The following is a 115343-nucleotide window of genomic DNA, read 5'->3' as shown; positions in this document are numbered from 1 at the left end:
AGTTAGTCAGCATGTGGGTATTCATTGTCGGTACAACAAAAATTGGCGTGGTCATTGCTAATAACGTTGCCGTAAGAACATTGTCAGCAATTCCATTAGCCATCTTGGCAATGGTGTTTGCCGTTGCCGGGGCAATAATGGCAAGATCAGCGTCATCTGCAAGTTGAACGTGTGGAATCGTTTTGGGATCATCACCGCTAAAATCACTGGTGATAACGGCATTTTTGCTCAAAGTTTCAAAAGCGAATGGCGTCACAAATTGTTGAGCGGCCTCACTCATCACAACATGAACATCGTTGCCGCTTTTAACAAGCAGTCGAGTTAGGGTTAAGGACTTATATGCCGCAATACTGCCAGTCACAAATAACACAACGTTTTTATTTTTTAACAATCGATTCACCGCCATTTCATTATTCAATCTTTATTGTACCAAACATTTTCTTGGTAATTAAAATAATCTCTTTCGATCCAAGAACTCTATGCCAATAACAAAGCGCAATGTCAAAGGATGGCCTGTTCTTAAAGTCTGCTGATCTTAATTATTTAACGAAGAAGGACAACCATTCCAAGATCCGGAAATGATTGTCCTTCTTCGCTAAATTCTGGAATCAAGTCTCCTTATCCCAGTTTCGCCTACTTAAACTTAATTAGTTAAAATCTTTTTCTTTTGGATCAATTTTTAGCACACCGGCAGCAATTTCTTCTAATGCCTTACCATCGGACTTTTGTGATTTATAACTGTCTAATAATGGTTTGGCGCCTGCGTCCAATTCATGGGCACGTTTGCTGGCAAGCATAATCAAAGAATAACGCGAATCAATTTGATCCAACAACTTATCAACTGATGGGTAAAGTAACATAATTAATCTTCTCCTAACATTGATTCATAATCGGGCATCACCCGAGCAACTTTTAATCGTTCACTTCTAATAATTGATTTAATTCGATCAACGGCATAAGGAACTTTGTCATTCAAAACCGCATAATCATAATTTCGCATCATGCTGATTTCACCAACGGCCTTTTTAATTCGGCGGTTGATCACATCCATTTCGTCAGTCCCTCGACCAATTAACCGGTGCTTTAATTCCATCAGGTCTGGTGGGGTTAAGAACACAAATACGGCATCAGGACAATTAGCCCGAACCTGCATGGCACCATTCACTTCAATCTCCAAAAAGACATCTTTACCGGAATTCAACGTTTCATTAACATATTTTAATGGCGTTCCGTAGTAATTGTCAACGTATTTTGCGTATTCAAGCATCTCACCATCTTGAATGTTCTTCTCAAACTGTTCTTTCGAAACAAAATAATAGTCGACACCATTCTTTTCACCAGGGCGGGGCTCCCTGGTCGTCATCGATGTTGAGTATTCAAAATCGACATCTGGTTCTTCAAACAGCGCTTTTCTGACTGTTCCCTTACCAACTCCTGATGGACCTGACAAAACAATCAACATTCCTCTTTTAGCCATTGAAAAAATCCCTTCAATTATTTATAGTACCGATAATTATCGCCCTTTTTCCTTGATTTGACAAGTATTATTACCGGTTAATCTGATTCTATTGCATATTTTAAATTTGGTCTTGCAATTTCGAACAGTTGTTCGTATAATGAAACTACAAACAAACGTTCGGGGTGAACAAAATGCAAAACAAACAATCCTATTTATCGGAAATCACTAAATCTGTTAAAGACAATTACAACCGTTTCTTTGATCTGGTGACAGACAATACCCAGGTCAAACAAATGCCAACCTTTCAATTAGACGTCTACATTGATAAAGCTTTAAGTCAAAAGTTCCCAATTATCGTCCAATTTAACGATCATACGCCCGATTCAGCTGGCTATCTTTCAAAGATTAGTGATCGTCGCTTTTTAATTACATCTGCTGACAATCACTTTACGCGAATTTTCTCGATCAATGAAATCCAAGCAATCAAAAAGTTTTAAATGACAATCTCAAGCACGTAACATTAGGAGCGGCCAATTAAATGTGGTCGCTCCTTTTCAATCTCCAAAACAGCAAAGTTTAATCCTGACTAATTTTAACCTTTTCCTCGTCCGCGAGATTCAGGAGTTCTTGAGCATGCTCCTTAGTTAATTTGGTGACAGCAGTTCCGGCCAACATTCGGGAAATTTCCTTCACACTCTGCTTGGCAGTCAGTTCGGTAATCGTCGTAGTGGTTCGGTTGTCCGTTACTTTTTTTTCAATGAAATAGTGATGATCACTCATTGCGGCAACTTGTGGGAGATGCGTAATACATAACACCTGAGACTTGGTTGAAATCGTATAGATTTTATTACCAATTGCCTGAGCGACCCGACCGGAGACACCTGTATCCACCTCATCAAAAATGATCGAAGTGACCCCGGCAGCCCTTGCAAACATCGTTTTTAATGCCAACATAATACGAGACAGTTCCCCACCAGAAGCTGATTTAACCAGGGGTAACATTTTTTCTCCCGGATTGGTTTGAATATAAAATTCAACCCGGTCAGCACCCAGTCGGTTAAGTGCGGTATTTTGCTTGATGTTTACTTCAAAAACAGCCTTATCCATGTATAAATCCGCTAATTGGTGATGGACCGCATTTTCCAATTCCTTAGCAGATTTGCGCCGGATATCACTGATTTTTTTGGCATCTTTGATCAGGGATGCTTTGATCGTGGTTAATTGCTCGTCAAGATCTTGATCTTCACTGACCGTTCCAGACATATCCGCTAATTCTTTTTGAATTTTTTTGAGATATTTCAGAATTTGGTCGACAGAATCACCATACTTATGTTTCAACTGATAAATCGTATTTAACCGTTGTTCAACTTGATCAAGTCGATCCTGATCAAACTCTAAGCTGCTCAACTGATCAGAAATTTGACTGGCAACATCTTGAAGTGTAAAAAACGCCCCGGATAAATTGTCAGAAATTTGCTTGTAGTCTGGATCTAAGTCTTCAATTTCTTGCATTGAACTCATTGCTGATCCAATTGAATCCAAAGGTCCCGAATCGTCACCGTTGATTCCTTCATAGCTGCTCAGTAAGGAATCATGAATTTTTTGAAAATTGTTGAGATGATCACGTTCAGCCGTTAGCTCGGTATCTTCATTTTCATGTAAGTCAGCGGCCTCAATCTCTTTAATTTGGAATTTCAGCATATCCACCCGTTGGGCCCACTGTTTTTCATTTTGATGCTTTTTCTCGTTGAGCGCCCGAAGCTTGATGAATTTGTCGTACTTTTCTTGATAAGAACTTAAAATTGGTTGCAATTCGTCTTCTGCAAAATCGTCCAGTAATTGAATATGCCGTTCCGGCTTCATTAGTTCCTGGTGTTCATTTTGTCCTTGAATGTCGACAATGGTTTCGCCAATTCGTTTCAAAGATGCAATATTGACCATAATCCCATTAACCCGACAACTATTGCGCGCGTTTGCAAAAATTTCGCGTTCAATAATCACGTTACCATCGCTGTGATCAATCCCAAGGTCATCTAAAACAGCATATGTAGGATTGTCATTATGGAGGATGAAGTTACCCTGAATGACCGACTTTTTCGCGCCGGTTCGAATCAAATCGTGGGAACCACGGCCACCAACCAGTAGCCCGACCGCATCAATAATAATCGATTTGCCGGCACCGGTCTCGCCAGTTAACACCGTCATGCCTGCTTGAAATTCAATGTCTAAATGTTCAATGATCGCAAAATCAGTAATTGATAGTTCAAGTAACATAAATTAACCCTTTCAATGATTGTTATTCGGTACTGAGCATATTGTTAATTTGATTACGGAAACTGAGCGTATCCGCTTCTGTCTTGCAAATAATAAGAACAGTATTATCATCACCAATTGTTCCAAAAATCTCACTGTAGTTCATTTGGTACATCAGGCTGGAAATAATTGGTCCACTACCGGGTAGGACCTTTAAAAAGACAAACTTGTCCTGGGAATCGACTGAAACAAATGAATCCCGGATTGTTTGAACTAATTTTTTCTCAGTATCAATATTCTTTTGAGTTGGCAGGCTGTATCGATATCCGCCAGTCACTGAGGGAACCTTTACCAACTGCATATCTTTAATGTCCCGGGACACTGTTGCTTGGGTCACTTTGACGCCCTGCTTTTCCAGCAAGGTGACAAAATCTTCCTGCCGCTGAATATTATTGCTTGTTAATAACTGTTTAATTAATCTTTGACGTTCTTTTTTGCGCATACCTTCACCCCCGGAAAATCTGTTAAAGGGATGGATTTTTATCCCTTTAATTCAGAATAAGCGTTTTCAATCACTTTTTCAATTGAAACATTATCCGCCATGATGGGATTTTCGACAGATCTTAGTGCGACTAAAAATTCAATATTACCAGCGCCACCCTTAATTGGTGAAAAGTCCAAATGTTCGACCGAGTAGCCTGTGGCAACTGCAAAGTTAAGGATCTTTTCCAGGACCATTTTATGGACAGCTGGGTCACGGACAATTCCATGCTTGCCAACGTTACTTTTACCAGCCTCAAACTGAGGTTTAATAAGCGCAACGACTTGACCGTTTGGGACCAGAATCGTTTTTAAGACTGGGAGAATTAACTCTAGTGAAATGAAAGAAACGTCGATTGAAGCAAACTGGGGCTGGCCATGGGTAAAATCGGCCGGTTTACTGTAACGAAAGTTTGTGTGCTCCATTACAACAACGCGAGGGTCTTCCCGCAGCTTCCAGACCAACTGATTACTGCCAACGTCTAATGCATAGCTGAGTTTAGCCCCATTCTGGAGCATCACATCAGTAAATCCACCAGTTGAAGACCCAATATCCAGAACGGTCAAACCCTTGACATCAATGTTGAAAACATCCAAGGCTTTCGCCAGCTTCAAACCACCCCGACTCACATAAGGCATTGGTTTACCCTTTAAATGTAACTCAGTATCAACTGGAATTTTTGTTCCCGGTTTATCCAACCGTTCTTCATTGTCACCAAGAATTTCGCCAGCCATGACTGCCCGTTTGGCTTTTTCTCGGGTATCAAATAACCCTTGTGTTACCAATAAAACATCCACTCGTTGTTTTTCCATTACTGTTCGTCCTTAAGTTCAAAATAGTTACAAAATTCAGCCAAAAGAGTCGTGTCGACTCCTAATTTTTGACTGGCAATGGTCAGTGATTGACGGGCATCTTTGACCGTTTGGTTAAGCGCCGCCCTTGCGCCAGCCAACCCCAAAAGATTAGGATAAGTATTTTTGCTGGCATCCTGATGAACAGGCTTGCCAATTTGCTGTTCGGTGCCCACGACATCCAAAATATCATCGTAAATTTGGAAGGCGGCCCCGTATGATTCAGCGAACGCCAAAAGATCAGAACGATCGTCGGGGGAAATGCCACCAATGATTAGCCCAGCGTTGATCGCGTATCGAATCAACGCACCCGTTTTATGCTTATCTAATTTCTGAAGTCCCGCCAGTGATAGTCTGGTCCCTTCAAAATGAATATCGTCAGCTTGACCAGAAACCATTCCTTCAGGGCCAGCCGCCTTGGCAAGTTCAAGCGTCAACTCAGAATGAACTTCTGCAGGCAACTGATTATCAACCAACCATTGAAAAGCCAGTGCTTGTAAGCCATCGCCAGCAAGTGTGGCCATCCCTGCTCCATAGACAACGTGATTGGTTGCTTTGCCTCGCCGAAGATCATCATTGTCCATTGCAGGCAGGTCATCATGAATTAATGAGTAGGAATGCATTAATTCCAATGCACAAACGGCTTTTAAGACGTCTTGTGTGATGGGCTTGTCGAAAATGGATAGCACCGCCAGCGTAAAAAGCGGTCGCAACCGTTTGCCACCGGCGTTAACCGAATAGCTCATTGCTTCTGCGAGGGTTTCTTCATCGGTATCAGCTGGAATTTGAGTTTCAAGAAAACGATTAATTTTTGGAAGCCACTCAGATTGGAATACGTTAAGCTTGGTTGCCATTACTATCACCTTTTTGATTATCAGCGTCGTCTGGACTTTCGAAGGAAACTTCATTACCATCTTTATCCATCATTTTAGCCATGGTGTGTTCAGCCTTGCTTAAAGTGTCCTGGAGTTGTTCGCTTAATTTAATGCCAGTTTTAAACTTTTCCATCGAATCTTCAAGGGAAACATTGCCCTGTTCCAACTGATTGACAATGGTTTCCAACTGATCCATTTTTTGTTCAAATGTTTGATTCTGTTCTGGTTTATCAGCCATCTTGATTGTCTTCCTTTTTGGTTATTTTCGATACAGTTGCTTCAACAATACCATCACTAAAGTGAACCTTAATTGCTTTTGTATTAAGTTGGGCAACCTGACTAATGAATTGATCTTTTTCATCGGTTGTAAATGTATAGCCTCGACTTAAAATTTTAAGTGGGCTTAAATGGTCTAGCGACGCTACCAGCATCTGATACTGTTGCCGGTTATTTTTAATCGTTTGAATTGCGGATTGCTTTAATCGTTGCTGAAGTGCACTCAACTTTTGTTGTTGTTCCTTAATTGTGTACGTTGGCGCCACAAGCCGTAATCTCATGTTCAGATCGGCAAACTTTTCTTTCCGTTTGCTTGTAATCTTATCTGATTGATTATACAAATGTTGGACCAGCAAATCCAGTCGCTGCGAAAAACTTTCATAAATTCTCTGAGGAGTGGTGAAAACAGTTGACTGCTGTAATCGTTTCAAGCGCAATTTCTCTTGCTGGATAATCTGATAAGTGGCGTTAATGATTCGATTTTGGGTTGTCTTTAAATCCACTAAGACCTGATCCAAACGAGGGACAGCTAGTTCAGCTGCAGCAGTTGGTGTTGCGGCCCTAACGTCGGCAACTAAATCAGCAATTGTGGTATCCGTTTCATGTCCGACAGAGGAAATGACTGGGATCCGACTCCCAACGATTGCGCGGGCAACCCTTTCTTCGTTAAATGGCCAGAGGTCTTCGATTGAACCACCACCACGGCCAACAATCAACGTGTCAAAATTGCCGAGACCGTTCACTCGATGAATTTGGTTGACGATATCCTCACTGGCTTCATTTCCTTGAACCAACGCCGGAAACAAAACGATTTGAGCAATGGGATAACGCCTGCGAACGGTTGTGATAATATCTCGGATCACTGCACCACTGGGAGAAGTCACGACCGCAATTCGCTTGGGAAACTTTGTTAACGGCTTTTTGGGTAAATCGAATAATCCTTCATCAGCAAGCTTCTTTTTAAGTTGCTCATAAGCTTGGTAGAGTTGGCCAACCCCATCAGGTTCCATGCGGTCAACGTAAATTTGATAACTACCTGTTGGTTCATATAATGAAATGTGACCAACCACCAACACCTTCATCCCTTCTTCAGGCGTGAATTTGATTCTATTGAAAGCTGACTTAAACATAATGGCGCTAATCTTGGCATGATCATCTTTCAAACTAAAATATTGATGGGCATTTGGCCGCAACCGAAAATTAGAGATTTCACCCGTTAGATAGACTTTTGATAAGTATGGATCAACGTCAAATTTTCTTTTAATATATTTAGTTAAGGCACTAACGGTCAAATAATCGCTAGTGACAGAATCATTTACCACTTTGACTACTCCATTCTGCTAAATCAACACTTTGTTGCATGAGGGTTGCAATGGTCATTGGGCCCACACCACCTGGGACTGGGGTAATATAACTTACCTTATCAAAAAGATCGTCATAATCAGTATCACCAACCAAGTGACCTGCTTCATTAATGTTTTGACCAACGTCGATAACCACTGCCCCTTCCTTAACCGCATCTTTCGTTAAGGTATGTAAATGACCCGTAGCTGAGACAATGATATCTGCGTTCTTTGTGTATTCAGTAATGTCCCTGGTAAACCTGTGAAGAATCGATACACTGGCACCGGCATTTAACATTAACGCTGCCATTGGCTTGCCGACAATGGCACTTCGTCCGATCATGACTGCATTTTTCCCTTTTAATGAAATATGATATTCATCAAACATCGTCATGATGCCCTTAGGGGTGCAAGAAACTGGAAATTCGGTTGTATCATTCAAATATAACTTTCCAACATTGATTGGATGAAAACCATCGACATCCTTTTCAGGCAAAATGGCGCGGGTGATATCTTTTTCATTAATCTGATCAGGAAGTGGATCTTGAACTAAAATACCGTGAACTGCGGGGTCCGCATTGTAACTTGCAATCAATTTTAACAAGTCTGCTTCTGAAGTATCCGCTGGCAATTGTTTGACGGTTGAATTAATTCCCAATCGTTTAGCTGTTCGGTTCTTATTACGAACATAACGTTCACTTGCCGGATCATTTCCAACAATGACGACGACAAGCCCTGGGGTAACCCCAAACTGCGATTGTAATTCTTCTACCCGTTTGCTGGTACGTTGGTTCAGTTTCTTTGCAAGTGCCTTACCATCAATAATCGTTGCCATCGAAAAATCTCTTCCTCTCTTAATAACATCCAGTGTCGTATGTACAAAAAAATAGACTTACAGTTGTGTAAATCTATTTTACCAGTTCTTCTAATGCATGTGACAAAATCCCGTTAACAAATTTACGAGAACGGTCATCACTGTATTTTTTTGCGAGTTCGATCGCTTCGTTAATAGAAACCTTTGCGGGTAAATCATCAACATACATCATTTCATATAAAGCAATTTCAATAATAATCAAGTCCGTTTGGGCAATCCGATTGAGTGACCAACCAGAGATCAAATATTTTTCAATCATTTGATCGATTTCAGACTTGTGCTCTAAAACGCCTGCGATGAGCTGATGAAGATAGCTTGGGTACTCATCTCCATATTGACCATCAGTCAGGACTTGATAAAAATCTTTCCAGTCGGTTTGTTCATTTGTATTAAGCGCGAATAATGTTTGAAATGCAAGCTCGCGAATATGATGTCGTGTTAGTTCCACTAATTCTCACCGTCTTCTTCATCGTCAGCAGCAAAAGGATCGTTCGGGTCAACAGTGCTGGTGGTCTTTTCAGGAACGACACCTTGAACGTGTACGTTGACTTCATGAACCTTTAATTCGGTCATAAAATACAATTGTTGTTCAACTTGGCTTTGAATTTGTAAGGCAACCTTAGGGACAGAAACCCCATAATTCAAATAAACGTAAATGTCGACTGCGAGTTCCTCGTTAGTGTAAGTTAACTTAACACCTTTACTATGCTCTTTGCGGCGACCAAGTAACTCGTTAACGCTATTGGACAGAGAACCTTGCATCCGATTAACGCCATCTACTTGAGTTGTTGCAACCCCGGCAATAATTTCAAGGACATTAGGGGCAATTTCAATTTTTCCCAACTCTGGATCGTTGGTATGAAGTGCAATATTCGTATCTTCAGCCATATTAAAGCCTCCGTTTTCAATCAAATCAGTTAACCTGATTATGCTCTGGAAATATAAGTACCATCAGTGGTGTTGATGACCAATTTGTCACCTTGATTAACGAAGAAAGGTACTTGTAGCGTCAAACCAGTTGTCATTGTTGCGGGCTTTGAACCGCCTGATGCGGTATCACCCTTGATCCCAGGTTCAGTAGAAGCAACTTCGAGGGTAACCGTGTTCGGTAATTCAACCCCTAAGGTCTCGTTGCCATATTGGATAACGTTAACTTCCATATTTTCTTGAAGATAGTTCAATTCTGCTTTGATTTGTTCAGCTGGAATTGAAATCTGATCATACGTATCCATATCCATGAATACATGTTGGTCACCATCTGCATAAAGATACTGCATGTTACGGGTATCAATTTGAGCTTGTTCCATTTTTGCACCAGAACGGAATGTTTTTTCCTGAACAGCACCTGTTCGTAAGTTCTTAAGCTTTGAACGAACAAAGGCGCCACCTTTACCAGGCTTAACGTGTTGGAAACTTAAAATTCTCCAAATTGCACCATCAACTTCGATGGTCAAACCATTCTTAAAATCAGCAGTCGAAATTGCCATTTTTGTTCCTCCTAAATGTAAAGTAACAATCCTAATTATATAATACTTCGTCCCTAAATATCCAATTATAATGAATTAATCCCGAAAATTCGATTAAAAAAGCTGGGAAGCAAAACCACCGTTTTGTCCCAGCTCTTCATTCATTCAAGATTTAAAAGTACTACTTAGCAGCTTCAGCAACTGGATAAACTGAAACCTGACGCTTGTCACGGCCTTTTCTTTCAAAGCGTACGACACCGTCAACTAAAGCAAACAAAGTATCGTCGTTACCACGACTAACGTTGTTACCAGGATAAATATGAGTACCGCGTTGACGATAAATGATTGATCCACTGTGAACTGATGAGCCATCAGCAGCCTTTGTACCTAAACGACGACCAGCTGAGTTACGACCGTTGGCAGTTGATCCACCACCTTTATGGTGAGAGAAGAATTGTAAGTTCATTGCTAGCATAAGGTTACACCTCCGAATAAGTTTATTTAATTTGCTATGTTTAATTTAATATATTGACTATAACTTGAAGCTATGTCAGTCATGCCGCCTTGAAAGGTATTAAGAATTGCATCTGCTTGAATACGTTTCTTTGAATCGGCGGTGACGGGAATATGAACCGACAGATAACCGCCATTTTTGTCATCACTATCAACATCAACATCCATGCCAGCAACCTCTTGAAGGCCGTTAACCGTTGTGATGCTCAACACTGAAACAGCAGAGCAAACGATGTCTTGCCCATATTCGCCGGCATCAGCATGACCAGTGATCGTAAAACTACTCACGTGATGATGGTAATGGTTAATTGTTGCCTTGATCATCTGTCAGTCACCTCAAATATAAAATTAAGCGTTGATTGAATCAACAACAACCTTGGTATATGGTTGACGATGACCCTTCTTTGAACGTGAGCCCTTCTTTGGCTTGTAACGGAAGATTGTAATCTTCTTTTGACGACCCTGTTTTTCAACAGTTGCAGTAACAGATGCGCCATCGACTAATGGAGCACCAACCTTAACTGAATCGCCACCTACCATTACAACTTGGTCAAAGGTAACCTTGTCGCCTTCGTTTGCGTCTAATTTTTCAACGTAGATTGCGTCGCCTTTGGAAACCTTATATTGCTTACCGCCTGTAGTAATAACTGCGTACATATTGTGCACCTCCTTATATTTTATGCTTAGACTCGCCGATACAAAGCGCCCTTTGCAGGAACTTTATGGCTCGAATCGAGCGGTTGTAGCTGTGGAAGCCACAATTACAACGTTACTAGTATACATAATCGCTGGTGCTTCGTCAACCTTAGATATTGTAAGCCTATATATAAAGAAAAATTGGGCAAAAATTTGCCCAACCTCTTTGGGGAAATCCAACTGATTGATGGATTAAGCTTACAGCAAAAAGCCGATTGCAAATGATGTCAACAAACGAGTCAGTTATTTAAACCCACGATATTCCACTCGTTTATCCACACTCCATAATTAAATTTGCTTTTTGCCTCACGCTATTTTCTTGACGCTAAATGTTTGCCGTTCCCCCGTATGGATGTTGAAGAGTCAGCAAAATATTGAAAAATTCCACTTGCAATGAAAATCAGCACAATAAATATGACAAATCCCACAACTTCCACCTCCTAATAGTGATAGCAATCCTTTGCTATAAATCCATTATTAGGCTATTAGGGGATTGGCATCAAATTATTAGCCCACAACACATCTTAATTTAATAAAAATTCAAGATTCTTAAGAAAATCGTAATTATTATCCAAAACATTTATCTATTAAACATTGACTCCCCCTTCAATATCTCATATAATTATTAGTGTTGATTTGTCGCAATAGCTCAGCTGGATAGAGCAACGGTCTTCTAAACCGTAGGTCGAGAGTTCGAATCTCTCTTGCGACATCTTTAATATGAAAAAGCCTTGTTGGTCCGCTTTTAGGGTGGTCCAATAAGGCTTTTTTAGTGTTAAAATTAATAATTATTATCTTGGCGTTTTTCGTTAATCTGGTTCTTATCCTTAAAAGCAGTTTCGATTTCAGTCTCCGAATACCCAAAATCAACTAAACCAAATTTCAAGAATAGCCGCCATGAATGATTAAAACTATCACCGCTATGATTAAAGTAAGCATCAAACAACATCCGTTTCATTGCGAGATATTGTTTGTCCAAACTATCTTCCTTCTTTAAAGATTCAATCTTTGGTAAATCTTTCTCAGAATTGAGTACAAAGTGGTTCCAGTTCTTTAGATTTGAAATTAACAGATAAAAATCTAAAGCGTCCACGTATTCATATAGTAACGTTTCTCTGGGCGTTTTATCAGGATCGCTTTTGCCACGATGAATCTTCCAAACTTTAAACCACTCCGAGGTATTGGCCATCTCTGATAATTCAACATCCAAAGCCACAAACGCATTTTTGATTCGGGCTTCGTTTGCCCAATGAAGCTGTTTTTTATCCTCAATTTGCCGATTTAAGAATACGGATGCTGAAATAAGCGCTTGTAAATCCATTTAATCATTAACTCCTATCCAAATACAAACTGATTTGAGAGAATTTCCAACTGTTTTTTGTTATCAAGGTACCACTCCTGAATGAATGGGTAATCAAGTAAAAGATAAAGCCAACTTTCTTTTTGGTCTGCATCATAAATAGCAGCCCCCCATTTTGGCCGATCAGAATTGCCTGAATTATAAACCTTGAGTTGGGTGCCCTCATTCAACGTTAACGATGCGCCGCCATTTTGATCAGCCATCAAGATGAATTTGTTATCGGCTGACTTAACAAACAACTCATCCATAATTGCTTCCGGAATTTCACCAGCAGCAAATTCATAAAATTCACCATTGACGCCATCCAAGACGTTGAAATCGATTTTAAAGCCAAAGCTCTCTTTGAGGATTTCGGCAACTTTTAGCAAAACTTCCAGTGCTGCCTTCAAATCGCTGACAGCTATTCCCTCTAAATCAACCACAAAGTAATCAATTAGCGCAGAACCATGGAACATCAATTCTTTTGTCTTCAAATTCAAATAGAATAGTGGTCGATTGTAGTCTGTCGGCCCAAAGAAAAAGCCAGTGGGGTTCTTACTCGATTTTGTGAAAGTGAAAGTATTGTCACTTAGAGAGGCAAATTTGCATAACAACTTTTGAACGTGTTCAGCATTACTAATGGTTAACCCCTTGGATCCGGCTAAACTCAAAATCCGTTCCAAAAAGACCAGCTGAACGTCGGCATCAGAAAATTGATGAGGAAAAACAACAAAGTCAGAATTAAGTTGATAATTAGTCAATTCAACTGCTGCAGCTAACAAATCATTCTGATCAGATGTATTGTTTAACCGATTAAAGGCATCAACGTACTTTGCCCCATTATTGAGGCCATTTTTAATTGAATCACTGTAGTGTTTGAGCAACTCGTTAGTAGTCAAAACTTTCTTTTCAGTTTCCTTACTCACCGTCGCTCACCTGCGATTCTTCTGCCAAATTCTGAATGTACTTGGCATATAAATTCCGATTATTTTCGTTGAAAGCATCAAAACTGCCAAAGGAAGCTCTGATATTTTGCTTTTCAAGATTCAAGATTGTTTCTTCCTTTGATAATGCGAGAATTTTATTCTCATTTGCTTTAATTTTCGGCCGACTGTTTGATGCTTGCTCATCAATATTAGTCAATTCCAGCAATGCATCGCTTAATTGCTGGTGTTCTTCTTTGACCTTACCGGCTTCCCAAGGCATTGGCGACTTTTCCTCATTTTCCTTGAGTTGTTTTCGAATTTCTTCTTTGCGTCGATCGCGTTTATCCTGGTCCTCAATGAGCTGAGTTAATTTTTCATTTTCTTCACCAAGTTGTCTCATCTCAGCGTCGTTTACGCGACTATTCTCTAATTCCAATTGGAAAGATTTAGCCAAAATCTGATATTCTTCTTCAGAAAAATTGAACCGCACATTAATTGGATCCAAATCACCAAACATGCGGTGATCCCACCAATTTCCAAAGTAGATATGAAACTTACCCAATTCATACTCATGATAATAAAAGAATGGGTAAGCTTTTCCTAAATAATCAATCAATTTGTTGCTCAAATGATGACTCAATTGCGCATTTAAATCGGCTGCCAGACTAAAATGATCAGGTTTTGCTTCTGATAAAGTCTCCCCATTAGCCTCAGTGGCATATCGATTAGGATCGATCAACTCATAAACTTTAAGGTCGTCACCCTTTGTAATTGACTCATTAAGGTCGTTCAAATAGTCCATCTTCTGCTTTAAAGCCGAAGACAAAATGGTATCATTTTGACTGAATTGATCTTCTTCAGTTTTTCTGTCCATATTATTGCCTCATTTTCCCCTTATTTATACACTTAATGTTATCTGAAAACCGCTGATAAATAAAGGGTTAATCGCCTGATTCTTCAATGTTTTGTCAATTTAGACACTTTTTAGCCGAAATCAAGATAAAAAGCTTTCATTCAGCAACCCAAAACTGGGTTACAGAAATGAAAGCTTTTTAATTTGATACTTGCAACTAATTTTGATTAATACTTCTCAAGATATTGATCACGTTCCCAGCCAGATACTTGGGTACGATATGAATCGTATTCCAAATTCTTAGCTTCAATGAAACTGTGATATAGATGTTCGCCCAAAGCCTGCTTCATAACTTCGTCAGCAGACAGGTCCTTCAATGCATTGTGAAGGGTATCAGGTAAGTTGGTAATGTGGCTTTGTTGACGTTCCTGAGCATCCATTCGATAAATGTTACGATCGATACTGTTTTCAGGTTCGACCTTATTTTTGAGACCATCAAGACCGGCTTCTAGGACACATGCAATGGCAAGATATGGGTTGGCAGTTGGATCAACGCTTCGAAGTTCCAAACGAGTTGAATTTCCACGAGCACTTGGAATTCGGATTAATGGTGAACGGTTTGAACCGGACCAAGCAACATAAACGGGTGCTTCATAGCCAGGAACTAAACGCTTGTATGAGTTAACGATTGGGTTACATACAGCGGTAAATGAACGGGCATGCTTCAACAATCCGCCAAGGAAGTAATAAGCTTCTTGAGAAATCTCTAATTCGCCATCCTTATCGTAGAAAGTATTGCCTTTGTCGCTAAACAATGACATGTTCAAATGCATTCCTGAACCATTGATTCCGCTTAGAGGTTTTGGCATGAAGGTTGCATATAAGCCATACTTACGAGCAACTGTCTTAACAACCAGCTTGAATGTTTGAATGTTATCAGCGGCAGTTAACGCATCTGCATACTTGAAATCAATTTCATGTTGTCCAGGGGCAACCTCATGATGGGCAGCTTCAACATCGAAGCCCATTTCTTCAAGCGTTAATACAATTTCACGACGGCAATTTTCACCAAGATCCATTGGTGCCATATCGAAGTAACTTCCCTTATCGTTTAGGTGTAAGGTTGGTTCACCATTTTCACCCATCTTAAATAAGAAAAATTCTGGTTCAGGCCCAATGTTAAATGAAGTAAATCCTGCCTTCTTCATATCGCCAAGAACCCGGATGAGGTTGTTTCGAGGATCTGCCGCATAGGGTTCGCCATTTGGACGATAAACTTGACAAATAACCCGAGCAATCTTGCCACGATCAGTACTCCATGGGAAGATCATCCAAGTTGAGAGATCTGGGTACAAGTACATATCACTTTCTTCAATTCGAACGAATCCTTCGATTGAAGAACCATCAAACATTAATTTGTTATCAAGTAATTTATCCAACTGAGTTATTGGAACTTCAACATTTTTGATTGTGCCAAACAGATCCGTAAACATCAAACGTAAAAATTTGACGTCTTCATCTTTTACCATCTTGCGAATATCATCTTTTGTATAATCGTGTCTAGTTGCCATCTATATAACGCTCCCATCAGTGATTTAGTTTATTCAAATTATTCGGATCATCAAATGACGAAGAAGGCGGCTTCAATCCACCAATGTTTAGAAATTCATCTTGGAGAATCTTTCTCACATCACTGTCAGTGAGTCCCTTCTCTAAGTTTCGCTTCCGCTCATCTTCCAACTGGGATTGCTTTTTGTAGACCTCTTTAATACCTGAGATATTTAAGCCGTCATCCAAGTAATCCTTAATCTCTAGTAGCCGGTCAACGTCATTGAGCGAATACATCCTTCGGTTACCCTCGTTTCTGAGGGGCTTAATCAAATCTTGCTGCTCATAATATCGTATTTGTCTTGCCGTCAAGTCAGTTAACTTCATCACAGTTCCAATCGGCAGAACTGACATTGAACGCCGTAATTCCTTCTCTCGCATTGTTCACCTCCTAAATCTTGTAACCATAATACCATTCCTAAAACCAATGTCAATAGCGAATGTTATATTTTATGACATCAGTTGGCTAAATCTTCTTCCGTAACCATTTATCAATGTCTAAAATCAATTGGTCCTTATCGTCAGGATGTTCAATCACGTTATACCAAGCGGGGTGCGTTTTATTTCTAAACCAGGTGAGTTGACGTTTTGCGTAATGGCGAGAATCTTTCTTAACAAGCTCGACGGCGTCTTCAAGTGAGCGGGTGCCAGCAAAGTAGTCATAGAACTCGTGATAGCCGATCCCTTTGCCAGCTTGAAGTTCAGTCCCACCATTGTTAAATAAATACCTTGCTTCATCTATTAACCCCGACTTCATCATGATGTCAACACGTTGGTTGATTCTTTGATATAGCAGCTTGCGATCGGTATTAAGCCCAACAACGAACGAATCAAACGGCTGTGGATTATTCGTCTGATCAGAAAATAGATGATCCGTTTTTCTGTAAACTTCAAGTGCCCTGATGACTCGCCGAACGTTATTTGCAGAAATTTGGGCAGCGGCTTTAGGGTCAACTGAAGCAAGCCGATTATGTAAAGCCATGTTACCTTCCGTATCAGCAATTTGGTACAACTTCTTCCGTAGGCCATCGTCTGTGTATTGATCTCCGCCCAATTCCAAGCCGTCCAGCAACGCTTGCAAATAAAAGCCGGTGCCACCGACAATGATTGGCAAATGCCCCCGGCTGGTAATCTGAGCGATTTGCTCGGTCGCATCGTGAATAAAGTCAGCGACCGAATATCGTTCAGTGATGTCGCGAATATTAATTAAATGATGAGGCACTCCTTGTTTTTCACTGTCAGTAATCTTAGCGGTTCCAATATCCAACTTTCGGTAAACCTGCATAGAATCGCCAGAAATGACTTCACCGTTAAAATTTTGAGCAACTTTAATTGACATGGCAGTTTTACCAACTGCGGTCGGCCCAACGATTGCCAGAACTTTTTTCATTTTACTCACCCCGCATTTCCTTGCGTAATTGGACGGCTCTTGCTAGATAATCCGTGATAATGGCCGCCATGTTGCGCTCAAAGCAGTATTGCATATCCTCCGTTGAATTAACCGTCCAAGGGCGGAGATGTTTAGCAGCTGCGAAGAATGGGTGTCTTTTAAGCCAGCGAATATCTGGATGAAAATCCTCAATCAGCCGATTCTTTTTAAGTGCTTTGGCTTGTTTGGCAGCCGTTTTGAATAGTTTTGCCCGGTAAGCTTGGGGATCGATGTTGTTCAGAATTTCCAATGATTGCGCATTGAAACTGGAATAAATTAGCTGAAAAGGATAATCTAATGCTGAAAAATATTCATAAACCGCTTGTTCAATGCCTGGATATTGAATTTTGTTGGTTTTCAATTCAAGGTTAAAAATACCTTGAAAGTTGTTTTGAATGAGTAGTTCAACAACTTCTTGTAAAGTGGGGATTCTCGTCCCTTTAAATTCATCGGAAAATCGGATCCCCGCGTCAAGGTGTTTTAATTCTGACAGATTTTTTTCATGGATTAGTCCGTGTCCATTAGTGGTTCGATCCACCGTTTCATCATGCATGATGATCAATTGACGGTCCTTGGAAAAATGGACATCAGTTTCAATTCCATCACAACCGTCGTCAATTGCAGCTTGAAATGCTACCAATGTATTTTCAGGCCGAGTTCCTTTACTACCGCGATGGGCAATTATTTTGGTATCAATTTTCATAACAACCTCCAATAATCCGTACAATAATTAATCAATTAACTAGAATTCTGAACCCAAATAACGCATAATGAAAGTATCAAGTTGCATTGGAGGGTTTGAAATGAAACATTTTACAAGTGGTCTCATAGTTGGTGTCATTGGAACTGTCACCGCAGGTCTAGCTGCATTAATGACTTTTAAAAAAGCGGTGGTCGATCCCATTGAGGATGAAGAAAGTAAGTTTGAAGAGAACCGTCGTAAGGCACTTCGTAAGAGCCGCGCCGCTCACCACGGTTAATCTAAAGTACATGGTTGCCTAAATGCGATTGACATTCTAAAACATTTTGAAATGAGGCTGGAACAAAACGATTGTTTTGCTGCCAGCCTCATTTAGTATATTCAACCACATTTGCATCAGAACCCACAACTCAGTTAAATATTATTTTTCTTTTCCTTACCGTTCCAATTTTGGTAACCGGTTTTCAGAATATAAATTTCTCGGTAACCCTTTTTACTTAAGAACAAGGCAGCCCTTTTACTCATAGTTTTGCCCTGATCATACAAGTAAACGGGTAAATCAGACCGGATTTGACCATAAAAATTTCGAATCGTTGAAAACGGCACGTTACGGGCACCTAAAATGTGACCATCCTTAAAGCTTTTAGACTCACGTAGGTCAATCACTTGTGCTTTTCTCATGCCCTTTTGAAATTCATCGTTGGATAAATATGTAGCCGCTTTTTTCACTCGTGCATTTTGATAAAGTGTATAGCCCAGCCACACACCTAAAATAATAATCAAAATAATCGACATCACGATATTTGGATTAACTGCTCCTACTATCACTTGTAATACCATCCCTTTACCTTTACTTTATTGTTAATGCCAACTGAGACGAAACCGACTATTGTGGGAGTGCCAATGAAGCAGCACCAATCACCCCGGCATCATTACCAAGTTGTGCTAGTTTTAGTTTAGTTGAATCTCGGACTGATGGAAAGGCATTTTCTTGGAAATAACGAGTAGTTGGCTGCAATAAGGTGTTGCCAGCGTTAGATACACCACCACCGATAATGATATTTTCTGGATTTAAGATGTTCCCAATATCTGACAATGCCAACCCAAGATATGAACAAACTTTGTCAACGATTTGGTTTGCCAAAATATCACCATTATCAGCGAGATAAAAGACCATTTTGGAAGTTAATCCTTCATCACTATCAATTAATTCAATGATTCGTGACTGACCAGTGAATTGCTTGGCTAAATCTTTCGCCAGTCGAACGACACCAGTTGCTGAAGCGTATTGCTCCAAGCAGCCTCGTTTGCCACAGGTACAAAGATAGCCGCCAGGTTGAACAGTAATATGACCAATTTCACCGGCGCCGCCATTAATCCCATGAACAAGGTGGCCATTTGTAACGACTCCGCCACCAACACCAGTTCCTAGTGTGACAAAGACAACATCTTTTGCTTTATAACCTGCGCCTTTCCAGAACTCGCCCAAAGCGGCGCTGTTAGCGTCATTATCGATGAAAACTGGCAATTGAAGGTTAGCAGAAATTGTGGCGCCAACCGGTTGCACAATTTTCCAGCCTAAGTTGTAAGCACCGACAACGGTTCCCTTTTCACGATCAACAGCTCCGGGAGTGCCCATTCCAATTCCTAAGAAGTCGTTAGAGTTGTAATCGTCTTTGCGCATTTGATTTGCAATAGATTGAACAATATTTGGAACGATATTACTACCTGCATTACTAATATCAGTTGGGATTCGCCACTTTGTTAAAATATTTCCAGATTGGTCAATGAATGCAAATTTCGTAGTGGTCCCGCCCAAATCAATTCCGATCAGTTTCTTTGCCAATGTTATTACCCCTACTTTCCTTTTTTTCTTCGACACGATGTTCTCGATTTAATATCAACTTAGCTTGAATAAATTCCTTATGCGTGATTAATTGAGCATCATGAAGATGATCCAATTCCAACGCCATGACCTCAATGTCCCAAAGTCGCTTGCCAACATAGACATAAATATCAAACTTTTTGAGTAACTGTTGAACATCATATAGCGTTTTCATTATCTCACATCCCAATTAAAATTTCTTTCAAATTTGAAAAATATTAAAGATTTCCCTGCATTCCTAGAATGAAGAGGCCAACTGAAATGACAACCAGCATCACGCCAGCAATTCCCCGTTTGACTGGGCTCACTTTCGCAAAGCCCACGCCAACAACATATGCTACCAAGAATCCACCGACTAAGCCACCGATATGACCGGCAATGTCAATTCCCTGGACAAATAAGTCAGTCCCAATGTTCAAGACAATAAACAGCAAAAATGTTTTTGCCATCGATGTAATGACAGGATTCTTGGAGAAGCTTTCTCCGAGCATCATAAAAGCACCAAAGAGGCCAAAAATTGCCGTGCTGGCACCTGCCGATAATCCATAACTAAACGTGAAGCTGGCAAGGTTGCCAACAATTCCAGACACCAGAAAAATCAATAGGAATCGCCAATGACCGAATAATTGTTCAACATACTCGCCGATAAAATATAACGTGATGCCATTCATTAGAATGTGGGTAAAACCGATGTGAATAAACATCGGGGTAATCAGTCGCCAATATTCCCCGGCACGAATGGCGGGATTATATTTGGCGCCAAATTCAACCAACGTATTTGGATTAGTAGTGCCGCCCACTGCAGTCATCACTAGGAACACAACAACCATGATTGCGAGCAACCCATACGTGACAAACGGCTTATCTTTTAGTCTGCTCATTGTATCTCCTTGCATGAAAAAAGTTTAATAAATAATTTTATCAACTAAGATATCGTGAGGTTCTACCGGCCATTTTGGTCGTTCATATAGTTGTGGCGGCAATGCCAATGAGATACTCTTGCCAACGAAATCAGCAAGGTATCGATCATAGAAGCCCCCTCCAAATCCCACTCGATAATGATTCTTGGAAAACGCTAACCCCGGAACAATTAAAGCATCAATGTCTGTTTTGTCAATAATTTCTCCACCCTCGGGTTCACGGGTTCCAAAGGGCGTTTGAGACAGATGCGTATCTTCCTCAAGTAACACAAATTCCATTTGTCGATGAGGTAAAGTTCGTGGAACGACAACTTGTTTATCATTTTGTAGTGAATGTTTGATGATTGGTGATGTGTCCAACTCCCCTGGCATACTAAGCGTAATGCCAATTATCTGACTGTTTAAATAATCAGGATCGGTATAGAGCCGAGATTCTAAGTTAGTAATGAATTCAGCTGCATCTTCACGTTGAAAGAATTCATTAATTTTTTTCGCTTGAATTTTTCTCAGTTGTGGCTTGCTTAAATTTTGTTCACTCACGGTATCACCAACATTTCTTTTTGCTTAATTAATTATTGCGTGAATATAAAAAAGGTTTGGGTTATTTACCCAAGCCTTATTTGGTTTCTCGATGTAATGTCACTTTACGATCACGTGGACAATACTTTTTAAGCTCCAAACGGTCGGGATTATTACGACGGTTCTTGCTAGATAAGTAAGTACGTTCGTGGCATTCTGTACATTCCAAAGTAATGTGTACTCGCATGGAATACTACCTCCAAACTTTTTATTAATACAGCTACTCTATTAGCCTTAACTTAAAACATTTTATCATCAATCTTGTAAAATTACTAGGATTAAATCAATAAATGTTAAGTGTTTTTACTTAACAGTTGAAGTTGATTGAACATCCTTCCAATAAGCAGCATAAATTCTCTTCGCTAACTGCATGTTGTTACTCTCAGCATTTACCCCTAAATTAGGCATTGCGAGGGCGACCACAACCTGTGGATGAGTTGACGGCGCGTAGGAAGCCAAACTCAAAGTAACTGTTTCGTTGCCATCATAGAAAGTCTGAGCGGTACCAGTTTTAGCGGAAATCTCGGGTTTGATCGTATCAAGTTCGCCACCAGTCTTGTACGTGTTGGTTCCGTGAACCACATCATACAACCCTTTCTTAACGACGGCTCGTTGTGATTGGGTCATGTCGATATGATTCAAAACATCTGGCATAACGGTGGCCTTGATTTGGCCAAGCTTACCATCCTTTGTGGTTCCTCTGATTGATTGAACAACGTGGGGAGCAATTCGATAACCACCATTGGCGACCGTTGAAATATATTGGGCAACCTGCATGGTTGTATAAGCATCATAGTTACCAAATGCTAAATCCAATGCACTCCCAATGTGAGACTTGCCACTCTTACCTTTAAGCCCTGTTGATTCACCGGGAATATCGATTCCTGTATCAACTCCCAGGCCAAACTGGTTGAAGTATCCTCGCATGGTATTAAACACGTTCGGACTCATGGTCAACGCACCACCCTCAACATAATTAAAGTGGCCTTCCTTCATAGCCAACTGCATCATATAAGAGTTTGAAGATACTTCAAGCGCGCCACTGGCATCCACGGCAATGTTTGCATTACCGCTATGATTAAACCATGAAGATTTTTTAACCCCGCCAGTGGTAATCGGTTGATCGGTTAAGGTGCTGTTAGTTGGTGTAATGACACCATCCATAAGGGCACCAGAAACCATGGCTCCTTTGACAACTGACCCCATTACAATTGAACTGTTGATTGTTCCCAGAATGTTATCAGTGATCTTAGAGGTTTTAGGATTCCGGTTAACCCCACCCATTCCGATGATGGCCCCGTTATTGGGGTTCATGACAACCGCGTAAGTTCCGGTTGAGTTGCCGCCAGCGCCAGACTCTGCAGAACGAACCAAGGATTGAAGATCCTTTTGGAATTTGGCGTTAATGGTTAATTGAAGGTTGTCACCTTTTTGACCACCGTACTTTTTAATTTCTTTCTTAATCTGGTTATCACTGTTTAAAACGATCTGGGTCTGAGATTTAGTCCCACGAAGAACAGGCTCGTATTGCCGTTCCAAGTAACTTTGGCCGACACTATCGTTACGTGAGTAGCCTTGAGCAAGCAATTCATTCACGCGATCACTAGGTAACCCAGTCTTTTCATTAGATACCGTCCCGGTAATTCCTTGAATCGACTGACCATTTGGATAATTTCGGCTCCAACTGGTTCCGACGTTTACACCAGGCATATCTGCAAGATGTTCACCAACTTCAGCAACTTCTCTCTGAGTGACCCCACTGTCCTTGATATTGACAGTTGATAATTGATAAGCACCACTCATTTTTGCGAAGATTGTGGCTGCCACTTTGGTTGCATGGCTAAAAGTGTCAGGATTCATCTTTTCGACGTAACTGACAGCCTTGTCATACATTGCGTCTTCACTATCTCCGGAAGAAATTCCAGGCGCTTTCTTTTCAACAGCCGATAGTCTATTTGCGTCCGACAAATAGTAGTCAGCAAGCTGGCGCTTCGTTAAGCTGGACGTTGAAACCGTGATATAGTCAGCTAAACGATTGGCTGTCCGGTAGAGATCGGTTGTCAGATCATTAACGCCTTTTGTATACACAATGGCTTGATGAGCTGAATTACCAACTAAAATATGGCCAGTGGAATCATAAATCATTCCCCGTTGAACATTGCCATTGACAACAGACGTGTCGGATCGATTCACTTCCGCCTTAAATTTAGCGCCATACATGACCTGCAGATAGGCCAGTTGAGTTAATAATGCAACAAACAAGATACCAACAATAATGAAGATAATATTAATTCGAAAGGGCAGTGATGCTGCCTTACCCTTTTTTATTCTTTTGTTTCTTTTCTTAAAAATTTTCACGATATTTACTCCTTGCCATGGAATCAATTCTATCAAATTTTTACCGTAAAAACTAGAACCGTTCCCCATTCTTTAATTAATTATGATATTCTAAACAATGATATTTATTTTTTAGAAAAGGACGTTGTATATGAAAGTCAAAAAGACAAAACGATTCATTATTTACGCCATGTGTTTTTTGGTGCCCCTCGCAATTGCAACCTGTTACTTCATTTATCGCCGTTTTGCGCCGTTTGGCAATTCATCGATAATGACGGTTGATATGGGCCAACAGTACATTGATTTCTTTGCCCACTACCGAGACACCCTCTTACATAACCCAAGTGGTTTTATTTATTCCTTCGCCAATGCATTGGGCGGTGGGATGATCGGGACTTGGAGTTATTACTTAATGAGTCCTTTGAACTTGCTAATCTTGCTGTTCCCACTTTCAAAGTTGCCCAGCGTGATCGCAATCATCACCTTGCTCAAATATGCGCTCAGTGGCTTAAGCTTTGGGTATTTCTTGATTCAATCCAAGAAATACGTTAGCTGGTCAGTGGTTGGCTTTTCAACCGCCTACGCACTGATGGGCTGGATGATCGCTAACCAATTCAACACATTGTGGATTGATGCCGCGATTATTCTACCAATTATTTTCTTAGGGTTTCAGAGACTCCTTCATGACAAATCAAGTGTGCTTTACGTTGTTGCATTGACGGTCATGTTTATCATTAATTACTACATGGGCTGGATGATCGCTTTATTCCTAACCGCTTATATGGTTATTTACGGCATTGCCAAGGCTTATCCGGTCGATACCAGTCAATACCTTCACATCATTATTAAGTGGATTAAGGCGTCAGTTTTGAGTGCAATGTTAACGGCCTGGCTGCTCATTCCCACTTTCTTCTCGCTGCTTGCCGGAAAAACTCATTATACCAGAAACCAATTCCAAATTCGCTTTGAATACAATCCGCTTGACATGCTTGGTAAATTTTTCAACGGTTCCGTTGATTTCAAACAGTTGCCAAGTGGAACCGCGAATATTTTTGTAGGTAGTATCGTTGTCATTTTATTTGTTTATTACTTCTTTATTTCAAGTATCAAGAAAAACGTCCGCTTTGCCAACCTTGGACTGACCGCGTTTATGATCCTGTCCATGGTTTTCCAACCGCTTGATCTGCTGTGGCACGGCTGGCAGCTGCCAGTTTGGTACACATTTAGATTCTCATATCTCTTCTCATTCTTGATGATTGTAACTGCCTTTAGCGCCTTCCTGCATATCTTAAAGGAAGGCCTTGATTCCAAACGGTTCTCAATCGCGATGGGACTTATCGTCCTGGGAGTCGCTTACGTCGGCATCTTCAAAAAGCACTTCGAATATCTGCACTCAGACAACTTTATCTGGGGATGTGTTTTCCTGGTTATCAGTGCGGGTGTCATTATTGCCTGTGCCATTTATAAACAAAGCCTATTGTTAGCCGTTGCCGTTTTCGTCGTGATGGCTGGTGAAGCAGGTCTTAACATGGTCACTTCGCTCAACAATTTAGATTATTTAAAGAGTACTGATTTTACAACCTATACCAAGATGCTTCGTAAGGAAGTTAACCAAGTTAAACAAAAGGATAAGAGCTTCTACCGGATTGGCACAACTTTTGCCCGGACCAAGAACGATGCATTCGCTGCTGACTTTAACGGCGGTTCAATCTTTTCTTCAACCCTTGAGGCCAACACTTCTCAATTCTTTAAACACATTGGTCAACCAAACGGGGATTCCTTCGTTCTTTATTCAAACGGAACGATGTTTACTGATTCGTTGCTGGGAATGAAGTATTATATGAATCAACAAATTCCCGAAAACAATCCAAACAAGAAGCAACAAAAAGAACCCGTGCCAGCACTTACCAGAAAACCTGATTTAACCAGTTATGAACTCCTTTCACAGGACAAGTTAATTGGAACCTACAAGAACCCATACGCATTACCACTTGGATTCTTAGCACCAAAGAGCGGCATGAATAATAACAAAATTGCTTCTGATCCAATCGAATATCAAAATGAACTGGCTAACCGTTTAGATCCAAATATTAAGAGCCTCTACCAACCAGCCAATTACTCACATATTCGTTACAACAATATTTACAAGATTTCTAAATTGAACAACGCAATCTTGAAGAAGAAAAATATGATGGAACTTTCATACATCATCTTGACTGTCCCTGTTCAAGCCAACACCTCTTATTACATGACACTTGGGACCAACTTTAATAAGGGTCAAATTTCAATCTCAGTCGATGGCCAAAATCAAACGCAGTTTACCCCTTCTGAACGAACAATTATTGCCAATATTGGTAACGAACAAGTTGCCGGTAACATTAATATCCAGATTTTTGTGAACGCAAGTAGTACAATGCTACGGGATGTTCGATTGTACAAAGTCCACAATAGCAAAATTGCACAATTTTCAAATGACATGAAGGCTAATCCCTTCAAGATTAACAAATGGAATGAACGTTCAATGAGTGGAACGGTTAATGTGAAGTCTAATAATCAAGCATTAACAACCACAATTCCTTATTCAAAAGGTTGGCATGCAACCGTTGATGGGAAAGCTGTCACCCCTAAGATGTGGGAGAACATGTTCCTGTATGTTCCGATGACAAAAGGCCATCATACTGTGAAGCTTAGTTTCTGGCCGGAAGGATTAACGGCCGGTCTCATCATTGGATTAATCGGTTGGGTCTTTATCGGATTTGAATTTTACCGCAACCGTTCCAAGAAGAAAAAAGCTTTAACACATTCAGAAGTAACTGAAGCTCAAGATCAAGATTAGAATCAATTAAACAGCAAAAAGTGCCAGTGGCCTTGGAGACAATTACGTCTTCAAGGCCACTGGCACTTTTATGAGTTAATTAAAGTTCACCATTCGCTTCGTAGGTGTAAACGACATTTTCTGGATCCTTTTTTGGATCAAAATCAACTTTTAAGTCATACCCCTTAAAGAACCAACGGTCATCTTCGTCAACAAAATAGTTGATGCCATCTTTATTGGTTTTTGTGTACACTTTTTCGGGATCATCATCCCTCGTTAATGCTAACGAAAAACCATCATGAACTGGCGTTTTTCCGTATACCTTCCCGTAAAAACGAACGCCATTTCCGTTTCCCAGTCCCATTTCTTGTTGGAACCATTTACTGGCTGAATCCGTAACCTCAATCTTCATTTTAAGTCACACTCCTAATCAAATTCGAAATCACCACGCTTTTAGTATATCATCGTCATTGAATTTCACAAACTTTTTGAATGGCGTGATTGGGTTGCAAAAAAGCTTGAGCAAGGATTATATTGCTCAAGCTTTTTTAACTATTGATTTACTTTGTGAAATAAAAGGTTAATCTACTCAACCTTCAAAATTTTCACTTTCATATTCCCTGCTGGAATTTGGATGACTACTTCTTCATTAAGTTTATGCCCAAGCAGTCCCTTGGCAATTGGTGAATCGTTTGAAATCTTGCCAGACATTGGGTCAGCTTCGGCAGCACCAACGATTTGATAAGTTTCGGGCTCTTCATCGGGTAATTCTTTGAAAGTGACATGCTTACCAACCGTCACCTCATCTTTTTCACTGGCATTGGAGTCAATGATTTGGGCATATTGTAGCATATGCTCAATCGTATTAATCCGGCTTTCCAACATACTTTGTTCGTCTTTAGCAGACTCATATTCAGAATTTTCGGACAAATCCCCGTAACTCCGAGCAATCTTGATTCGTTCGACCACTTTTGGTCGTTGATTTACTTTCAGGTCTTCCAACTCTGCTTTGAGCTTGTCACGGCCCTCTTCAGTCATTGGATATGATTCTTGTTCAGCCATTAGTATTCTCCTTTGATCGATTAAATTGTAGAATCGATATTATTGTTAATTTGTTTGTTACCACGTTTCATTAAAATAGACCGAATCTTCGTTGTCAAGAGATCAATGGCAACTTGGTTCTCGCCACCCTCCGGAACAATGATATCAGCATAGCGCTTCGTTGGTTCGACAAATTGATGATACATTGGTTTAACAGTTGTCAAATACTGGTTGATCACACTATCTAATGATCGACCACGTTCTTTGGTATCACGTTCAATCCGTCTAATCAGTCGAATATCATCATCTGTATCAACGAAGACTTTAATATCCATTAAATCACGTAATCGCTGATCGTCAAGTAGCAAAATGCCTTCAAGAATAATGACTTCTCGAGGATCTTGATGAATCGTCTGATCACTTCTGGTAAACAGATTGTAATCATACACGGGCTTTTCAATCGGTTGATAGTGCAATAACTGAGTTAGCTGCTTAACCAACAAATCATAATCAAATGAATTGGGATGATCATAATTCACTTGTTTTCTTTCAGCCATCGTCATATTAGATTGATCGTTATAGTAAGAATCCAACTGTAAAATCATGATTGAATAGTTTGAAAGTTGGTCAAAAATCTTTCGGCTAACAGTTGTTTTACCACTACCCGAGCCACCGGTTACGCCGATGACGACCGGTCGTTTATCTGGAGTCGTCATTAAATAATATCCCTTTCAATTACGTTAATCGTCTTTCTTACTTGGTGAGTGCTTGGCAATTTGCTCCTGATGTTGAGCATAGGTCTTTGAATAATAAACTTTTTGCGTTTTGGTGTTGGCAAAGAAGTATAAGTAATCCTTTGATCGGTCCAGTGGATGCAACACAGCACTGATGGAACTGATACTTGGACTATCAAACGGTCCCGGACCAAAGCCAGCATTCACATAAAGGTTATAGGGTGAATCAACTTGTAGATCTTTTGCAGTTAATGTCTTATTATTTTTGTGGATTGCATACAGAACGGAAATATCCGACTGAATTGGCATATTAATCTGAATTCGGTTTAAGAATACGCCCGCCATCTTTCGTCGATCGGTCTGGTTGACGCCTTCACGTTCAATTAAAGATGCCAACGTCATAAATTCTTGAAGCGTCATTTTGGACTTCTTGATCTTTGGATAGTATGGCATCAACACTTGGTTGGTTTTGGCAACCATTTGCTCAACTAATGCTTTGAGTGATGTGTTCTTCTTAACCTCATAAGTTGCAGGATACAAATACCCTTCTAAGCGGTAACGAACGCCCTCAGATTTCATCGCAGATGCCAGCAACTGAGGATAACGTTTAGCCAACTGGCGAATAAAGGTCTTATCCTTCATCAGTGAAATGAAATCATGTTCTGAGAAATCAGTTGTGGCAGCGACTTGCTTGGCAATTTGATCAATATTCAATCCTTCACGGACTAACAATTTCCCTTTCGTACTTTGGATTGGTTGATCAGTTCCACCTTGCTGCAATCTGACCGCAATCTTTTTCAAACTCATGGCCGGAGTCAGTTGGTAATAGCCGGCCCGGAAATTAGCCATGTTGTTTGATTTGACATAATAATCAAAAACCATGCCACTTTTGACAATTTTATTATTTTGCAAAATAGACCCAATTTGTTTGTTGGATGCCCCAAGTGGAATATGGACCTGCTTGACAGCTGTATCCTGAGCATTTAGTGGTTGTAATGCCTCTTGGAAAAAATGATAACCCATAAATCCAATTGTAACGGCTAAGATAACAATTAACGTAATGACGGAAATAATGATCCTGCGCCCAAGGCTTCGATTGGGCTTTGGAGTTCGTTGATTTGAGTTATTGCTCATCGGAAGCTCCTCCTTCTACATACCTCTTCATTATAAGTTCGAAACTACCTAATTTCCGCATTTAAGTCAGCTGTTAATCGTTTTTTAATCTTTTCAAAGGCTGCATTGACCACTTCGTCTTTGAGCGTTTCGCGAGGGTTGACATATGTTAATGAGTAAGCCATTGACTTCTTGCCATCCGGAACGTTTTTGCCTTCGTAAACGTCAAATAACCGAATTGCCGAGAGATAAGAGCCGCCACGTTTATTCATAACAGCCACAATTTCATCGTTGGTTGTTTCCCTATCAACAATCATTGAAATATCTCGTTTAACTGAAGGATATTTGGCAATTGGTTGATATTGATCGTCATTCTTTGGTAAATCGATTAAGGCCTGCATGTTCAATTCAAAGGCATAGGTTTCTTTGATCTTAAACTTTTTGGCGATTTGGGGATGAATTTGACCCACAAAACCCACATTATGGCCATGGATTGAAATGTTGGCTGTTCTGCCGGGATGCATCTCCGGATATTGATCAGTCGCACTATATGCAATTTCGCCTTTAATCCCAAGGTTTACGATAAACTGATTGACCATGCCCTTCATTAAGTAAAAGTCAGCTGGTTTGACGTGATTATTCCAAGCAGGATCGGTGAGGTTACCCGTAATGACCCCAGCAACATGTTCAACTTCTTCAGGTCTAATTTGGTCAGCAGAATCTTTGTAAAATACCCGACCAGTTTCGTAAAGAGAAACGTCGTCTACTTTGTGGGCGTGATTGTATGCAACGTCATCCAGCAAGCCTGATAACAGATTCATTCTTAACGTTGTGTGGTCCTGAGTCATTGGCCAAAGCAACTTGGTTGGTTCAGAATCGCGCATCAAAAACATTTTTGCTTTGGCATCAGTCGTTAATGAATATGAGATGGCCTGGGTAAGCCCAATTCCTTCCAGAATCTGGCGAGAAGCACGCTGTAGACGTTGGGTAGGTGTTAAAACACCAATGGTCTGGCGACCAGTGGGTAATGTGACTGGCAGGTTATCATAGCCATAAATTCTAGCAACTTCCTCAAATAAGTCTGCATCAATATGAATATCCCATCTGCGGGCAGGTACCGTCACAGCCAGCGTATCTCCGTGTTCAACGCTTGGAAATTCAAGTCGGTCAAAGATGCTCTTGATTTCTTCAAGCTTCAGTGAAGTCCCAAGAACGTGATTGGTTCGCTCAGCCGTGATTGAAATAACCGGTAATTCTGGATGATATTCGCTTGCAGTCACAATTCCCTGGGCGATCCTACCGCCTGCTAACTGTTTAATCATGCTTACGGCTTCGTTTAAGGCATCCTCAACGCCATCTGGGTTAATTCCCCTTTCAAATCGTTGCGATGCCTCTGAATGCAATACATGCCTCTGGGCAGTCTTGCGAATATGGAAAGAATCAAAAATAGCCGATTCAATGACAACATTTTGCGTCTCATCATCAATTTGGGTGTTAAACCCACCCATTACACCTGCTAAGGCAATCGGATGATCATTGTCTGAAATGACCATGTCATCTGGGGATAATTCATGCTCATCTTCATCCAGAGTAACCAATTTTTCACCTTTTTTAGCATTACGGACCACAATGTCGCCATCAATTTTATCCTTATCAAATGAATGCAGTGGCTGTCCATATTTCAACAAAATATAATTAGTCACATCAACAACGTTATTAATTGGTCGAATGCCAGCGTTCCATAAGGTAATTTGAAGCCAAGTTGGACTTGGGGCAATTTTGACGCCTTCGACAACTCGCAATTTGTAAGTCTTAGCCAAACTGGCATCTGCGGTGGCCTTGATTTCAGTGTTAACATCTAACGACTGATCTTCTTCTACACTCGGTTTTTTGATCTCTGGCTTCTGATCGTAGATTGCAGCCAGGTCATGAACGGTTCCAATGATGCTTAACATGTCACCGCGGTTTGGAGTCACATCCAAGTCAATGATTGGATCATCCATTCCAAGATAATGATAAATCGGCTCGCCAACTGGGACATCATCATCAAATACATAAATTCCGTCCGCCCATTCCTTTGGAACAACATCCTTTGAAAAACCAATCTCATCGAGCGCGCAAATCATTCCTTCTGATTCAACGCCCCGCATCTTTGAACGTTTGATCTTGACGTTACCGCCAATGCGAGAATTAGGCAAAGCCACGATGACCTTTTGACCAGCATCCACGTTGGGAGCGCCACAGACGATTTGGAGCGGCTCATCTTCACCCACATCAACTGAACAAATGTGCAAATGGTCGGATTCTGGGTGCTTCTTCATCGACAAAATGTGGCCAACCACTAACTTTTTGAGACCGTCTTCTGCAACGGTCACTGAATCAACCTCAACGGCAGTTCGTTCGATCTTTTCAGCTAAGTCCTTGGCAGGCATATTAAGATCTAAGTACTGTTTTAACCATTTATAAGATACTTTCATTATGTTAATTACCCCTCTTGCTGAATTGATTTAAGAAGCGGACATCATTCAAATAAAAGTCTCGGATATCGTCCACACCATATTTAAGCATTGCAAATCGATCGGGGCCGACACCAAATGCGAATCCACCGTATACATCTGAATCTACGCCAGCCATTTTCAAGACATTTGGATGGACCATTCCGGCACCTAAAACTTCGATCCAGCCTGTGTGCTTGCAAACGTCACAACCTTTACCCATACAGTTGAAACAGGTGACATCAACTTCAACTGAAGGTTCAGTAAATGGGAAGTAGCTTGGCCGCAAACGGATATCAAATTTATCACCAAAGATATTCTGCGCCATGGTAATCAAAGTACCTTTGAGATCAGCCATTGTAATATGTTCATCGATAACCAACCCTTCAACTTGATGGAATTGATGAGAATGGGTCGGATCATCCGTATCTCGACGATAGACAATCCCGGGGGAGATCATCTTCAAAGGCCCCTTTGAAAAATCATGTTTCTCAAGAGCTCTAGCTTGCATTGGTGAAGTTTGCGTCCGCATTAAGATTTCCTTACTCAAATAAAAAGTATCCTGCATATCCCTTGCTGGATGATTTTTAGGTAAGTTCATCATTTCAAAGTTATACTTATCCTCTTCAACTTCGGGGCCAGTCAAAACTTCGTAGCCCATTCCCAAAAAGAGATCGACAATTTGGTCGATAATTTGTTGAATCACGTGTGGTTGACCTTGAGCAACCGGCTTACCAGGCAGCGTTACATCAATTTTTTCAGCAGCCAATTGTTTGTTTAGCTGAATAGTCTCCAACTGGTCACGGTGCTGGGCAACAGCTTCAGAAATCGCGTCCCGAATTTTATTTGCATAACTACCAACTTCTGGACGTTCTTCTGGAGTCAATTCCTTGATCCCGCGTAAAGCGGCGGTAATTGGGCCTTTCTTACCAAGTAGATGAACCCTGATTTCATTTAATGTTTTTAAATCATCGGTCTGGCCAATGTCAGCCAGCCCTTTTTCTTTAATCTCGGACAATTTATCCCGTAAAGACATAGTATCCCTCCAAAGTTTATTTTTAAGCACAAAAAAAGCCTCGCCCACAAAGGGACGAAGCAACGCGGTACCACCCTAATTTGCCATTCAAACAGAATGACACACTTAATATATCTTTAACGGTGACTACCGGAAATTTTTCGTTATTAAATGATAACTCCCAATTTCAGCTCGAAAAATGAATTCGTGAAATAACTTTACTCTGTTCACACCAACCACAGAGTCTCTGGATAAAGCCATCACCTACTACTTTTTTCTCAAACACATTACGTTAATGAATAATAAGCTAAAATAAAAAAATGGTCAAGCTACTTTTTCAAGCCTGCATACCATTTTTCAGACCAAGAATGAATTGAATGCATAATTGGTGCCAATTCTTCTCCTTGTTCAGTCAACGAATATTCAATTAAGGATGATTCCGGATACTCATGACGGTCAATAATACCATCTTGTTCCAGTTCTCTTAAACGTTCAACCAGAACACGATCACTGCACTTTGGAATTTGTCTTGCCAGTTCCCGAAAACGCATGGTACCTTCCTGCAAGAGAACATCAATAATTAGACCATTCCATTTCTTCCCAAGAAACGAAAAAGTCTTTTCAAATTTAGGACAAAGATAATAATGAATTTCATCTTCCAATCCAACGGCTTGTTTCATAATATCCCCCCAATCTAATCAAAATGGCTACTTGCTGGTGGAAATGCGATGAACACGATTCTTAAAGTCATCATACTTGACCTTAACGGGGCTCATGAATTCATGAACCGCTTCGTAATCATCTACTAAAGAAACTATAACACTTTCTTCATACTTTGGTCTAGCAAGTGTTAATCCCCACATGTGTTTGAGGATAATATCCTTTTCAATTGGAGAAAGCTTGGTGATCTTTTCGGCGTTCCTTAAGGCAACTCGTGGGTGAACAAATGCATGAGAACCAAGATCAAACTTGGTTGTTCTCCAATCATAGAAGAACAAATCATGAAGGAGTCCTGCCCGCGCAACTGCCCGATAGTCCAAACCACGTCTTTTAGCAATCTTATAACTATCAAAAGACACAGCTAAAGAGTGCTCTAACCTGGTTGAATGATGATGTTGTTTGTAATTTGCTAATTTTTTGACAGTATCATTGGCCAACAAGTCAGCAACTATTGCGCAATACTCGGAATCATTTTTCCATTCATCCTTTTGCATGTAATTCCCCTTTACCTTTTATTAATTGCTATAATACATGGTATTGTAAGAAAGATCAATTAAATTGTTTTTTATTTAAACAAATGAAAAAGCAAAATTCCGGTTGCAACGGCAACATTTAATGACTCTGCTTCACCCTTCATTGGAATATACAAATTTTGATCAGTCCAAGATAATATTTCAGGTGAAACCCCATTGCCTTCATTTCCCATCACTAAACCAAATGTTTGAGTTGGGGTCACATCAGTGTAGGAGACAGCCTGATCATTTAATTCAGTTCCGTATGTCGGCACTTGCTGTTTCTTCAATGCTGCTAACCAATCTAAAAGGTCGCCACTAAAAAGCTGCATATGAAATTGGCTGCCTTGCATTGCCCGGACAACTTTGGGATTATAGATATCAGCGGTTCCGCGGCCAAAGACAACGCCACTTACGCCAGCGGCATCTGCAGTTCTAACCATGGTGCCAATGTTACCTGGATCTTGGATATTATCCAATAACAACCAGGCACCGGTTAAATTATCCGGAATCGATTCATGATAATCTTCAGTTTTCAATACCGCAAAGACTCCCTGAGGCGTTTCCGTTGAAGAAATGTGATTGGCAATTTCTGGGGTAATCAAATACACTGGTACTTTAGTATCATCAAACTCTAATTGATCTAAGAAGTCTTCATCAGTTACCATTAGGGCTAAAATTTCTTTTTGATGGCGAATTGCTTCACCAACAATGTGCCAGCCCTCAATAATGTATTCCCCTGATTTTGTCCGGCCCTTCTTAGCTTGTAATTTTTTCCATTCTTTAACTCTGTTATTTTGATTTGAAGTAATTTTTTCCATAATTTTCTCCTATTTTATAAAACAAATTTTGGGTGGTGCTAAATGTGAACGATCATATGAAATCTGTGAAAATGACTGTATTTGGACGAGTTCAAGGTGTCGGCTTTCGGTGGTCCACAATCCGGCTTGCCCAATCTCTTGCCATTTCGGGCTGGGTCAAAAATCAGATTGATGGCTCCGTTGAAGTAGTTGCAACTGGGTCAGAATCTGACCTCAACAAATTTATCAGCCAGATCAAAAAATCACCGACTCCCTATGCAAAAATTAATCACGTCGATATCAATTATATAACCAATTTTGATTATAAGGGGTTTGATGTGAAATATTAAATTGAAATGTCAGTCATAATCGAGTAACATTACTCTTGTTTATGTACTAAATTAAGAAAGGTCTTACCAAATGAAAAAACTCAAGCACTTATCGACCCTTGGACTTTTAGCTAGTTTGGCTGTTCTATTGAGCGGCTGCGTGCAAACAACTAAATCTGGAAAGCCTTATGGGATCGTCTATGATTATCTAGCTCGACCAGCGCAATCGGTCATGGAAGCAATCGCCCAAATTGTCGGCAGTTATGGCTGGGCAATTATCGCTTTGACCGTGATTGTCCGAATGTTCCTGTTACCGATTATGATTCGCCAGCTTAAGGCTTCTACCATCCAGCAGGAAAAAATGCAGTTGATCAGACCGCAGATGGCCGAAATCCAGAAGCGGCAAAAAGCGGCTAAGACCCAAGAAGAACAGGCTGCAGTCAGTCAGGCAATGATGGCACTATACAAGAAGAACGGTATTTCAATGACCGGTGGAATTGGTTGTTTGCCACTGCTAATTCAAATGCCCATCTTCTCCGCACTTTACTTTGCGATTCGATACTCACCTGAACTATCTCACACTGTTTTCATGGGCATTCGACTCGGGCAATCCAGTTTACTATTAGCAATCCTTTCATTCCTATCGTACTTATTACAAGGATATATTGCAATGCTGGGTACTCCGAAGGCTCAAAAGAAGCAAATGGGCATGATGATGTTAATGAGTCCAGTGATGATCTTGTTCTTCACCATGAACGCTCCAGCCGGTCTTGGAATTTACTTCTTTATTGGTGGGTTGTTTGCTTGCTTGCAAACATTGATCATCAATTTATATCGACCAAGGATTCGCAAAAATATTGCCAAAGAAATGGAAGGCCGCCAAAAAGTCACGGTCGAAGACTTATTACCAAAAGCTGCGCCGGAACCCCAGACGCCTTCTGAAGTTCAAACCGAACACAATCGTAATCGTCAACGAAACTCAGGTAAGCAGCGTAATGCCGACAAACAGCGGATTAGACAGCATCAACCTCAATCTTCTGTTCCAAAGAGCAATGCCTCTAAACCGTCCAACAGCAACCAGCGGAACACTGGTAAGCAACGGAATGCCGGCAAACAGCAACGGCATCATAAGTAATCATCCACAAAAACAAAACGAGTAGTTCGTCTGAAAAAGTCGAATTACTCGTTTATTTTATGCTTTTTGAATTTGAATCATTTGCTGATTCAGAAGACTCTTTATCTTTTGGCTGATCGCCTAATTCATCTTCTGTTGGCATATCTGTCATGATAGGTAGATTAATTTGGAATATCGAGCCGTAGCCCAAAGAACTCTCGATTGAAATATTGCCATGATAGGCTTCGATTAATCGATGAGCGATTGAAAGTCCCAACCCATTACCGCCCTTATCACGACTGCGAGCCTTATCAACTCGGTAGAATCGATTAAAGACCTTCTGCTTATCTTCCTCGGAAATCCCCTCACCAAAGTCTTGAACGGCGATATTGACCTTGGACATCGAGGTCGATAATGAAAGGTGGACTTCTTTTCGCTTAGTAGAATACTTAATTGCATTATCAAGTAAAATAACTAAGACCTGTTCAAGGTGATTCCGATAAATCTTAACGTAAATGCTCTTATCCGTATCATCGTCGAAGGTAAAGGTGAAATCGGGATGAATCATTTTGAAATCATTGTAGACTTGGGCAAAAACCTCATTAACATTGGTAATTTCTTCACCGTAGTTGATCTCAATCTGCTCAGCTCTCGATAAATCAAGCATTTCTGTTACTAAGCTCTTCATTCGCTTAGTTTCTTGAAGGGATGCCTTCAACGACTCAGAGAGCACTTCAGGATCGTCCTTACCCCATCTGAGGAGCATTTCGATGTGCCCTTGAATAACTGCCACCGGTGTCCGCAATTCGTGAGAAACATCTTCAACAAATTGCTGTTGTTGGTCAATATAGCGATGAGTCTGATCCAGCATACTGTTTAATAAGTCACCCAAGTCCGCAAGTTCATCATTCGTTTTTAAATCAGGAACCCGAGCGTCAGAATCAGGATCAGTCTTGACCTTATTAATTGTGTCTTGAATTTCATTAATCGGTCGAAGCATTTCAGCAGCCAGTAAATAAGCAAACATCATGGCCACAATAACTGAAATAATGACCAAAATTGCCAAAATGGCAAGCAATTTGCCTGTTGTTCGCCGATAATCACCTAACTTGTCGGTCACTTGGGCATAACCAATTAACGAGCCGTTCTTTTTTGACAGCAATGGCTCAATTCCGACTAACTCCTTTTTTCCTCGAAAAGTAGTCGTCATGATTTTACGCTTGTCAGCCGAGTGAAAGGTTACTGGGTCATTTCGGGATTTAAAGAGTAGCTTCTTATCAGTACCATAAACATTAACGAGAATGTTATCACGAGAAAAGTTAACAATCAGCGAATCCGAATAGATATTATCAGAATCCGACTGACCATTTGTCGCCGCACTCTCACCCTTTGTGATACTTGGCTGCAAATAATGGTCAACATCTTTTTTACTCAATGGTGAGTCATAATTAGATAGTCGTGACGAAACGGTCGTCAAGGTATTATCAATGTGAATTTTTTCCTGTTGCAGCAACACGTTTGTAAATCGATTAAAGAGCACAACGGAAAAAATTAACACGATTGCCAAAACACCGAGAGAAGTGAAGAAAGCCCACTTCCATTTTAACGATCGCCTACCTTTAGTCCCTGTTGATTTGGAGAAACTCATGAACGCATCACGTACCCGGTCCCTCGGACAGTTTGGATGTAGCTGTTCTCACCGGGACGATCAATTTTGTTACGTAAGTATCGAATATAAACATCAACAACATTGGTTTCAACTTCGGAATCATATCCCCAAACCTTGGTTAACAGGACATCTCGAGCCAAGACAACGTCAACATTTTCCATTAATGTTAGAAGAAGTTCGTACTCACGCTTGGTTAAATTGATGACTTCATCGCCGCGACGAACAATGCGACTCTCCTTTTCGATCGTTAAATCTTTGAAGGTCACTGACTTTTTATTGCTCTTTTGTTGATCGTTCTCTATTTGAATTCGACGAAGCAATGCTCGAATTCTAGCTAATAGTTCTTCAATGGCAAATGGTTTAACAATATAATCATCAGCTCCATGATCGAAGCCAGAAACCCGATCAATGACAGAATCTCTGGCAGTCATCATGATAATTGGTGTGTTCTTCTTTTCCCGAAGGCGACGAGCAACTTCCATTCCGTTTAGTTCAGGTAACATCAGATCCAACAGAATAACGTCAAAATTATCATCCAACGCTGCTTGTAACCCAGTTCGGCCATTTAACTCAACCTGAGTATCGTATCCTTCATGCTTTAATTCGAGTTCGACGAAGCGCGCCAAATTCTTTTCGTCCTCAATAATCAAAATTCGACTCATAAATGATCAGCTCTCCTAAGTGTATTAGTTTCTTTATTATATCTATTGAAATATTTTAACATAACTCTCATTTTACCATAATTATGAAACAGATAGTCATTAAGTTTGACCTTTTAGGCTTTTTTTGGTCTATTCACCTAAAAGGCTTACATTTTCTGGAAATATTTTTCATTTTTTGATTTTTGTGTACTTTTTCACTTGAATATCGTTGCTAGCTTGCTTATAATGTACTTGTTTGAAAATATATTACAAAAAGGATGATTAATAGATGAAAGCAGCTGTTGTACGCGATCCAGTTGATGGATATGTTGATATTAAAGATGTAGATTTACGACCAATTCATGAAGGTGAAGCATTAGTTAAGGTTGAATATTGTGGATTATGTCACACGGATCTTCACGTTGCTGCTGGCGACTTTGGTAAGGTTCCCGGCCGAATCATTGGTCACGAAGGTGTCGGAAGAGTTATCCAGGTTGCTGACGATGTCGACAATTTGAAAATTGGCGATCGAGTTTCAATCGCCTGGTTCTACAGAGGCTGTGGTCACTGTGAATATTGTACAACTGGCCGTGAGACTCTTTGCCGCAACGTTCAAAACTCTGGCTACACCGTTGACGGTGCAATGGCTGAACAGGTTATCGTCCCTGCTGACTACGCAGTTAAGGTGCCTGAAGGTCTTGACCCAGTTGAAGCAACTTCATTAACGTGTGCTGGTGTTACCATGTATAAAGCTCTTAAAGTCGGTGAAACCCGTCCAGGTCAATGGGTTGAAGTTGTTGGTTGTGGTGGCCTTGGAAACTTAGCCGTTCAATATGCCCACAACGTATTTGGTGCCCACGTTGTCGCCGTTGATGGTAACGAACAAAAACTGGCTGCTGCTAAGGAAAACGGTGCCGACATCACCATTAACCGTCATGATCCAGATGTTGCTGAACAGATCCAAAAGAAGGTTGGCGGGGTTCACAATGCTCAAATTACTGCCGTAACGACTGATGCCTTCACAACTTCAGTTAACGCATTGCGTCCAGATGGTAAATTAGTTGCTGTTGCCCTTCCTAAAGGTGACATGGCTCTTAACATCGATAAGACTGTTCTTGATGGTATTCAAGTTGCTGGCTCATTAGTTGGTACCCGTCAAGACCTCAAAGAAACCTTCCAATTCGGTGCTGAAGGCAAAGTTAAGCCAATCGTTCACACCCGTCGTTTGGACGAAGTAAATGACATCATCGACGAAATGAAAGCTAACAAGATTGTTGGCCGGATGGTCGTTGATTTCACTAAATAATGACTGTCTATTGAGAAGATCCTTAGAGAGACGCTAACCAGTTAAAGGTTGGCGCCTTTTTTATATCGTGAAAGCTAAACTAGCTCATAACCAGTGTGCCATGATATCACTCTAATCCAAATTTTGGGCATAAAAAAACAGCTTAGAATCCATGGCGTTCTAAACCGTTTTGTCAAACTACTTGTTATCTTTAATTACTTTACGGCCTTTGTAAAAGCCTGATGGTGAAACATGGTGTGGCATGGTGTATTCACCGGTCTTAGGGTCGAGGCTCAAATTAGGAGTCGTCAACTTAATGTGACCGCGACGCATGCGTTTTCTTGCTTTTGAAGTTCTACGTGCTGGTGTTGCCATATTCTTTCCCTCCTTGCAAAAATAAAATATCCACTAGTGAAATTTTTAGGCCCGGTTATTTTGAATCTTGATCTTTAAAAAGATCTTTCAATTTTGCCAGACGTGGATCAACTGTGTTTAACTCTGCCTTCTGATTCTTATAATCATCTACTGACATGACGTCCCAATCTTTGCCACTGGGCATCTGTTTGCCAGCAATCTCGTCAGGAGACAAAATGTGCATTGGAATATGCAGAATAACATTATCACTTACTGCAGATTCCATATCAACTTCGGCATCTTCATCGAGGACAAACACCACATCATCTTTACCATATCGGGCTTCAGCAGCCTTAGAGGGCACATAAAACTCCTCGATGGTAAAGTCTAAGGGTAAGTCTACCGGCTCAAGTGATCTTGAGGACGGTACAACAAGCTTACCCACGATATGAGTGTCAATAATTACATCTCCCCGATCAGCAAATGCCTGACCATCGATATCGAACGGGGTCGCATCGATAACTTGTTCGGAATATCGTTGCAACAAATCATCCTTGATATCAATACGCTCATTAAACGTGAAAGGATCAGTATCAGAGTACTTTTGGAGATCCTTAAAGTACCATTTCAATATAATTCCTCCAATGCAACAAAACTCATTATACCGGCAACAAATAGGCTTGTCAAGGTGTTTTGCTTGATAGGTTCAGCCCTCTTTTAGTGAATAATTGGATGCTTATAAAAATCTTGTGAGACCTGATTGATCATTTGAAATAACATCCCTGACTTGAAATCCATTTCAATGTAATCTTGAACAACATCCTCATTAATTTTGGTGATAAGAGGTAGCGACAGCTGCTTTTTGACTTGGTTAAGATATGTCTGACCGTTGCGGCTAAACCCCAACAGACGGATATAACTTGGTTTAACCAGCATATCTTGAGGGTAAGCGTGAACCAAAACATAGGTGCACAATCGTTGGATTCGCGTATACGTATACCGCTTTGTTTTGACTAATCGTAAAAAGTCACGAAAAGAAGTCGCTTTGATGGCACAACGCTTAAGGCGATACTCGATTCCCTCAGTCATCTGATAAATGTTGTGGAGCTCATCAATGGGTGTTTCGACCAACTCAAACCGCAACATCGGCCAGAATTGATCCCAAGTCATCAGCTGTTGAGCCTGAATCAGTTCCTGCGTTTCAGTTGGAACAAACCGGGCAACAGCCGTTGAATTTCCAGCCAGTAAAGCCGTCCGAATTGCCGATCCGCTCGAAATTGAGCTTGAGGAATCAATTTGACGATCATTGTGGCCACTCCCAATGCGTTTAACCGGGACCAGCTTCAATGGCGCTCCCAAATTAAAATTAGCATTCGCATAACCAAACGCAAGCATATCGTTGGGCTGATTTAACCGAATCCCAGTTTTTTTGAACAAATAATCTTGAAAAATGGAAGGATACGGACGATCAAATTGCTTAAAGCTCTTATCATGCCGAGGTTGATTGTCGATTAACTCCTGATAGTCAATGCTGGGGTTCTCCGCGCCAAACGACAACCAATCGCACTGCAGGTCTGCTGCCAAAGTAACTGCCCCAGATGCGAATATATGGGATGGTTGGACAGCCGAAAAAAAAGGCAACTCAACAACAATATCAATCCCATTATCGAGAGCCAATTTGGTGCGTTGCCATTTATCAAAAATAGCTGGTTCGCCCCTTTGCAGCCAGTTGCCACTCATGATCGCAATTGACACATCGGCACCTGTTTGGACTTTGGCTTGCTGCAGGTGATATAAATGCCCGTTGTGGAACGGATTATATTCAGAAACGATCCCAACTGCATGAAGCATCAACCATTACCCCTTTGTAGACTCAATAAACCACCGCTTGACTTGCTTAGCAAATGGCTTATCACCGAAATCCGTTGTAAATTTGAGATCCCTGAAACCACCAACCCGCAGCATTTTCATCAATTCATCATGATCGTATGCCCGCTCCTGATGAAGTTCGCTATAGGCATCATAAGCATCTTTTTCAGCATTATAACTGAAAAAACTCAAATCATGTTCTACAGCCGCAGGAGCAAAATCCCCCTCGTAACTTGTCCACATGAAAGCTGAATCTTCGGTGCGATAGTTATACATATATCCTGGATAAATATCGGTTACTTGATAAGGGGTGATCACATCAAATAAGAATTTTCCACCTGGATTCAAATGTTGACTCACAGAATTAAGCGTTTTCTGAAAATCTTCTTGGTTGATGAGATAGTTTAGTGAGTCGTCAAAACACGTGATCACATCATAATTATCTAAATCTGATAAGTCACGCATGTCAGCCTGGATAAACATCACATTACTATTGGTTTGTTGAGCTCGTTGATCGGCCAGTGTCAACATGTCAGGCGATAAATCAGCTCCATCCACTTGATAACCACTTTCAGCAAGCTTAACTGCCAACCGCCCTGTCCCACATGCCAAATCCAGAATCTTGGTTTTATTATTAGGCTTTTTTGAATTAGAAATTCGATCGGTCGTGTAAGCTAACCATCGATCATATAATGATTCATCGAACAAATCATCGTAGAATTGCGCAAATTCTGTATAGATCATACCTCAACCCATGAATCGATATTGACCAATGGTGCATCAGACCATAATTTTTCAAGATTATAAAAATCACGGACTTCTTTTTGGAAAATGTGAACAACCACATCACCTAAATCGATTAAAATCCAGCGACCACTATTCTTGCCAGAAACACTATAAACATTAACATCCTCTGCTTCAACCTGATCAATCACTTCATCGGCAATCGCCTTAACTTGACGATCAGAATTGGCATCGGCAATCACAAAATAATCAGCCATTAAACTGACTTTCTGCATGTCTAAAACAACAATGTCGTGAGCCCGTTTGCTATCGGCAGCTCGAACAACTATTTGAGAAATTTCTTTACTATCCATATTTACTCCTTATTTCAATCCAGAATCTGGGACCCAGCTATTATAGGTGACGATAGTCTGTGGAAATACCGGTTTATTATTCTCCACCAAATAACTTAACGTCTGTTTGGTTTGGTATGCCACACCCTGTTTCAAGTCATTGAAAGTTACTTTTCTGGCCTCATCGACGCCCGGAAAATCTCTGGCAGGTTCAATATAGTCGGCCATGTAAACAATTTGTTCAAGTGGCGTCATATATTCATGCCCAACCGTATGGTAACGGACTGCATTTAAGATTTCAATATCATTGATCTGAAGTTCCTTTTTAACAAAGATCCAACCGACAACCCCATGCCAAATTGCATTCCCGTAATTTAATAATTCAGGATCTAAATGGTACGTTTTAATTGCCTGGATGAAGTCTTCATCAGGGCGCTGTTTCGCGTAATCATGGACCAAACCAGCAATACTTGCGCGTTGTAAGTCTACCCCATTAATATCCGCCAAGTCCATTGCGGTTTGTTCAACTCGCAACACGTGGTGAAAGCGACTGTCCGTTAAGGCATCCCGCAATTTTTCAACGAGTTCTGACCTGCTGAATGGGGTACCCCGATACGTTAACTGACTATTCTCCATATAATTGATGCTCCCTTATATATTTCGCAACACACGTTGGTACAAGATAGCGAATCGATTGGTGTTGGCGAATCTTTGACCGAATATAAGAAGAAGAAATGTCGATATAAGGCACGTCAACCCAGATAATTGGATACTTTGAGGATGGGGTGTACCCATCCCGCTTGACGCCAACGAAGGATACCAGTTTGACCAATTCATCGATTCGATGCCATTTAGGCAGATAATTAACCATGTCACCGCCAATAATGAAATAATAATCATTTTCGGGATGCTTTCTGGTCAATTCTGCCATTGTATCATACGTATAACTGATCCCACCGCGATTCACTTCGGCCATTTCTATCGAAAAATTAGGATTATTCCAGATAGCCAAATTGATCATTGCCACACGATCCTGCGCATCGATCGCTAACTTGCGGTCAATGTGAGGTGGATTTGCATCTGGCATGAATAAAATCTTATCCAATCCAAGTTGGTCCAGGACTTGTTGAGCAACAATCAGGTGACCATTATGAATTGGATTAAACGTTCCGCCAAGGATGCCGATCCGCTTGCGCTTATTTTGAACGATCGTTTCAGTTTTCGGCAGTGTTTCTACAGTGCGAACAACATTAGACATTTTAAAATACCCCTACATTGAGAATACTTTTGTTGATAAATCTTGATGATCTTGATTCTTTGATTGCTTGAATAGTACAAGTGTTTTACCGATTGTTTGAACAACCGTAATATCGCTATTAGATTCAACATAGTCTTTGATTTCGGTCAGAGACTCAGCGGCGTTTTGCAACACGTTGACTTTAATTAGTTCCCGGCTGTCCAAAGCCTTATCAATTTCAGCCAACCAAATAGGTGATAATCCATTTTTACCGATCTCAAAAATCGGTCGCATTCGATTCGCACTCGCACGTAAAAATCGTTTTTGTTTTCCAGTTAATTTCATATATACCTCTAATTTTTTAAATCATTGCCGGTCTTAACAAAACTGAAACCCCTTTTGGTGCCCAGCCAGACACTGAAACGCCTTCAGGAACTGTTACCCAGCCCAGACCTTCAATGACCAAATCACTTTTCTGAGTCGTCTTGAATTCATGAGCTTCCAGTGGTGGAAAATCAGCTTTGTTTTCTTCGGATGGTGGTGTTAGTAAATTACCAACGTGTTTTGGATAGAACTCATCAGCATTCTCCAGTTTAGTCCGATGAATATACAGGTTATTTTCGACATAAACTGTAAAGCCTGCTTTACCCTCACCTGAATTATAATCAAACCGAGCGACGCCGCCAAAGAAAAGTGTTTGGGCGGGATTTAATTGATATTCTTTCGGCTTAATTCGCTTCTGAGGCGTTACTAAGTTCAATTCCTTGCCAACCAGATGATGAGCCATCTGTTCAGGCTGGATAATTCCCGGCGTATCAACCAAAAGCTTGCCATCTTTCAAAGGGATATCAATCCGATCTAAGGTGGTACCAGGGAACCGAGAAGTTGTGATCAACTCCTTGATCCCGGTGGATTGGCGCACAATCGAATTAATCAAAGTTGACTTACCCACATTGGTGACACCAACCACATACACATCCTTGCCGTTTCGATATTTTTCAATTTGATCCAGCAATCGGTCAACATCAAGATTGGTTTTGGCTGAAATCAGCTCAACGTCGACTGGTCGGATACCAGCAGCGTTCGCCTGTTGACGCAACCAATCCTTAACCTTGGTTTTCTTCAATCGAGCTGGAAGAACATCCAATTTGTTTCCAGCTAATAAGATTGGATTGTTACCAACAAAACGATGAAGACCCGGAATCATGCTCCCATTCACGTCAAAAATATCAACCACGTAGACAATTAGTGAGTCAGTATCAGAAATACTTGTTAATAGCTTCAAAAAGTCATCGTCGGATAGACTAACCGGAGCAATTTCATTATAATGTCGCAGCCTAAAACAGCGTTGGCAGTACACTTCACCATTTTCAAGACCTTTTTTCAACGCCGATTCCGGAGTGTACCCCAGTGCTGTTTTGTCAGTCGTTTGCACTTTAGCACCACATCCGATACAACGAACTACTTCGCCATCCACAACAACTTCATTTTCTGCCATAAATTCCTCCTATTTCCAATGTAAATCAGGATATTTCTTAATTAACATGTTCCAAACAATCTTCTCGAAGCCACGATTGATTGTCGTATTCCATGCGTCCGTTCGAACTAAAGGCTTCACGAGAATGCTGCGAACGCCACAATTGTTTGCTGAAACGACATCAGTCATCAACTGGTCACCAATCATTACCGTGTTCTTCTTCTTTAGATGAAAAGCTTTAATCGCGTGACGAATACCAATCGACAACGGCTTCATCGCCCGAGGCACAAATGGTAGCTCATAATCTTTTACCGCTTCTTGAATCCGGCGATGGCTGTTATTTGAAACAACAATCACTTTAATACCATACTTTTTGATACTTACCAACCAATTGCGTAGTTCGTCAGAACCCGCTTTTGAATTCCATGGAACCAAAGTATTATCTAAATCGGTTAGAACACAGTTGATATTATTATCCAACAAGAACTCAGGAGAAATACTATAAATATTTTCAATCATCCACGTTGGTTTAAATCGAGACAACATATGTCGCTCCTTAATAAATAGTTATTTATTTAAAACGTGGCTGGAACAAAAATAAATTTTGCCCAGCCACGTTTCATCAATCATCAAATTACTTAAGAGCTTCTTTGGCAGCGTCAGTGAGCGCCTTAAAAGCGTCTGTGTCACTAACGGCAAGGTCTGCAAGCATCTTACGGTTCATATCGATGTTAGCAAGTTTCAAGCCGTGCATAAATTGGCTGTAGCTTAAATCGTTAAGACGAGCAGCAGCGTTAATGCGGGCAATCCATAATTTACGGAAGTTACCTTTATTGGCACGACGGTCACGGAATGCATATACCTGTGACTTCATTACTTGATCTTTAGCAGTCTTGAATAAACGGGATTTACCTCCACGATATCCTTTAGCTAATTTTAAAACACGCTTACGACGTGCATGTGTGACTGTTCCACCTTTTACTCGTGGCATTTTGAATTCCTCCTATATTTTAAAAACGAAATGATTGAATGAATAGTAGATTTTATAGATGTGGCAATAACTTCTTGTAAGTCTTGATATTAGTCTTGTCCATCATACTGGTACCACGAAGTTGGCGACGTTGTTTCTTTGTCTTACCGTGGAAACGGTGACTTGTGTAAGCATTAGCACTCTTAAATCCACCGTTAGCAGTTCTCTTGAAACGTTTTGCTGCAGCGCGGTTTGTTTTTTGTTTAGGCATTGGTAAAAATCCTCCTCAAGTATTTAACGAACTAAATTAGTTTTTGTCTGCGTCTTTTGGTGAGAGCATCAAGAACATGCTTCGGCCATCCATCTTTGGCCGCTGGGTCACAGTGGCAACGTCAGACGTTTCTGAAGCCATTCGGTCAAGGACTTTTCGACCAATATCCTTATGGGTGATTGCACGACCTTTAAATCGAATTGAAACTCTTACTTTTTCGCCCTTTGCTAAGAACTTCTTAGCATTCTTCAACTTGGTGTTAAAATCGTTCACATCAATTGTTGGGCTTAAACGGACTTCTTTGACACTGATGACTTTTTGTTTCTTACGAGATTCTCGTTCCTTCTTCTGTTCTTGGAAACGATACTTCCCATAATCAAGAATCTTTGCAACTGGTGGCTTGGCCTTAGGTGCAACGAGGACCAAATCTAAATCAGCATCCTCAGCTAACTGAAGTGCTTCGTTCTTAGACTTAACCCCCAATTGATCACCATTAGCACCAATCAAACGAACCTCACGTGCGCGGATTCCATCATTAACCATCATATCTTTTGCTATGGTACTTCACCTCCGAATTTTGTGAAAAAGCAGAAAGAGAGCAGGCACAGAATTGCGCCCGCTCTCAATTAAAGAACTTGGATATCCAAGTTCTTACTCGATATCATGCCCAGCAAATTTGAAATTTACTCAGGCGAGAAGCGGGTAGCCTCTGCTTTCATTTGAACAACTATTACATGTTATCATGCATCCAAATCCCTGTCAACAACAAGCCCGTTATGAACGGCCTTATTTGTTGTCTTCACGAGAATATGAGTTGATATCTTTTTGAATCTCATCAACAAAACTGTCAAGAGATTCAGATTCTGTGTTCTTTTCACCATAACGACGAACAGAGACTGAATTGTCGTTAACTTCTTCATCACCGACAACCAAGGTATATGGAATCTTATGGGTTTGAGCATCCCGAATTAAGTAGCCCATCTTCTCACCTCGACTATCAACTGATGACCGAATCTTCAGCTTGCGGAGCTGCTCGTTAATCTTCTTGGCATAATCCCCATGCTTATCTTGGCTAACAGGAATAATCTTAACCTGATGAGGTGCCAACCAAGTTGGGAAAGCACCCTTATAAATTTCAGTCAAGTAGGCAACGAATCGTTCCATCGTTGAAACCAAACCACGATGGATCATAACTGGACGATGTTGTTTGCCATCTTCACCAACATAATGAAGGTCGAAACGATCAGGCAGCATGAAGTCCAATTGAATCGTTGACAAAGTTTCTTCATTACCAAGCGCCGTCTTTGTTTGAACATCCAACTTAGGACCATAGAAGGCAGCTTCACCTTCTGCTTCAGTATAGTTAAGGCCCATTTCATCCATGGCACCCTTCAACATACTTTGAGCTTTTTCCCACATCTCGTCATCATCGAAGTACTTTTCAGTGTTTTGGGGATCACGATAACTCAATCGGAAAGTATAATCATTGATGTCAAAGTCATGATAAACGTCGACCATTAAGTTCAAAATATTCTTAAACTCTTCTTGAATTTGATCCAAAGCAACGAACGTGTGACCATCATTCAAGGTCATTTCACGAACCCGTTGTAAACCTGATAGAGCACCAGACTTTTCATATCTGTGCATCATACCAAGTTCAGCAATTCTTAGCGGCAATTCACGGTATGAACGGATATGATGGTTATAAATTTGAATATGGCTTGGGCAGTTCATTGGCCGTAATTCAAGCATTTCACCATCGCCCATATCCATTGGTGGGAACATGTCTTCACGATAGTGGGCCCAGTGTCCAGATTGTTTGTAAAGGTCCAAGTTGGCAAGTACTGGTGTGTAAACGTGTTCGTACCCGTTAGCAACTTCCTTATCAACAATGTATCGTTCGATGGTTCTGCGGATTGTGGCGCCGTTTGGCATCCAATATGGCAAGCCGGCACCAACTTTAGGATCAACGAAGAACAAATCAAGTTGATTTCCAATAACTCGGTGATCACGATCATGGGCTTCTTGACGCTTTTCCAAATCGGCGTCAAGGTCTTTTTGTTTGTTAAAGGCAGTTGCATAAATCCGTTGGAGCATCGGATTAGATGACTTACCCTGCCAATATGCACCAGCAACTGAGAGTAATTTGAAGATTTTGACTTTACCGGTTGATGGTAACACAGCACCTTCAGCAATTGACTTAAAGTCGCCAATTTCAAAGAATTTAACTTGACCGTCAACAGCGTTTTCTTTAACCAATTCGCTTTGGTAAGGATCGTTGCCGGCAACCTTTTTAGCTTCGTCAGTACTCAAGAAGACAACCTTGATTGGCAAATCTTCTTTAATAATCTTGTGCATAGATTTGCTAAGGTCCTCTAGTTGATCCACGCTGATTTGAGTATCAGGCTTATCAGTATCAACAAAGAAGCCATCTTCATCAGCTGCACTTTCACCAAAGTTAATGTTATCAAAATCATTGGCAATGGCCATCTTTAAAATTTGAGCAGCAGTTGCCCGCAAAACGCTGAGGCCGTCGTCACTATCTGAAGTGACAATTTCGATCTTACCACCCTTATGTAGCGGTTCGTCATTATTAACGAATTGACCGTCCACCTTACCGGCTACGGATTTTTTACCTAAACTAACAGCGATTGATTTGGCGATGTCTTGGGCCGTTACGCCATCGTCAAACTGTTTAACACTGCCATCTGGAAATTCGAATGAAAGTTGTGACATATCTCTTACTCCCTTTTTATTTTTTGGAACCACAAAAAAATCCCTAATATACACTTAAGTATATTAGGGACGCAATTAGCGCGGTTCCACCCGTATTGGATTCATAGACAAATAAACCATAATTGCCCACAAAGCTCTCAAGTGGTTGCTAACGGTACCATCCGGGATAGCATTATCCGCAATCCAGTCCAAGAAGTGGTAACAGTTATTTTCTAAACAAATGGTCTTCCAGGCTAGAACCATTCTCCCTGTGATGAGAAGTAACTGTCATGTCTCCTTGATTCATTGCTTATAAGTATAGAATTGCTCTTTTAAAAAGTCAATTCAATTTGAAAATTAACCGGGTCGCCGGTTTTCACCGGTCATTTCAACTTCCCGGGACAAGAACTTGATTCGTTGCATCAAGCGCTTGGCTTTTAGTGGCTCATCGTCTCCCCGCTGGTTGATTCGTAGATGCTCTTGTTCAAGCTGCTCCATCGAGAAATTCGAGGTAAAAAAAGTTGGGAGTTGTTGCTGCATTCGATACTCCAAAATAACTCCGAGAACTTCATCTCGAACCCATGACGACATTGAATCTGCACCAATATCATCAATCATCAGAACGGGGGATTTTTTGATGGTATCAATTTTATCGGCAACATTATTTGTCGCAATTGCAGCCTTCATTTCAACGGCAAAACTTGGAAAATGGACCATGGTGGTTTGAATGTTGCGGTCAGCAAGTTCATTTGCAAGCGCACCGGTTAGATAGGTTTTGCCAACCCCAAACGGGCCATAAATATATAATCCGGGATGAAAATGCTTAGGATCCGACTTAACAGCGTTAATGAAAGCAATCCCCTTAGTCAGAGCCTCAACTCTTGAGGGATCTTTATCGAAGCCATCAATCTTAGCCTGCTTAATATCTTTCGGCATTGAAATCGTCGTAATCCGACGAGCCAACGATTGTGACTGCTGCCGAGCAAGGGTCTGTGGTGAGGCTGCATACGAAATATCAATCAAGTGATCATTGACAACCAGTTGTGGCAAATACCCTGGGGCAAACGACTGCTTGTCCTCGGAAATCTGACGTTTCACATTCGCATACTCGTATAGTTTGGATGCCGATCGTTCAACGGCATTATCTGCTAATTCATTTTGATGCTCATTAATAAACTTGGCGATCTCAGGATCATGCTGAATATCATTCATAATCTTATTGAAAGTTTCGCTAAAAGTGCCCCCATTGATCTTGCGGTCCTGCATGAGCTTTTTCACGTAATCGCTGACCCGTTCCATTGATTTTCACCTACTTTTGCTTTTTTAATTGATTGAGTTGCTGTTCCAATTGTTTCTTCTGTTCCGGACTCAAACCCTGTTTTGACTGCTTGGGTTGACTCTTCCGGGGCTGTTTTGCCCAATCAGGTAGCGTTTCCTTCACGTTAATACGCTTTTTGGGATAACGCCGGGTCGTCTTTTCTGCTCGTTCTTTGCCGCGATTTCTAAGCGCATTAATGGCATCTTGTGCACTAGAAACGTGTTTTTGAGACCAATCATCCGCAATTGTCGAAATGAGATTTTGGTTGAGAGTAGAATGCTTTTCAACCACCAAAATTTGATAAACCAACAAATTAAGGACTTCATTGGGAAAGACCCGCTTATTGACGAGATCCCGTAAGATTCGTTCCTCTCCTGGGGTGACAATTCCGTGTTTCTGGTCCTTAATTTGCTGCAGAAAAGTCATCGGCGCATTTGATTGCGTAATTTTGATAAGCTGCTCAGTGGCAGCATCAAAATTTTGGGTTGGCTTCTCGGCTTGTTGACTGCGTGGCTCAACTTTAGGCTTGTTGGCCGGTTGAGGCATCTCAAATTGTTGAGAAATGAGTCTTTTCAACCGGTGTTGATCCAACTCATTCGTGCTTAAATTTGTCGCTTTTTGAATGAGCTTCACCATTTCAACTTCATCAATGCCATATAACAAATGCTCGGATATAATCAGATCATGGCTTCTCTTGACACTTCGCTGGTCAACGTAGGAATTATCAAGCATTTCAAGGATCAAATTGAAGTCAAAGTCATCGCTTTGAGGACTTAGTTGATCGTTGCTGGCGTCTAAACGATCATCGTTTAACACTTGTTTGGTTTCGTTAACCGTCCCAGGAATGTTCTTGATTAAAGTCGTTGGCACATCAAACGTATCCAGGAGAGAAGCAGAAATATTCTTCAAATCACCTAAATCGGGTAAGGGGACAATCAACCTTGAAACAATTTGCTTGTAGGTCTCATCCCCAACTTTTCCCAATAACATGACCGCCAAAATATCAGTCTTCAAAAATTCTTTGGCAGACAAGGGAACCTGCATGGCGTACACGAGCGAATCTGGTGATTTCCGTGAGGCAAACGTTCCTAACAAATTAACAGCTTCCAAGAGCTTTCGTTGCGCAACAATCTTGTCAGTCCCAATATTGAGCATACTTTGTAACTCATAATGTTTATGCAAAACGAGTTGATTATGATCACTCACACTAAAATTCCAGAGTAGCTCGTACAGTTGAAGCGCGCCATCTCCAATGATTGGTAAATACAAGTTGTTAAGTACATTGTGATCAATCATACTATTAACGGTCGCGTTGACCACAACAAACTTGGAATCCGGGGTTAATTTGTTGAATGCATCTGCCATTTATTTCCCCTCCGGATCGTTTTTGGAATCTTTTTTCTTATCCTTTTCCATAATTTCTTTAAGTTCTTTGTAAAACACCGACATATCCTTAAACTGGCGGTAAACACTTGCAAACCTAATATAGGCGATTTCGTCCAAGTTAACTAATTCTGCCATGACATACTCGCCGATTTGTTGACTGGAAACTTCATTTTCACCCAATGATCGAAGCTTGTTCTCCACCCGGTCAACTAATTCAGTGATGGAATTCATTGAGACCGGCCGCTTTTCAGCTGACCTAACAATGCCTTTCATCAATTTTTCACGGTTAAACTCTTCACGGTTCCCGTTCTTTTTGACAACAAGTAAAGGCGTTACTTCGACCCGTTCAAATGTTGTGAATCGAAAACCGCAGTGTTCACATTCTCTTCTTCGCCGAATGACGCGGCCATCATCGGTCGGTCGACTATCAACAACTTTGGAACCATTGTAACCACAATGAGGACATTGCATGGATTTCACCTCGTTTAATTCGTTTCAGCGGCCAACCACTCATCAATCTGTATCTGGGTCTGAGTAATTGTACCGGAATTATAAATAATTGTATCAGCCAAATCACATTTTGTCTGCAACGGCCATTGATTCTTAATTCGCTGGCTTGCCTGACTAATGCTCAATTGATTTCTTGCCATCAAGCGATGAAGCTGAGTGACCGGGTCACAGTACACGACAACTAATTCGTCTACGATGTGGGCGTAACCATTTTCAAACAACGTCGGGGCATCCAGAATAACTAAATCAGCCCCTGCACGCTGTTCAAATTGTTTCGTAATTTCTGAGCGGATAAACGGATCAATTGTTCGGACCAGCTTTTTAAGCTCGGCTGAACGATTGAATACCAATTTCCCGAGTCGCTTACGGTCGAGTTGACCATCTTTAGTCAAAATTCTCTTGCCAAACTGGTCAATAATCGCGTCGAAACCATCTTCGCCCTTTTGCTCCACCTGGTGGGTAATTAAGTCAGCATCGATGATCGGTACCTGATTCTCTTTTAAATAACTGCTGACGGCCGACTTACCAGTCGCAATCCCGCCGGTCAGCCCAATTAACTTAGTCATTATTTACTCCATGAACCACTTGGCATTTCGGACAAAAATGAGTGCCCCGTTGTGCCAGCTTAATTTTCACAATTGGTGTCCCGCAGCGTAAACACGGTTCGCCTTCTCTACCATACACATTTAATTGATTCTGAAAATTTCCGGCTTCCCCAGACGCAGTTGAATACGAATGAACCGTCGTACCGTGGCCGGCAATTGCTTTTTGAATTTCAGCAATAATGTTTTTTCGCAGTCGTTTGATTCCAGCTAACGAAATGGAATTGACCGGCTGTTCTGGATGAATTTTACTCAACCACAATACTTCATCAGCATAGATGTTTCCCAAACCGGCAATTTTGCTTTGATCGAGAAGAAATGGTTTGACCATCTTCTTGCTTTTGCCAAAGATGGTTTCCATATAATCGACCGTCAAATCTTGTTCCGTCGGTTCTGGGCCGATCGTTTTAAGCCCTGCCACTGATAACTCCTCACCAGTATTTACCAGATTCATCCGGCCAAACTTTCGGGTATCATTATATCGAAGTTGGCGGCCATCCGTTAAATGAAAAATCACATGGGTATGTTTACCAATCGGGGCGCCTTCTGGTTCAACATCGTATTTACCTTCCATTCGCAAATGCGACACAATTGTGAGGTCGTCACTTAACCGAATGAGTAAATACTTCCCACGGCGGTCAATTTTCTCAATTGTTTTATTTTTTAATGCTTTTTCGAAAGCGACTTTTGGTAAGTTAACCATTTTTGCATACAGAACGTCCACACTGCGGATCTGACTGCCAGCAACAAGTTCAGTCAATCCGCGGCGAACGGTTTCTACTTCTGGTAATTCAGGCATCCCAATCCCCCATCATTTCAAAATAGTCAGTTTGTTTAATTGTTACTTAGCATCATACCACGTCTTACCCCAATGACTTTCGACCTTCAGGGGAACGTTTAATTTAATGGCAGAATCCATCACCTTTGGAATTAACGTTTTAACAGTTTCAAGCTCATCTGCTGGAACTTCGAAAATCAATTCATCATGCACCTGAAGCAACATTGTCGTTTGCATATCTTTTAGGGCTTCATCCATGTTGATCATGGCAATTTTAATAATATCTGCTGCACTCCCCTGAATTGGTGTATTCATGGCAGTTCGCTCAGCAAATGATCTCAAATTAAAACTCTTGGAGTTAATATCTGGCAAATACCGTCTGCGATGCGCAATTGTTTCAACATATCGGTGATTTCTGGCGAATTCGACAATATCTTCCATATATTTCTTAACACCGGGATATTCTTCAAAATAGCGTTGAATAAACTGATGGGCTTGTTTTCGAGTGATACCAGTATTCTTTGACAAGCCAAAGTCACTGATGCCGTAAACGATCCCAAAGTTGACGGCTTTGGCCTGCCTACGTAATTCAGGGGTCACTTCATCGTTGGACTTTAAACCAAAGATTCTTCTGGCCGTTGTGGCATGAATATCTTCGCCCTCTCTGAAGGCTTCCTGCATGTTCTTGTCATTAGTAATCGAGGCCAACACGCGTAATTCAATCTGAGAGTAGTCAGATGAAAAGATCTGCCAACCCGGATGAGACGGGATAAAGGCTTGACGAATTAAACGGCCTTCTTCGGTTCGAACCGGGATGTTTTGGAGGTTGGGGTCTACAGACGATAACCGTCCAGTCTGAGTCAGTGTTTGTAAATATCTGGTGTGGACTTTTGAATCATCCTTGTGAATGACTTTAAGTAGTCCATCCACATAGGTTGATAATAATTTAGAAATTTGGCGGTAATTCAATACGTTTTGAACAATTGGCGCATCAGGAGCCAACTTTTCAAGTACATCAACTGATGTCGAATAACCAGTTTTGGTCTTCTTTAGAATTGGTAACCGTAACTTTTCAAACAAGATCGTTCCCAATTGCTTCGGTGAGCCAATATTAAATTCTTCGCCGGCTTGTTGATAAATAGTTTGCTTAATTTCACTCAATCGTTCAGTGAATTTACTGCCCATTTCTTCTAAAGTACTTGCTTGGACTTTAATGCCACTGATTTCCATTTTAGCAAGCACAAACGCAATTTTGATTTCGATGTCCCGATAAAGAGTGGTTTGATTATGTTTATCCAAATCGGCAAACATGGCATCATGAAGCGCATCAATTGCCTTGGCTTTATGCACCAGGTGATCTAAAAATGCTTGAGATTCTGTATCAATTGATCGTTTAGCACCCTTACCGTAAACTTCCTCGTCAGTCTTAATGTTGTTGAAGCCGTGCAACTTTGCGACGGTTCCGACATCATTACTGTTATTAGTTGTATTAAGCAAATAGGAAACGAGCAGCATGTCAAAGTCCACATTCCGGAGTTCAATCGATTGCCGAAACAAGCCCACAAATGTCCGCTTGGCATCAAACACGTTCTTCTTGATTGTTGAACTGGTCAATATATCTTTGATAGTTGGCGTTTTAAGTAAAGTAACATCATTAGTAACGAACCACTTTTCGCCCTGCCCAATCGCAAATCCCAAGAGATCCGCAGTATGATAGTTTTCATCACTCATTTCCAAATGGAATGAAACTTCGTCTTGAAACTGTTTCAATTCGTCGAGGTTCTTATTTGTGAGAACTTCGCATTTGATCGTGGCTAATTGCTCTTGACTTGATTGATCATCAACTCCCAATTTTGATAGAAAGGATTTGAAGTTCATCCGTTCATAAAAATCAGTCAGCTTATCCAGATCGTCCCCCGTATAATCTAGGTCCGCGAGGGAGATTGTCACCGGCGCATCTCGGTTAATTGTCGCCAGGACTTTGGCACGCCTAGCTTGATCTTCATCATGAATGAGATGTTCCTTGAGCTTTTTACCAGAGACCTCATCAATGTGATCATAAAGATTATCAATCGTCCCAAACTGTTGCACCAGCTTCAGTGCAGTTTTATCGCCAACCTTTTCGACGCCAGGATAATTGTCGGAATTGTCACCTTTAAGTCCCTTAATTTCAATGATTTGGCTGGGTTTAACGCCTAATTTTTTCTCCACATGCTCGGGCGTGTAGGTTTCCAGCTCAGTCACCCCTTTTTTGGACACCTGAACCGTTGTTTTATCTGAGGTTAGTTGGGTCAAGTCACGATCACCAGTCACGATCACGACTTGGTAATCACCAGCTGTTTCTGCCTGTTTGGCAAGGGTCCCAATAATATCATCAGCTTCGTAGTCAGGCAGTTCATAGGACTTAATGCCCCGAGCCGCTACCAACTCCTTTAAAAACGGAAATTGTTCAGATAATTCAGTCGGCGTTTTGGCCCGCCCTCCCTTATAATCTGAATACATTTTAGTTCGAAATGTAACCTTACCTGCATCGAACGCAACCAGCACATCGGTTGGTTTTTCTTCCTCCAGAACCTTATCGAGCATTCTGTTAAAACCATAGATGGCACTGGTATGTAAGCCGGATGAATTGGTAAACCGGTCGAGGGATTGATATAGTGCATAAAACGCTTTGAAGGCAATACTATTGCCATCAATTAACAGTAATTTTTTTGTCATGTCGTTCTCCTCTAAATTAAAACGCTTAATCCAATTTTACCACGCCAAAGCTGGGGCTTCATCGTTTCAAAGAGAATTTTTCCGAAAGCTTTTGTTCACAGCAAAAGGGCTGGATCAAAACGGATGTTTTGTCCAGGCCCTTATACCAGCAATTTTCATTTAATTTAACGATTATTACTGTTACCAAAGATTGAAAGTAATTGTAAGAATAGGTTAACAAAGTCCAAGTATAATTGTAAGGCTCCGAACACAGCCAGCCCGGTCATCGAAATCTCACCACTACCAGAATATCGGTTGTACATTTGCTTCATTTTTTGAGTATCATAAGCAGTTAAAATTGTAAAAATCACGACAGCGACAATGGAGAATACGAAAGCGATAATAGTACTTCGTAGAAAAATATTAATCACCATTGCGATAATCAAAGCAATTAACGCAGCTGTTGCCTGAGCACCCCATTTGTCAAGATTCCGTCGGGTCACTAAACCATAGACAGTCATGGAAATGAAGATCGCCGATGCAGATACGAAGGCCGATGCAATTGATGCGCCAGTATAAGCATAAGCAATTGTTGAAAAGACAAACCCACTCAAGATCGCATATAACATGAGTACTGTGAATGCAAGAGTTGGCCGCTTAAGTGCCTGAAATGAAACAATAAATGGTAAAACAAACCAGGCAATTAATGCAATCCAGATTGTGCCGCTGTGAGGGTTAATGGATGCTCCCGACTGGCCAAGACCGGCACTGATTAAGAAGGCCGTTGCGGCTGAAACCAGTACAGCCAAGCTCATCCAACCATACATTTTAGTTAAAAACGCATTTAAGCCGGCGGCATTATTGACCATCTTTCGTTCGTCCGGTCGTTCATTTGGGTAATTATCCATAAGATCCGCTCCTTTTGTAGTTGATAACTATTTTCTTCGTTACATAATTCTACCAAACAAAGGCCGATAATCAAGTAAAAATACTTGAATATCGGCTTTATAAGAATTCCTTAATTAATTTTCTTGCTTAAATGACTCAATAGGTCTTCGTAAGATTTTTCATACTTTTGGATGTCACCTGCACCCATGAAGATGACCACGTCGTTATCGTAATCAAGCAATGGGGACATGTTGTCAACTGACAAAATTCGACCGCCCTTAGTAATTTTCTTGGAAAGATCCTCGCTGGAAACTTTTCCGTGACTTTCACGCGGAGAGCTGTAAATGGAAGTCAAAAATACTTCATCTGCCAGGTTCAAGCTCTTTGCAAAGTCATCCATCAGGGCAATTGTTCGACTAAACGTGTGAGGCTGGAATACGACGGCAATTTTCTTGCTTGGGTATTCCTGACGGGCAGCATCAATTGTCGCTTTGATTTCAGTTGGATGATGGGCATAGTCATCGATGATCGTCATTCCAGAAATCTTCCGTTCTGAGAATCGCCGTTTAACACCTTGGAAGGTCATCAATTCTTTTTTGATTTCACCAAGATCAACTTCCTCAAAGTAGGCCACTGCAATAACGGCCAAAGAATTGAAGATATTGTGTTCGCCAAACAATGGAACCGAGAAGTCACCCAAGTCCTTGCCTTTATACAAAACATGGAAACTTGAGCCGCTGGTCGTCCGTTTAACATCAACCGCTTGAAAATCATCTGTCTCATTCAAGCCGTAGTAATAAATTGGCACACTGGCCTTTAATTGACGAAGCCGTTTATCGTCCCCCCAAGCAAAGATTCCTTTCTTTGTCTGGTTGGCAAACGTTTGAAATGCATCTTGGACGTCATCAATGCTCTTGTAATAATCCGGGTGATCAAAATCAATATTGGTCATAATGGCGTAATCCGGTTGGGTCGCTAAGAAATGTCGACGGTACTCATCGGCTTCATAAACAAAGAAACGTGCATTGGGAACCCCTTTACCAGAGCCGTCACCAATTAAGTAATCAGTTGGGGCAATTCCAGAAAGAACGTGAGCAAGCAGCCCAGTCGTACTGGTTTTACCATGAGCACCAGACACACCAATACTGGTTTTACCCTGAATCATTTTACCCAAAAATTCATGATAACGATAAACAGTTAGACCCATTTCACGCGCCTTTTTGATTTCTGGATGGTCATCGGTAAATGAGTTTCCGGCAATCACCGTCAACCCCTCGTGGATGTTCTTTTCATCAAAAGGCAAAATTTTGATTCCTGCCTGTTCCAAACCACGTTGTGTAAACGTGTATTGCTCAATATCTGAGCCCTGGACCTTGTCACCACGGTCATGCAAAATTAAGGCCATGGCACTCATTCCAGTCCCTTTAATACCAACAAAATGATATACAGTGTTTGAATTCATATTCCAACCTACCCATCAATCTTAAATTTTTAATTATCGTCAGGTGATTCGTCGCTGGCTTGGTTGCCAGAGGGCTTGTAATAAACCGTTCTGGGTTTTGCGCCTTGCTGTTCTGAAACTAAATGGCGAGTTTGCAAATCGTCAATAATGTTTGCAGCTCTATTATAACCGATTGAAAATACACGTTGAAGCTTTGATGTAGAAATTGTGTCTTCTTGGGCAATATATTTCATGACTTGGGGCATCAATCGATCGTGAGCGTTCTTGTCAGACACGGTTTGTTTCAATGATTCCGGTGTGAATAAATATTTTGGTTCACCTTGCTGCCGAACTGCATCAATGACACCATTTAATTCTTGATTCGTCACGAAGGCGCCCTGAAGTCTGATTGGTGTATTGGCTCCACTACCCAAATAAAGCATATCACCACGGCCAAGCAAGCGTTCAGCACCAGTCGAATCCAAAATTGTTCGGGAATCAACTTGACTGGAAACCATGAAAGCAATTCGACTGGGAATATTATTTTTAATGGTTCCGGTCACGATGTCGACACTTGGCCGTTGAGTTGCAACGATCAAATGAATACCCGCAGCCCGGGCTTTCTGAGTAATTCGAACAATGGCATCTTCCACTTCGCTCGAAGCAACCATCATTAAGTCTGCCAGCTCATCAATGATGACAAGAATGTATGGCATCTTAAGGCCATACTCCCCTGCTTTTTCTGCCTTTGCATTAAATTGTTCAATATTGCGAACACCGCCAGCGGACAACTTTTCATAACGCTCGTCCATTTCCTTCGTAACCCACTTTAAGGCAGCCGCCGCACTTTGAGGATCTGAAATGACCGGTGAAAGTAGATGAGGAATCCCGTCATAGGGTGCAAGTTCAACTGCCTTCGGATCGATTAATAATAATTTCAATTCTGCTGGAGTTGCTTTATACAATAGCGAAATGAGCAGGCTATTAATGAAAACACTTTTCCCTGATCCAGTCGCTCCGGCAATCAAACCGTGTGGCATCTTTCGAATATCTGTCAATCTTGGCATCCCTGCCAGATCAACTCCCAAAGCGGTGGTTAAAGGTGACCGCGCATGTTTAAACTTATCGGTTGAGATAATTTCTGACAATAGCACCGGCCTTGGATGTGGATTGGGAATTTCAATCCCAACTGTGGATTTACCTGGAATTGGTGCCTCAATCCGGATGTCCTTAGCCGCCAAAGCCAGCTTTAAGTCATCGTTCAAGTTGGTAATGCGACTCACCTTCACGCCAAGGGCAAGCTTAACTTGGAACTGGGTGACGGTCGGACCATTTGTCCAATCAACCACTTCGGCAACTACTTTAAAAGCACTAAACGTTTTATCCAGGACATCTATCTGATGCTCAATCCACGTATCAATCGAATCATCCTGATCATCCTTTGGTAACGCCAATAAAGAGGTGGACGGGAATTTGTACCCTGACCGTTGCTCTATCCCTTGGGTATCAGGCTGATGCTCTGAAGTGACTGGTTGAACAGCCGGCTTGGTTACCGGTGTTGCTGGAACCTTCGACTTATGGAAACCAGCAGGATGTCCCTGGGTCTTAATGTCGTCACTAAAAAGGGCCAATTTCCTCGGATTGGCTTGTTCTTTATTAACAATTGTTGCCAAAGACTGCCCCAACCCGTGATGGGCATCAAAATTCCGCCGCTGGGAAGGCTGATGTTTCGGATTTGGTTGGGTCGGGATTGATGGTTTTGAAGCTGACCGGTCTTGACTCGGCTTTGCAGGGGAAATTTCAGTTTTTTGCTGTAGATGATCATTATTTTTTTGTGACTGTTCTTCTGCGTCCGAGGCTCGACGGATTAACCGATCATCTGAAATATGTAAGGGAGAGGTCGTTTGACTCCCCTCCGTTGGGGCCTTCTTATCCGCCAAAACGATGAGTTCATCTTGCGAGAGCCGAAGCCACTGAGTTAGTTCATTATATAAATGACGTTGCCGCCTTTGTTGACTCACAAAGTAGTTCTTAGCAATTTGCTGTTTTCGGACAACATTTTTTGGCTTTTTTCTGGGTTTGAAATTCTTAATTTCTTTGAGGAAAGCCGGCACCTCATCCGAAGTTTGACTCACTTCTGGCTTAACGATCGGCTTTGGACGTGCCACTTGTCGACGTGGTGCGATCTGATGCCGATTTTGTTGTTCAGTTTTAACTTTTTTAACGACAGGTTTTCTATTTGGCCTTCGTCGAAAAAAAGCTGGTCCATCATAGCTCGTCATCATATACCACCCAAACTAATTAAATAAATTCTGTGCCTGATCAAAATCAAACGGTGCTCCAACCTGATAATCATCCGGCAAAATGAGCGCTCCGGGAACTTGAGGCGCATGAGGAAGATGTAATTCTCTTCCTGAACAAATCATGCCGTCACTTTCCACACCCCGAAGTTCACCGGGCCAAATAATTTGTCCGTCCGGCATCATGGCGCCAATTTTAGCGACAACAACCTTAATATCAGCTCTCATATTTGGTGAGCCGCTGACGATTTGGAGCTCTTGATCATGATCGACTTTTGTTTTCGTGATTTGTAAATGATCAGATCTTGGGTGATCAGCCACACTTTTGACATACCCAACCACAAATCTAGGTTCTTCATCAAACTGAAGATCAGCCGGGAAATCATGGGCTGCCAAATAATCGTTAAGCTTTTTAATTTGAGCATGACTAAGTGCCACCCGCCCGTTATCGTTAACGACTTCGGGAAGAATGGCACTTGTCTTTAAAAAGTTGTAACCCAACGTCGTGTTGGTTTCTGAATCAAAGATCCTAGCCACATTGTCATGGATAGTCACCTGTTGGTCAGGCGTATCCTGATTCATGATAACAACCATTGTGTCACCGGTACTCTTAGGGTTATAACTTGCAATTAACATTAATTTATCCTTCCAAACTTACTTGATTTTTAATGAGTCGATAAAATCTTCGACCTCTTTTTTCGTTTTACGATCGCCATTTGAAAAACGACCAATTTCTTTACCGTCTGAATAGGCAATGAAACTTGGAATGCCCATAACGTTCATTTCACCAGCAAGATCGATGTTTTCATCACGATCCACCTTTAAAAATTGATATTCAGGATAATCTGCTTCAATCTGGGGCATTACTGGTTTGATAAAACGGCAATCTGGGCACCAGTCTGCGGTAAAGAACAGCATGTAACGACCATCACTAAGCTGTTGGTTCAAGGATTGTAAATCGGTTTTTGGCAAATCTTTCATTATAAATCGTCCTTTCTTGTTACGAACTAAAGTATAGCGCAAACAGGTAAATTCTTTGCTTAATTTGCTCAAAGCTCACTCATATATTACAGTATACTTAATAATCAGAAAAAAGGGGTACATTATGAAAAAACAACCACTTCTTTATGGCCTAACGCTAACAGGATTGGCCATTGGATCATACATTGAATATAGAATTGCTCAGAACAGAAGTGCATTTCTGGAGAAAATCGTTCAGCGTGCTAAAACCGCCTATCCCTTACAGGGTGTCACCTACATTGGCAGTTGGCGCATTTTGCCAGAAACCAGCGCCGACCCATCCCGCTTTCACTTTGGCTTTAACTATCAGGATAACAACGGAAATTTAGAAGTTCAAGCCTTTTGGGCAGACAGCCAAACCGGTAAGATCATTCGTTATGAAACAACTAGGCCATAAAATGTGCGACCAACTTATAAATTGGCCCCTTCGGACTAAATTTTTGCTCATACTCGGTTTCAATGTTGTCAACGGCTTCTGGTGAATGATGCAAATCTAACGACACGTAATCAAATTTGAGTGGAAAATTATTCATTGTGATCAGCGTGTATTCGAATAATCCTCGATTATCGGTTTTGAACTCGATGTCCCCATCGGCATCCAAAACGTGCTGATAGGTTTTTAAAAATCCAGGAGACGTCAATCGTCGCTTGGCATGGCGTTTCTTGGGCCATGGATCTGAGAAGTTTAAAAAGATCTTTTTAATTTCGTTCTCTAAGAAAATCTCGTCTAGATTAGCACCATCGGTTAATACAAATTGGAGATTGGGAACGGGTTCATCCATAAAAGTTCTTAAAGCCGTGGCAATGACCGATTTTTGAAGTTCAACTCCGATATAATTAACATCCGGATGCGCTTTGGCCATTTCAATAATAAATCGACCCTTTCCGGTCCCAACCTCAACATTTAATGGCTGTTGCTTCTCAAAGCGGGATTGCCACTTTCCTAACCATTTTTGAGGATCGACCACGATATAAGCTTCGTGATCCTTGATATATTTATCAGCCCATGGCTTATTTCTTACACGCATAAAATTCTCCTAACATTCGGTAATAAAAGTGAAACAACAAATATGTTGATTCCAGAATCTAAACGAATATCGCAATCATTCGAACTTGGAATGGTTGCGATATTTGCGTAGATAGAATCCTATCAGCTATCTGTCGCAAGTTTACCTGGCAAGCTAAAAAATTGGCAGGATATGAGGTACTTTCAAAAGATGGAATAGTGTCCTATATTGGCTTTCAATGATCATTAAGCCCGATTTCTTTGACTGCGAGCGATTCTTCTAGGTAGGTAAATATAAATAAATGCCCAAATTTCGATCAACTCACCGGCAACCACCCCGATAATCGTGATGGGGTTATTATAGTTGATGGCGATCACGGCAATGCCAAAAACAACAGCAACCGATCCCAGCATGATTAACAGGACTCGTTGAAAACTCTTCATTTGATTTTGATGGGTGACCGGGTAAATGTGAACAAAGGCATTGTCATCAAAATGAAAGTAGAATGGGATCATTTGGAACCCAATTAAATAGACAAATAACAAGCACAGTGCGATTGGCAAGGCTTCACCCTGAATAAACACCAAAAATAAAGTGCCAATCACTAACAAACGAACATAGAGCCCACTCATCTCATTATCGCGGGCAATCCCGTGAGAATACAAATAAAGATAAGTATTCTTAGGAATTAACTTAGTACGCCGTAATAACCCATCGAGATATCGACGCCGTTTAACTGACCCAGAAATTGCCGGCACATCTGTAAACAGGTTAAAAAATTGGTACACCGTGTGCATCCGACTATTTTCGTCGTCAATCATGGTTTTCCAATCAATTGAATGAGTCGTCCATGATGGTCGTCGAAGCAAACTATCAACGGTAATCAAAACTGATACGATCAATGAAAACAAATAACTGAAGTAAACAGCGTTAACCAAAAGAAGCCCTGGAATGATCAATCGCCAAAGTAATCGGTTATCTCTCAGCAACCACGTGTGTTTAATTCGATATTTCCTGGCGAAGTCAGTATTAAGCCAAGTGGTTTTTAAAAAAATCAAGATTGCTAGTAATGAGATAAGATTCACACCACTAGCTTGAGTTGTCACCTGGATGAACGGCAACAGCAGGAACCAAATCAGCACCTGAATGAGCCAAGCTAATCCGAGGCTATAATTAAATCCCCGCTTAAGATAATTGACCATTTCAGATTCTCGAGGCAGTAAAAAAACATAGTCGGGCGCTTGAACCAGAGTCGCAAATCGGCCAAGCTGCAGGCTGACTAGCAAAATACCAATAATGACCACTGGTGCCCACCACAGACCTGCGTGGAGCTGTTTGAGGGCATTAGAGTAATAATAACCCAATCCACCAATGACAAATAACAACGCCAAGACGAAGTAGTCATTAAACACCAATCGCAGATATTTCATCATTTCTTTTAGATGGTCAACGAGCCGTCGTTTAAATAATTGATTCATGACTGCTCGCCCTCCCTCGCAAGGGTCAGATAAATGTCATTCAATGAATCACCGGCTTCAGGGAACAATTGCCGCAATTGTTCAATTGTGCCTTCAGTGCGAACTTTGCCATCATGTAAAAGTACGAAACGGTCACAGTATCGCTGAGCTGTATCCAAGACGTGTGTCGACATTAAAATGCTGGCCCCCTGCTTCTTGCGGTCCGAAATCAGATTCAGCAGGTCGTTGACTGCCAGCGGATCGAGCCCCAAAAATGGTTCATCAATGATAAACAGTTTGGCATTTGTCAAAAAGGCACAAACAATCATGACTTTTTGGCGCATCCCTTTGGAAAAGTTGTCTGGGAACCAGTCAAGCTTATTATCTAACCGAAACATTTTTAATAATTGATGTGCCCGCTGCCAAGATTCATCTTGGTCCAGATTGTAAGCCAGCATCGTCATTTCTAAATGTTCTTTTAAAGTCAATTCTTTATAGACAATTGGCGCCTCAGGAATATAGGCAATTTGTTGTTTATACTTTTTGACATCCTCATCTAATGTGATGCCATTAATTTTGACCGACCCTTTAAATGGTGTCAAAAGGCCAATAATATGATTGATTGTGGTTGACTTTCCTGCCCCATTCAGGCCGATCAAGCCAACCAGCTCGCCGTCTTTAACGTCAAAACTGACGTCTTTTAAAACGGGAACTTGTGAATATCCACCAACCAAGTTGGAAACTTTTAAAGTCATCTTTTCACTCCACATTCGTCATAAATTTACAGAAACGATTATACCATAGAAAGAAATTCCATGAATGAGTCCAAGCCGACATTAATGTTATAATATCAGTATTATCAGCAGAAAGAAGGTTTGTTTTTATGAAAGATTGTATTTTTTGTAAGATTGTTCGTAACGAAATACCGAGCTACACCGTGTACGAAGACGATATTGTCAAAGCTTTCTTGGATATTTCCCAAGGGACACCTGGACATACGTTGGTCATTCCTAAAAAACATATTCCAAACATTTTTGAATATGACGAAGAGCTCGCCAGTCAAGTGTTTGCGAGAATCCCCAAAATCGCCAGGGCCGTTAAAGAATCCAATCCTGACATTAAAGGTATGAATATTTTAAACAATAATGGCCAGGTTGCCTACCAGTCAGTATTTCACTCTCACTTCCACTTGATCCCCCGTTATAGCAGTGATGATGATTTTAAAATGATTTTCAAGGATAACTCCAACAAATACGACAGTGATTCATTGAAAAAAATCCAAGATTCAATCGTCGAACACATGGGTGATTAGGATGAAAACATTTTTTAAGATTGCCGGGGCGTCGGTATTTGTAGCTGGCGCCTACCTCTATTCTCGAAAGGAAACGCCTGCTGAATTCGTTAGTAAGACTAAGGAATCAATCATGACCAAAAAAGCGGCAGCGGATGAATGGAAAAATTCTTATGAAGATTTCAAGAAATCTTTTGCAACTTTTAAAGAACAACTACCTGAACTCACAAAGGCAATTAATTCAATTCAGCGAGATGTAGATGATGCGCTCTTCCAAATCCAGCCGCGGATCGAAGAGATTACCAAATATAGTTCAAACCTTACCAAGAAGCCTTAACCAACTTAAGCTAATTATGAACATTTGTTTAAATTCAGGGACAGGTTATAAATATTCCAAATATTATGTTATTATTATCTGGAACGTTTGCTTTACAAACGAATACTATTGTAGAAATGGATGTGTTTTTGTATGAAAAAGTGGCTAATTGTTTTAGCCGGTGTACTTATGAGTTTTACTCTTGCAGCGTGTGGCAGTAAATCTGTTGCAACTACTGACGGTGGTAAAATCACGGAAAGTGCCTATTATAGCAGCTTAAAGAGTACTTCAAGTGGTAAACAAGTATTGCAACAAATGATCTTGAACAAAGTTCTGGAGAAGCAATACGGCGACAAAGTTAAGAAGTCAGAAGTTAATAGTGAGTTCAACAAATACAAGAAGCAATATGGCTCATCATTTAACGCTGTTCTCCAACAAAACGGCATGACCGCTTCACAATTAAAAGATTCGATCCGTTCAAATCTCTTATTGAAAGCAGCCGTTAAGGATAACGTTAAAATTACTGACGCTCAACTTAAAGACCAGTTCAAGTCATATCAACCAAAAGTAACTGTTAACCAAATCTTGGTATCAAAGAAATCAACTGCCGAGACCGTTATCAAGCAACTCAAGGCTGGCAAGAGCTTCTCAAGCTTGGCTAAGAAGTACTCAACTGATACTGCTACTAAGAACAAAGGTGGCCGAATTGCCGCATTTGACAACACTAACACTTCACTTGACGCCAACTTCAAGAAAGCTGCCTTTAACTTAAAGAATGGTGAATACACGAAGACCCCTGTTAAGACTCAATATGGTTACCAAGTGATTCAAATGGTTAACCACCCAGCCAAGGGTAATTACAAAGACCACGAAAGTGAATTAAAGAGCCAGATCGTTGATAAGAAGATGGCTGATAGCAATACCTTGCATTCAGTTGTTTCTAAAGTTTTGAAGAAGGGTAACGTTACTATCCAAGATAAAGACCTTCAAAATGTCTTGTCTGATTACCTCTCATCAAACTCAAAGAAGAAGTAATTCTTTATAATCTATCAAAAAAGATTGAATTCTCAAAATCAGGATTCAATCTTTTTTTATTTCTAAATTTGCCGATCACCCACCTAAAATAACTGGCTTTGTGATGGGCCACTAGGATTTTTCCCAGTTTCAATAGTTGGTTTAGGCTTGTAAAAACGCCGATTATCCAAGCCAAAGATTCGGTCCGTATAGTCTCCGGGATTGACATTCTTAAGAGCACCTTGAATCATCATAATGGTTGCATCAAGCTCATCCAGGTGATGCAAAATCTCGGCTTCTAATATTTGCGGACGTTCTGGTGATCCATATTCGAGAAGACCATGGTGCGCCAATATCATATGCCTTAATAAAATCAGATCCTGTGAGTCCTTACTAATTCCTAATTTATCGGCGGCCTCTACAATTTCGGCATCCATAATGCTCAGATGACCAAGCAAGTTCCCTGCCAAAGTATATTCAGTAGCCACAGGACCGGACAACTCAATTGTTTTGCCCAAGTCGTGAAGAATTGCCCCGGCATATAATAACGGCGCATCAATTTCATTATATTGGTTCACGACTGAATGGGCCAAACGCAGAATCGAAATAGTATGAAAAGCCAATCCACCAGCGAAATCATGGTGATTCGATTTAGCAGCCGGAAATGTAAAGAATGCATCAGCATGTTTCGAAATCAGCGCTCTGACAACGCGATTATAAGTAGCGTTGGTGATCTCAAAAATTGTTTGGTTAATGATATCCTCCATCTGTGATCGACTCATCGGCGCTCGTTTGACAAACGCAAGCGGATCATGAGGCTCATCATCCCTTGCCAAGCGCATCGCCATAATTCTCACCTGTGGAGCATTCATATAATTTTCCCGCTTCCCCTTGAGCAAGACAACGCGTCCTTGGGAAAACTGCTGGATATCCTGATCGGATGCATCCCAGTACTTGCCTGGCAGCTGACCTGAAGGATCCTGAAAAACTAACGAGATGAAGTTTTTCCCGTTTTTGGCGACTCGTTTTTTGGCTTCCTTCAACAGTACATATAATTCGAATTCTTCATCCAATTTTAAATCCATTAATTGTTTTGCCATGATGCACCTCCTAAAATTGACTTAAATCCAATACTTTAAACCCCTGATTTCGAATTTCATCATTAGCAGTAAAGTACAGTACTTGCGTTTTCTGGCTGACTTGCTTAAGAATCGCAAAGGCGGCCTGTCTTCGAGTTTTATCAAAGTTGACAAAACCATCATCAATCATGATTGGCAACGGGTATTGGTCGCTAAACCCGACTGTCATCGATAAGATGAGTGCAAGATATAACTGTTCCAAAGTTCCTTTTGATAATTCATTGACTGTGAAGGCAACATCGTCTTTTCTGACAACGCTGATCTCATTCTCAAATAGAATGTTTTTGTATTGATGATCGGTTAGCGTCGCAAAATATTGTTTGGCCAATTTAAGAATCTTAGGCACCCTGCCCTTTGTCGCAATGTTTAACACATTTTGAATCCATCTGGTTGATAATTGCAACGCCAAATAACGATGAACATCATCCAAGATGTCAGTTTCCAAATTAGCCAATTGTTGTCTCAGGCCGAAATAATGCCCACTTTCCACCAAATGAGTGAGTTGAACATTCAATTCAGCCTTCTGTTCACTCACATTATTGACGGACTTTTGAAGGTCGTCAAGTCGTTGCCGTTCTTGATCAAGTTTAGTCTTTAACTTTGATTCATCCAAATCATTTGGAATATTAATGTTAGATCCTTCAAGTTGCTCATCAAGTTCAGCTTTTCGTCGTAACTTTTCACGTAATTGTTTTTGCTGGGCAAGGATTCGCTTAAATTCCTCTTCAGAATGAACGGCTCGTTGGGTCAGAAAATCGGTTATCTGCTTCTTTGCTTGGGTCAACTTAGCGTTCGTTTGATCAACTAAGTTTTGAAAAATAACTAAGTTCTTTTGTTTTTGCCGAAATTCAGCAAATTGTTGTTGCCAATGATTAACCGTTTGTTCGAGCAAGTCGAGATTGTGCGTATATGCATCGGGATCGAAATGAATCCAATCTCGCGCAAATTCCCACTGGTCAAGATAGTGTCCATACTTTTTTTGCTCAACTTCAAGCTGATGATTATTTTCGATCAAAGAGTGTTGTAAGTCATCAAGTTGATGGAGTGCGGATTGGATTGACAGCCATTTGGCTTCCTCAATTCCAGTTAGTCGGTAATCGGCTGAAATTTGTTGCAGCTGATTTTGAATAACAGCTAATTGCCGATTGAGGGCTTGTTGATCAGTAGTGGGTTGGCTCGAGAACTGATTCTGTGATTGATTTCGTTGTTGGGTGAATCCCCACCCAAGAATGCCAAGTGCCACTAAATACCCAATAATGCTGATGACGGTATGCTGGCTTACCAGAATCGCCACTAATGCAATGATACCAGCGAGTACATAGTAAGGCGTCAAAGATTTTTTCGCCGGCTTTGGTCGACGAGTCGTTCGACTTTCACCATTTCTAAGTTGATCTTTGAGGTTTCCCTGCTGTCTGAGCAACTCATTAATGTGGTTAATTTGATCATCGGGAAATGGTAATGGTAACTCCCCGGCCTCATTCTTAGGAAGACTCGCCTTTAGCTGTAATAACTTCTCTTGAGTCTTGTCACGTTGACTGGTCATCAATTGAATACGCGAGGCAACATTTCGTTGACCAGCCAAATCACCCATCAATGCATCAATTTGAAATTGATTTTCCTCATAGAAATGTTGTGCCGGAGTCTCACAGGAAGCTTTTTTGATCTCATCAACTTGTTTTTGATTATCTTTAACCTGAGAAATAGCCGACGTGATATTGGCGCGATAACGATCCAGAATTGCTTTGTCGGAATCGTCAAATCCGGTTAGCAAGTCATTTTTGCTGATCTTTGCCAACTCGCTCTGCTCTCGAATTAAAGGCAAGTAGCTCTCGAGTTGCCGATCTGCTTGAATATGTCTTTGTAGTTGTAGTAGCTCGGTCTGCTGATGAGCGTAGTCGGCCTTGACATCGTTTAATTGACTTTGAAGGTTCAAGTACGCTGGATAAGCTTTTTTGGCATCTTGAACTTTTTGTTCGAGCTCATGGTAGTCTTTCAGCTTGACATTGATCTGCTGCTTTCGACCTCGGGGCTTATATAATTCATCAGCGATTTTTACCAGTTCTTTTTGGAGTCCAGCCCATTTGTCGGCATCTGTCACCCCAATCCGCTGAATCCGCAATCCTAAATCGGTTTCGTCAGTTTTATAAAATTCTTTTTTATCGAAATCGCCAAAATAAAATAGTTGATTATACGATTGTCGGTCAATTGGTGACAGGAGCGCTTCAAAATCGGTCGATGGGAGTTCAATATCGTGATCAATATCATAGAATTTGACGTTGCCGCCCTTCGGCCCATCTATTCTTACCAACTTATACTTTTGATGATCCTGTTCAAAAATGAGCTCGCCGCCGTATGCTTTAGACGTCTTTGGATAAAATTGCCCATGAACGGCCTGCTTTTTGTTTTGAAAGCCGAAGAACATCGATTCGATAAAATCTATGATCGTACTCTTACCGGCTTCATTCGGCCCATAAATGGCTTGTAAAGGGGTGGCGAAGGAAAAGTGCTGATCGACCCACTTTCCGTATCCGTATATCATTAACTCTTTAATAATCACTTCTGACTGGCCTCCTCATCCTCGGGACCACTGACATGACGCTGTAAAATAGCAGTTGTCTGCTCAAAAATATCCTGTTGGCTATCACGAGTGGCTAAGTCAGCCTTGATGAACGGATACTTATCCAGGCTCTGTTGGGTTAGTCGATCAAGTTGCTCAGGAGTGAGAGTTTGCTGCTTAGCCTCGTCAAAAAAAGATTGGTCAAGACTACTGATAATTCTTTGAGATCCAGCAGCTGCCTTAATTGAGGTCACCCACGTATTTAACTGTTGCCAACTGCCTGTGTTCATTTGTTGAACGGCCGTTAATAAGTCTCCACTAGCCAACGATTCCAAAATTGTATCGGGAATTGCTTGATCGGCAGTCAACCGAATTCTGATGAAATGTAGCTTCGAATAATGTTGTTTGGAAAGGGCATTCATAATTGAATTCGCCAAATTATCAACCGATTTATCAGTGATTTTCATCGCAACAACTTCCCAAACAATTGGTGAAGTCGGCTGAAAGGCAGTTGTCAATTCGTGTCCAGTGCTTTGAACCAGCAAGTAACCTTTTTCCCCAGTTTCATTAATATGTCTGCCCTGAGTATTGCCTGAATAGTTAATTAATCCCTTATCGTCAAGTGATTGGCGTTTGTGAATGTGTCCCAACGCCCAATAATCGTAATTTTTCGATTGAAGTTGTTTCAGCGTAAACGGTGCATAGTTGGCTTCAGGTGAGTCCAATCCCGCCAAGCTACCATGGAGCATGCCGATATTCCAATCAGCGGCCACCGCATTCGGATAATCATTGATCATGGGTTCATTAACCCACTGATTTTGAAAGCTAAATCCCGTAATGGCAACAACCTGGCCATTTGTTAGCTGAATCTTTTTGGTTTCAACTTGATTGCCGAAAACGGTGGTGTTGTCCGGATAGCCTAGTTGCTTTATGTCGCCACTGTAATAATCATGATTGCCAAAAATAATCAAGACCGGGATCTTTGCGTCCGCCAATCTTTGTAACTGTTGAATTAAAAAAACTCGTGCAGAAACACTGTGTTCTTGACGATCAAAAAGATCCCCCGCCAGCAAGACGAAGTCCACATTTTGATCAATCGCACCGTCAACAATTCTTTGAAAAGAGGTAAACGTTGATTGGCGGATCTGTTCCCACAAAGGTGTTGGCAGAGATTCGTTATGTAAGCCCTGAAAAGGACTGTCTAAATGTAAATCCGCGGCGTGAATAAATTTCATTTTGTTTCCTTTCTCCGCATAAATGACTGGATTTGAGGTATTTAAGCCAATAGCGCAACCACTCCACATCAGGAATGGCTGCGCTATTGCTTAAACGGTAGAATCTGGATAAAAACAATTCCACCTTTACTTATTAATTCCGGTACAATTCCATGATTGGTTTGGTGACCAAATCATTCACATCACCTAAGACCTTGTTAAGTGCCTTTTCATTGTTCATCAATTCAGAAATGATTGGGCTTTGTCCCATTTTGGTTGCCATTGCTTGCGCATTTTGAATTTCTTCTTGGGTCGGTTGAGTCCCTTGCATCTGTTTCTGTTGCAACTGCATCTGAGTCTGTTGGAATTGTTTAAATAATTTAAAGGTGTCAGCGTCTGCTTGCAGCTTTTCGTAGGTACCCTTCAAATCTGTATATTCTTTGGTTGTGATCAATTCCTGTTGTAATTGAGTCGCAAGATCAGTTAATTTATCATTCATTAAATTTTCCACCTTAATTTGTATTTCTTTTAGTTTAACACAAAAGCTACTCGGACTCCTGTTGGGATTAGGATTAATTAATGGCCAAACCAGCTCTTGGCATCGTCCACAAACTCTTTAGCCTTTTGTTCAAACTTGTTAGAGTATTCATCCGTTTTCTTCTGAATCGTATCCCAAAGATTGTCATTATTACTTTCACCTTGAACAATCGTTTGGGCATCCTTGGTATTGAACGTTGAGTTCTTGGTGTATGGCAACATTGTCTGCATCTCGTTCTTGAACAATGGGCCAACGCCTGTCCCACTCAGATTTTCAAGATGATGAGCCTGGCTGGTACTGTCGAAACCTTCCCAAGTTGCGACAACCAGATCTGGGGTATAACCAATAATCCATTTGTCCTTGGTTGCATCGGCCGAACCCGTATCATCGGCCTCGGTACTTCCAGTTTTTCCGGCAACTTGATACCCATAAGGCTTCGCATCCACGCCAGTTCCGTTATTGAAAACGCCCAGCATCATACTGGTCATTTGCTTAGCAACGGAAGCTGACATAATTTGCCGACCTTGTTGCTTGGCCGTGTTGTCCACCACAACTTTACCTGTCGAGTCGACAATTTTACGAATGTAGAAAGGCTTGACCACTTTACCACCATTGGCAAATGCAGTATAGGCCCCGGCCATCTGTTGGGGCGAAACGCCACCGTCCATCCCACCGAGTGCCAGAGCGAGGTTCTTGTCTTTCTTAGTAACCGGGATATTGAAGTCCTTCACAGATTGGTAACCGCGATTAACCCCGATTTGATTAAGCAGCCAAACAGCCGGGGCATTCATACTCTGAGCCAATGCCTCATACATTGGAACCTTACCTTGGTAGACGTTATTGTAATTCTTCGGCGTATAGTGATTAGCACCATACGACTTTTTCTTGTCGACCAACTCTGAATCAAACTTGTATCCAGCCTCTAAGGCAGGCGTGTAAACCGCAAGTGGCTTCATCGTCGACCCAGGCTGCCGACTGATCTGGGTAGCTCGGTTATATCCCCGGAAGACATGTTGACCCCGACCACCAACAACGGCAGTTACGCCACCAGTACTTGGGGAAACACCGATCGAAGCAGCCTGCACCTTTGTTCCATCAGCGGCATTTGCCGGGAAGTAATAATTATTATTAAACGTTGTCTGCATGGCCTGCTGCTGGGATTGATTCAGATTGGTGTAAATTCGATAACCACGATTCATGATCTCGGATTCAGTCAGCCCATACTTGCTGATCGCCTCATCGATAACCGCATCGAAGTAATAGGGATATTTATACCCATCTTTTCGAACATAGGTATCATGCAAGACAATCGGTGTTTTCTTATAATAATCAGCCTGCGATTGCGTCAATTGATTGTTCTCAACCATCAATTGAAGAACCACGTTGCGCCGCCATTTAGCAGCTTTGGGATGGTCAATTGGGTTAAACGCACTCGGCGACGTCAGCATCCCTGCCAACACTGCGGCATCGGGAACCGATAAATCAACCGCATTTTGCCCGAAATATTTTTGCGAGGCATCCTGAACGCCCCATACCCCATTACCAAAGTATGCGTTGTTAAGATACATCGTCAAAATTTCTTTTTTGGAATAAACATTTTCGACCTGAATTGACAGGAATAATTCTTTGAGCTTTCGAGTCATGGTCTGTTCTTGCGATAAATACGCATTCTTGACCAATTGCTGGGTTAATGTACTTCCACCACCGCTGATATAATCACGATGTAAGATTTTATTCTTTAATAGTAAAAACACTGCCCGAGCAATTCCCTTGAATGAAAAACCATATTCATGGTAGAAATTACGATCCTCAGTAGAAAGAACGGCTTTGGGAATATTTTTCGAAACTTTATTTAGTTGAACGTAAGTCCCCTTTTGGGCATATAGTTCTCCTGCCTTATGGTTACTTGCGTCAAAGATTTCAGTTGTTTTGGCAAGCGAGGATTCAAGATTTTGGACGTGAGCCGTTTTAGCCAGGAACACTAAGTAGGTACTCGTCATCAATCCAACACTCAGGAACAAAACAACCAACCATTTAACCAAATGATACTTTCGACAAAAGCGATTAAATCGTCTAAACAAAGGTCCAGCCTTTTTCCTAAATGATTTGGTTGAATTGTTGTTCATACTCATGCTCCTTTTATAAATACTTACACATTGTATCACACATGAAATTCAGGTTTGAGAGGCATGTAAAAATTTAAAAAGGATTTAAGAGATGAAAAACTGATTCAAATGGCCAATAACGGAATTTAATCAAAAAAACCAACCATTCCATATCAGGAATAATTGGTTCTTCTTGTTAAATTCTGGGATCAAAGCGGACTCCCAGTCTCTCAGTTAGTTAGTTATTTAGATTTAAATTACATTGCATCTGGGGCTTTAACTCCCAACAAGTTAAGTGATTCCTTCAACACAATCGATACAGCCTTAACCAATGATAAACGAGCGCCTAATTGGTCATCTTCAACCAGAATCTTTGAATGAGCATAATATTTGTTAAATGCCTTCGCTAATCTCAATGAATATTTGGCAATTTCTGATGGTTCGAAGTCCTTGCAGGCACTCTTAACAATGTCAGGGAATTCCTTCAACGAAGTAACAGTTTCCCAAGCTGCAGGGTCACCAAGAGATTTATTCGCACCGTGAAAATCAATGTCGTTAGCCTTACGAAGAATACTTTCAGCTCTGGCATGCGAATATTGAACATAAGGACCGGTTTCGCCTTCGAACTTCAGCTGATCTTCAAGGACAAAGTCGATGTTATTGGTTCGTTCATTCTTCAAATCACCGAAGATAATTGCGCCAACCCCAACTTCATTGGCAACTTCTTCTTTATTTGGCAAATCAGGATTTTTGTCTTCAATTTGTTTTTTAGCCAAATCGATAGCGTCATCCAAAACTTTGTCCAACAAGATAATTCGGCCAGAACGAGTTGACAATTTCTTCCCGTTAACGGTAATCAAGCCAAATGGAATATGATGGAGATTTTCAGCTGATGGCAATCCCATTTCAAGCAGGACGGCCTTCAATTGTTGGAAGTAGTATGTTTGTTCTGAACCAACGACATAAAGGTTCATAGCTGGTTTGTAGGTTCTGTCACGGAAAATTGCGGTGGCAATATCACGGGTGATGTACAGGGTTGCACCATCGCTCTTCAAAATTAAAGCGGGATTTAGATTGTACTTGTCGAGGTTAACAACCTGCGCACCTCTGGATTCAACAAGTAAGCCCTTGTCTTTAAGGATCTGAATTCCTTCATCCATCTTGTCGTTATAAAATGCTTCACCATTATAAGTATCAAAAGTGACACCTAATTTTTCATAAATCTTATTGAATGATTCAAGGGAAACTTTTCGGAACCATTTCCACAGGAAGACTTCTTCTTCATTGCCCTCTTCAAGTTTCTTGAAGGTCTCACGGGCCTCGTCATCCAACTCAGGATGTTCTTTGTCTTCTTGATGGAACTTAACATAATACTTAACTAAGTTATTGATTGGGTCTTTCTTAACGTCTTCCTCGTTACCCCATTTTTTGTAGGCGACGATCAATTTTCCAAATTGAGTTCCCCAGTCACCAAGATGATTATCTTTGATTGGATGATACCCATTTTTAACCAAAATCTTGGCGATTGAGTTACCGATAACAGTTGAGCGCAAGTGACCCATTGAAATTGGCTTGGCAATGTTAGGTGATGACATATCGATCGGCACATTACCACCCTTACCGTGATCGTTTTGACCATAGGCGGCACCTTGCTCAATGACATCAGTCAGAACTTCGTTACTAAATTGACCTTTATCTAAGAAAAAGTTAATGTAAGCACCCTTAGCTTCAACCTTTTCGTAGGATGATTGGTCAATTTTGCTAACCAGATCCTCAGCAATCTGATTGGGGGATTTATGCAAAACCTTTGCTAAAACGAATGCCGGAAATGCTAAGTCACCCATTGCTTGAGTCTTAGGTTGTTCCAACTTCTCGTAAACTTCTGCTGATGATAATTCGTCATTCAATACACTTAAAATTGAATTCGTCACTTGTGCTTTATAATCCATTACTATTTCCCTCCGTCTATAAATATACAAAAAAACTCTTACAAAAAATTGCAAGAGACGAGTAAACCCGCGGTACCACTCCATTTGATAAAAATATCCGCTCAACTTATTAAATTATTATTCTAAAAAGCGCGCTTCGTTGACTCAACACTTCGGCTCTCACCATCCCGAATTCGCTAAATATTCAGCAACCAACTACTACTCTTTTATCATTGAATAAATATAACATACCAGATGTATAATAACTTGTTAACAATAAAGATGTCAACCTCAATCGATCATTAATCCGGTGGTCCGTAGCGAAGAACACTACGAAGCGGGTAACGGGAATCGGACCCGCGACGCAAGCTTGGGAAGCTTGAATTTTACCACTAAACTATACCCGCATAGCAAAGATAATTATATCACGCAAAATTACCTTTGTCATAAAGTTTTGAAATTTGTAAAAGAACGGCAATAAATATTGCTTTTTCTGGTCGGATTATTGATACTTAAGTAAAGAGGTGTTCTGAATGTGGATTATACTTAACTATTTTTGTTGGGCAGTCTTTTTCGTTAACTTAATCTGGGGTCTCACTCGGCCAATCAAAAAACGAGTAATCGACTCAATGATGATCTCCAGATTATTTTACTGGATGATCATTATTAGTCAAGTTGTGATTGCACTTCGCTCTTTTCACCGACATCCATTGATTGTTGCCATTGGGGCTGTCACGACGTTAGCGATCATCGCGCTCAGTGAAAATGCATACGGTCGCAAACAGGATACTCACTATACCCCAAAGCTTCTTTGGCTATTGGTAATCGCAACCCCCATTGCCATCGCAATTCAAACTTTCGTCAACTATTAATTAGTTGGCTATTTTTTTTGCTTCTTAAGCTGTTGAATCAACTCAATTGAGCGTTTAGCCAGAACATCTTGAGAATCGATAACCGGATAACCATGATCGCCCGCCCGCTGTTGGGCAACTGATAGTTCTGTACAGCCTAAAACGACGATATCGCAATGAAATTGATCAACCATTTTGGCTAAAATATCATGATAAAGTTTGGCGTCGACATAATTCTTCTGCTTCACATCATCATAAATTAATTCCATTGTTTGATCGGCAACTTCGGCAGTGGGTTTGAACAGTTCATAACCGGCATCGATTATTTCTTTATCATAAATGCCGTCATGAAGCGTGCCATTTGTGGCAATTAAACCAACTTTGCGGGCATTAGGAACCATGGTCTTAATTTTTTTGATTGTTTCATGCGGCATATTCAGAATTGGAATCGTCGTCAATGCCTGAAGCTCATCATAGAAATAATGGGCAGTATTACATGGGATGGCAAAAAATGCTGGTTGAAGCTGACTTTGTTGCTTGATGTCAGCTGCTAACGGCAGAAAAGGATTGGGCTTCTTGTGATCCATAATATAGTCAGTCCGATCAGGAATCGTGGCATGATTAACTAAGATGTAATTGAGATAATCTTGGTCCTTAGTTGCCGGGGTCTGCTCATTTAAAAGATGAATAAACGTTTCGGTTGCTTCGGTTCCCATGCCACCAATAATTGTAAAAAAGTTATCCATAAATAATCAGTCCTTACTTGGCAACGAAATAGTGCTTAAAGTTCTTTGCGTAGTTATGGAACATCCATTTGTATAGCGCAAAACGTTTGACGCTCTTATCCTTGCCATACCAGAAAGTATCACCATATCGGCCTTCATTGATCAATTGAAGCGCCTCTTTTTTGGCTTCGTTTTCTTTTGCATATTTTTTAAAGATCTGAGTTGAAACGCCTAGCCACAAGAAATATTTATTTTGGTCTTGGTTAGCGTAAAGGGTCGGCTTGTCCTTAAGAGAGTCAAAAACATAATCTTGAACAACCCAATCAGCCAATCGATAACCATTTAAAGTCACAAAGAAACTACTCCGGCCAGTCCGTAAATTGATTTCAAATAACTTATAGGAATTGTCTCTGGTATCAAATTTGATATCAAAGTTTGCATAACCGGTAAACTTAATTTCCTCCAAAAACTTTTGGACACGGTCATAAATATCTTGATTGAATTCTGGAATGATTGCAACGTAATTACCGATTGCAGAAGGAGACGGATCCTCAAGAAGGGGATGCCCCAGGCACATCAGCTTAACTTGGTGATTCTTGTCAACATAGACGTTCAACGTCCGCATATTGCTGTCGTCACCTGGAATGAAATCTTGAAGGATAAAATCTGATGTGTAGCCGTTATCATAACTTTTTGCAACCACATCTTTAAACTCTGATTCACTTTGAATGATAAATGCCTTTTTGCGGCCTTCAAAATGAATATCCAGCCATTCAACACTATTCGCTGGCTTCAGCGCCACTGGATACCCAAATGGCTGGTTGATATCCTCACCAGATTCATACATTTGCTTTGAGATGATCTTGGTCTTTGGGTACGGCAAATCGTACTTGTCGCACATTTTGTAAAAATTCTCTTTGTCGTTCAACTTTTTGATCAAGTCGTAGTCAATGTACGGACAGACAAAGACATCTTCCAATTCTGACTTGTGTTTGGAAATCAGTTCAGCATAACCGTCACCACATCCAATTAGAATGACTGGTTCATTGTGATCAGCATATCGCTGTTTAATTCGTTTCATGGAATTGATCCAGGTTGGGTCCTCGCTAAAACCTGGAATTAGTTCGAGATCAACTACTTTGGTATAACGGGTTGGCGCAAGTTGAACCTCAGCAAATGCTTTGACCGGCTTCCCATAAATTTCATAAAGGCAGCGAGCCATTCCGTACACATTAAAATCACTCCCCAAAAGAACTGGGGTAAAATCCGCTTCTTGATTATCCATTTGATTAAAGTCCTTTCACGAGATTAGCAACAATTGCCGCATCCCCAGCATAAGGCACATTTCGACCATTGATTTTCTGAAAGGCGTCATGTCCTTTGCCAGCAACCAACACAACGTCACCTGGTAAACTTTCCGTCACGGCTTTTGTGATTGCAGCTTTGCGATCGGCGATATAAGAAACCGCAACTTTATCATGATCAATATGTTGGGATATTGTTTCCGCAATTACTTTAGGATCCTCAGTTGCTGGATCATCAGTCGTTAAATAAGCCTTATTGGCAAACTCGCCAATTGCTTTTCCAAGCCCTTCCCGACGGTCAATTCCTTTATCGCCGGTGCTGCCAGTGATCACAACAATTTGCCCCTTGGGTTGTTGTTCTTTGATGAAATTCAACACGGAATGCAAACTGCCATAATTGTGGGCGTAATCCACATAAATGGTCCCATGCTCTTTAGTTGGATAGATTTCCATTCGACCGGGGACTGTTGTGTGAGCTAAACCATATTCGATATCAGCGACGCTTGCCCCCATCAGGCAACTCGTAATTGCAGCGGTCACGGCATTACCCTCATTGTAGTCGCCGGGAATGCTAATTGTGTAATTGCCATCAATAGCCAGCTTCTTTGCATGATTGGTATTGGCAGTAATCGAAATTTTGTTACTGGTCAACGAATCCTCCAGTGATTGATACTGAAAATCAACTGGGATTCCAAGTTCGGTTACCTCAGCTTCCCGACCGTAAATGTAAATGTTTTCTGGTTGAGTCGTCGTCTTGGCAGCATAGTAAATGTCTCTGATGTGTGTTCCATCAGCATTCAAAATACAAATATTGGAGTTAACCAAAAGCTGTTCTTTGCAGTGTAAGTAATCCGCAAACGTTGGATGTTCATTTCGACCGATGTGATCTGGGGAAATGTTCAAAAACACCCCAACATCGTAGTGAAGCCCATAAACCCGATTCTTCTTATAGGCCTGAGAAGACACTTCCATTACCAGGTGTGTCATCCCGTTATGGACAGCAGCGTTCATATTTGTGAACAAGTCCAATGATTCAGGAGTCGTCAAACTAGACTTCACAACATCATTGGCAGTGTTCCCCACCACCGTGTTGATAGTGGAAAATAAAGCAACTTTTTGTTGATAGGTTCTATCTAAAATTGACTTTGCGAAGTAGGCCGAAGTCGTTTTCCCTTTGGTTCCAGTAAACGCAATTGTCGGCAAGTGATTCTGTGGGAACCCAAAAAATGCCGCACTTAACAGCGACATTGATTTTTGGATATCATTCACGATAATACCGGGAATCGCAACATTGGTGAATTCTTGTTCAGAAACGTAAGCAATTGCGCCTCGATTCTGAGCATCCAACAAATAGCTTGCTTTAAAATTACCCTTACAAAAGAACAGGCTTTTTCCTGAAACCAATTTAGAATTGTACGCAATTTGCTTAAAATTGAGACTTAAGTTGCTCAATTGACTTTTCACTAATAAATGATGTTCGTTTAAAATCACCAAAGCTTCGTCAAGAGTAATTTGTGCCAACTTATGCACCTTCCATTTCTTTACGAATTCTAAATTTGTGTTCTATGAACCAAACTAACGGTATTTTCAGTGGTATCTTCTGGGAAGTACACCTGGTACCAGAGAATGAAGGTATAAATTGTGAAGATTTTTTGCATGTTGGACTTACCTTCAGCATGTTCTTTTAATAAACGGTCAAGTTGGTCAGTATTAAAGAACTTCTGACCCGTATCTGAATGGAATGCGTGCACGATGCGTTCATGATATTTGGGATCATTAATCCAGCTGGCAATTGGTGATGGGAATCCGAGCTTCTCTTTCAGGGCGGTCTTCTTAGGCATTTCCCGTTCAGCGGCTGTTCTCAAGGCAATCTTCGTTTCATCTGGCGTAATTCGGGTCTTAACCGGCATGGTTTCCGCAAACTTGGCAACCTCTTTGTCGACGAAAGGAACTCGAACTTCCAGTGAATTACACATACTCATTCGATCAGCCTTATGCAAAATATCATAAGGAAGCCAAGTGTTAATATCGAAATACTCCATTTGAGTCATTTCATCCTTGTCAGCAACATCGTCAAAAATATGCTTGGTATAGGCCCCGGAATCGGTATTGATTGACGGATCTTTCAACACTTTATTTCGATCTTCGTAGTTGAAGACATAATTAACTCGATAATATCGTTCACTTAACGGTTGGGCGCCCCGCATTAAGAAACGCTTACCATGGAACCTTGGCAGGCGTTTTGCAACTGCTGCTAAGCCCTTACGGACAGGCTTGGGAACGTATTTCTGATAGCGATCAAATGGAATTGCCTCCAAATAAGTGTTATAACCACCGAAGAACTCGTCAGCTCCTTCACCGGATAAAGCAACCTTCACGTGTTTGGAAGTCTCTCGTGACAGATAATAGAGCTGGATTGCAGCGGGATTTGATAACGGCTCATCCATGTAGTACATCATGGTTGGCAGGAAGTTGAAGTAGTCGTCGCCGTCCATGTAGATTGGCGTGTTCTTCTGTTGAATTGTTTTAGCAAATTCTGTCGACCATGCGAGTTCACTATATTTAGAATGGTGGAACCCAATTGAAAATGACTGAATTGGCTTAAGCTTAGCTGCTTCATTCAATACGTAACTGGAATCAATCCCACTCGACAAGAAGCTGCCGACTTCAACATCGGCGATCATATGCGCTTTTACAGAATCGTCAACCAACTTACCAATTTTATCGGCATCACCTTCAATAGTTTGACTGTTATCAATGTGATCATAGTTAAATTTAAAGTAGCGGTGCGTTTCAGTCTTGCCGTTCTTGTGAAGGAAATATTGGCCAGGAAGTAATTTGTAAACATTCTTAAACATGGTTTCTCTTGACGGAATAAATTCAAAGCTCAAATGGATTGGCAAAAGTCGGAGATTTAATTCCTTCTTGAAATTTGGGTGCTCCAAAAATGCCTTGATTTCTGAACCCCAAAGAAAGGAATCCCCATCGTCATAATAGTATAATGGCTTGATGCCGAAATGATCTCGGGCGCCAAAAATTTCATTCTTCTTTTGATCATAGATCACGAAAGCAAACATTCCGCGAAGTTTGTCGAGAAGTGCAGGTCCCCACTCCTCATAACCATAAATCAGGACTTCAGAATCAACATCTGTTCGGAATTCATAACCCAAGTCACGCAATTCTTCCCGGATTTCTTTATAATTGTAAATTTCGCCATTAAACGTTAACACTTTGGTCTTGTCAGCGTTATACATTGGCTGGCCACCATGGGCTAAGTCAATAATGGAAAGTCGGCGGAATCCCATGGACACGTCGTTATTAGCAAAATAAGCTTCGTCATCAGGTCCACGATGCTTAATTCTATCTGCCATATCATTAATTGTATTTTCAGGAACATCTTTTTGGTTAACGTAACCAACAAATCCGCACATAACTTATTCCCCTTTTACTAATTCAATCTACATCAAAACATAACGCCTATTATTTTATCAGATAACGGCCCAAGCTACCAGTAGTATAATGTTTTCTTAAAAAAGGCCAAGAAAACAAATTAAAAATAGCTGAATTTTGTTTTACCATTATTTTACGTTATAATTTAATTAAGAGTTAAAAAGCATTGAAGGGAGCGGTATTTATGGATGAAATCGTATTTTTCAACCCGGGCGATTCAATTGGTAACTTTCATGATCACAATGAAGCTGTCAAAACTGCTCAAATTTATAAAGAAAAACAAAATCAGAACAAACGAGTCCTCGTCGTTCACGGCGTTGATAACAAAGATTTTGACATTTTCTTGGCGGACGATGTTGTTTCCCACGATAACGAAAAAAACGCGATTCAAAAACCGTACAAGGTTTCGGATCGTTTATAGTTAGACACAAAGTGAACGAGGTTGGGACATATATTAATTTCCAATCAGTCATTATTCGTTTGGATCGCTGTAGCCACTTGGATAAAAGCTGCGCCAAACGGCTGATCCCGGCCATTTAACGAAAAGAACCAACTATTCCAAAATCAGGAATAATTGGTTCTTTTCGTTAAATTCTGGGATCAAAACGCCTATTGTCTCAGTCTCTTTATTTTTTGAAAACAGTTGGTTCCTCTTTTAAATTATTCATCCTTGGCGTTCACAACTAATACTTTAGTTGTGGCATTACGAACAACATAAGCAGTTGTTGAACCAATCAGTACCCGATTCAATGCATCAACACCAGATTTACCAATAACAATCAAGTCAATATCATGTTGATCCGGATAAATATGGGCAATAATGTTCTTTGGGTTGCCAATGTCAACGGCCGTTTCAAACTTGACGCCTTGTGAATCAACATACTTTTTAGCTTCCTCAATAATGTTATTAGCAACATTTTTTTGATCATCATACATATTTGCAGGTAACCCTGTCCCACCAGCACCATAATAGAAATTAGTGTTGTTAATGACTGTGATCAAACTGAGTTTTGAATTAAACTGTTTGGCTAACTTGACTGCTTCTTCAAGAGCTTGCTGCGAATTCCTACTGCCATCGAGTGGTACTAAAATATTCTCATACATGCTGATCATCCTTTCTAAAATCCTGTAAGCGCAATCAACTTCACTACACCTACTATAATGCAACGTTTATAAATGAAATGCAATTAATAAGCTTTATGATATATACAAAATCACAAACTCGCAGAGTATAAAAAAACTTAGTGACCAGAATGCGTGATTTGCTATAATTTAAAGCAATTCATTTGTGACACCACATTTTCTCTTAGAAAGGAATCCCCAATGATAACGAGACAAGACTACATCAAACAGTTGAATTTAGAACCGCACCCGGAAGGCGGTTGGTATAAACAGCTCCACCATAGTGAAGATACGTTTTTTGCACCTGAAAGTCACGGCGACCGCTATCGATACACGTCAATTCTATTCCTACTCGATTACGGAAGCCCCTCTCACTTTCATCGACTCAATCATGATGAATTATGGTATTTCCATGCGGGCAAACCAATTATAATCCATTGTATTGATAAAACTGGCAAGTATAGCAACTTTAAGCTTGGCAGTGACATTCTCCATGGGGAACAGCTACAGCTTCGAGTGCCTAAGAATACGATCTTTGCGTCAGAAGTCACTGACCCGGATTCTTTTGCTGTCGTAAGCTGCATGGTTTCACCTGGTTTTGACTTCCACGATTTTGAATTGTTTCATAAAGCTGATTTGGCTGCTGACTATCCAATGTACAAGGACTTAATTGACCGTTTAGGTGCAGAATGATACAAATAAATCGCGTTAATCCACTCAATTAAAGTGAATTAACGCGATTTATTTAACCTGTTTATGCCCCGAGCAAGATTCGAACTTGTACTTGATTTCTCAAACAGCGACCTGAACGCTGCGCGTCTGCCAATTCCGCCATCGGGGCAACAACAAGTTTAATTTTACACTAAAAGTACGAACTTGAAAAGAAGTTTTGGTGTTTTGATTTAAAAATTAAGTAACGACTGGCACTCGGATCACGTTTCATTAACAAATAACCAATTAATGCCATCAAGAAAGCCCCGATTAAATCCGCAATCAGATCAGTCATTGTATCCATTAAGGCTGCCCGACCGATGAGCATTCTTCCAGCTTCTTCGTACCGCTGCAAATTAAGACCGCCCAAACCATCTGCGGTGAATTCGTACAGTTCCCAGAAGACCCCACAAGCAGTTCCAAATGAAAAGGCAAATAGACTCATCAAAAATGGCGCTCTTCGTGAATTATCCCGAGAATCGAGTAATCCTTGGAAAATGGAAAAGCCCAACCCTGCCAACATCATGGCTGATAAAACATGTTCATATTTATCCCAGAACATCACACCATAAAATTGCAGTCCGGATCCCAGAAAAATAGACATATAGAGAAAGACGTAGAAAAAGATTAATTCAACTTGAGGAAAGTAAAAATACCCAAATTTTTCAATGATAAATGGTAAAATAGCAATTAAGATTCCAACAAAAACTTCAATTAACAATAATAATTGACCATGAAACTTAGGCTCACCCTTTAGGAACCAAAATCCGTAGTATCCTATGTATCCAATCATTGAAACAACGGTAATCATAAATAACCACGTGCTAAACCTCAATCGACCTATATTCATATTATTTTATTCCTCCCGTGACGGTAAAAAGATTGTTCAAAATTTAATAGTTAAAAATCTACTTCTTGCTTTTATTCTGAGATACCTTACAATAATATTATATATAAACTAATAGGAGCTAAACTTATGCCTAATATACAGCCTATTCAGTTGGATAGCCAACTGTGTTTCCAACTTTATACAGCAAACAAGAAATTCAATCATTTCTATCAGAACGTCTTAAAACCATTCAATTTAACTTACCCTCAGTATATTGCTATGCTCACTTTATGGCAATATGCACCGCTTTCGGTTAAAGAATTAGGTGGCCATCTTAATCTGGATAGCGGGACACTAACCCCACTATTGAAACGTCTAGAAAGCCACGGCTGGATAAAACGCAATCGAAGTGAAAAAGATGAACGAACGGTCATTATTCAGTTAACCAAGATGGCTGAAGGTGAAAAAGAAGAAGTCTTTGGCCATGTTAAAAAATGCTTCGAAATCTTGGACTTAGAAGAAACTGATAAAGAAAATTGTGCTGAATCCATTGCAATGATTGAAAAGAAACTCGATCAATATAATAGTAAAATTGACTAGTTGCCTATTACAAAAAGGCTGGCATCAAGACCTATTCACGTCCTGATACCAGCCTTTTACTATCCTAAAATATCATTCAATCTTCAATGTGCGCCAACTCTGTGGCAGCCAACTGGCCGACTTGATTAAAAATTGAAATCACATTCATTCGGTCAGATGTGCTCAAAGTGAGCATTGCGATTTCAAGCGAATGCTTGCCATATACAAACCGCGCCACATCATGATCAACTTGATTACCTTCCCCGGTTTTATTGAATACTTGAATGGCATCACCCAGCTCGTCAAAATTACCGGGAAGTTTATATCGAAACTGCTGATTTTTAAACCAATTCGTCACAATGTCACCGTGGTTTAAGGCCATTTCAAGCAGCCGCAAACTTTCAGCTGCATCGGTCTGATTATCAACGCCTTGCTCCAACGCGTGAGAGTCCATCAAGTATCGATTAAGCCGCGTAGCCTGAAAATGATGAGTTTCCAAATAATGGTTAATCGCCTTCATGCCGAAGTGCTGAATCAAAATATTACTGGCAAAATTATCTGAATCGCTAATCATAAGTGCCAACAGATCACGCAATTGCCATTTATCTTGGGAGAGCAGTTGTAAAACGCCTGCCCCACCTACCGGCTTCTTGTCAGATACAATGATTGATTGATTAAGGTCAACTTGACTATCCAAGATGTCATTTAGAATTGCTAATTTAATCAGAGAAGCGGATGGGAAAACGTCCTGAGCATTTTTCTCATAGACAATTTGACCATCCAAGTTGATTATGATGCCAACCGTTAACCAATCGACATCCAACAACCTAGACACCTGTTTGTGAAAAAATGTTCTCATCGCCAATATCTCCGAAAGCCCGCAAACTCCGAAGCAAACTTTGGCTCAGTCAAGTCTGCGATATCAACTTTTGCACCAGGTGTTCGTGACTCGATCATCTGCCCTTTGCCAATATACATGCCAACGTGGTGGACGTAACCAGTTCCGTGATCATACGCAAAGAATACTAAATCACCAGGTAAAATTTCTTCTGGTGATAATGGCAAGCCGGATTCTTGCTGGTCATCTGCATCCCGTGGAATATCAAAGCCCAAAACTCGATGAAGCGTATAAGCAAATCCGGAGCAGTCAAATCCATAGGAACTGACACCACCCCACAGGTAGCGCATCCCTAAAAATTGACGTCCCATTTGAACCATTGTCTCGCCAGCGTTCTGGCCAATAAATGGCAAAACAGTCGCTTTTTTGTCAATGTAGCCCTTCCCAAGTGGGGAAACGACTTCAAAATAGTCGCCGTCAGTCCCAGTTTGCAGAAGAACCGTCCCTAAACTCAATTCAAGAATTGGTTGCTTACTTTCGTTATACAAATTAGCGGTCCTAACGGCAATTCTCACCGTTGCAGTGACCGGTGGGTAAACGATTTGTTCAGCACTCAATAGTTTTGTCGGAACCCATCCTGGATAACCTCGTGAATCAGAATCATCTGATTGACTGGCAACGTAAACTTTAGCCCAATCTCCATCAAAATGATCGATAATCACTTCATCGTTAAACAAAGCTTGGGTCTCCAATAAGTCTTTCTCTGAAAGGTCAATCGATTCTTGATCGCTCATTTGATCGACCCAAGTTTTGACATCACCCTCCAAGGCAGGGCGATCCACTTTCCTTGGTGATTCTTTAGACTTCCAGATAGTTGCCACAGGAACTTTAACCCTTCTTGTTTCCATCTGGGCACCTCCATTCGTTTTTATTTATGATAACACTTATTTGCAGTTTCTTGAACGATAACCACTGACCCTCACAGACAATCCAAATCCAATATAAAACGAGACTGGAGTCAAACTTGACGTTTTGTCTTCAGCCTCGTTTACAATCTATTTTTTAACTTTTCGGAGCGGGATGGGTTATTTTGCAAACCCAAGTCCGGCAACCGTTGGTAATTTAATTTGATTATGTTCATTTGTAATTCCACCAGAAACGGGATTACTCGAGAACATCATTGATGCGTCCAAATCGACATACTTAATATTGCGCTTTGCAGCCGCTAAGTGAGCCGCAGCAGTGACCGAAACCGATGATTCAATCATGCTGCCGACCATACAGGGAATGCCAGCGGCCTCGGCTAGGGTATTAATCTTTAAGGCATTATCGAGCCCGCCAGCCTTCATCAGCTTTAAATTGATGATATCACAGCCCTTGAGCTGAATGATTCGATAAGCATCAGCCACAGAAAAAATACTTTCATCAGCCATGATCATGGTGGTCGTATTCGCTGTCACATACGCCATTCCTTCAAAATCGGATGCCGGAACCGGCTGCTCGACTAATTGAATATCAAGCCCCAAGTCACGCATCTTATTGATGATATAAGTTGCTTGCTTTGGATGCCAGCCTTGATTTGCATCTAACCTGAGCTTAACTTCAGGCCCAACTGCCTTTCTAAGGGCAATCACCTTTGCCAAATTCTCTGCTTCAGAGTCGCTGCCAACCTTGATCTTTAAAGTTGTAAAACCGTCAGCAATCAGCGCTTTAGCTTGGGCAATCATGTCAGCCGTTGTGCCGACACTCACTGTGTAATCTGTGGTGATTGTATCCGAACGACCACCCAACAACTGATAAAGAGGTACCCCATAGTGTTGGGCTATCAAATCGTTCACGGCGATATTTAAAGCAGCTTTAGGGCTGGAATTGTGAACCATTGTGCCATCAATCACTGCTTTTATATCCTCAGAATCAACTAAGGATTGACCAATTATCTTGGGACCAATCACAACATCAATGGCTTCTTTAATGCTTGCCATTGTATCGCCAGTGATTACAGGGGTTGGTGCTGCCTCCCCGTAACCGACTTTGCCTGTACTATCGGTCAATTTAACAATGATGGTTTGGGCAGTGGTCACTGTTCTCAACGCTGTTTTGAATGGGCGCTTGAGTGGAACGGCTGCACTCTGAATTTCAATTCCCTTAATAACTGGATCCAATCAATCTACCTCCTACTTGATATAAGCATTCTTAAAATTGTAGTTGGCACCAGCTGTGTTATAAACAATCCCCTTAACTTTTGAATTAATCATCCATTTTTCACCTGATTGATAAAGTGGAATAATGGCTTGGTCCTTCAATGCAAGGTTTTGCGCCTTTACCATATCGTCCCAACGAGCTTGAGCGTTACTCCCATCATCGTTGTTGCTTGCCTTGATCAAACGATCATATTCGGCATTCTTCCACTGGGAAATGTTACTTGGATTATCCGAAGTCAAAATGTTCAAGAATGTAATTGGATCGGAAAAGTCGGCAAACCAGTTGGCGACCGTTGCAGTAAACTGATGATCAGCCTGTCTTGAGAGAATAACTCGTCCAGGAATATTATTCAAAGTTACTTTCAAACCTGGTAATTTTTGCAAGGCACTTTGGAGATATTCACTCAGTTGTTTTTGATCATAGGAATCTGAATTCATCAAAGTAAAATGCAATGAATTAAGGCCAACTTCCTGCATCCCTTCTTTGAAGAGCTGCTTTGCCTTGGTTGGATTGTAAGTCATTGATGCCGGAGCAGTCACGTCTTTGGTGAAGTCAGTCCCGTTTTGAGGTGAAACGGCTAATCCTTTGGAAACGAAACTATCAGTATCCATGGCACCGCCACCAACCACTTTATTAGCTAATACTTTTCGATTGATAATCATCGACATTGCTTGGCGGATCTTCAAATTCTTGAAGGCCTTGTTCTTTTGATTAAGCGCAATGTAGTAACAGGATGACTGTTTTCGAGAAACCATATCCTTCTTGTTGCCCATTTGTTTAGCTTGAGTAGCTGACAATTGCGCCATATCAAGCTTCTTCTGGTTGAATAAGTTCAAGCCGGTTGAAGGATCTTTGACAACGCTAAACTTAACAGCATCGAGTTTAACGGCCTTCTTATCCCAATAATTAGGGTTCTTTTTTAAGGTCCAATTCAAGTTTGTCCCTGTCCACTTGGTTAACGTAAATGGTCCGTTATAGACTTGGGTTTTAGACGATGTGCCGTAATCGTTGCCATACTTGTTAACCGTCTTGGAGTCTTGAGGGAAGAAGACTGGGAATCCCATTAACAACTTAAAGTAGGGAATCCGTTGCTCCAAGGTAACGGTGAGCTTGTATTTGCCATCGGCTTTAATTCCGAGTGAGGAAACCGCAGCTTTTTTATTCTGAATCTTGTCGGCGTTCTTAATTCCTGAGAAAAGATAGCCATATTGAGAAACGGTCTTTGGATTTAACGTCCGCCGCCATGAATAAACGAAATCTTTGGCAGTAACTGGATCACCATTGCTCCATTTAGCGTTCTTTCTCAAGTTAAACGTGTAGGTCTTACCATCTTTTGAAATAGTTGATGAAGTGGCAATCCCCGGTTCAACCTTACTGTCTTTGCCTAGTCGATATAAGCCTTCATCGACGTTATTCAGAACATTAAAAGTACCAACCGCTGTCGTTTTTGACAAGTCCACGGTCGTTAGTTCTGAATCAGTCGACGTTGTAATTGTTTTCTTTTGCTGACTGGATTTGGACCCACAACCTGCGAGAATCAACGAAATGCTGGCAACCCCCGCTAACATAGCAACACTATGCGATAACTTCATAATAAAATCACTCCTCAATGATTTGTCCAATTCTTAACAAAGCTTAGTTCCTAATTTAGCATAAAAATTACAAAAAAACAGGTCTTTTCTAATATTATTTAGAAAGACCCGAATAATTCATAATTTCATTTCAAAATTGTTATTGCCATTCTGCGAAGGTTGTAGATTCTTTCGAATTGATCTTTGGACAACCAGTATTTCCCATCAATCGGATCACTTACATGAACTTGGTCGGCTTTAAGTCCATCCAGTAACACTGCGTGATTATTAACGGGAACCTTGCCAAATGGATACTGCTCCCATTCTGGATCGGCAAAGTGAACCGTGACAAACGTTAGTACAGGATTGCCGGCCTTTACCGCTTCATACAGCCATTCTGGATTAGCCCCACTTAAATCCTGAAGATGACCGTACCGACTTGCCCACAAAATGAGTGGCCGGACAAAAATAGCTTCAAACTTCCCCTTTTGGTTCTTAAACGGCGACCCGCCAAACCCGCGATACGGATTGGCATCGGGGCTAATCGGCATCTCCAAAAGAAATTGGCCGTAATTGATATCAAGGGCGTGGTGCTGGTAATGGAGTCCGGCCAGCATACTTGCTGCCTCACAGCCGTTAATTGCCCCCCATGCATTTTGATTGATATTTTCCGCATTTAATAAAATTTCTGAACTCATTGACTGACTCCTAATTGGCTAAAAATACTTGCCACCATGCCTGTATACTCCGGTTGCTCCTTGGCAAGTTTGCGAGCTGCATCGCAAAAGCTTAACCGCAGCCGACCTTTTCGATCCACCACTGAATCTGCGTGAACCAGCGAACTCAACACCGACTCGTCCACAACAGCCGCGGTTGCCCTAAAGAAGACGTCGATCGCATTGTCGTTAAATCGCGTCACTGTGTCGAAATTGCTGGTTGGGAAATGACTCACTAAATTGGCTGTTGAAAAGGCAAAGACAATTTCACCACTACCATTCCCAATGAAACCACCAGTCCGGTTAATACCAACAGTGGCCCGTTTAGCCAATCGTCGGAGCTGGCGGGCATTCAACGGTGCATCGGTTGCAAGCACGGTGATAATTGATCCCTTTTCTTCTTTCTTTTTATCAGCTGCCAGCATTTTGGCCAAAGGTTGACCAATTGGTTGGCCAAAGATGTTCAAATCACTGAGAAACCCATAGTTGCTCATTACAAGAGCTCCAATTGTGTACTCATGATCGTCATCAACTTTGACAACGCGGGATGCTGACCCAATTCCACCTTTGAGGTCATAGCACATCATGCCACGGCCAGCGCCAACTGCGCCTTCAGCGAAGATATCGCTCACGCCGTTAAGGGCTTCAGTCACATCTGATTCGCTGATCCGCATTTTGCGAATATTTGAGACATCCCCATCATTACATTCGGCTACAACCGGATTCACAGTACTGGTTGTGTCGCCGATTTCCGGGTTTTCAGTCAGCATCATTTTAGTGAGGGCATTAACGGCTGTGCCAACTCCAAACGTATTAGTCAGCACAATTGGGGTTTCAATTGTCCCAAGCTCGTCAATTTGAATCAACCCAACACTCTTGCCAAAGCCATTGATGACATATGAAGCGGCTGGAACCTTGTTTCGAAACAAATTATGGGAATGGGGGAAAATCGCTGTCACTCCGGAATGGACATCCTGATCGTCCACCGTCACTTGCCCCACTTTGACTCCAGGAATATCTGTGATTAAGTTCTTCGCCCCTTTGAGACCATCTGACACATCGTTTAGTAATTTTACATTTAAGCCCATCTTATCCACCTCAAATTCATTTAAACTCAATTTAGCACGGTTAACGAAGGTCCGTCAATCAAACAAAATAAGCCAGAAACTGAAGTTACCAGTCCTGACCTAAACAGTTAGACAATCAATTTACCATGACGATTTGGGCAATCATCATTCCAACTGCAATTAAATTATTTAAAAAATGCAATCCAATTGACACTTTAATGTTTCGAGTTTTAACAAACAAATACCCAAGGATGCCGCCAAGCAACGCATAAGTCAGAAAACTAATCACATTGATTGTCTCCATATGGGCCATGGAAAAGATCACCGCGCTCACGATGATTGGGGCCCAAAAACTTTTAGCGTTAAAGAATGCGCCAATTAAGAATCCTCTAAAGACCAGCTCCTCTAAAATTGGCGAACAGAACACAGCTGTGATCCCCATTAGCACTAAGGTTAAGTGACTACTGGTCATCATCTTTTGAATGACCTCATTATTGGACGTTTGATTGACGTGATAAACTGCCTGATTCAGCATCCCTAAGACAATTTCGATCACAAAGAACGCCAACCAGGAATAGACAATCCATTTAATATTGTTACCCGTTAAAGGTAGCTTGGTTGCTGGCTTAGCATAGCGCTTAAAAATATAAAACGCAATTCCAATCGCAACTGCGAAGCCAATCAAGTACAACGCCCCAATTAACAAATTGATCAAGTTTGAAAAATGACCAAGGATGATGAGCTGAAGTGGCAACTGGACGATGCCCACAATAATGAACAAGCCCACAAAAACCATCGCCCGTTCAAAATAGTCACCGAAGCTTAACTTTCGTGATTCATCGTTCATAGCGCATTCTCCTTCTTGTTAACCGTTAAAAGCCTTGTTAAGCTTTGTAAAGTCGATAGTACCGAGACCGGTAGCTTGATTATACAGCTTACCAGGTTGCCCCGTGTAATAAAGATTGGTGTTATTCGTTCGACTGTCTAACGGGGTAAATGGCGAACTGCTGGTTGCGGCAAACTTATAAATCTGTGGATTCCAAAAGCCAAGCCGCCCGACAGAATTATTGGACATCAAAGCACTTGCGGCCGCCATTTGAGGGGCAACGACACTTGTCCCACCAGAAACTTCCCATTCACCTTTGGCCCCAGAATTTTTCTTGGGAGTGACGAACATACTGTAGCCCGTGAATGGGTCAGCGTTGGCCGAAATATCCGGTAAATTGCGCCCAGACTTTGTACCACTCACCTGTTTAGGATGCTTCAATCGAACTGGCTGACCATTTTTAAATGTCCACAATTGAGTTGCTTTATAAGTCCCAACCCCGCTGAATCCAGATTGATACTTCGGAGTCGCGTTATATTTGCTAAAACCACCGCCACCACCAGAAAAGTAGCTCTGAATCATGTCCATTTGGCTAAAGAACCGCTGATGGATATAGTTTGGATAAAGAAATTCCGATCCCCAAGCGCGTTCTGTTAGGATCGTCACTTTCTTTTTGTTAACCACATATGTCCGCGGTAAGGTGGTTCCTCCAACTGACGTTACATATGGCGAATTTGATGGCGTATCAACCGACAATCCTTTTGTCATGCCGGTCGTAATGCCATCGTAGGCGCCATTATCACCACTGGCAGTGAACACGCTGATGCCTTGGGCTGCGGCTTGTTCAAACAAGAGATTTAAAATTTGATTATATTTTCTGGGGGTAATTCCCTGCTTAATTTCATAAGCCACCTGCGCTTCGCTTTGACCCCAACTCAGTGAAAGCGAATCAACGACATTTTGACCAGCTGCGGCCGCAATGGAATTGACCATCCCCGTGATATTCGATTGGGCTAGGTAGGTCTTAATATTGCTGTCAGGCGCGATGGCACCAGCTTGCTCAACATCCATGGTCGTTTCGTCATAACCGTCCCAAGTTCCCTTATAACCGTTTGTCCGGTAGACACTCAAGCGATTACTTTTCACATTGATACCTTCACCATCCCAGTACCGGTAAACGTCATTCGGATGGAAATTGGCAAATGAAATAATACCAATGGTCTTACTGCGACCGGTTGATCCACCAGCATACAAAGATGACAAGTTGTATCGGTGAACAAATTTTTTAGGGGAATATTTAGCCGGCTGATTATTGCTTGATTTAGCGGCCGTGTAAAATGAGGAAGGCTTTATTCCAGATTGGGTTGATGAAAAAGGTGAATAAGTTGACAAACCGAAGACCGCGTAAACCGATTTTGAGATCGATTTTGGCAGCTTTGGCGCCCCTTTTGATTTCTGGTAACGGACCCCGTCTTCTTTGACATTCACCAAGTTGACCTTAAAGGCTTTCTCGACGTTTTTAGTTGTTCCCTTCACCACCATCACGAGGTTCCCCCGATACACAGCAGCTCTTAAATGATGCTTTTTCAAATATTTTCGAATTTGAGTAATCTGCTTGGTACTCTGACCAAACCGGCTCGCAAATTGTCCTGAAGTCACGAATTGACGATAATGATGATTTGACGGATCCACTGAATCGTAAACGAAATTCCGCAACTTTGTCTGACTTTTTGGTTTTAATACAATATCAATCAGTTGTTGCTTAGAATCAGATACTTCAGAAGTTTGGGTTATTGCGGCAAAAGCTGTTGGGGCAGCATACAACGTCCCCCCACAGACAATCAATCCCAAAACCAATGATATCAATCGTTTTCTAAGCACATGTCGTTTCATAAAATTCTCCTTAGTCGTCAAAATTATTTTGGTGGTTCTCGATGGCCTTTTGGTCTGCACGCGTTTTTGCTTTTTCGAGTTGTTCTTTTTTGGCATCTCGTGACCTGACGATCATCACAACCAGTGGGGTTAACAGTATTCTGATTAGAATGATTGCAACGATCCAAATACTGACAAATAGCAGCATTGAGTGGTCAACCTGCTGACTGATATAAAAAGCAATCGAAAGAATCAGGACGATTACAATTCCTGTGAAAATCGTACGCTTATTTTTCAAAATTTTACTCCTTTGAAATTACTTACATCATAATATCATACTTCAGTAGTTGACTTAAAAATTAAGTTGGCGTAGCTCTGGTTTGTATTTAAGAAGATCCAGTCGATATAATGATAGTCATACCATATCATAAAAATTGGGAGGAGATTAAGACTTATGTTAAAAGAATTCAAAGAATTTATCTCAAGAGGCAACGTTATTGATTTAGCCGTTGGGGTCATCATTGGTGGGGCATTCACCTCAATTGTGACGTCATTGACTACCAACATTATCAACCCGTTTATTGGTATTTTTCTGGGTAAAATTGACCTTTCAAAATTAGCCCTTACAATTGGGCAAGCCACTTTCCGATATGGCGCATTTTTAAATGCTGTGATCAATTTTATCATCATTGCTTTCGTTGTTTTCATCCTGATCAAAATCATTAATCGGGTAGTTAAAAAACAGCCTGAAACCGCCAGTGTTGATCGCAAGGAAGTCCTGCTTTCAGAAATCAAAGATCTACTCGAAAATCAGCAAAAATGAAAACAGCCCGCTTGCTCAAATTGCTTTCAAACCCCCAATTAATTGCGATTGACGGATATTTGAACTAGAATTAACTTATAGATGATTTTCACAAATGGAAATACTTGAGAAGAGGTTTTGTTATGAGAACGTTTGCGATAAGGGCTCGTGATGGGGTCATGGAAATCAATTATTCGGAGAATTCCAATAAGCCCCCTTTTAGGAAGTTTATGATCACCTACAACCCCAAATTTTCAATTGGCGATAATCTTGAGAACATTAAGGCTGCCCTCACTGGGTTGCCAATTGATGCAGCAATTATTGAGAATTCATTGAACTATGAATTCTCAGACACGATCATCGGTATTAATCACCAAAAGATCGATATTGGCTTGGCCATTGCCAACATGATGAATATTCCGGTCGTTAACCTTCATAAGGTTCAAGATGTTGGTTTGGAAAAAGCCGTGGCGGAAAAACAGGAATATTTGAAGTGGCACCTTGATTATTATGGTGAGTACAGCGGCAAACGTAACTACGGGCAAGAAGCGATGCTGACAATCGGTAATGGCTACTTTGGTCTACGGGGTGCGTATGTCGAAGCGAACGCCAACAAGGATAATTATCCTGGGATGTACGTTGCTGGCGTTTACAACCAACTCACAACCAAAATTAACGGTCGAGATGTTGTCAACGAAGATCTAGTAAACCTACCCAATGCTCAATACATTAGTTTTGGGGTGGATCATCAACAACCGTTTGAAATTAAAAAAGAAGATATCCAAGATATTTATCGAAGTTTGGATTTGCGGACCGGGGTTTTAACAACCACCTTGCATATTCAATTATCAACCGGCCACATTTTGCAAGTTCGGGCTACCAAAGTTGCCAATATGACCAATTGGCATCGTTATTCCATCAAGTATGAATTAAAACCAATCAACTTTTCTGGTAGCATTCAACTTTATTCAAAAATTGACGGTACCGTTATTAATGGCAATGTTGAGCGCTATCAAGATTTCGATCAACGCCATATCGATGTCATTGGCATGGCTGCCCACGATAACCAGATCTCGTTAACCGGTCAAACCAAGACGTCCCACGTTAACTTTGTCATTAATTCCAAGCTTTCTAGCAAAGATGTCGATACCACCAAGTTAATTTCAGCTGAAACTGAAGACAAACAAATCCAGCAAAAATTGGACATCAAAGTAGAGCCTGAGAAACAGTACGTATTTGAAAAGTGTGTCACGGTATTTACCAGCCAAGCGCAGGATGCCAACTTGGAACAACCTGCCCAAAAAGAATTGAACGCTTCTTCGTTCGATGACACCCTCGCTGATAGTCAAAAATTCTGGAGCAACGTCTGGCAGAATTCAGATATCCAAATTGATAATGATATGACCAGCCAAAAACTGACGCGGGTTAACATCTACCATATGCTTGTGACAAGTGCCGCCCTGGCTTCTGGTCAATTAGATTCCTCAGTTGGCGCTCGTGGCTTGCACGGTGAAGCTTATCGAGGACACATTTTCTGGGATGTCACCTTTGATTTACCATTTTATGCCATTCATTACCCTGCAATTGCTAAGCAGTGCTTGTTATATCGCTATAATCGTATCGGCGAAGCGCGCAAATACGCCGCCTCAGAAGACAAGCAAGGAGCAATGTATCCTTGGCAGTCAGGGATGTATGGGGATGAACAATCACAATTTGTTCACTTGAACCCGGTTAGCGGTGAATGGGATCCGGATAACAGTCGCTTGCAGCGCCACGTTTCGTTGTCGGTTGCTTACGATGTCATTAACTATGTTCATCTGACTGGTGACACTGAATTTATGAAGAACTACGGATTAGAAATGTTATTGTCAATTTGTAAGTTCTGGGTCAGCATGGCCAGCTACGATAAAAAAGATGATCGGTATGATATTCATCACGTCATGGGACCAGATGAATTCCACGAAGAATATCCAAACTCTGACGATCATGGTCTCACTAATAATGCTTATACCAATATTATGGTTTCTTGGTTATTCGATAAAGTCGCAGAGCTGATGAGTCATGAAGATCCTAAGATAATCAAATCTGCCAATGAAAAAGCCCAAACAGACAACAGTTTACTTGATCAAATGAGTGATATTGCTCACAAACTTCGTCTCGATATCAACGAAGAAGGCATCATTGGTCAATTCTCTGGTTACTTCAACCTTTCAAAGCTCAACTTCGATGCTTATCGGAAGAAGTATGGTGATATATCGCGAATTGACCGATTGTTAAAGGGTGAAGGTAAGTCACCTGATTCCTATCAAGTTGCCAAACAAGCCGATACTTTGATGGCTTATTACGAATTACCATTTGATGAAGTCCAAAACGTCATTACCCGGCTGGGTTACAAGTTGCCCGCCAACTACTTCACCACCAATTTGAGATTCTATCTTGATCGAACGACTCATGGATCCACCCTTTCACGCATTGTTTATTCAGTTCTTGATGAAATGGATGGCAATATGGATCAATCCTGGCAATTGTTCTCAACCGCCCTGTTCTCCGATTACTATGATATTCAAGGTGGGACCACTGCTGAAGGTATTCACCTTGGCGTCATGGGTGCCACGCTTGAAATTGAAACCAAGTGTTACGGAGGGGTTCGGTTTGACACCGACGAAGTATCCATTAACCCTCATCTTCCAACCACTTGGAATAAGCTTTCATTTAAACAAACGTATCAAGGTATCACGTACAATTTTGAAATCGGTCATCATAAAATCAATGTGACTGCCGATTCGAGCAGTCACATCAAGGTTGGTGACAAGGGTTATTCATTATCCAAGAACAAGCCAACTGTTATTACTTACAAATAAAATGAGGAGTGAATGATAATGGCAAAATTTTCAGATATTAAAGGTTTTGTTTTCGATCTTGACGGTGTAATTACGGATACGTCAGTTTTCCACAGCCAAGCTTGGCATCAAGTTGCTGACAAGGTGGGTGCCCCATGGTCCAAAGAACTTGAAGATGGCTTAAAAGGCATCAGTCGAATGGATTCTCTTGAGATGATTTTAAAGGCAGGCAATCTACAAGATCACTATACAGACGATCAAAAGGTTGACTTGGCAACTGAAAAAAACACCAACTATTTGAAGTTGGTTGATAAAATGACCCCAGCTAATATTCTTCCGGGAATTAAAGAATTCCTTGATGAAATTAAAGATGGCGGTTACTTATTATCATTAGCTTCTGCTTCAAAAAATGCGCCAACTGTTTTGGAGAAGTTGCAATTGACTAATTATTTTCCAAAGATTGTGGATCCAAAAACTTTGAGTAAAGGCAAACCAGATCCTGAAATTTACCTCAAAGGCGCAGAACTAATCAATTTGAAACCAGAACAATGCATTGGAGTCGAAGACGCTGCCGCTGGGGTTGAATCAATTAATGCCGCTGGGGAAACTTCCATTGGAATTGGTGACAAAACAATTTTGAAAGATGCAGATGTTAACTTCACTGATACCAGCGAAATGACCTTGGCTAATATCAAAGAACAGATGGACTAATTTAAATCCATTTAGAAGACTGGGACAATTGATGTTTTGATCCCATAATTTAAGGGCTTCATCCCAAAATCCAAAACGAGGATTTCAGGGTGAAGCCCTTAAATGTTGCCCTTAAATGATTGCATGTCGTAAGTTATTTGATTAGCCCGTAATGCTTTAGCCCATTCACAATTCCGCCATTCACATTGGAAGTAGTGACGAAGGATGCCTTGGCTTTCACATCTGGGTGACCATTTCCCATTGCGACTGGATAATCTACTTCAGCAAACATTTGTAGATCATTCAGTTGATCTCCGAAAGCATAGGACGGAATATCCCCTAATTGAGCTTTCTTCAATAGTGCTTGAATGCCGGTTTGCTTCGATACCCCCCACTTCATCGTATCCAAACAACGGGGGTTATTTCTAACCAATGACAATTCGCCTTTGAATTCATCCTGGTAGAGTTTATCCTTATCATAATTAAAGACATTCAAGAAATTGACTTCATGGGTCTTGTAAAAGTCTGGCTCGACGTGCGGTGTCAGTCTTAACAGCCGATAGTTGACTTTAGTTAAGTCATTTTCAGCGGTCAGAGCAAATTCCTCATTGTTATAAAATGAAATCACATCGCCCTGCTTTTTGGCAAATGCTAAAATTTCTTCAATTACTTCATCACTAATTTGCTCAGCTTTCAGCTTTTTACCTTCATACTGAACATAACTACCATTTGCACTGACTAATGAATTGATGCCGGTAGCGTCAATCACATATTGAATTTCAAAAATATTTCGGCCAGTTGAAATGACAGGCAGAATATTGTTCTCTCGTAACTGATTAATTGCTGCGATGTTTTCGTCAGAAACATTCTTTTGATTATCAAATAATGTGCCATCTAGATCAAAAAAAACAACCGCTTTATACATTGAATTCCCTCCATTTAACTCGATACCTATATTGTACTACTTAATCTACTGCTCCCTGAAAATTTCGCCTGACTTTTGCCAAAAATATGTATATTGTGTTTTCATGTTTTGTGATACACTATATCTTGTAATTTTATTAAAAGAGGGGCTACCATGGTGATAATCACAGCAGGAATGATCGGTGTCGGAAAAACAACGTTAACGGCAAAAATTGCGGAGCATTTAGGAACAAAGGCTTTTTTTGAACCGGTTGGCGACAATCCGGTACTACCGCTTTACTATTCAAATCAAAAACAATACGGTTTTTTGCTACAAATTTATTTCTTAAACAAACGCTTTTCAATGATCAAACAGGCACTGAGCAACGACAATAATGTCCTTGACCGATCAATTTATGAAGATGCCCTCTTTACCAGAGAAAACAACGCTGAAGGCAACATTACCGATACCGAGTTAGCGGTTTATTTGAAGTTATTAGACAACATGATGAACGAACTTGACCAGTTGCCAAAGAAAGCCCCAGATTTGCTTGTATATGCAGACAGCGACTTCGACACCATCAAGTATCGAATCAAGAAACGCGGTCGCGAATACGAACAGTTTGATGACAATCCAGAACTCCAGGAATATTACTTCAAAATGTGGGCAGCCTACAAAAAGTGGTATCAAGAATACGATGTTAGTCCCAAAATCAAAATTGATCTTCAAAAATATGATTTAAGCGACTCAAAGAACGTTGATATTGTTTTAGGCCAGATCGATGATGCATTGGCTAAAATTCGTAAACCTCAAGAGGAAACTTCTTAAGAATTGCCGGCTAATATCATCCACCTCACAAACAAATTAAAGGCCTCACTGAAATCAAGCTCCAATTGAATCAGAAAAGTCAAAAAGAGTGGAACGGAAAATGGCTATCATAGCCTTTTTCTTTCCACTCTTTTCGATTGATTGATGATCATATCATTTTCTGATTTAGCTTCACGCTACCTGGATCCAAGTGATTGATCTGCGGATCGGTCTTTTGATAATCTAAGACGCCTTTGGAAACGAGGTAATCAACCCGATGGCGATACCACCAGTCAGGGGCACCAACCGGAAAGCGCCCAAGGGTCTCACCAATCACTCGAATCACGTTTCTAAATCGTTTAGGACTCACTTGGCTGAGCAAAAACTGATCGTAGAAGGTAATTGGCTGACTGACAAGTTGACCATTAATATTGACTCGAACGGGCGTGTTATCCGATCGTAAATCATGCCAGACATAACTGGAAACTTTTTGCCGATTTCGGGTTAATGGCCGCTCATACTGAGTCAGTTGAAGCTGTTCAAGATCTTCGTTAAGAAGTTCCCCCAAGCTTCCAAGGGTCACCAAAACTTCTCCTTTTACGAATGAAAGCGGCACATGGATTTCTGTTATCTGAGCATTCTTATTTAGTAATGCCTCACAAAGCCAAAAGAAACCACAGGCATCATCACTTAAATCACTCCACCAAATACGAATTGTGAGGCCTTGGTTAACCACCTCAAACAGCCGATCCAAGGCCGCCACTAATCGGCGAATCCTCTCAGAAGTGGTTGAAAATCGCGTATGCGTGCTTTGAATTTTAAACAGCGTGCGCCGATTTTCAATAAAATTTCCTTCGGTGATATCTCCCAAATTAAGATAGACCGGCAAGGTGATGATCTCGTTATCGATATGGTGTTGTTGATAAAAATGTTTAAGTGAATTTGAGAAACTTTCGTTAAATAAAACATCGATCATATGTATTTCCCCATCAATCAAGATTACTAAAACTATACCCAAGAAGTATAAACTTATCTCCAACCATCATGCAATACCAAACCGCTATTATTTTGAATATTACTCATTCAACTCACAATAACGAGAAGTTGAGGCATCATCTGATCCCAACTCTTTGACGAAGAAGGAGGCCGGGGCATATATTACTTTTCAATCGATGATCATTCACTTAGATCGCCCTAGCCACTTGGGTAAAAGCTGCGCCAAACGGCTGATCCCGGCCATTTAACGAAAAGGACCAATTATTCCAAAATCAGGAATAATTGGTTCTCTTCGTTAAATTCTGGGCTCAAAACGCCTATTGCCCCAGTCTGTTTTCATTAGCACTGGAATTAAAAGATTGCCTACTATTCCAGTTTCTTCTATTGAGAAAAATAAGTTTCAATTTATTTGGGATCTCGATGAACAACAAACACATCACATGGTGCTTGAGCAATCACAAATGCCGCCGTCGAGCCCATTGTCACTCGGCCAACAAAATTGGCTCCAGTCGCTCCAATGACAATTGCATCAATCTTTTCATCTGCAACGATGTCACGAGCAAGGACAGTTTTGGGGTCCCCAGACGTCACAACCGTTTTCACATCAATCCCGTGCTCTTTAGCGCGACCAGCATATTTGGCCACCAATCGCGTATAACGTTCTTTTAGTTCGTCAACCGCGCCAGGATTAATACTTCCAAAGCCAAGCAAGGCCGATTTGGAGACACCGATAATGTCGCGATCGTTAATGACCGCTGCAATTGTCAGCTTAGCACCATTATGCTCTGCGATGGTGATGGCTTTATTGACCGCCTTGGCAGCCGTCTTCGACCCGTCAACGCCAACCAGGATATTTGTATAGTTAAATTCGAGCATGTCGCCACCTCGTTTATTTGGCCGTCAATTCATAAATAGACTGACCATAAATCGCCATTGCTTTCAGTAGATCATTAATCGGCTGAAATTCATTTGCCTGATGCATCGTGTCCTGAGTACCTGGGAATAATGCGCCAAATGCAACGCCACGCTTCATCAGCCGGGCATACGTGCCGCCGCCAACCACTTCAGGCTTGGCATCATGATCACCAGACTGCTCTTCATACACGTTCATCAGTGTCTTAACAATTGGATCATCAGGATCAACATAATGAGGCACCATATTATCAGTTTCTGAAACTTGACCATGATGTTTTCGAGCGGCAGCCTCAAGCTGAGTCAAAATTTCTTTGTCAGATGTTCCCTTAGGATACCTAAAATTCGTATTGATCGAGCCACCATCATGAGCATTGAATCTCATGATGCCGACATTCATCGTTACTTCACCCATCACATCATCAACATGATTGGCGCCAATCTTGGTTGCCCGGGAATCGTCATGTAAGTCACTGGCAAGAAAATCAATAAAATGTTTGGCATCGCCTTCAAAAGCGAATTGTTGGAGAAATTTGGCTAAATAAGTGCCGGCATTAATTCCATTTTTAGGTTCCATTGCATGAGCAGCCTTGCCAATTAAATGGATCGCAATTCCCTCGTTGGTTGCCTTAATATCCCCAGACAAGGAGTTGGTATCCAAGAATTTAGTGAAGGCATCAACCATTCCCTCGTTGTCACCAGTTTCAACTAGCGCAGTCGCATTTCCCGGAACCATGTTTGGCCGTAAGCCGGAAGTAAAGTCTTTCAAGGTGATTTCTTCGCCATTTGCGTTTCCAAACGTTGTCACGTAGGTGGAATTACCTTTTTCACCGTTAATTAATGGAAATTCCGCATCGGGTGAAAAACCAAATGTTGGCTCAGGCTCCACTTCAAAATAGTGTTTCATCCCAGTCCAATGACTCTCTTCATCGGTGCCGACAATCAAACGGATTTTCATCTTCGGGGTAATTCCGTTATCTTTCAACATTTTAAGCCCATAATACGCTGCCAAGGCGGGACCTTTATCGTCGGAAGTTCCCCGACCATAAACGTTCCCGTCTTTTTCCGTCATTTCAAACGGATTGGTTTGCCACCCATCACCTGCGGGCATCACGTCAGCATGGGCCTGCATGGCCATCGTTTGGTCACCAGAGCCATATTCGATATAGCCAACGATATTATCAATATTTTTCGTCACGAACCCATCGCGTTCACCAAATGAAAGAAACTTCAGCATGGCCTTAGTTGGTCCTTCACCCAGTGGATATTCGTCGGTTGCGTGCTCGTCATCTCGAACACTTTCAATGCCGATTAATTCTTTTAAATCATTTAAATAATCGGTTCGATAATCTTGTGATTGTTGTTTCCAGTCGATTGTCATTAATTTCTCACTCCTGTCATAACTGTATTTTATCACAGAAAGGCTTGGCCGTTACCATTGTTCAATAAGTCCAATGGTATACTGAAGATAGTTAAACTAAACAACTGGGAGAATGATTGTCATGGAAAAAATAACAAAAACAATTTTACCGAAAGTTATCAGAAACCGGCCTGCCAACAGTTTCAAGGGTACCTATGGAAAAATCGTCCTGATTGGCGGCAGTCAAAACTTTGGCGGCGCAATCATCATGGCCTCACTAGCCGCAGTTTATAGCGGAGCTGGGTTAGTGACCACCGTTACCAATCCCACCAATCAATCAAGCCTTCACGACTGGTTGCCTGAAGCGATGTTTGTTGATGATAACGAATTCGAAAAAGCTGCACCGATCATTTCCGCCGCAAACGTCGTTGTGATTGGTCCAGGACTTGGAACAAGCGATCAGGCACTAGCCCTTTTGAAAAAAACTTTTGCGCTAGCCAAAACTGGCCAGGTATTCGTCATTGATGGCTCAGCCCTGACATTAATTGCCAGTAACAAGTTGTCGCTGCCAAAGGAATCGCTAAACGTGCTGACTCCCCACCAAATGGAATGGCAACGGGTCTCTGGGATTAAAATTGCTGACCAAACAGCTGCTGCGAACCTGGCTGCCGCTAAAAAACTTAATGCAATTGTGGTTGTTAAATCCCATCGCACGCAAGTTTGCGTAAATGATCAAGTTTATGAAAACACGGGTGGAACCCCTGCTCAAGCAACTGGTGGCATGGGAGATACATTAGCTGGGCTCATTGGCGGCTTTACTGCTCAGTTTGAAAATAAAGACCAAGCCGTTTTGGCGGCGGTGTATACCCACAGTGCGATTGCTGATGAACTGGCAAGAAAACAATACGTGGTCTTGCCACATCAAATCAGCGAAGCACTACCAGAATTCATGTTTAAAAATCAAGCGCGTGGAACAATCACCGGTTAGCTTTCAGAACATCAGGGAGTGATCCGAATGTCCTGAAATTGGATATTTGGACCACTCCCTTAAATGGCCGGGAGCAGCCGTTTATCACAGCTTTTATCCCACTATATTTTACGGAATTCTCAATAATTTTCTTAATTTTTCGGTTCGTGCTCCCAAAATCATATCTGCCACTCGGCTCTTAAGGGCCAAATAGATGTAAATATAACCACCTACGGCAACAGCTAGTATCGTCACGATCAGACTCGGGATTCGGTCAAATGGATCCGCGACGAATTTAAGTAAAAAATTAGCGGCATACACCGTCATAAGCGATGCAGCATACATGAACAATGAATATTTTGCGATTTTTCGAAATCCAATATCGAGCATTCGCCGGTCGAACCCAAATTGTCGATTCAATGAGCGAATGATTAACCAGTTTGCGACGCCTAAGCCAAGTCCAGTTGAAATCAGTGGACCAAATGAACCTAAATAATAAATACACGGCCACTGAAATATGAGCTTCACAATTGTACCAATGGCGAAGAATTTAACTGCCCGCTTATTTTGTGATAACCCCTGCATCATGGCAGAAGTTACAACAAATAACCCCATTGGAATGGAGATAATCGATGAGAACGTCAATAGATTTGCGCCGAGGGCTTGCTGAGCTTGACCGTAAAATAATCGGTTAAGCGGTCCAGAAATGGCACACATCCCTAATGCAGCGGGAATCATCACGAATAAGAAGAGGGTTAACACATTTGAGTTCTGCCTGGAAATTTCCCGCCGATCCCCATTTGTGAGCGCAATTGACAGCAAAGGAACCGCTGTAATCGCCAAAGCAGATGACAAAGAGATTGTGATCATAATCAGCTTGTTGGCATTAACCGCAAATAATGCATATAAATCTGAAAGCATGTTATTGGAATAATTGGTTGCCAGCTTCATCACTTTGAAAAAGGTGAACTGATCGATCAACATAAAAATTGTAATGCCGGCCCCTAAGATAATGAACGGGACTGCTTGAACAATAATTTCTTGATACAGCGCTTTAGGCTCCACCTTCAGTTGATTGTTACTATGAGCGATCAATGAACGAAAATCTTCTCGACGCCTTAGATAATACCAGGCTAAGGTGAGCATCCCAGCAACAGCTCCCACAAACGCCGCAAACGTGGACTGTGAGACGGCCTTCACCCAATCGCCGTGAAAGACCTGCATGATCAGGAAAGCCGTTACCAGCATATAGATTACCCGAACCAACTGCTCAACGAATTGAGAAATTGCTGAGGGCGCCATCTGTTGATAACCCTGAAAATACCCCCTGGTTAAACTCATTGTTGGAATAATCAAAATTGCCCAAGCCAACGAATGCAAAACAGGAATCACATTTGGGTTGCCACCATCAATTAACGGGGCGCCAAAATAAAGGACAGCGGCTGAAACAACTCCGGTCGAAACGGCCAACACTAGTCCGCGTTTGTATAAACGGACCCCGACGCCATATTCATTTAAAGCATTGTAATGGGCAACTTGCTTGGCAATCGCAGACGGAATCCCCGCGATGGCAACAATTAGAAAGAAACTATATATATTATAGCCAAGTCCATAAAGCGCATTCCCGCGTAAGAAATAATTCCCGAACCAAATGCTCCAAGGAATAATGTACACTGCCCCCAAGAAACGACTCAAAATGCTTCCAGCCGTCATCCAAGCGGATCCGGACAGCATTTTATCTCTGGAAATATCCGAGCGGTTTCGATCTTGATTACCCAATTTTTGTTCCTACTTTCATCAGCTTTAAATCTACTCGTTACAGTTTAGCCAAAATGCCTTGCAATAGCAATATCGAGAGGATATATTAAATATTACTTAAGCATCAAGAGAATTACTGGTTGGAATTGAAAAAATGTTGTCACAAGGGACTAAAATGCACTAAAATATTTTTATGGTGTTTTTTTGAAATTTACGAGGTGAAATTGTTGTGAGTAAAAAAAGAATTGAATGGATTGACGTGGCTAAGGCCGTCGGAATTGTCGCCGTCGTCTTCGGTCACGCTATGACGAGGCATGGCACCATGTTTCATTTCTTGTATTGGTGGCACATGCCGATCTTCTTCATTATGGGAGGCTTTTTCTTAAAACCAATTGTGAATAATGATTGGATTGGCTTTTTCAAAAAGCGCATTTTCCCACTGTTAGTCTCCTACTTCATTTGTGGGGGCCTGCTAATCATGGTTTCCCACTTCGTCCGGGGTGAAAGTTGGTCATATACCCTCTTTTATTTTGTCCGGTTAGCGTACGGTGGGAGAACCCTTAATCACTATCTGAGTGTTTTCTGGTACATCAATGTCTACTTGTTGGCACTCCTGTTTACATCGATTGTCATTACATACGTCAAGAATCGGGAAGCTCAAATCATCGTGGCGTTTATTTCTTTGATTGTTTCTACGAGTTACAAGCACATTTACTTCCTAAGTTACAAATATCTGCCATGGGATTTTGATGTCGCCTTCATTGCAATGTTCTTCATGCTATTTGGCTATTTATACTTCCACAAGATTCAAGAATTCGTTAAGGACTTCTGGGTGATCATCCCTGCGACAATCTTTACCTTTTGGGCATTTTGGATGCAACACATGGATCGCTTCAATTTTGCTTTTTTCTTAAAATCCAAAATTATTCACGCATCCTATCATCACATTGCCATTTCACGAATTTCTTATATTACATTTATTCCAATCATTGTTTGCTTGGTTGTATTCAGTGCCAGCTACTATTTCTGCAAGTTCTTCCCACAGTTTGTGATCAAACCCATTCAATTAGTCGGTCAACAGACTTTGGGGATCATGTATTTGCACAAAGCAGTCATTGATATTGTCGATGAAGCTGGTTACCAAAGTGCAATTTTAGAAACAATTTTAGCGCTGATAATTTCGTTTGCGCTGTCTCTTTTCTATGCATTTATCAAATCAAAGGTAAAAAATTCCTTACACAAGGCGGTTAGTTAATGTTTTATGATCGGCGTTCCAAAAAATTACGAATACTGTACTTTGTAATTGGCGGTATCATCATTTTAGGATTTAGCCTTTCAATCTGGCATACCCAGGAAAATCAGCGCGCCCTGACGAAAAGGTTTATTAATTCCAACACTCCAACCCTCTTCGTTCATGGTTGGAGTGGAACGCTGAGATCCGAAAAGGAAATTGTCACCTCCACTGAAATCAGCGGGGCCGCAACCAGGAGAATGATTATCAGGGTGCGCTCGAACGGTCGAATTTCAGTTACGGGAACCATTAAGCCATGGATGAGAAATCCAATTATCATGGTCCGTATGGATAACAACCGGGCTGGTGAAGTTCAGTACGCCCACTGGCTGAAAAAAGTAACCAAATTATTAAAGAAAAAATATCATGTTAATCAGCTAAACTTTGTTGGTCACTCAATGGGTGCATATGCAGTCATCTACTATAACCTATTGAATGGCAATCAAAAAGACCTTCCCCGCGTAAACAAGATCTGTGTCATCGCTGGACCGTATGACGGGATTATGAATAATCATAAATCTAACCAACCGACAAGTGGGCCATTAATGCAGCTATGGGACGATATGCCTAATCAAAATAAAATCCTGCCAACTGGGAAGCCTAAGATCATTCATCCAGAATATCGCATGTTATACCGCCTGCGAAAGAATTTTCCGCATCAGGCAAGAGTTCTCAATATCTATGGTAACTTGGGGAATGGTTCTAATTCGGATGGCGTCGTCACAAATGCCTCCGCGCTTTCTCTTGGATACATTCTAAGAGACCACGTCAGTTTCTACCAAACATTCCAAGCATTTGGCGCAAAAGCCCAACACAGTGAGTTGCACAATAACAATCTAGCAGTTAACAAAATCCTGACTGAATTCTTATGGGCAAAGAATTATAAAGATGGATCTGCAAGTGAATTGGATCAGTAAAAGGACCGTGTAAACCATCGAAGTATCCGAAAAGTCATAGGACCAAAAAAACACAGCAATCGATACATCCCTGCTTGGAATGTCGTCGATTCTGTGTTTTTTGATTTTGACAGTTTTGATTTAATTACCCAACAACAATATTAACAATCTTGTTAGGAATAACCACGACTTTACGAATGGTTTTGCCATCAGTATATCGTTGAACGTGTTCATCTTTTTTGGCTAATTCTTCAATCTTTGCCTTATCTTCATCACGAGCAACCTTCAAGTGTGCGCGGACCTTACCGTTGACTTGGACAACAAGTTGAACAGTATCTTCAACTAATTGTTTTGGATCAAAGGTTGGCCATTGCTCATACGTAATCGTTTCATCGTGACCCAAGAGGCTCCAAAGTTCTTCGGCGATATGCGGCGCAATTGGCGATAGCATCTTCACGAAGCCTTCCAAATAAGCAATTGGTAGGGCATCTGCTTTATAGGCATCATTGATAAAGACCATCATTTGGGAAATGGCAACGTTAAATCGCATATGTTCTAAATCATCGGTAACCACTTTAACCGTTTGGTTGTAAACTTTATCAAGTTTGCCGTCATTAATGGTTGTTACCCGATCGCGTAGATGATTGTTATCGTCAATCATGAGGCGCCAGACACGATCCAACCAATGATGGGCACCATTGATTCCTTCTTCGCTCCAAGGCTTAGCAGCGTCGATTGGGCCCATAAACATTTCATAGACCCGCAAGGTATCCGCACCATACTTTTCAACAATGTCATCAGGATTAATAACATTACCTTTGGACTTGGACATCTTTTCATGGTTAGTTCCCAAAATCATCCCTTGATTAACCAACTTCTGGAATGGTTCTTTGGTTGGGACTACCCCAATGTCATAAAGGAACTTATGCCAGAATCTTGCATATAGCAAATGAAGGACGGCATGTTCTGCACCGCCGACATATAAGTCAACTGGTGACCAGTACTTCAATTTCTCCGGATCGGCGATCACCTGATCATTATGCGGATCAACGTAACGAATAAAGTACCATGAGCTCCCCGCCCATTGTGGCATTGTGTTCGTTTCCCGTTTACCCTTACGACCATTTTTGTCAACGACATTTACCCAGTCAGTCAAATTAGCCAGCGGACTTTCTTTGCCGCCTGAAGTTTGAATATCTTTTGCTTTTGGCAATTTAAGTGGTAACTCGTCTTCTGGAACCAAGGTCGTTTCGCCATCTTCCCAGTGAATCACTGGAATTGGTTCGCCCCAGTAACGTTGACGACTGAAGATCCAATCGCGCAGCCGGTAATTAACCTTTTCATGACCGGCTTTGTGATCAGTTAACCAATCAATTGCCGCCTTAATGGCTTCATCCTTACCCATGCCATCCATAAAGCCGGAGTTGAAGTGAGGGCCATCTCCAGTGAATGCTGCTTCATCAGTGTCGCCACCCTCAATCACCGGGATAATCGGTAAGTCAAATTTCTTGGCAAACTCATAATCACGGTCATCGTGAGCAGGAACCGCCATAATTGCACCAGTTCCGTATGATTCAAGAACATAATCGCCAATCCAAATTGGCACTTCTTTACCGTTAATTGGATTAATCCCATAAGCACCGGTGAAGACCCCACTCTTATCCTTATTTAGATCTGTTCGCTCCAAATCAGACTTTCGGGAAACCTCATCCTGATACTTTTCAACTTCAGCTTTTTGCTCGGGTGTTGTAATCTTGGCAACCAGCTCGTGTTCTGGAGCCAATACCATATAGGTTGCCCCAAATAACGTATCTGGCCGCGTGGTAAAGACTTCAATCTGAGCGTCATCGTGCCCCTTCACCTTGAAGAATACACTGGCACCGCGAGAACGGCCAATCCAATTACGTTGTTGTTCCTTGATACTTTCAGGCCAGTCCAAGTCATCCAAGTCATCAATCAACCGGTCAGCGTAAGCAGTGATTCTCAAAACCCATTGACGCATTGGGACCCGATAAACTGGGTAACCACCACGTTCAGTTTTCCCATCAACAACTTCTTCGTTGGCAACAACGGTTCCACCCATAAAATCGGGCGCCCAATTAACTTCAATGTTATCTTCATAGGCCAGTCCATGTTTATATAATTGCTCAAAGATCCACTGGGTCCATTTGTAATACGATGGATCGGTGGTATTAATTTCTCGGTCCCAGTCATATGAAAAGCCAAGCGATTTGATTTGCTTTTTGAAAACCTTGATATTTTTAGCCGTAAAATCACGTGGATTATGCCCTGTCTTTAATGCGTACTGTTCAGCGGGTAATCCAAAAGCATCCCAGCCCATTGGGTGAAGCACGTTTTTACCTTGCATGCGTTTCATCCGTGCCATGATATCAGTGGCCGTGTAACCTTCAGGATGACCAACGTGGAGTCCTTGACCAGAAGGATATGGGAACATATCCATCACATAATATTTATCTTTTGTGTTGTCTTCAGTTACTTTGAAGGTCTTGTGTTCATTCCAATAATGCTGCCACTTACGCTCGATTACGTCGTGATTGTATGCCATTGTGCAACTGCCACCTTTCAAAATTTTTCAATAAAATGAAAAAAGTCCTACGAGAAACCACACTGGGATTCTCATAGGACGATTTATCGCGTTACCACCTATCTTCTCAATTACTGAGCACTCAAAATCAATAACGGCGATAAACCGGGACAGCCTACTTCGTTCAGCCGTTCATTCAACGATGAGTTCACCCTAACTTGGTCCAGATTCACAGCGACCACCTGGTTTCTTAAAGACAAGTTAAAAGTTACTAATTCGTTTCTTCATTTTCACTAAATTGAAATTATTGCCTATTATCATACCAAAGCTGCGTCTAAAAAACAACCGCCTCAAGATGTTATAATTAAATCATTCGTTTGGAAGTGAAATTAATGAAAATACGATCAAAACAACTCGGTAACCTAATTTGGGGCCTTTCACTACTTTTGTTTTTTTCTTTTACCGCTGGTGTTTGGCATCAGTCAGCATGGATAACGCAATTTGACCACTATTTTGGCAGCCGGATTCGTGGATTGGCTAACCCAGAACTCACAGTCTTCTTTGTCCATTTTACCAAAATCGGCAATCTGATACCGCTCATCACATTCGTTGCTGGCGCTTGCCTGGCCTTATTGATTCTCAGAAAAAATAAAGCCAGTCTCTTTTTACTCATCAACACTGCTCTGTTGGCAATTCCGGTCAATACTTTCGTTAAAGAATTAGTTAACCGCCCGCGTCCGCAGTTTACCCACCTTGTTGCGGTTCATTCAAGCAGTTTTCCAAGTGGGCATTCAATGAGCACGATGATGATTTTTGGCAGTTTAATCATCATTACCAATCAATTATTAAAAAATAATTTGGAAAAATTAATGCTTAATACCCTATTCATTGTTATGATTATATTAATAGGAATAAGTCGAATTTATGTTGGTGTTCATTTTGCAAGCGACGTGGCCGGTGGTTGGTCACTTGGATTCTGCCTGTTGTACATGAGCGAATTCGTCTTCAACAAATTTGGAGGAGGCCTATCATGAAAAAAATTCCGTCAGCATTGGAATTTAGTCATCAATTATTTGCCGAACGACTATCGCAGGGTGACACGGTTGTGGACTGCACCGTCGGCAACGGCCACGATACATTATTTTTAGCAAATCTTGTCGGTCCAACCGGCACATTGTATGGATTCAATATTCAGGCCGAAGCAATCAAGAACACGCGTAATTTATTGACCAAAAATCATGTCGATACGGAAAATGTCTATTTGTACAACATCAGTCACTCAAAGGTTGACGAGATCCTGCCATACGAGACAACCATTGCCGGAGCAATCTTTAATCTCGGATATCTGCCGGGCGGCGACAAAACCATTGTCACCTATTCAGATACGACCATTCAGGCCATTCAAGGTTGCCTGAGCCACTTGGCCCGAAACGGGATCGTTGTGTTAGTGATTTACTATGGCCACCCCGGCGGTGAGAAAGAAAAAAAAGACGTCCTCGAGTTTGGTCGTCAGCTCGACCAAAAACAATATAACGTCCTGACTTATAAATTTATTAATCAAGAACACTGGCCACCCTTTGTGATGGCCATTCAGCGGATCGATTAGTCGGTCCGCTGTTTCTTTTTGCGATCAGCAAAGTTAACCGCAAAAGCGATCACTATCAAAATCAGCGCCACGATAAACACATTGTGCAACGAATGATAGAGAATGGTCCTCAATTTTGGCAAAACATGACTGCTCAGTTGGTTGGCCGTCATTGGGTTAATTAACTTATCCATCATTTTCAGTGTGGTGCCCTCGGTTTGGCGAACCCCTCGGAGCATTGTCATATTCATCACAATTCCAAAAATAGAAATCATCAGCGTTTGCCCCAATGTTCTGGCAAGGGTGTTAAATGAAGTTGCAACGCCAATTTCAGTGGGCTTCACTGTATTTTGAACGCTGATCATCGACGTCGTCACGGTGAGCCCAAATCCCGTTCCACAAATCATTGATATCAATAAGAAAGCCACAAACGGTGTATAAGCTGGGATAAGCACCATGATAATCCCGCCAACTAAAATGAAGAACAAGCTCAGATTGATAATTGAATATGGAGTGGTCTTGACCAATAATTTGCCAGCAATAAACGAACCGACAATCCACATCAGTGAACTCGGGGTGATGGCGAAACCAGCCATTGAAGCTTGAAGGCCCAAAATCCCTTGCGTCCAATCAGGCAGGTAAACTTCGTATCCGATCAAGAAACCACTGACTAAAAAGACCACGATATTTTGAACCACGAATGTCCGGTTATCAAACAGTTCCATGGGGATCAAAGGATCTTCTGCCACGCGTTCTCTTCTAATAAACATAATGGCCGCAATCACGGTCACTAAGAAACTGTTTGAGATCTAAATTGAGTTTTGGTATACTTTTGCAAAAAAGGAA

General features: G+C 41.2%; 119 protein-coding genes, 3 tRNA genes, 1 pseudogene and 4 other annotated features (1 of these 127 running past the window's edge). Of the genes and pseudogenes, 24 read left to right on the top strand and 99 right to left on the bottom strand.

Annotated elements, in window-relative coordinates:
* The 3 genes from coaBC to gmk all read right to left on the bottom strand — a co-directional run.
* Positions 1 to 391: the beginning of a bifunctional phosphopantothenoylcysteine decarboxylase/phosphopantothenate--cysteine ligase CoaBC gene (coaBC, locus tag FD12_RS08735; RefSeq protein ID WP_056983113.1), read on the bottom strand. Its footprint begins 824 nt before the window's first position; the window shows 391 of its 1215 coding nt (coding positions 1–391); its start codon is at positions 389 to 391; the stop codon falls past the left edge of the window.
* Positions 392 to 647: 256 nt separating this feature from the next.
* Positions 648 to 860, bottom strand: coding sequence for a DNA-directed RNA polymerase subunit omega (gene rpoZ, locus FD12_RS08730; protein WP_008856842.1), 213 nt, complete (start codon positions 858 to 860; stop codon positions 648 to 650).
* 2 nt (positions 861 to 862) lie between these two features.
* Positions 863 to 1477 (bottom strand): guanylate kinase, encoded by a 615-nt coding sequence (gene gmk, locus FD12_RS08725; RefSeq protein ID WP_054746661.1) that lies wholly within the window; start codon positions 1475 to 1477, stop codon positions 863 to 865.
* 173 nt (positions 1478 to 1650) lie between these two features.
* Between gmk and FD12_RS08720 the strand changes: the two genes are divergently transcribed.
* Positions 1651 to 1956, top strand: coding sequence for a hypothetical protein (locus FD12_RS08720; RefSeq protein WP_054746662.1), 306 nt, complete (start codon positions 1651 to 1653; stop codon positions 1954 to 1956).
* Positions 1957 to 2035: 79 nt separating this feature from the next.
* Here FD12_RS08720 and recN read toward each other — a convergent pair whose 3' ends face one another.
* From recN to rplU, 13 genes are all read right to left on the bottom strand, one after another.
* Positions 2036 to 3733 (bottom strand): DNA repair protein RecN, encoded by a 1698-nt coding sequence (recN, locus tag FD12_RS08715; RefSeq protein ID WP_056982686.1) that lies wholly within the window; start codon positions 3731 to 3733, stop codon positions 2036 to 2038.
* A gap of 22 nt (positions 3734 to 3755) precedes the next feature.
* Positions 3756 to 4214: an arginine repressor gene (gene argR, locus FD12_RS08710; protein ID WP_056982683.1), complete on the bottom strand. Its 459-nt coding sequence runs from the start codon at positions 4212 to 4214 to the stop codon at positions 3756 to 3758.
* Positions 4215 to 4252: 38 nt separating this feature from the next.
* The gene (locus FD12_RS08705; protein ID WP_056982681.1) at positions 4253 to 5065 is read right to left on the bottom strand and encodes a TlyA family RNA methyltransferase; all 813 of its coding nucleotides are present in this window, start codon (positions 5063 to 5065) and stop codon (positions 4253 to 4255) included.
* Positions 5065 to 5958, bottom strand: coding sequence for a polyprenyl synthetase family protein (locus FD12_RS08700; RefSeq protein ID WP_054746663.1), 894 nt, complete (start codon positions 5956 to 5958; stop codon positions 5065 to 5067). The genes FD12_RS08705 and FD12_RS08700 overlap by 1 nt, the downstream gene beginning before the upstream one ends.
* Positions 5942 to 6217 carry an exodeoxyribonuclease VII small subunit gene (locus FD12_RS08695; RefSeq protein ID WP_056982680.1) on the bottom strand — a complete coding sequence of 92 codons (276 nt, stop codon included), beginning with the start codon at positions 6215 to 6217 and terminating at the stop codon, positions 5942 to 5944. Before FD12_RS08695 ends, FD12_RS08700 begins: the two co-directional genes overlap by 17 nt.
* Positions 6210 to 7577: an exodeoxyribonuclease VII large subunit gene (gene xseA, locus FD12_RS08690; protein ID WP_056982678.1), complete on the bottom strand. Its 1368-nt coding sequence runs from the start codon at positions 7575 to 7577 to the stop codon at positions 6210 to 6212. The genes FD12_RS08695 and xseA overlap by 8 nt, the downstream gene beginning before the upstream one ends.
* Positions 7567 to 8433, bottom strand: coding sequence for a bifunctional 5,10-methylenetetrahydrofolate dehydrogenase/5,10-methenyltetrahydrofolate cyclohydrolase (locus tag FD12_RS08685; protein ID WP_054746665.1), 867 nt, complete (start codon positions 8431 to 8433; stop codon positions 7567 to 7569). Before FD12_RS08685 ends, xseA begins: the two co-directional genes overlap by 11 nt.
* A gap of 73 nt (positions 8434 to 8506) precedes the next feature.
* Positions 8507 to 8920, bottom strand: a complete 414-nt coding sequence (nusB, locus tag FD12_RS08680) for a transcription antitermination factor NusB (RefSeq protein WP_056982675.1) — start codon at positions 8918 to 8920, stop codon at positions 8507 to 8509.
* Complete coding sequence (locus FD12_RS08675) at positions 8920 to 9360, bottom strand: Asp23/Gls24 family envelope stress response protein (RefSeq protein ID WP_054746666.1); 441 nt, start codon at positions 9358 to 9360, stop codon at positions 8920 to 8922. Before FD12_RS08675 ends, nusB begins: the two co-directional genes overlap by 1 nt.
* A gap of 38 nt (positions 9361 to 9398) precedes the next feature.
* Entirely contained in the window at positions 9399 to 9959 is a 561-nt protein-coding gene (efp, locus tag FD12_RS08670) for an elongation factor P (protein WP_056982673.1), read from the bottom strand.
* 160 nt (positions 9960 to 10119) lie between these two features.
* On the bottom strand, positions 10120 to 10413 hold the full coding sequence (rpmA, locus tag FD12_RS08665) for a 50S ribosomal protein L27 (RefSeq protein WP_008856855.1): 294 nt from the start codon (positions 10411 to 10413) through the stop codon (positions 10120 to 10122).
* A gap of 26 nt (positions 10414 to 10439) precedes the next feature.
* The gene (locus FD12_RS08660) at positions 10440 to 10775 is read right to left on the bottom strand and encodes a ribosomal-processing cysteine protease Prp (RefSeq protein WP_054746667.1); all 336 of its coding nucleotides are present in this window, start codon (positions 10773 to 10775) and stop codon (positions 10440 to 10442) included.
* 24 nt (positions 10776 to 10799) lie between these two features.
* Positions 10800 to 11108: a 50S ribosomal protein L21 gene (gene rplU, locus FD12_RS08655; protein ID WP_054746668.1), complete on the bottom strand. Its 309-nt coding sequence runs from the start codon at positions 11106 to 11108 to the stop codon at positions 10800 to 10802.
* An 18-nt stretch (positions 11109 to 11126) separates the two neighbouring features.
* Positions 11127 to 11203, bottom strand: a sequence feature (ribosomal protein L21 leader region).
* Between the two features lie 582 nt (positions 11204 to 11785).
* On the opposite strand from rplU, the gene FD12_RS08650 reads away from it, so the two are divergent.
* A tRNA-Arg gene (locus FD12_RS08650) sits at positions 11786 to 11859 on the top strand.
* A gap of 69 nt (positions 11860 to 11928) precedes the next feature.
* Here FD12_RS08650 and FD12_RS08645 read toward each other — a convergent pair.
* The 7 genes from FD12_RS08645 to FD12_RS08615 all read right to left on the bottom strand — a co-directional run bounded on the left by FD12_RS08645 (position 11929) and on the right by FD12_RS08615 (position 18005).
* Positions 11929 to 12468 carry a dUTPase gene (locus tag FD12_RS08645; protein WP_056982671.1) on the bottom strand — a complete coding sequence of 180 codons (540 nt, stop codon included), beginning with the start codon at positions 12466 to 12468 and terminating at the stop codon, positions 11929 to 11931.
* Between the two features lie 14 nt (positions 12469 to 12482).
* Positions 12483 to 13412 carry a hypothetical protein gene (locus FD12_RS08640; RefSeq protein ID WP_056982669.1) on the bottom strand — a complete coding sequence of 310 codons (930 nt, stop codon included), beginning with the start codon at positions 13410 to 13412 and terminating at the stop codon, positions 12483 to 12485.
* Entirely contained in the window at positions 13405 to 14286 is an 882-nt protein-coding gene (locus FD12_RS08635; protein WP_054746669.1) for a hypothetical protein, read from the bottom strand. Before FD12_RS08635 ends, FD12_RS08640 begins: the two co-directional genes overlap by 8 nt.
* A gap of 206 nt (positions 14287 to 14492) precedes the next feature.
* Positions 14493 to 15836: a type I glutamate--ammonia ligase gene (glnA, locus tag FD12_RS08630; RefSeq protein WP_056982667.1), complete on the bottom strand. Its 1344-nt coding sequence runs from the start codon at positions 15834 to 15836 to the stop codon at positions 14493 to 14495.
* Positions 15837 to 15852: 16 nt separating this feature from the next.
* Complete coding sequence (locus tag FD12_RS08625) at positions 15853 to 16254, bottom strand: MerR family transcriptional regulator (protein WP_054746670.1); 402 nt, start codon at positions 16252 to 16254, stop codon at positions 15853 to 15855.
* A gap of 85 nt (positions 16255 to 16339) precedes the next feature.
* Entirely contained in the window at positions 16340 to 17263 is a 924-nt protein-coding gene (miaA, locus tag FD12_RS08620; RefSeq protein WP_056982666.1) for a tRNA (adenosine(37)-N6)-dimethylallyltransferase MiaA, read from the bottom strand.
* A 1-nt stretch (position 17264) separates the two neighbouring features.
* On the bottom strand, positions 17265 to 18005 hold the full coding sequence (locus tag FD12_RS08615) for a glycerophosphodiester phosphodiesterase (RefSeq protein ID WP_056982664.1): 741 nt from the start codon (positions 18003 to 18005) through the stop codon (positions 17265 to 17267).
* Between the two features lie 100 nt (positions 18006 to 18105).
* Between FD12_RS08615 and FD12_RS13650 the strand changes: the two genes are divergently transcribed.
* Entirely contained in the window at positions 18106 to 18282 is a 177-nt protein-coding gene (locus tag FD12_RS13650) for a DUF3042 family protein (protein WP_082622226.1), read from the top strand.
* 134 nt (positions 18283 to 18416) lie between these two features.
* Here FD12_RS13650 and FD12_RS08610 read toward each other — a convergent pair whose 3' ends face one another.
* The 7 genes from FD12_RS08610 to FD12_RS08585 form a co-directional block, all read right to left on the bottom strand.
* On the bottom strand, positions 18417 to 18842 hold the full coding sequence (locus tag FD12_RS08610; protein ID WP_054746671.1) for a rhodanese-like domain-containing protein: 426 nt from the start codon (positions 18840 to 18842) through the stop codon (positions 18417 to 18419).
* A 46-nt stretch (positions 18843 to 18888) separates the two neighbouring features.
* Positions 18889 to 19848: an ROK family glucokinase gene (locus FD12_RS08605; protein ID WP_054746672.1), complete on the bottom strand. Its 960-nt coding sequence runs from the start codon at positions 19846 to 19848 to the stop codon at positions 18889 to 18891.
* Positions 19823 to 20062: a YqgQ family protein gene (locus FD12_RS08600; RefSeq protein WP_056982662.1), complete on the bottom strand. Its 240-nt coding sequence runs from the start codon at positions 20060 to 20062 to the stop codon at positions 19823 to 19825. The genes FD12_RS08605 and FD12_RS08600 overlap by 26 nt, the downstream gene beginning before the upstream one ends.
* A gap of 43 nt (positions 20063 to 20105) precedes the next feature.
* The gene (locus tag FD12_RS08595) at positions 20106 to 20768 is read right to left on the bottom strand and encodes a rhomboid family intramembrane serine protease (RefSeq protein ID WP_054746673.1); all 663 of its coding nucleotides are present in this window, start codon (positions 20766 to 20768) and stop codon (positions 20106 to 20108) included.
* Positions 20769 to 20792: 24 nt separating this feature from the next.
* The gene (locus tag FD12_RS08590; protein WP_056982660.1) at positions 20793 to 21347 is read right to left on the bottom strand and encodes a 5-formyltetrahydrofolate cyclo-ligase; all 555 of its coding nucleotides are present in this window, start codon (positions 21345 to 21347) and stop codon (positions 20793 to 20795) included.
* 76 nt (positions 21348 to 21423) lie between these two features.
* Positions 21424 to 21573: a 50S ribosomal protein L33 gene (gene rpmG / locus FD12_RS13645; protein WP_081467884.1), complete on the bottom strand. Its 150-nt coding sequence runs from the start codon at positions 21571 to 21573 to the stop codon at positions 21424 to 21426.
* Positions 21574 to 21689: 116 nt separating this feature from the next.
* Positions 21690 to 23744: a peptidoglycan D,D-transpeptidase FtsI family protein gene (locus tag FD12_RS08585; RefSeq protein ID WP_054746674.1), complete on the bottom strand. Its 2055-nt coding sequence runs from the start codon at positions 23742 to 23744 to the stop codon at positions 21690 to 21692.
* A 130-nt stretch (positions 23745 to 23874) separates the two neighbouring features.
* Here FD12_RS08585 and FD12_RS08580 point away from each other — a divergent pair, with 130 nt between their 5' ends.
* Entirely contained in the window at positions 23875 to 26559 is a 2685-nt protein-coding gene (locus tag FD12_RS08580; RefSeq protein ID WP_056982659.1) for a YfhO family protein, read from the top strand.
* A 79-nt stretch (positions 26560 to 26638) separates the two neighbouring features.
* On the opposite strand, the gene FD12_RS08575 is transcribed toward FD12_RS08580, so the two are convergent.
* The 9 genes from FD12_RS08575 to FD12_RS08535 all read right to left on the bottom strand — a co-directional run bounded on the left by FD12_RS08575 (position 26639) and on the right by FD12_RS08535 (position 34989).
* Entirely contained in the window at positions 26639 to 26950 is a 312-nt protein-coding gene (locus tag FD12_RS08575) for a HesB/YadR/YfhF family protein (protein WP_054746675.1), read from the bottom strand.
* Between the two features lie 173 nt (positions 26951 to 27123).
* Entirely contained in the window at positions 27124 to 27600 is a 477-nt protein-coding gene (greA, locus tag FD12_RS08570) for a transcription elongation factor GreA (RefSeq protein ID WP_056982657.1), read from the bottom strand.
* Positions 27601 to 27620: 20 nt separating this feature from the next.
* Positions 27621 to 28295 carry a uridine kinase gene (gene udk, locus FD12_RS08565; RefSeq protein WP_054746676.1) on the bottom strand — a complete coding sequence of 225 codons (675 nt, stop codon included), beginning with the start codon at positions 28293 to 28295 and terminating at the stop codon, positions 27621 to 27623.
* A gap of 24 nt (positions 28296 to 28319) precedes the next feature.
* Positions 28320 to 29447, bottom strand: a complete 1128-nt coding sequence (gene mltG, locus FD12_RS08560) for an endolytic transglycosylase MltG (protein WP_054746677.1) — start codon at positions 29445 to 29447, stop codon at positions 28320 to 28322.
* A gap of 44 nt (positions 29448 to 29491) precedes the next feature.
* Positions 29492 to 31903, bottom strand: a complete 2412-nt coding sequence (pheT, locus tag FD12_RS08555; RefSeq protein ID WP_056982655.1) for a phenylalanine--tRNA ligase subunit beta — start codon at positions 31901 to 31903, stop codon at positions 29492 to 29494.
* A gap of 4 nt (positions 31904 to 31907) precedes the next feature.
* Positions 31908 to 32957 carry a phenylalanine--tRNA ligase subunit alpha gene (gene pheS, locus FD12_RS08550; RefSeq protein WP_056982652.1) on the bottom strand — a complete coding sequence of 350 codons (1050 nt, stop codon included), beginning with the start codon at positions 32955 to 32957 and terminating at the stop codon, positions 31908 to 31910.
* A 47-nt stretch (positions 32958 to 33004) separates the two neighbouring features.
* Positions 33005 to 33228, bottom strand: a binding site (T-box leader).
* A gap of 37 nt (positions 33229 to 33265) precedes the next feature.
* On the bottom strand, positions 33266 to 33616 hold the full coding sequence (locus FD12_RS08545) for a winged helix-turn-helix transcriptional regulator (protein WP_054746678.1): 351 nt from the start codon (positions 33614 to 33616) through the stop codon (positions 33266 to 33268).
* A gap of 27 nt (positions 33617 to 33643) precedes the next feature.
* Positions 33644 to 34150 (bottom strand): HD domain-containing protein, encoded by a 507-nt coding sequence (locus tag FD12_RS08540; RefSeq protein ID WP_056982650.1) that lies wholly within the window; start codon positions 34148 to 34150, stop codon positions 33644 to 33646.
* 71 nt (positions 34151 to 34221) lie between these two features.
* Entirely contained in the window at positions 34222 to 34989 is a 768-nt protein-coding gene (locus FD12_RS08535) for a TrmH family RNA methyltransferase (RefSeq protein WP_056982648.1), read from the bottom strand.
* A gap of 56 nt (positions 34990 to 35045) precedes the next feature.
* On the opposite strand from FD12_RS08535, the gene FD12_RS08530 reads away from it, so the two are divergent.
* Entirely contained in the window at positions 35046 to 35318 is a 273-nt protein-coding gene (locus FD12_RS08530) for an acylphosphatase (RefSeq protein WP_186825923.1), read from the top strand.
* Positions 35319 to 35388: 70 nt separating this feature from the next.
* Complete coding sequence (gene yidC, locus FD12_RS08525) at positions 35389 to 36432, top strand: membrane protein insertase YidC (protein ID WP_056982645.1); 1044 nt, start codon at positions 35389 to 35391, stop codon at positions 36430 to 36432.
* A 52-nt stretch (positions 36433 to 36484) separates the two neighbouring features.
* On the opposite strand, the gene FD12_RS08520 is transcribed toward yidC, so the two are convergent.
* Positions 36485 to 38059: a HAMP domain-containing sensor histidine kinase gene (locus FD12_RS08520; RefSeq protein ID WP_056982643.1), complete on the bottom strand. Its 1575-nt coding sequence runs from the start codon at positions 38057 to 38059 to the stop codon at positions 36485 to 36487.
* Positions 38056 to 38742, bottom strand: coding sequence for a response regulator transcription factor (locus FD12_RS08515; RefSeq protein ID WP_056982640.1), 687 nt, complete (start codon positions 38740 to 38742; stop codon positions 38056 to 38058). The genes FD12_RS08520 and FD12_RS08515 overlap by 4 nt, the downstream gene beginning before the upstream one ends.
* 268 nt (positions 38743 to 39010) lie before the next feature.
* Here FD12_RS08515 and adhP point away from each other — a divergent pair, with 268 nt between their 5' ends.
* Entirely contained in the window at positions 39011 to 40027 is a 1017-nt protein-coding gene (gene adhP / locus FD12_RS08510; RefSeq protein ID WP_054746681.1) for an alcohol dehydrogenase AdhP, read from the top strand.
* A 177-nt stretch (positions 40028 to 40204) separates the two neighbouring features.
* Here the strand turns inward: adhP and rpmF are convergent, their stop codons facing one another.
* From rpmF to FD12_RS08385, 25 genes are all read right to left on the bottom strand, one after another.
* Positions 40205 to 40381 carry a 50S ribosomal protein L32 gene (gene rpmF, locus FD12_RS08505; RefSeq protein ID WP_013728002.1) on the bottom strand — a complete coding sequence of 59 codons (177 nt, stop codon included), beginning with the start codon at positions 40379 to 40381 and terminating at the stop codon, positions 40205 to 40207.
* Positions 40382 to 40436: 55 nt separating this feature from the next.
* Complete coding sequence (locus FD12_RS08500; protein WP_054746682.1) at positions 40437 to 40991, bottom strand: DUF177 domain-containing protein; 555 nt, start codon at positions 40989 to 40991, stop codon at positions 40437 to 40439.
* 86 nt (positions 40992 to 41077) lie between these two features.
* A complete protein-coding gene (locus FD12_RS08495) occupies positions 41078 to 42211 on the bottom strand; it encodes a nucleotidyltransferase (protein WP_054746683.1) in 1134 nt (377 codons plus the stop codon).
* A 6-nt stretch (positions 42212 to 42217) separates the two neighbouring features.
* Positions 42218 to 42973 (bottom strand): class I SAM-dependent DNA methyltransferase, encoded by a 756-nt coding sequence (locus tag FD12_RS08490; protein WP_056982638.1) that lies wholly within the window; start codon positions 42971 to 42973, stop codon positions 42218 to 42220.
* Entirely contained in the window at positions 42970 to 43326 is a 357-nt protein-coding gene (gene rsfS / locus FD12_RS08485) for a ribosome silencing factor (RefSeq protein WP_054746684.1), read from the bottom strand. The genes FD12_RS08490 and rsfS overlap by 4 nt, the downstream gene beginning before the upstream one ends.
* Before the next feature lie 9 nt (positions 43327 to 43335).
* Positions 43336 to 43941, bottom strand: coding sequence for a bis(5'-nucleosyl)-tetraphosphatase (symmetrical) YqeK (gene yqeK, locus FD12_RS08480; protein ID WP_054746685.1), 606 nt, complete (start codon positions 43939 to 43941; stop codon positions 43336 to 43338).
* A complete protein-coding gene (locus tag FD12_RS08475; RefSeq protein ID WP_054746686.1) occupies positions 43931 to 44563 on the bottom strand; it encodes a nicotinate-nucleotide adenylyltransferase in 633 nt (210 codons plus the stop codon). The genes yqeK and FD12_RS08475 overlap by 11 nt, the downstream gene beginning before the upstream one ends.
* 12 nt (positions 44564 to 44575) lie before the next feature.
* Entirely contained in the window at positions 44576 to 44887 is a 312-nt protein-coding gene (gene yhbY / locus FD12_RS08470) for a ribosome assembly RNA-binding protein YhbY (protein ID WP_054746687.1), read from the bottom strand.
* 16 nt (positions 44888 to 44903) lie between these two features.
* On the bottom strand, positions 44904 to 46040 hold the full coding sequence (yqeH, locus tag FD12_RS08465; protein ID WP_056982636.1) for a ribosome biogenesis GTPase YqeH: 1137 nt from the start codon (positions 46038 to 46040) through the stop codon (positions 44904 to 44906).
* A 9-nt stretch (positions 46041 to 46049) separates the two neighbouring features.
* Positions 46050 to 46565 (bottom strand): YqeG family HAD IIIA-type phosphatase, encoded by a 516-nt coding sequence (locus FD12_RS08460; RefSeq protein ID WP_054746688.1) that lies wholly within the window; start codon positions 46563 to 46565, stop codon positions 46050 to 46052.
* Between the two features lie 88 nt (positions 46566 to 46653).
* Positions 46654 to 47010, bottom strand: coding sequence for a 50S ribosomal protein L20 (gene rplT, locus FD12_RS08455; protein WP_008856900.1), 357 nt, complete (start codon positions 47008 to 47010; stop codon positions 46654 to 46656).
* Between the two features lie 52 nt (positions 47011 to 47062).
* Complete coding sequence (rpmI, locus tag FD12_RS08450) at positions 47063 to 47260, bottom strand: 50S ribosomal protein L35 (RefSeq protein ID WP_008856901.1); 198 nt, start codon at positions 47258 to 47260, stop codon at positions 47063 to 47065.
* Between the two features lie 36 nt (positions 47261 to 47296).
* Complete coding sequence (gene infC, locus FD12_RS08445; RefSeq protein WP_054746689.1) at positions 47297 to 47806, bottom strand: translation initiation factor IF-3; 510 nt, start codon at positions 47804 to 47806, stop codon at positions 47297 to 47299.
* Between the two features lie 38 nt (positions 47807 to 47844).
* Positions 47845 to 47981 (bottom strand) — a sequence feature (ribosomal protein L20 leader region).
* A gap of 65 nt (positions 47982 to 48046) precedes the next feature.
* Positions 48047 to 49996: a threonine--tRNA ligase gene (thrS, locus tag FD12_RS08440; protein WP_056982634.1), complete on the bottom strand. Its 1950-nt coding sequence runs from the start codon at positions 49994 to 49996 to the stop codon at positions 48047 to 48049.
* Positions 49997 to 50332: 336 nt separating this feature from the next.
* Complete coding sequence (gene dnaI / locus FD12_RS08435) at positions 50333 to 51274, bottom strand: primosomal protein DnaI (protein ID WP_054746690.1); 942 nt, start codon at positions 51272 to 51274, stop codon at positions 50333 to 50335.
* Positions 51275 to 51284: 10 nt separating this feature from the next.
* Complete coding sequence (locus tag FD12_RS08430) at positions 51285 to 52658, bottom strand: replication initiation and membrane attachment family protein (RefSeq protein ID WP_056982632.1); 1374 nt, start codon at positions 52656 to 52658, stop codon at positions 51285 to 51287.
* Positions 52659 to 53150: a transcriptional regulator NrdR gene (nrdR, locus tag FD12_RS08425; protein ID WP_056982630.1), complete on the bottom strand. Its 492-nt coding sequence runs from the start codon at positions 53148 to 53150 to the stop codon at positions 52659 to 52661.
* A gap of 14 nt (positions 53151 to 53164) precedes the next feature.
* Positions 53165 to 53755, bottom strand: coding sequence for a dephospho-CoA kinase (coaE, locus tag FD12_RS08420; protein ID WP_054746692.1), 591 nt, complete (start codon positions 53753 to 53755; stop codon positions 53165 to 53167).
* The gene (gene mutM, locus FD12_RS08415) at positions 53748 to 54590 is read right to left on the bottom strand and encodes a DNA-formamidopyrimidine glycosylase (protein ID WP_056982627.1); all 843 of its coding nucleotides are present in this window, start codon (positions 54588 to 54590) and stop codon (positions 53748 to 53750) included. The genes coaE and mutM overlap by 8 nt, the downstream gene beginning before the upstream one ends.
* Positions 54591 to 54632: 42 nt before the next feature.
* Positions 54633 to 57287, bottom strand: a complete 2655-nt coding sequence (gene polA / locus FD12_RS08410; protein WP_056982626.1) for a DNA polymerase I — start codon at positions 57285 to 57287, stop codon at positions 54633 to 54635.
* A 164-nt stretch (positions 57288 to 57451) separates the two neighbouring features.
* Positions 57452 to 58174 (bottom strand): Bax inhibitor-1/YccA family protein, encoded by a 723-nt coding sequence (locus tag FD12_RS08405; protein WP_054746693.1) that lies wholly within the window; start codon positions 58172 to 58174, stop codon positions 57452 to 57454.
* 110 nt (positions 58175 to 58284) lie between these two features.
* Positions 58285 to 59616, bottom strand: a complete 1332-nt coding sequence (gene murC / locus FD12_RS08400; protein ID WP_056982624.1) for a UDP-N-acetylmuramate--L-alanine ligase — start codon at positions 59614 to 59616, stop codon at positions 58285 to 58287.
* A 29-nt stretch (positions 59617 to 59645) separates the two neighbouring features.
* A complete protein-coding gene (locus tag FD12_RS08395) occupies positions 59646 to 61877 on the bottom strand; it encodes a DNA translocase FtsK (protein WP_056982622.1) in 2232 nt (743 codons plus the stop codon).
* Between the two features lie 15 nt (positions 61878 to 61892).
* Positions 61893 to 62531, bottom strand: coding sequence for a YtpR family tRNA-binding protein (ytpR, locus tag FD12_RS08390; protein ID WP_054746694.1), 639 nt, complete (start codon positions 62529 to 62531; stop codon positions 61893 to 61895).
* 18 nt (positions 62532 to 62549) lie between these two features.
* Positions 62550 to 62876 carry a thioredoxin family protein gene (locus FD12_RS08385; protein WP_054746695.1) on the bottom strand — a complete coding sequence of 109 codons (327 nt, stop codon included), beginning with the start codon at positions 62874 to 62876 and terminating at the stop codon, positions 62550 to 62552.
* A gap of 124 nt (positions 62877 to 63000) precedes the next feature.
* On the opposite strand from FD12_RS08385, the gene FD12_RS08380 reads away from it, so the two are divergent.
* Positions 63001 to 63312: a hypothetical protein gene (locus FD12_RS08380; RefSeq protein WP_054746696.1), complete on the top strand. Its 312-nt coding sequence runs from the start codon at positions 63001 to 63003 to the stop codon at positions 63310 to 63312.
* On the opposite strand, the gene trmB is transcribed toward FD12_RS08380, so the two are convergent.
* The 3 genes from trmB to FD12_RS08365 form a co-directional block, all read right to left on the bottom strand.
* Entirely contained in the window at positions 63302 to 63943 is a 642-nt protein-coding gene (trmB, locus tag FD12_RS08375; protein WP_054746697.1) for a tRNA (guanosine(46)-N7)-methyltransferase TrmB, read from the bottom strand. The genes FD12_RS08380 and trmB overlap by 11 nt on opposite strands.
* Before the next feature lie 224 nt (positions 63944 to 64167).
* Positions 64168 to 65400, bottom strand: a complete 1233-nt coding sequence (locus tag FD12_RS08370; RefSeq protein ID WP_056982619.1) for an ABC transporter permease — start codon at positions 65398 to 65400, stop codon at positions 64168 to 64170.
* Positions 65397 to 66134, bottom strand: coding sequence for an ABC transporter ATP-binding protein (locus FD12_RS08365; RefSeq protein ID WP_056982618.1), 738 nt, complete (start codon positions 66132 to 66134; stop codon positions 65397 to 65399). Before FD12_RS08365 ends, FD12_RS08370 begins: the two co-directional genes overlap by 4 nt.
* A 128-nt stretch (positions 66135 to 66262) precedes the next feature.
* On the opposite strand from FD12_RS08365, the gene FD12_RS08360 reads away from it, so the two are divergent.
* The 3 genes from FD12_RS08360 (at position 66263) to FD12_RS08350 (ending at position 68021) form a co-directional block, all read left to right on the top strand.
* Positions 66263 to 66691, top strand: coding sequence for an HIT family protein (locus FD12_RS08360; protein ID WP_056982616.1), 429 nt, complete (start codon positions 66263 to 66265; stop codon positions 66689 to 66691).
* A 1-nt stretch (position 66692) separates the two neighbouring features.
* Entirely contained in the window at positions 66693 to 67007 is a 315-nt protein-coding gene (locus tag FD12_RS08355; protein WP_056982614.1) for a hypothetical protein, read from the top strand.
* A gap of 132 nt (positions 67008 to 67139) precedes the next feature.
* Positions 67140 to 68021, top strand: a complete 882-nt coding sequence (locus FD12_RS08350; protein WP_054746699.1) for a peptidylprolyl isomerase PrsA — start codon at positions 67140 to 67142, stop codon at positions 68019 to 68021.
* An 83-nt stretch (positions 68022 to 68104) separates the two neighbouring features.
* Here FD12_RS08350 and FD12_RS08345 read toward each other — a convergent pair whose 3' ends face one another.
* From FD12_RS08345 to FD12_RS08315, 7 genes are all read right to left on the bottom strand, one after another.
* Positions 68105 to 69100, bottom strand: coding sequence for a 3'-5' exoribonuclease YhaM family protein (locus FD12_RS08345; protein ID WP_056982612.1), 996 nt, complete (start codon positions 69098 to 69100; stop codon positions 68105 to 68107).
* Positions 69101 to 69110: 10 nt separating this feature from the next.
* The gene (locus FD12_RS08340; RefSeq protein WP_056982610.1) at positions 69111 to 71696 is read right to left on the bottom strand and encodes an ATP-binding protein; all 2586 of its coding nucleotides are present in this window, start codon (positions 71694 to 71696) and stop codon (positions 69111 to 69113) included.
* A complete protein-coding gene (locus tag FD12_RS08335; protein WP_054746724.1) occupies positions 71693 to 72931 on the bottom strand; it encodes a metallophosphoesterase family protein in 1239 nt (412 codons plus the stop codon). Before FD12_RS08335 ends, FD12_RS08340 begins: the two co-directional genes overlap by 4 nt.
* Positions 72932 to 73064: 133 nt before the next feature.
* A complete protein-coding gene (locus FD12_RS08330) occupies positions 73065 to 73409 on the bottom strand; it encodes a YlbF family regulator (protein ID WP_054746702.1) in 345 nt (114 codons plus the stop codon).
* 77 nt (positions 73410 to 73486) lie between these two features.
* The gene (locus FD12_RS08325) at positions 73487 to 75574 is read right to left on the bottom strand and encodes a PBP1A family penicillin-binding protein (RefSeq protein ID WP_056982608.1); all 2088 of its coding nucleotides are present in this window, start codon (positions 75572 to 75574) and stop codon (positions 73487 to 73489) included.
* Positions 75575 to 75810: 236 nt separating this feature from the next.
* Positions 75811 to 77502, bottom strand: coding sequence for an arginine--tRNA ligase (gene argS / locus FD12_RS08320; RefSeq protein ID WP_056982606.1), 1692 nt, complete (start codon positions 77500 to 77502; stop codon positions 75811 to 75813).
* 315 nt (positions 77503 to 77817) lie between these two features.
* Positions 77818 to 77888: transfer RNA gene (locus FD12_RS08315), tRNA-Gly, on the bottom strand.
* A 126-nt stretch (positions 77889 to 78014) separates the two neighbouring features.
* Between FD12_RS08315 and FD12_RS08310 the strand changes: the two genes are divergently transcribed.
* Complete coding sequence (locus FD12_RS08310; protein ID WP_054746703.1) at positions 78015 to 78353, top strand: YisL family protein; 339 nt, start codon at positions 78015 to 78017, stop codon at positions 78351 to 78353.
* An 8-nt stretch (positions 78354 to 78361) separates the two neighbouring features.
* Here FD12_RS08310 and FD12_RS08305 read toward each other — a convergent pair whose 3' ends face one another.
* Genes FD12_RS08305 through asnB form a run of 4 tightly spaced genes read right to left on the bottom strand, consistent with a single transcriptional unit; the run spans position 78362 to position 83792 of the window.
* A complete protein-coding gene (locus FD12_RS08305) occupies positions 78362 to 79078 on the bottom strand; it encodes an aspartate/glutamate racemase family protein (protein ID WP_056982604.1) in 717 nt (238 codons plus the stop codon).
* 13 nt (positions 79079 to 79091) lie between these two features.
* On the bottom strand, positions 79092 to 80342 hold the full coding sequence (locus tag FD12_RS08300; RefSeq protein WP_056982603.1) for a carboxylate--amine ligase: 1251 nt from the start codon (positions 80340 to 80342) through the stop codon (positions 79092 to 79094).
* Positions 80343 to 80346: 4 nt separating this feature from the next.
* Complete coding sequence (locus FD12_RS08295) at positions 80347 to 81882, bottom strand: UDP-N-acetylmuramoyl-L-alanyl-D-glutamate--2,6-diaminopimelate ligase (RefSeq protein ID WP_056982600.1); 1536 nt, start codon at positions 81880 to 81882, stop codon at positions 80347 to 80349.
* Between the two features lie 29 nt (positions 81883 to 81911).
* Positions 81912 to 83792: an asparagine synthase (glutamine-hydrolyzing) gene (asnB, locus tag FD12_RS08290; protein WP_056982598.1), complete on the bottom strand. Its 1881-nt coding sequence runs from the start codon at positions 83790 to 83792 to the stop codon at positions 81912 to 81914.
* A gap of 203 nt (positions 83793 to 83995) precedes the next feature.
* On the opposite strand from asnB, the gene FD12_RS08285 reads away from it, so the two are divergent.
* Complete coding sequence (locus FD12_RS08285; protein WP_056982597.1) at positions 83996 to 84232, top strand: hypothetical protein; 237 nt, start codon at positions 83996 to 83998, stop codon at positions 84230 to 84232.
* 239 nt (positions 84233 to 84471) lie between these two features.
* Here FD12_RS08285 and FD12_RS08280 read toward each other — a convergent pair whose 3' ends face one another.
* Entirely contained in the window at positions 84472 to 84915 is a 444-nt protein-coding gene (locus FD12_RS08280) for a universal stress protein (protein WP_056982595.1), read from the bottom strand.
* A 219-nt stretch (positions 84916 to 85134) separates the two neighbouring features.
* Between FD12_RS08280 and FD12_RS08275 the strand changes: the two genes are divergently transcribed.
* Positions 85135 to 85626 carry a cupin domain-containing protein gene (locus tag FD12_RS08275; protein WP_082622225.1) on the top strand — a complete coding sequence of 164 codons (492 nt, stop codon included), beginning with the start codon at positions 85135 to 85137 and terminating at the stop codon, positions 85624 to 85626.
* Between the two features lie 64 nt (positions 85627 to 85690).
* Here the strand turns inward: FD12_RS08275 and FD12_RS08270 are convergent.
* Positions 85691 to 85774, bottom strand: a tRNA-Leu gene (locus FD12_RS08270).
* 21 nt (positions 85775 to 85795) lie between these two features.
* The gene (locus FD12_RS08265; RefSeq protein ID WP_054746704.1) at positions 85796 to 86494 is read right to left on the bottom strand and encodes a DUF2238 domain-containing protein; all 699 of its coding nucleotides are present in this window, start codon (positions 86492 to 86494) and stop codon (positions 85796 to 85798) included.
* A 126-nt stretch (positions 86495 to 86620) separates the two neighbouring features.
* Here FD12_RS08265 and FD12_RS08260 point away from each other — a divergent pair, with 126 nt between their 5' ends.
* On the top strand, positions 86621 to 87073 hold the full coding sequence (locus FD12_RS08260) for a MarR family winged helix-turn-helix transcriptional regulator (protein ID WP_056982593.1): 453 nt from the start codon (positions 86621 to 86623) through the stop codon (positions 87071 to 87073).
* 76 nt (positions 87074 to 87149) lie between these two features.
* Here the strand turns inward: FD12_RS08260 and FD12_RS08255 are convergent, their stop codons facing one another.
* From FD12_RS08255 to FD12_RS08215, 9 genes are all read right to left on the bottom strand, one after another.
* Complete coding sequence (locus tag FD12_RS08255; protein ID WP_056982590.1) at positions 87150 to 87911, bottom strand: serine hydrolase; 762 nt, start codon at positions 87909 to 87911, stop codon at positions 87150 to 87152.
* Positions 87908 to 88798: a C40 family peptidase gene (locus FD12_RS08250; protein WP_056982589.1), complete on the bottom strand. Its 891-nt coding sequence runs from the start codon at positions 88796 to 88798 to the stop codon at positions 87908 to 87910. The genes FD12_RS08255 and FD12_RS08250 overlap by 4 nt, the downstream gene beginning before the upstream one ends.
* 177 nt (positions 88799 to 88975) lie before the next feature.
* Positions 88976 to 90052 (bottom strand): dipeptide epimerase, encoded by a 1077-nt coding sequence (locus FD12_RS08245; protein WP_054746706.1) that lies wholly within the window; start codon positions 90050 to 90052, stop codon positions 88976 to 88978.
* Positions 90053 to 90064: 12 nt separating this feature from the next.
* Positions 90065 to 91684 carry a peptide ABC transporter substrate-binding protein gene (locus tag FD12_RS08240; RefSeq protein WP_056982587.1) on the bottom strand — a complete coding sequence of 540 codons (1620 nt, stop codon included), beginning with the start codon at positions 91682 to 91684 and terminating at the stop codon, positions 90065 to 90067.
* 125 nt (positions 91685 to 91809) lie between these two features.
* Positions 91810 to 92361 carry a C39 family peptidase gene (locus FD12_RS08235; protein WP_054746707.1) on the bottom strand — a complete coding sequence of 184 codons (552 nt, stop codon included), beginning with the start codon at positions 92359 to 92361 and terminating at the stop codon, positions 91810 to 91812.
* On the bottom strand, positions 92358 to 93467 hold the full coding sequence (locus FD12_RS08230) for a DmpA family aminopeptidase (protein ID WP_056982583.1): 1110 nt from the start codon (positions 93465 to 93467) through the stop codon (positions 92358 to 92360). Before FD12_RS08230 ends, FD12_RS08235 begins: the two co-directional genes overlap by 4 nt.
* Positions 93468 to 93582: 115 nt before the next feature.
* Complete coding sequence (locus tag FD12_RS08225) at positions 93583 to 94293, bottom strand: CPBP family intramembrane glutamic endopeptidase (protein ID WP_056982581.1); 711 nt, start codon at positions 94291 to 94293, stop codon at positions 93583 to 93585.
* A gap of 18 nt (positions 94294 to 94311) precedes the next feature.
* Positions 94312 to 96165 carry a S53 family peptidase gene (locus tag FD12_RS08220; RefSeq protein ID WP_056982579.1) on the bottom strand — a complete coding sequence of 618 codons (1854 nt, stop codon included), beginning with the start codon at positions 96163 to 96165 and terminating at the stop codon, positions 94312 to 94314.
* Positions 96166 to 96175: 10 nt separating this feature from the next.
* Positions 96176 to 96442, bottom strand: coding sequence for a hypothetical protein (locus tag FD12_RS08215; protein ID WP_056982578.1), 267 nt, complete (start codon positions 96440 to 96442; stop codon positions 96176 to 96178).
* 156 nt (positions 96443 to 96598) lie between these two features.
* Here FD12_RS08215 and mscL point away from each other — a divergent pair, with 156 nt between their 5' ends.
* From mscL to pgmB, 3 genes are all read left to right on the top strand, one after another.
* Positions 96599 to 96967: a large-conductance mechanosensitive channel protein MscL gene (mscL, locus tag FD12_RS08210; RefSeq protein ID WP_054746708.1), complete on the top strand. Its 369-nt coding sequence runs from the start codon at positions 96599 to 96601 to the stop codon at positions 96965 to 96967.
* A 122-nt stretch (positions 96968 to 97089) separates the two neighbouring features.
* Complete coding sequence (locus tag FD12_RS08205; RefSeq protein ID WP_056982576.1) at positions 97090 to 99807, top strand: glycoside hydrolase family 65 protein; 2718 nt, start codon at positions 97090 to 97092, stop codon at positions 99805 to 99807.
* 18 nt (positions 99808 to 99825) lie between these two features.
* Positions 99826 to 100497, top strand: a complete 672-nt coding sequence (gene pgmB / locus FD12_RS08200) for a beta-phosphoglucomutase (protein WP_056982574.1) — start codon at positions 99826 to 99828, stop codon at positions 100495 to 100497.
* A gap of 133 nt (positions 100498 to 100630) precedes the next feature.
* Here the strand turns inward: pgmB and FD12_RS08195 are convergent, their stop codons facing one another.
* Positions 100631 to 101401, bottom strand: coding sequence for a Cof-type HAD-IIB family hydrolase (locus tag FD12_RS08195; protein ID WP_056982572.1), 771 nt, complete (start codon positions 101399 to 101401; stop codon positions 100631 to 100633).
* A 153-nt stretch (positions 101402 to 101554) separates the two neighbouring features.
* Between FD12_RS08195 and FD12_RS08190 the strand changes: the two genes are divergently transcribed.
* Complete coding sequence (locus FD12_RS08190) at positions 101555 to 102208, top strand: deoxynucleoside kinase (protein ID WP_056982570.1); 654 nt, start codon at positions 101555 to 101557, stop codon at positions 102206 to 102208.
* A gap of 148 nt (positions 102209 to 102356) precedes the next feature.
* On the opposite strand, the gene FD12_RS08185 is transcribed toward FD12_RS08190, so the two are convergent.
* From FD12_RS08185 to pepV, 3 genes are all read right to left on the bottom strand, one after another.
* Positions 102357 to 103163: a DUF3658 domain-containing protein gene (locus tag FD12_RS08185; protein ID WP_082622224.1), complete on the bottom strand. Its 807-nt coding sequence runs from the start codon at positions 103161 to 103163 to the stop codon at positions 102357 to 102359.
* Between the two features lie 425 nt (positions 103164 to 103588).
* On the bottom strand, positions 103589 to 104059 hold the full coding sequence (locus FD12_RS08180; RefSeq protein WP_054746709.1) for a universal stress protein: 471 nt from the start codon (positions 104057 to 104059) through the stop codon (positions 103589 to 103591).
* A gap of 13 nt (positions 104060 to 104072) precedes the next feature.
* Positions 104073 to 105476, bottom strand: a complete 1404-nt coding sequence (gene pepV, locus FD12_RS08175) for a dipeptidase PepV (RefSeq protein ID WP_056982568.1) — start codon at positions 105474 to 105476, stop codon at positions 104073 to 104075.
* A 121-nt stretch (positions 105477 to 105597) separates the two neighbouring features.
* Between pepV and FD12_RS08170 the strand changes: the two genes are divergently transcribed.
* On the top strand, positions 105598 to 106443 hold the full coding sequence (locus FD12_RS08170) for an NAD(P)H-hydrate dehydratase (RefSeq protein ID WP_082622223.1): 846 nt from the start codon (positions 105598 to 105600) through the stop codon (positions 106441 to 106443).
* Positions 106444 to 106551: 108 nt separating this feature from the next.
* Here FD12_RS08170 and FD12_RS08165 read toward each other — a convergent pair whose 3' ends face one another.
* Positions 106552 to 108156: a putative polysaccharide biosynthesis protein gene (locus tag FD12_RS08165; protein WP_371862806.1), complete on the bottom strand. Its 1605-nt coding sequence runs from the start codon at positions 108154 to 108156 to the stop codon at positions 106552 to 106554.
* A gap of 253 nt (positions 108157 to 108409) precedes the next feature.
* Here FD12_RS08165 and FD12_RS08160 point away from each other — a divergent pair, with 253 nt between their 5' ends.
* Complete coding sequence (locus FD12_RS08160; RefSeq protein ID WP_054746710.1) at positions 108410 to 109435, top strand: acyltransferase family protein; 1026 nt, start codon at positions 108410 to 108412, stop codon at positions 109433 to 109435.
* Positions 109435 to 110388, top strand: a complete 954-nt coding sequence (locus FD12_RS08155; protein WP_056982561.1) for an alpha/beta hydrolase — start codon at positions 109435 to 109437, stop codon at positions 110386 to 110388. Before FD12_RS08160 ends, FD12_RS08155 begins: the two co-directional genes overlap by 1 nt.
* Before the next feature lie 124 nt (positions 110389 to 110512).
* On the opposite strand, the gene leuS is transcribed toward FD12_RS08155, so the two are convergent.
* Positions 110513 to 112933, bottom strand: a complete 2421-nt coding sequence (gene leuS, locus FD12_RS08150) for a leucine--tRNA ligase (RefSeq protein WP_054746711.1) — start codon at positions 112931 to 112933, stop codon at positions 110513 to 110515.
* A 71-nt stretch (positions 112934 to 113004) separates the two neighbouring features.
* Positions 113005 to 113206 (bottom strand) — a binding site (T-box leader).
* Positions 113207 to 113304: 98 nt separating this feature from the next.
* On the opposite strand from leuS, the gene FD12_RS08145 reads away from it, so the two are divergent.
* Together FD12_RS08145 and mnmM are read left to right on the top strand one after the other, a co-directional pair.
* Complete coding sequence (locus FD12_RS08145; protein WP_054746712.1) at positions 113305 to 113946, top strand: phosphatase PAP2 family protein; 642 nt, start codon at positions 113305 to 113307, stop codon at positions 113944 to 113946.
* Entirely contained in the window at positions 113943 to 114518 is a 576-nt protein-coding gene (mnmM, locus tag FD12_RS08140) for a tRNA 5-(aminomethyl)-2-thiouridylate-methyltransferase MnmM (RefSeq protein ID WP_056982559.1), read from the top strand. The genes FD12_RS08145 and mnmM overlap by 4 nt, the downstream gene beginning before the upstream one ends.
* On the opposite strand, the pseudogene FD12_RS08135 reads toward mnmM, so the two are convergent.
* Positions 114515 to 115294: pseudogene (locus FD12_RS08135) on the bottom strand (MFS transporter); the annotation flags it as partial. The gene mnmM and the pseudogene FD12_RS08135 sit on opposite strands and share 4 nt — an antisense overlap.
* Between the last annotated feature and the right edge of the window lie 49 nt (positions 115295 to 115343).

The organism is Lentilactobacillus rapi DSM 19907 = JCM 15042, from assembly GCF_001436255.1.
In the GTDB taxonomy this organism is placed as follows: Bacteria; Bacillota; Bacilli; order Lactobacillales; family Lactobacillaceae; genus Lentilactobacillus; species Lentilactobacillus rapi.
This window is presented reverse-complemented; position numbering and strand designations above follow the sequence as displayed.

Bases quoted from the DNA above. Each gene is read 5' to 3' on its own strand.
- yhbY (WP_054746687.1), bottom strand. From the start codon at position 44,887: ATGAAATTAACTGGAAAACAAAAACGATTTTTACGTGCGAGTGCGAAT.
- udk (WP_054746676.1), bottom strand. From the start codon at position 28,295: ATGACGACTCCAGATAAACGACCGGTCGTCATCGGCGTAACCGGTGGC.
- FD12_RS08165 (WP_371862806.1), bottom strand. From the start codon at position 108,156: ATGCTGTCCGGATCCGCTTGGATGACGGCTGGAAGCATTTTGAGTCGT.
- FD12_RS08230 (WP_056982583.1), bottom strand. From the start codon at position 93,467: ATGGGCTTAAATGTAAAATTACTAAACGATGTGTCAGATGGTCTCAAA.
- rsfS (WP_054746684.1), bottom strand. From the start codon at position 43,326: ATGGATAGTAAAGAAATTTCTCAAATAGTTGTTCGAGCTGCCGATAGC.
- FD12_RS08195 (WP_056982572.1), bottom strand. From the start codon at position 101,401: ATGTATAAAGCGGTTGTTTTTTTTGATCTAGATGGCACATTATTTGAT.
- FD12_RS08385 (WP_054746695.1), bottom strand. From the start codon at position 62,876: ATGAAAGATTTGCCAAAAACCGATTTACAATCCTTGAACCAACAGCTT.
- FD12_RS08260 (WP_056982593.1), top strand. From the start codon at position 86,621: ATGCCTAATATACAGCCTATTCAGTTGGATAGCCAACTGTGTTTCCAA.
- FD12_RS08155 (WP_056982561.1), top strand. From the start codon at position 109,435: ATGTTTTATGATCGGCGTTCCAAAAAATTACGAATACTGTACTTTGTA.
- FD12_RS08395 (WP_056982622.1), bottom strand. From the start codon at position 61,877: ATGACGAGCTATGATGGACCAGCTTTTTTTCGACGAAGGCCAAATAGA.
- FD12_RS08240 (WP_056982587.1), bottom strand. From the start codon at position 91,684: ATGAAGTTATCGCATAGTGTTGCTATGTTAGCGGGGGTTGCCAGCATT.
- FD12_RS08475 (WP_054746686.1), bottom strand. From the start codon at position 44,563: ATGTCTAATGTTGTTCGCACTGTAGAAACACTGCCGAAAACTGAAACG.
- FD12_RS08695 (WP_056982680.1), bottom strand. From the start codon at position 6,217: ATGGCTGATAAACCAGAACAGAATCAAACATTTGAACAAAAAATGGAT.
- argR (WP_056982683.1), bottom strand. From the start codon at position 4,214: ATGCGCAAAAAAGAACGTCAAAGATTAATTAAACAGTTATTAACAAGC.
- FD12_RS08145 (WP_054746712.1), top strand. From the start codon at position 113,305: ATGAAAATACGATCAAAACAACTCGGTAACCTAATTTGGGGCCTTTCA.
- argS (WP_056982606.1), bottom strand. From the start codon at position 77,502: ATGGATTATAAAGCACAAGTGACGAATTCAATTTTAAGTGTATTGAAT.
- FD12_RS08345 (WP_056982612.1), bottom strand. From the start codon at position 69,100: ATGGCAAAACAATTAATGGATTTAAAATTGGATGAAGAATTCGAATTA.
- FD12_RS08360 (WP_056982616.1), top strand. From the start codon at position 66,263: ATGAAAGATTGTATTTTTTGTAAGATTGTTCGTAACGAAATACCGAGC.
- dnaI (WP_054746690.1), bottom strand. From the start codon at position 51,274: ATGGAACGGGTCAGCGATTACGTGAAAAAGCTCATGCAGGACCGCAAG.
- murC (WP_056982624.1), bottom strand. From the start codon at position 59,616: ATGAATTCAAACACTGTATATCATTTTGTTGGTATTAAAGGGACTGGA.
- FD12_RS08685 (WP_054746665.1), bottom strand. From the start codon at position 8,433: ATGGCAACGATTATTGATGGTAAGGCACTTGCAAAGAAACTGAACCAA.
- pheS (WP_056982652.1), bottom strand. From the start codon at position 32,957: ATGTCTTTACGGGATAAATTGTCCGAGATTAAAGAAAAAGGGCTGGCT.
- FD12_RS08520 (WP_056982643.1), bottom strand. From the start codon at position 38,059: ATGAGTTTCTCCAAATCAACAGGGACTAAAGGTAGGCGATCGTTAAAA.
- pepV (WP_056982568.1), bottom strand. From the start codon at position 105,476: ATGACAATCGACTGGAAACAACAATCACAAGATTATCGAACCGATTAT.
- FD12_RS08235 (WP_054746707.1), bottom strand. From the start codon at position 92,361: ATGAGTTCAGAAATTTTATTAAATGCGGAAAATATCAATCAAAATGCA.
- FD12_RS08180 (WP_054746709.1), bottom strand. From the start codon at position 104,059: ATGCTCGAATTTAACTATACAAATATCCTGGTTGGCGTTGACGGGTCG.
- FD12_RS08675 (WP_054746666.1), bottom strand. From the start codon at position 9,360: ATGGCTGAAGATACGAATATTGCACTTCATACCAACGATCCAGAGTTG.
- FD12_RS08225 (WP_056982581.1), bottom strand. From the start codon at position 94,293: ATGAACGATGAATCACGAAAGTTAAGCTTCGGTGACTATTTTGAACGG.
- FD12_RS08220 (WP_056982579.1), bottom strand. From the start codon at position 96,165: ATGAAACGACATGTGCTTAGAAAACGATTGATATCATTGGTTTTGGGA.
- infC (WP_054746689.1), bottom strand. From the start codon at position 47,806: ATGATGGTTAATGATGGAATCCGCGCACGTGAGGTTCGTTTGATTGGT.
- FD12_RS08545 (WP_054746678.1), bottom strand. From the start codon at position 33,616: ATGAAACAAGCCGTTGGATTGGAAGATGAAATTCATTATTATCTTTGT.
- FD12_RS08185 (WP_082622224.1), bottom strand. From the start codon at position 103,163: ATGATCGATGTTTTATTTAACGAAAGTTTCTCAAATTCACTTAAACAT.
- gmk (WP_054746661.1), bottom strand. From the start codon at position 1,477: ATGGCTAAAAGAGGAATGTTGATTGTTTTGTCAGGTCCATCAGGAGTT.
- FD12_RS08580 (WP_056982659.1), top strand. From the start codon at position 23,875: ATGAAAGTCAAAAAGACAAAACGATTCATTATTTACGCCATGTGTTTT.
- FD12_RS08265 (WP_054746704.1), bottom strand. From the start codon at position 86,494: ATGAATATAGGTCGATTGAGGTTTAGCACGTGGTTATTTATGATTACC.
- FD12_RS13650 (WP_082622226.1), top strand. From the start codon at position 18,106: ATGAAACATTTTACAAGTGGTCTCATAGTTGGTGTCATTGGAACTGTC.
- FD12_RS08350 (WP_054746699.1), top strand. From the start codon at position 67,140: ATGAAAAAGTGGCTAATTGTTTTAGCCGGTGTACTTATGAGTTTTACT.
- rpmG (WP_081467884.1), bottom strand. From the start codon at position 21,573: ATGCGAGTACACATTACTTTGGAATGTACAGAATGCCACGAACGTACT.
- FD12_RS08700 (WP_054746663.1), bottom strand. From the start codon at position 5,958: ATGGCAACCAAGCTTAACGTATTCCAATCTGAGTGGCTTCCAAAAATT.
- leuS (WP_054746711.1), bottom strand. From the start codon at position 112,933: ATGGCATACAATCACGACGTAATCGAGCGTAAGTGGCAGCATTATTGG.
- nrdR (WP_056982630.1), bottom strand. From the start codon at position 53,150: ATGCAATGTCCTCATTGTGGTTACAATGGTTCCAAAGTTGTTGATAGT.
- mscL (WP_054746708.1), top strand. From the start codon at position 96,599: ATGTTAAAAGAATTCAAAGAATTTATCTCAAGAGGCAACGTTATTGAT.
- trmB (WP_054746697.1), bottom strand. From the start codon at position 63,943: ATGCGTGTAAGAAATAAGCCATGGGCTGATAAATATATCAAGGATCAC.
- polA (WP_056982626.1), bottom strand. From the start codon at position 57,287: ATGACAAAAAAATTACTGTTAATTGATGGCAATAGTATTGCCTTCAAA.
- FD12_RS08430 (WP_056982632.1), bottom strand. From the start codon at position 52,658: ATGGCAGATGCATTCAACAAATTAACCCCGGATTCCAAGTTTGTTGTG.
- FD12_RS08335 (WP_054746724.1), bottom strand. From the start codon at position 72,931: ATGAAATTTATTCACGCCGCGGATTTACATTTAGACAGTCCTTTTCAG.
- yqeK (WP_054746685.1), bottom strand. From the start codon at position 43,941: ATGGAGAATAGTCAGTTAACGTATCGGGGTACCCCATTCAGCAGGTCA.
- FD12_RS08310 (WP_054746703.1), top strand. From the start codon at position 78,015: ATGTGGATTATACTTAACTATTTTTGTTGGGCAGTCTTTTTCGTTAAC.
- greA (WP_056982657.1), bottom strand. From the start codon at position 27,600: ATGGCTGAACAAGAATCATATCCAATGACTGAAGAGGGCCGTGACAAG.
- FD12_RS08255 (WP_056982590.1), bottom strand. From the start codon at position 87,911: ATGAGAACATTTTTTCACAAACAGGTGTCTAGGTTGTTGGATGTCGAT.
- thrS (WP_056982634.1), bottom strand. From the start codon at position 49,996: ATGTCACAACTTTCATTCGAATTTCCAGATGGCAGTGTTAAACAGTTT.
- mutM (WP_056982627.1), bottom strand. From the start codon at position 54,590: ATGCCTGAATTACCAGAAGTAGAAACCGTTCGCCGCGGATTGACTGAA.
- rpmA (WP_008856855.1), bottom strand. From the start codon at position 10,413: ATGCTAGCAATGAACTTACAATTCTTCTCTCACCATAAAGGTGGTGGA.
- rpmI (WP_008856901.1), bottom strand. From the start codon at position 47,260: ATGCCTAAACAAAAAACAAACCGCGCTGCAGCAAAACGTTTCAAGAGA.
- FD12_RS08355 (WP_056982614.1), top strand. From the start codon at position 66,693: ATGAAAACATTTTTTAAGATTGCCGGGGCGTCGGTATTTGTAGCTGGC.
- FD12_RS08575 (WP_054746675.1), bottom strand. From the start codon at position 26,950: ATGAAGATTGAGGTTACGGATTCAGCCAGTAAATGGTTCCAACAAGAA.
- FD12_RS08285 (WP_056982597.1), top strand. From the start codon at position 83,996: ATGGATGAAATCGTATTTTTCAACCCGGGCGATTCAATTGGTAACTTT.
- asnB (WP_056982598.1), bottom strand. From the start codon at position 83,792: ATGTGCGGATTTGTTGGTTACGTTAACCAAAAAGATGTTCCTGAAAAT.
- rplU (WP_054746668.1), bottom strand. From the start codon at position 11,108: ATGTACGCAGTTATTACTACAGGCGGTAAGCAATATAAGGTTTCCAAA.
- pheT (WP_056982655.1), bottom strand. From the start codon at position 31,903: ATGAAAGTATCTTATAAATGGTTAAAACAGTACTTAGATCTTAATATG.
- rplT (WP_008856900.1), bottom strand. From the start codon at position 47,010: ATGCCACGAGTAAAAGGTGGAACAGTCACACATGCACGTCGTAAGCGT.
- FD12_RS08645 (WP_056982671.1), bottom strand. From the start codon at position 12,468: ATGGATTTACAAGCGCTTATTTCAGCATCCGTATTCTTAAATCGGCAA.
- ytpR (WP_054746694.1), bottom strand. From the start codon at position 62,531: ATGTTAATTGCAAGTTATAACCCTAAGAGTACCGGTGACACAATGGTT.
- miaA (WP_056982666.1), bottom strand. From the start codon at position 17,263: ATGAAAAAAGTTCTGGCAATCGTTGGGCCGACCGCAGTTGGTAAAACT.
- FD12_RS08495 (WP_054746683.1), bottom strand. From the start codon at position 42,211: ATGCTTCATGCAGTTGGGATCGTTTCTGAATATAATCCGTTCCACAAC.
- FD12_RS08705 (WP_056982681.1), bottom strand. From the start codon at position 5,065: ATGGAAAAACAACGAGTGGATGTTTTATTGGTAACACAAGGGTTATTT.
- FD12_RS08530 (WP_186825923.1), top strand. From the start codon at position 35,046: ATGAAATCTGTGAAAATGACTGTATTTGGACGAGTTCAAGGTGTCGGC.
- rpmF (WP_013728002.1), bottom strand. From the start codon at position 40,381: ATGGCAACACCAGCACGTAGAACTTCAAAAGCAAGAAAACGCATGCGT.
- FD12_RS08280 (WP_056982595.1), bottom strand. From the start codon at position 84,915: ATGTATGAGAATATTTTAGTACCACTCGATGGCAGTAGGAATTCGCAG.
- FD12_RS08190 (WP_056982570.1), top strand. From the start codon at position 101,555: ATGGTGATAATCACAGCAGGAATGATCGGTGTCGGAAAAACAACGTTA.
- FD12_RS08205 (WP_056982576.1), top strand. From the start codon at position 97,090: ATGAGAACGTTTGCGATAAGGGCTCGTGATGGGGTCATGGAAATCAAT.
- recN (WP_056982686.1), bottom strand. From the start codon at position 3,733: ATGTTACTTGAACTATCAATTACTGATTTTGCGATCATTGAACATTTA.
- glnA (WP_056982667.1), bottom strand. From the start codon at position 15,836: ATGGCAACTAGACACGATTATACAAAAGATGATATTCGCAAGATGGTA.
- coaE (WP_054746692.1), bottom strand. From the start codon at position 53,755: ATGACTAAGTTAATTGGGCTGACCGGCGGGATTGCGACTGGTAAGTCG.
- FD12_RS08305 (WP_056982604.1), bottom strand. From the start codon at position 79,078: ATGGATAACTTTTTTACAATTATTGGTGGCATGGGAACCGAAGCAACC.
- mnmM (WP_056982559.1), top strand. From the start codon at position 113,943: ATGAAAAAAATTCCGTCAGCATTGGAATTTAGTCATCAATTATTTGCC.
- mltG (WP_054746677.1), bottom strand. From the start codon at position 29,447: ATGAGCAATAACTCAAATCAACGAACTCCAAAGCCCAATCGAAGCCTT.
- FD12_RS08635 (WP_054746669.1), bottom strand. From the start codon at position 14,286: ATGGACAGAAAAACTGAAGAAGATCAATTCAGTCAAAATGATACCATT.
- adhP (WP_054746681.1), top strand. From the start codon at position 39,011: ATGAAAGCAGCTGTTGTACGCGATCCAGTTGATGGATATGTTGATATT.
- pgmB (WP_056982574.1), top strand. From the start codon at position 99,826: ATGGCAAAATTTTCAGATATTAAAGGTTTTGTTTTCGATCTTGACGGT.
- FD12_RS08370 (WP_056982619.1), bottom strand. From the start codon at position 65,400: ATGAATCAATTATTTAAACGACGGCTCGTTGACCATCTAAAAGAAATG.
- efp (WP_056982673.1), bottom strand. From the start codon at position 9,959: ATGGCAATTTCGACTGCTGATTTTAAGAATGGTTTGACCATCGAAGTT.
- FD12_RS08170 (WP_082622223.1), top strand. From the start codon at position 105,598: ATGGAAAAAATAACAAAAACAATTTTACCGAAAGTTATCAGAAACCGG.
- FD12_RS08365 (WP_056982618.1), bottom strand. From the start codon at position 66,134: ATGACTTTAAAAGTTTCCAACTTGGTTGGTGGATATTCACAAGTTCCC.
- rpoZ (WP_008856842.1), bottom strand. From the start codon at position 860: ATGTTACTTTACCCATCAGTTGATAAGTTGTTGGATCAAATTGATTCG.
- FD12_RS08380 (WP_054746696.1), top strand. From the start codon at position 63,001: ATGAAAAAACAACCACTTCTTTATGGCCTAACGCTAACAGGATTGGCC.
- FD12_RS08720 (WP_054746662.1), top strand. From the start codon at position 1,651: ATGCAAAACAAACAATCCTATTTATCGGAAATCACTAAATCTGTTAAA.
- FD12_RS08535 (WP_056982648.1), bottom strand. From the start codon at position 34,989: ATGGAAAAAATTACTTCAAATCAAAATAACAGAGTTAAAGAATGGAAA.
- FD12_RS08325 (WP_056982608.1), bottom strand. From the start codon at position 75,574: ATGAACAACAATTCAACCAAATCATTTAGGAAAAAGGCTGGACCTTTG.
- FD12_RS08300 (WP_056982603.1), bottom strand. From the start codon at position 80,342: ATGGATAATCAAGAAGCGGATTTTACCCCAGTTCTTTTGGGGAGTGAT.
- FD12_RS08275 (WP_082622225.1), top strand. From the start codon at position 85,135: ATGATAACGAGACAAGACTACATCAAACAGTTGAATTTAGAACCGCAC.
- FD12_RS08595 (WP_054746673.1), bottom strand. From the start codon at position 20,768: ATGAGCAGACTAAAAGATAAGCCGTTTGTCACGTATGGGTTGCTCGCA.
- FD12_RS08490 (WP_056982638.1), bottom strand. From the start codon at position 42,973: ATGATCTATACAGAATTTGCGCAATTCTACGATGATTTGTTCGATGAA.
- FD12_RS08600 (WP_056982662.1), bottom strand. From the start codon at position 20,062: ATGAAAACGCTATATGATGTTCAACAGTTACTCAAAAAGTTTGATATT.
- FD12_RS08615 (WP_056982664.1), bottom strand. From the start codon at position 18,005: ATGAAAATTGATACCAAAATAATTGCCCATCGCGGTAGTAAAGGAACT.
- FD12_RS08405 (WP_054746693.1), bottom strand. From the start codon at position 58,174: ATGGATAATTACCCAAATGAACGACCGGACGAACGAAAGATGGTCAAT.
- FD12_RS08250 (WP_056982589.1), bottom strand. From the start codon at position 88,798: ATGGAAACAAGAAGGGTTAAAGTTCCTGTGGCAACTATCTGGAAGTCT.
- FD12_RS08610 (WP_054746671.1), bottom strand. From the start codon at position 18,842: ATGGTATTACAAGTGATAGTAGGAGCAGTTAATCCAAATATCGTGATG.
- FD12_RS08540 (WP_056982650.1), bottom strand. From the start codon at position 34,150: ATGCAAAAGGATGAATGGAAAAATGATTCCGAGTATTGCGCAATAGTT.
- FD12_RS08625 (WP_054746670.1), bottom strand. From the start codon at position 16,254: ATGCGAGAGAAGGAATTACGGCGTTCAATGTCAGTTCTGCCGATTGGA.
- yqeH (WP_056982636.1), bottom strand. From the start codon at position 46,040: ATGGCAGAAAATGAAGTTGTTGTGGATGGCGAAGTAGTTCGTTGTATC.
- yidC (WP_056982645.1), top strand. From the start codon at position 35,389: ATGAAAAAACTCAAGCACTTATCGACCCTTGGACTTTTAGCTAGTTTG.
- FD12_RS08330 (WP_054746702.1), bottom strand. From the start codon at position 73,409: ATGAATGATAAATTAACTGATCTTGCGACTCAATTACAACAGGAATTG.
- FD12_RS08660 (WP_054746667.1), bottom strand. From the start codon at position 10,775: ATGATCAAGGCAACAATTAACCATTACCATCATCACGTGAGTAGTTTT.
- FD12_RS08460 (WP_054746688.1), bottom strand. From the start codon at position 46,565: ATGTTGTCTCGATTTAAACCAACGTGGATGATTGAAAATATTTATAGT.
- FD12_RS08515 (WP_056982640.1), bottom strand. From the start codon at position 38,742: ATGAGTCGAATTTTGATTATTGAGGACGAAAAGAATTTGGCGCGCTTC.